Origin of the sequence: Micavibrio sp. TMED2 (assembly GCA_002168225.1) — a bacterium.
Lineage (GTDB): Bacteria > Pseudomonadota > Alphaproteobacteria > TMED2 > TMED2 > TMED2.
In genome coordinates this window covers 169608-284950 of the sequence record NHBH01000001.1, presented here as the reverse complement: position 1 = coordinate 284950, position 115343 = coordinate 169608, and the positions used below count along the sequence as shown (strand labels likewise).

Sequence of the window (115343 nt, the reverse complement as noted above, 5' to 3'; positions counted from 1 at the left end):
CCTTCAGCTGCGGTGTTGCCGTGCCCATGGCGCAGAGCGCGGCGATGGTGGCGATTTCCCGTTCGCGCAGGCCGAGACCGGGACGGGAATAGATGTCGCCGAAAGGAAACTCGATTAGATAGCGGGCAAAATCGGGGGCAATATCGGCAAGGGCATCAATGACGTTCTGTCCGGCCTTGCCATCAATGTCGGCCAGTGCTTTCTCGCCGCGCTCGTAGCGGCTCATTGACGGGGTCGCGGTCTGTTCGGGTGTTGTCGGGTTGGTCATGATTGCTGTTCTCCTGCAGGGTGGCACGATAATGGGCAATCTTGTGATCGAGGGTGTCGAGGCACTCCTGTATCTCACGCAGCTTGGCACGAACCTCGTCACGGTGGTCTTCCAGCAGTTCGCAGCGTGCTTCGGCAGTCGAGGCACCCTGTTCACGCAGCTCGGCATATCGACACATCTCGCGCAGCGGCATCCCTGTGGCCTTCAGCCGTCCGAGAAATTCGATCCAGACCAGAATGGAGAGGTCATAATGCCGTTGCCCGGACGTATCCCGATAGATACGCGGCAGCAGACCGATACGCTCGTAATACCGCAGCGTATCAGCCGACAGTCCGGTTTTGCGTACATCCTCTCCAATTTTCATCACAAGCAACCCATTGGTTCAGATAACCCAGCCCTACAATCTGGAGTGTACTCCAGGTCAAGCGGTGTTGTGATGATGAACAACAAAAAAGGGGCCAGCGTTGGCTGGCCCCTTTGCTAATTCCTGAACGCGGGTGGCGTTCTTAGGCTTCTTCCATTTCCTGCTCGACTTCCTCACCGGTCTCCTGATCGATGTTTTTCATCGACAGGCGGACCTTGCCGCGGTCGTCGAAGCCGAGGCACTTGACCTTGACTTCCTGACCTTCGGACAGGACATCGGTGACTTTACCGATGCGGTGATTGGCGATTTCCGAGATATGCACGAGGCCATCGCGGCTGCCGAGGAAGTTGACGAAAGCACCGAAGTCCATGATCTTGACGACCTTGCCGGTGTAGATCACGCCAACTTCAGGATCGGCAGCGATGCCCTTGATCCAGTCGATCGCGCGCTTGGCGGCTTCGTTGTCGGTAGCGGCAACCTTGACGGTACCATCATCATCGAGGTCGATCTTACAACCGGTGGTCTCGACGATCTCGCGGATAACCTTACCGCCGGAACCGATGACTTCACGGATCTTCTCAGGCTTGATCTTGAAGCTGGTGATGCGTGGGGCAAACTCGTTGACCTCTTCGCGGGCACCTTCAATGGCTTTCGCCATCTCGCCGAGAATGTGGACGCGACCGTCCTTGGCCTGATCCAGTGCGATTTCCATGATCTCTTTGGTGATCGAGGTGATCTTGATGTCCATCTGCAGCGCGGTGATACCTTTTTTGGTACCCGCAACCTTGAAGTCCATATCACCGAGGTGATCCTCGTCACCCAGAATGTCTGACAGAACGGCGAACTTGTCGTCTTCCTTGATCAGACCCATGGCGATACCGGCAACCGGGCTTGGCAGTGGAACCGCCGCATCCATGAGTGCCAGAGAGGTACCGCAAACGGTTGCCATGGAGGATGAACCGTTTGATTCAGTGACCTCGGAAACAACACGCATGGTGTATGGGAAATCTTCCTTGGTTGGCAGCATTGGCTTGATCGCGCGCCATGCCAGCTTGCCGTGACCGATTTCACGACGGCCCGGAGAACCCATGCGACCGGCTTCACCGACAGAGTATGGCGGGAAGTTGTAGTGCAGCATGAAGTTTTCGCGGTATTCGCCTTCGAGAGCATCGATGATCTGCTCATCCTGACCGGTACCGAGAGTGGAGACGACCAGAGCCTGGGTCTCGCCGCGGGTGAACAGGGCAGAGCCGTGCGCACGTGGCAGGATACCGACTTCGGCAACGATCGGGCGGACGGTTTTGGTGTCGCGACCGTCGATCCGCTGACCGGTTTCGAGGATGTCACCACGAACGATGCTGGCTTCGAGCTTCTTGAAGCTCTCGGCAACCATCTGTGGTTCGATCGCATCGTCTTCGGCGTAGAGAGCGAATGCCTTTTCCTTGGCTTCGCCGACTTTTGCCTGACGCTCGACCTTGTCCTTGATCTTGTAGGCAGCTTTCAGATCGTCGCCAACGGCAGCGGAGAGCTTTTCCTTGACGGCTTTTGCGTCATAGGCGGGCTCTGGCAGATCACGAGGCTCTTTCGCGCAGGCTTCAGCCAGCTCGATGATTGCGTCGATGACCGGCTGGAAACCTTCCCAACCGAACATGACCGCACCGAGCATGGTGGCTTCGTCAAGCTCATTGGCCTGAGACTCAACCATCAGCACGCCTTCTTTGGTGCCGGCAACAACGAGGTCGAGAGCGCTCTCTTCCAGCTGTTGTGAGGTCGGGTTCAGAACGTATTCGCCGTTGATGTAACCAACACGGGCAGCGCCGAGCGGGCCCATGAATGGCAGACCGGAAAGGGTCAGGGCAGCAGAAGCGCCGACCATGGAGACTACATCGGGATCGTTCTCGAGATCGTGGGCCAGAACGGTTGCGACCACCTGGGTCTCGTTCTTGTAGCCATCAACGAAGAGTGGGCGGATCGGACGGTCGATCAGACGGGAAACGAGGGTTTCTTTTTCTGATGGACGACCTTCACGCTTGAAGAAACCGCCGGGGATCTTACCGGCAGCGAATGCTTTTTCCTGATAATTCACGGTCAGTGGAAAGAAGTCCTGACCTGGCTTTGGTGACTGTGCGCCAACAGCGGTGCACAGGGCCGTGGTATCGCCATAGGACACCATGGCGGCGCCGTCGGCCTGACGGGCAACCTTGCCCGATTCAATGACGAGCTTGCGCCCGCCCCAATCCAATTCCTTGCGGAAAACACTGAACATTTATGTTCCATCCTTAAACGTACTGCGACCAACGTCACCGGATCAGACCCTTGTCTGATCCACCGCGGTGTTAACGAACAAAAGCGGCTTGCAACCCCAAATACTGTCGGTCATGTGATGGCCCGGCTGTAACCGAACCGTTTGTATCAGCGGCTGACCCTGTCAGACGCCGAGCGGATCGACCCTTTCGATCCTCGGACAAACCGGCCTTTGGGCGGCCGGTCTTGCAAATTCCGGTCAGACCATCGCGGTCATGTTCGGAAAGTGAAGCCGTAGAAACTGTAATTTTGTTGGACCCCTTGGCCGTCATTCCTGCGCAGGCAGGAATCTCGTCGCTTTCGGTAGCCGGATTCCAGCTTTCGCTGGAATGACAATCGTGGATCACATGCGAAAACGGCGATCGGGCAGGAGCCACGATCGCCGGGATCGATACTGGATCATCGGTCACGTTGCTGATCATCTGGCCCGCCATTCCGAAAATCGCAGACAGTGGTGGTGTGGCCATCACGTCTCTGCGCTGGATGTGGGCTGGGGTCATATGCAACGGAACCCGGATGTTGTTAGCGACGGAGGCCGAGACGCTTGATCAGTTCTGCGTAACGGTCCTTGTCTTTCTTCTGAAGGTAATCAAGAAGACTGCGACGACGGCCAACCATGCCAAGCAGGCCACGGCGGCTGTGGGTGTCTTTCTTGTTGGTCTTCAGGTGTTCGGTCAGGTTGGTGATGCGTTCGCTGAGAACGGCGACCTGAACTTCCGGTGAACCGGTGTCGTTCGCACCCTGGCCATATTCCTTGATAAGCTCGCTTTTACGCGCTTGGGTAATCGACATCGTGGTACTCCTTCTTGGTTACTGGACCGCCCGACTTTTCATCTGTGGCACGGCCCTGCTGATATTAAAGATTGAGAACACGCAAAGGCCGGATTTCCGGACCTTCCAAACAGACCAGGGCAACCGGTTTGCCATCCGCCATAGTCAGGATCGCGTCATCCTCCTCGCATGCATTGATGCTGTCGAGACGGTGACGATCCTGACGTGACAGGAATTTTACCGATTGGCCAAGGCGCAGTTTCTGTGCCTCTGCGGTGGTCAAGGTCAGGGCCGGGATGTCGTCCAGCGCTGCTTCGACCGGTAGCAATAATTGCTCCCGCGCGTGCGTTATAGCGGAGTTCTCGATTTCGTCCAATGGAATCGCGTCATCTTCGTCAAAACAACCGGCTGCTATGCGTCTGAGTTGGGCGATATGGCCGACGGTTCCGACCGCTTTTGCCAGATCGCGGGCCAGAGAGCGCATATAGGTACCGGCACCGCAGCTGACCGCGAAGCGTGCATGGTCGTTGTCCACGGGACCAAGATAGGTGAACTCGAAGATATCGACTTCGCGCACGGGAATTTCCACGTCCTCACCATCACGGGCAAGGTCATAAGCACGTTCGCCGTCGATCTTGATTGCCGAGTATTTTGGCGGGATCTGTTTGATCAGGCCAATGAACTGCGGCAGGGCGGCGTCAATGTCATCATCGCTCGGGCGGTGATCGCTGGTTTCGATGATCTCACCCTCGGCATCATCGGTCGCGGTTGCCTGACCCCAGCGCACGGTGAATTCATAGGCCTTGTCGCCATGCAGGGCGTAATTCACGGTCTTGGTGGCCTCACCGAGGGCAATCGGCAGCACGCCGGTCGCCAACGGGTCGAGGGTGCCGCCATGCCCGGCCTTCTGGGCATTCAGGTGTCGCCGCACGCGGTTGACCACGGTGGTCGAGCTGATGCCCGATGGTTTGTCGACGATCATCCAGCCGTGAACCGGATCGCCCTTGCGCCGTCTGCCCATGGGTCAGGCATCCTCATCATCGTCAAAATCGTCATCTTCCGGCAACTGGAAGCGACCGCCATCGCTATTGGCGCGGTTCAGCAGCTCGCCGATCCGGTCGACCTCATCGAAGGTGTCATCGAGGTAGAATTTCAGGTTGGGGGTATATTTCAGCGCCAGCGCCCGACCGATCTGGCCGCGGAAATAGGGTGCGGCCTTGTTGAGGGCGTTGATCACATCATGCACGGACCCGCCTTCGACCGGTGACTTGCCACCGAGTGGCATGACATAGGCGGAGGCGTTTTTCAGATCAGGGCTTGCCTGAACCTCGGTCACGGTGATGCTGGCGTCCCGCAAATTCGGGTCGCGCATATCACCTTCCTGAAGTATCTGGGCGAGCGCATGGCGAATTTCCTCACCCACGCGCAATTGCCGCTGGCTGCGGCCGACTGTTTGCCGACCGACCGTTGATCGGGATGTTGATGACCCTTTGGCCATGATCTGTCTCTCACATCAAAATTTGACCGTCATTCCTGCGTAAGCAGGAATCCTGATCCTTGTCTCGCTAACTTTTGACCCCGGTCACGAAAAATACGTCTCGTATAAATCGCGCCATTCGGGGTTGTCGGTCTCAATCAGCTGTATTTTCCAATCGCGCTTCCACGCCTTGACCTGCTTTTCCCGTGTGATTGCTGCTTCGGCGGTTGCGTGTTCCTCGGCATAAACAAGGTTTTTCACATTATATCTGGCGGTAAACCCTGCAATTTCACCGGTTTTATGCTGGTGAATGCGCTGTGCCAGATCGGATGTCATGCCCGTATAGATGACGCCATTCGGTTTGCTTGCCAGAAGATATACCCAAAAGCGCTTCATCTGTTATGCCAGCTCTGCCCACCAAGATCCCAGCTTTCGCTGGGATGACGTGTGATGGGTGATGTTGGTTTTACAGTTCGCGGGCGATTTCTTCGACCTGGAAGCATTCGATCACATCGCCTGCCTTGACGTCGTCGTAGTTCTCGAACGCCATACCGCATTCAAAGCCGCTCTTGACCTCTTTGACTTCATCCTTGAAGCGCTTGAGGGTTTTCAGGCTGCCTTCATGGATAACGACGCTGTCACGCAGCAGGCGCACTTTGGCACCCCGGCGGACCTCGCCTTCGGTGACATAGCAACCGGCGACCTTGCCGACCTTGGTGATGTTGAACACCTCGCGGATTTCCGCGTTGCCAAGGAAGGTTTCGCGCAGGGTCGGTGCCAGCAGACCGCTGAGCAGACCGCGTACATCGTCGATCAGGTTATAGATGATCGAGTAGTAGCGAATGTCCACATTATCGCGGCGGGCCATCTCACGCGCCTGAGCATTGGCCCGGACGTTGAAGCCGACCAGCATCGCACCGGTTGAACCGGCAAGGGTCACATCGCTCTCGTTAATCGCACCAACACCGGAGTGCAGGACGCGGAGATTGACCTCGTCACTGTCCTCGGCGAGCTTGGTAAGCGAGGTGGCAATCGCCTCAACCGAACCATGCACATCGCCCTTGATGACCACGGCGAGCTCTTTCTGCTCACCGGCTGCAATGGCGCTGAACATCTGTTCGAGCGAACCGCGACCGGCTGCGAGGGTCTGTGCCTCACGCATCTTGCGCTGGCGGAATTCGGCAATCTCGCGAGCCTTGGACTCGTTTTCGACCACGGCGAATTCGTCACCGGCATTGGGCGCACCCTGCAGGCCGAGGATTTCGACCGGCACGGCCGGGCCTGCCTCTTTGACGTTCTGACCGCGATCATTGACCAGTGCACGCACCCGGCCCCATTCGGCACCGGCAACAAAGATGTCACCGGTTTTGAGCGTACCGCCCTGAACCAGAACGGTGGCAACCGGACCACGACCCTTGTCGAGCTTGGCTTCAATGACCGTACCATTGGCAACCCGGTTCGGGTTGGAACGGAGTTCGAGGATTTCCGCCTGCAGCAGGATGGCTTCCTCAAGCTTGTCTAGGTTCAGGCCTTTCTTGGCCGAAACTTCCACATCGAGGACATCACCGCCGAGGCTTTCCACGATCAGCTCATGGGACAGCAGTTCCTGACGCACCTTGTCCGGGTTGGCTTCAGGCAGGTCGATCTTGTTGATTGCCACGATCATCGGGACACCTGCCGCTTTCGCGTGGTTCAGGGCCTCAACGGTCTGGGGCATGATGCCGTCATTGGCGGCAACCACCAGAATGACCAGATCGGTAACATTGGCACCGCGGGCACGCATTTCGGTAAAGGCGGCGTGGCCCGGGGTATCGATGAAGCTGATCTTGCTGCCATCCTCGAGGGTCACCTGATAGGCACCGATATGCTGGGTGATGCCACCGGCCTCACCGGCGACAACGTCGGTTTTGCGCAGTGCATCGAGCAGTGAGGTCTTGCCGTGGTCAACATGGCCCATGACGGTTACGACCGGCGCGCGTGGCACCAGATCGCCTTCATCATCCTGGGTTTGTGTAGTCATCAGGCCAAGTTCGACATCGCTGTCGGACACACGGACCATACGGTGACCGAACTCATCCACGATCAGCTCGGCGGTTTCCGCGTCGATGGTCTGGTTGATGGTCGCCATGACGCCCATTTTCATGAGTGCCTTGATAACGTCACCGCCGCGCTCGGCCATACGGTTGGCCAGTTCCTGAACCGTGATGGCATCAGGCACTTTGACGTCGCGGGTAAATTTAACGCTTTCCTGCGGCTGCATCGACTTCATGCGCTCGCGCTCGCGGGCACGGCGCTGGGCGGCGAGGGACGGGAAGCGTCCGCCATCATCATCATTGAGCGCCTGGGTAACCGTCAGCTTGCCGGTACGACGACGGTCGCCACCGATGCTGCGACGGGTGCTTGGCGCAGGTTTGTTGGCACCGCCACCGGGACCGCCTTTGCCGCGTTTCTTGCCGCGGCTCTCGATCTCGTCATCCATTGCATCGGCACCGCGGCGGGCACCGATATCAGATGGGGCAGCGCCTTCCTTGCGGGGTGCAGCAGAAGATTTCGCACGGGCGGCCTCTTCGGCCTGACGCTTGGCGGTTTCTTCGGCCAGACGGGCATCTTCAGCCGCTTTCTGTTCGGCGGCCTCGGCCTCGATCTTTTTCAGCTCTTCCAGCTCACGCTGGCGCAGGGCCTCGGCCTTGCTCAGTGGCGTTTCTTCCGGTTCCGCCTCGACTGCTTCGGCATCAGCCTTCTGTTTTGGCTTTGGCCGTGGTGGCGGGGCCGGCAGATCGCTGGTCGAACGGTTGGCGGCATCCTGCAGGGCGCGGATGCGGGCATCGCGCTCGCTGTCAGTCAGATTGCGCAGGCTGGCGGTATCGATCTTGTCCTCGACAGCTTTCGCTTCCAGGGTTGGTTCAGGCGTCTTGGCAGCTGGCTCGGGCGCATCCTGCTTGGCTTCGACAGCCGGTTCAGGCGTGAGGGTCCGCTTGCGGCGCACTTCAACCTGCACACCCTTGGATCGGCCCTGGGCAAATCCCTGGCGTACCGGTGCAGCACCTTCATTGGGGCGTTTGATTTCAAGCTTGCCGCGACCGCCCAGACTCAGGGTCTTGGGCTTTTTGGTTTCGGTTTTACTCGTATCGGTGGTCTTGGTTTCAGTCATTACAATCCGCGTATTTCTGCCAAATAATGGCAATCAACTGATGGCTTAAAACAAGGTGATAAATCAGCAAATCCACCGAAGCCCGCAGCCATCTTTCCCTGCTTGACCCGTGTTGTGGCAAAAGCTGCTGATTTTAGCAACTAAACTCGCATTTTATGGCGGTCCGGTAACTGGCGGTTGGGGTCCGACCAACCCTGCCAGACGCTCCAGATCACGCTTGATCTGTTTCGCCATGCTGCCCCTGGCGATGGCCACATGGACCGCAATATCGCGGCCAAATCTGGCCCCCATTTCGGCAGCATCAAACAGATTGATATAGCGCGGCAGATCGCTCGCTCCCTGAGCCAGCTTCTGCCGTCCTTTGTCACTTGCATCCCGCGCCTGTATCAGGATGGCAGCATTATCCTGATTTATCCAGTCTGACACTTTGTCATAGCCGGAAACCGCCTGCCCGGCCCGTCGCGCCAGCGCGAGCCAGTCAAGGGTGCGTGCGCGCATGAGTTCATGCACACGATCGGCAAGGTCATCGGGAATTTTCGCCGGTTGCCGAAAGCTCTTGGCAAACAGGTTGCGGTCGATGGCGGTGGCGAGATCATCGGTCCTGGCGGTTACCCAGGCACCGCGGCCGGGCAGTTTTTCCGCCAGATCGGGGGTTACCACCCCTTCGGGATCGAGCACAAAGCGGATCAGGCAGTCGGTAGCACCGCTGTCCCGGCGCACAATACAGCGCCGTTCAGGTGCGGGCTTGCCGCCCGACCTGATGGCTGGTTCGCTGGCCGTGACCGGGGCATCGCTGCCCGCGTCACGATCATCTGCTGTATCGATTGCCAAGATCTCTTGATCCACCTTGTACTATTGATCCGCTGGCCTGACATCAGGCCGGTGCCTTCTCGGTTTCTTCTTCGCCTGCTTCTTCGGCTTCCGCTTCCGCAGCGGCGGCCTCATCGGCGGCCTGCCATTCTTCCTCGAACAGCTGGCTGCGCAGCGCCATGATCAGCTCATTGGCGCTGTCGATGGTGATGGCTTCCTCACCCACGATCTCGACGAACTCGTCACCGGCGAGATAGGCGATATCTTCCAGTGATTTGACGTCGTTCTCGCCGAGCTTGACCATCATTTCAGGGGTCATGCCGCCGATTTCGGCGAGGTCATCCTGAACACCGAGTTCCTGACGACGGGCTTCAAATTCCGCATCGCGTTTCTCGATGAAGTTGGCGGCCCGCTGCTGCAGTTCGGTGGCGAGCTCTTCCTCAATACCCTGAATGCTGGCGATTTCATCAGCCGGTGACAGGGCAATATCCTCGAGTGAGGCAAAGCCTTCGGTAACCAGCAGGCTGGCCAGCATCTCGTCGCAATCGAGGGCTTCGATGAAGATTTCGGTACGCTTCTTCATCATTTCCTGCCAACGGGCGGCTTCGTCCTCTTCGGTCACGATGTCGATATCCCAGCCCGACAGCATGGAAGCCAGACGCACATTCTGGCCACGACGACCGATTGCCTGTTTCAGCTGTTCTTCCGGCACGACGACCTGAACGCGGTGGGTTTCCTCGTCGATCACGACCTTGGAGACCTCGGCAGGAGCCAGCGCATTGACGATGAAGCTGGCAGTGTCCTCGGTCCATGGAATGATGTCGATTTTCTCGCCCTGCAATTCGCCGACAACGGCCTGAACCCGGCTGCCGCGCATACCGACGCAGGCGCCGACCGGATCGATCGAGCTGTCGTTGGAGATAACCGCGATTTTCGCGCGGCTGCCCGGATCGCGGGCAACGGCTTTGATCTCGATCACGCCGTCATAGATTTCCGGCACTTCCTGCGCGAACAGTTTGGCCATGAAGTCAGGATGGGTGCGGGACAGGAAAATCTGTGGGCCGCGTTGCTCTTCACGCACGTCGAAGATATAGGCGCGGACACGGTCGCCGTTCTTGAAGAACTCGCGCATGATGGTCTCATCGCGGCGCATATAGCCCTCGGCCTTGCCGAGATCGACGGTGACGTTGCCGTATTCCACACGCTTGACGATGCCGTTGACGATCTCGCCGGCGCGGTCCTTGTACTCGATATACTGGCGCGCACGCTCGGCACCACGAACCTGCTGGACGATCACCTGCTTGGCGGTCTGGGCGGCGATACGACCGAAATCAATCGGTGGCAGCGGGTCGATCAGAAACTCACCGACCTCGGCATCGTCCTTGAAGACTTTCGCTTGAGCCAGCGGGAGCTGGGTGTTCTCATCCTCGATCTCGGCATCATCGGCCACAACCTCACGGTAACGGGCGAGGATGATCTCGCCGTTCTTGCGGCTGACGGTGGCGCGGATGTCGTGCTCCATACCGTATTTGGTGCGACCGGCCTTCTGGATTGCCTGTTCCATGGCAACCAGCACTTCCTCGCGGTCGATATTTTTCTCACGGGCAACGGCATCAGCCACTTGCAGCAGTTCGAGACGGGGTGTTCCAGACATCTTCAGTCAGTCCTTCTTCTCAGCAAAACGCTCAGTTTCGATCATTGGTAGGGTCTAGTTCATCGGGATCAAGTTCGGCCATGTCGAGTTCGGTATCGAGCCCGTCATCACCCTCTTCATCCATATCCATCTGGCCGCCCTGGGCCCCGGCACGGTCGCCGGCCTTGGCCTGTTCATGGGCAATCAGCTCATCTGTCAAAATCAGTTTCGCCTTGAGGATATTATGGAAGGGCAGAACCACTTCACCATCCTCGGCGTCAATAACCACGCCGTCATCGTCCTGTGTGCCGACGAGGCGACCGGAAAACTTGCGGCGCTCACCCGGACCACCCACGGCATGATGCTGCAATTCGATCTTCGCTTCAAACCCTGCGTAGTTCCGGAAATCCTTGAACCGGGTCAGGGGGCGATCGATGCCGGGCGATGATACCTCAAGATGATAGGCATCGGGGATCGGGTCTTCAACATCCAGAACCGCTGAAATTGCACGGGAAATATCGGCGCAATCATCAACAATCATCGCCTGACCGTCGGCGCGGTCGGCCATGATCTGCAGTACCGGGCGCTTGCCGCCCTGAAGCTGTACACGAACAAGTTCGTAGCCCATCTCGGTCATGATGGGCTCGATTATCCGGGCAATCTGTTGTGTAAGGTCCGCCATATTCGGCCATTACTCGTCATATTCGTTGTCGGCTGGCCGGGTTGCGGCCAATAAAAAAGGCGGGCCGCGGAAACCGGGCCCACCCTCGAAACGCCTGTTTCAGCGTCATCAGAACTCCGGTATGCCGTTGCTTACAACAACATCCATCAACATCACTGATTGGGTATGAGCGGTAATATAGGGCAATCGCGAAAAGTCGCAAGCTGATTTGTTGTTACCGGTTTATGGCGGCGGCTGGCCGGTAATGGTCAGACCAGTTCTTCCGGCACCAGCAGGCTGGCTTCGGCATAATGGTCGAGTGCGGCTGCCAGCAGGGGCACAACGAAACCCTCGCTCGGCACCCCGCCACCACAGGCATTGGTATTCGCTGTCCGGTGCCAGTAATCCAGTGCCTTTATCGCGGGCTGGTCATCGGGCCATGAGCCGAGTGCATGTTGCCAGAGCCGGATGCGATATGCCCGCACCCCTTCTGGATCGTGCCAGAGCACGCCGGTTTCGGTATCGGTCAGCATGCTGCGGCCATTGAGATTGGCCGAACCGATGATGGCATAGCGATCATCAACCACCATGGTCTTGGCATGAATGTAGATATGGTTGTGATTGAGGCTCTTCGGGTGGTCAATGCCGTAGACCGGGTTCGGCAGAGCCCGCATCAGGGTGAAGGACCCGAAATCCTCGCCATAGGCCTTCTCCAGACGCTTTATCGCGGTTTTCTGCAAATGGTGGCCGTGGCGGGTTGCCGGGTTCGGCTCCTCGTCATTGATCATGCGTTCCGGCAGCAGCGGCAGCAGCACGATCAGTTGCAACCCGGCCTCTGCCTTTTTTTGTTCGATCAGCGCATCGACAATCGGGGTCGAGCGCAGGAACTGGGTTTCCACATAGATGGTATCCTGTGCCTTGGCGATAATCGCTTTATAGGCGCTGAAAAAGCTGTGATCTGCGGAAACCGGCGTGCGCGAGAAAGAGGATTTGGATTGCTTCGAGACCGTACGCAGGGGCACCACTATCGGGGCTTCCTGCTGATGCAGCCATTTCTCGATATCGGTCAGGGCAAGGCCCTCGTCCTTATCCGTTGTGCCGGTCGGGATCGGATCGGTATGGCGTTGGGTGTCAGGTACATCCGTATCAAGGCCAAGGCGCTTGCCATGCTCGATCCCCTCATCGAGCCGCTTCAGAATATCATCACGTTCCCGGTTCCAGCGGCCGCGGAAGTGCTGACCGAAATAAGCGGCAATCGGTCCCTCGAGGCGACAGGCCACATCATGCCATGGCTGGGGGTCGCTGTGCTGTATGTCATCGAGCCGCCGCCGGTTGAGATCAAGCCCCCCGACGAAGGCGACCCTGTCATCAATAACGCAGAGTTTTTCGTGGTGGGCGGCGGGATAGGTTGTCAGCCATTCGCTGATGCGTTCACTGAAATCCCCGTCATCATTCCGGTCAAGATGTCCCCATAACCCGGGTGCATCCTGAAACTCATCAGCATCCTTCTCACTCTCGATCAATCGGGTCAGGCGATGACAGAGCAGGGGCTGGAACAGGGTGCTGACGGTTGTTCCGACCCGTGCATCATGGCGGGAGCAGAGGATTTGCAGCCTGTCCCGATCTTCCGGTGGCAGTTGGTTTTTGATGTGGTGCAGATGGCGAAAATTGCGCCAGGCTTCATGGTGTTCCCGGTATCCGAGGATCGGATCGAAATCGGCCAGCAATATCCGTATATTGATCCCGCGCCGGATCGTTTGGTCGATCAGTGAGGCCCAGTTCTGTTCCGCATCGTCCCGGACCGTTTTCATCCGCGGATCAAATGTCCAATAGGCCATGAAAACCGTGTCTTGCGCATCCATGATTGCTGCCTCGACCATGGCATAGGTTTCGGCTGCGGTTATCACCGGCTCAACCGTATTGCCGGTCAGGAAGTCGGGACCCGGCGGCACGCTCATCTCGTTCATGCTGCACCTGCCAGCCGGTGCAGTTCACGGATGGCGATGTCGGCATTCTTGCGGTTGGCCTTGAAGGCGACGTCAAATATATCGCCCAGCAGGGGTATCGAGCCCAGTATCCAGTCGATACTGGCATTCCAGATCATGTGTACCAGTGCCCGCTTGCGTACCCCGGCACGCGCGGCTTCACTGATGATATAGGCGGACAACGCACCGGATACAGTATCGCCGATCCCGGGAATGAGGCCGATCAAACCATCAAGCCCGAACCGGATGCCGGTGCCGGGAATGCCAAACCGGCTGTCGAGCAGATTGGCGAGATATTCAATACGTTTTATCCGGTCATGTACCGATGGCGGTATCGGGGCTGCATTCAATTGCTCAACATCGGCAGATGATAGCGCCATGATCCTGACCTTAATATGGTTGTTGTGATGTACACACAACGCGCCAGATCGATTTTGGTTCCTCAAAAATAGTCAATGTTTTCAATAAATTAGATAAATAAAAATTTATTTAATCCGGAACCTTACCCCATGGCTCGAGCGTTATTCCCATGTCCGTCAGATACAATTGAACGTGTCTTGTTCTGGCGGAGAAATTGCCTGCCCCTCGGCAATTCAAAAGCAAAAGCAGCGGAGAAATCCGTTGTAAAAACAAAGGAGTAAAAGGACTATGACGACGCAAGATGTCAAAAGCCTGAACAAGATCACCAAGCTCTTGATCGACAGCAAAAAGGGATATGAAAACGCTCTTGAGGCCACGGGCGAATATGCCCATCTGCAGGTTGCCATGAACAACCGGATCAATGAGCGCGGTGCGCTGATTTCCGCCATGCAGCTTTATGTACGACAGCACGGTGAAGAACCGGAAACCGATGGTACCGTTACCGGCTCCGTCCATCGTGCGTGGACTGATTTCACCAAACTGTTCAAGGATGATGCCGAAGCTGCCTTGGGTGCCGTTGACGATGGTGAGGAACATCTCGCCAAACAGATCACCGATGAACTCAAGAATGATGAGTTGACCCCGGCAGCCCGCGCGCTGCTTGAACGGGCCCGTGTCTCAGCCGTCAGCGGTGAGGCATTCGCCGAACGGACCGAAGAACTGCTCGCCGCCTAACGGTAAAAGCACACATATACGCGAAAGCCGGGTTGTATCGCACAGCCCGGCTTTTTTTATGTGCGGGTGAAGTTCATGAAATAGCCGGTCCGGCCCTGTGCCACCGCTTTCTGGTAATAGCGGGTCGGGGTCCAGTCTTCCGGTGGTATGCGCCAGCCATCGGCTTTTGTCGCCTGCCAGATAAAGGCGCTGTGTCGCCAGGTTTTTTCCATCATCCAGTCGGCAAGGCCCGGATCATCGGTCGCCAGCCGTAATTCGCCGCCCGGACGCAGCAGGGTCGCAAACCGGTCGAGCATCGAGGTCTGGATGAACCGGCGGCGGTGGTGCCGGGTTTTGGGCCATGGGTCGGGGAACTGAACATAAATGCGCCCGACGATCCCCTGTGGGATGAACGGCAACAACAGCCGGGCATCATCGGAGAAGACGCGGATATTGTTGATATCGCGCTGGCGTACATGGTTGAGCAGGGCGGCAACGCCGTTCATGAACGGCTCGAACCCGAGGATGCCGACATCGGGATAGGTTTCGGCGATATGGAGCGTATGCTCGCCATTGCCGAAGCCGATCTCGAGCCACAGATCATCAATCTCGCGACCGAAAATGCCATCGGCACCGGTCAGCTCCTCAACGGAAAAGCCGGCCTCCCCGGTTGGCAGTGGCAGGCCGTATTCCGGCAGGGTGGTCAGGGCCTGTGCCCGACCGGCGCGCAGGGGGCGACCATGTCTGCGACCGTAAAAACGGTTGCCACGACGACGGGGCTGGGCCTGTTGATCGGACATACGCGCTGCTTGTCTGCTCCGGGTTGTTCGTTCTGGCCTTATGCAAATATTGCCGTTTGGATCAGAAGGCCGATTTCAACTGTTCGATCAGATCGACCTGCTCCCAGGAGAAGCCGCCATCGGCATCGGGCTCACGACCAAAATGGCCATAGGCAGCGGTGCGGGCATAGATCGGACGGTTGAGCTTCAGATGCTCACGGATACCGCGTGGGCTGAGGTCCATCAGGTCGCGCAGAAGGCCGGGCAGTTTTGCCTCATCGACCTGTGCGGTGTCGTGGCAGTTGACATAAACCGCGAGCGGCTTGGAAACGCCGATGGCATAGGCGAGCTGGATGGTGCAGCGCTCGGCCAGTTCAGCGGCAACCACGTTCTTCGCCAGATAGCGCGCGGCATAGGCGGCGGAACGGTCAACCTTGGTCGGATCTTTGCCGGAGAAGGCACCGCCACCATGAGGTGCGGCACCGCCATAGGTATCGACGATGATCTTGCGACCGGTTAGGCCGGCATCACCATCGGGGCCACCGATCACGAAACGACCGGTCGGGTTCACATAGAACTCGTCTTCCGGGCACATCCAGCCTTCCGGCAGGATTTTGCCGATATGCTCGCGGACATAGTCGCGGATATCAGATTGGTTGGCGCCTTCGGTGTGCTGGGTCGAGAGCACGATCGAGGTGGCGCCGACCGGCTTGCCATCCCGGTATTGCAGGCTGAGCTGGCTTTTCGCATCCGGGCCGAGGAACGGTGCGGAACCGTCATGGCGGGCAGCGGCGAGCGAGCGCAGGATTTCGTGGCTGTAGTGAATAGGTGCCGGCATCAGCGCCGGGGTTTCGCGGCAGGCATAGCCGAACATGATGCCCTGGTCACCGGCACCCTCGTCCTTGTTGCCCTTGGCATCGACACCGACTGCGATATCGGCGGATTGCGCATGGACGCGGTTCAGGACCTCGACCGTGTTCCAGTGGAAGTGTTCCTGCTCATAACCGATCGATTTGATCGCATCGCGGGCAATCTGTTCCATCAGCTCATGGGTGACGGAATCCGGTCCGCGCACCTCACCGGCGAGAGCGACGAAATCGGTGGTGGTCATGGTTTCAACAGCAACCCGGCTCTGTGGGTCGGCGGCCAGAAAGGCATCGACAATAGCGTCGGAAATCCGGTCACAGACCTTGTCAGGGTGACCTTCGGAAACCGATTCGCTGGTAAAGATATAATCACGCTGGCTCAACGCTGACCGCTCCTCTGCGGATGATTCGGCGGACGGGCCGGATGCCTGCGTCTGTGCAAGAGTTACATTCATAGCGTGTCGCCCCCGTCTGCTGGGAAAATTCGTGGTCGCCGTTTGTGGCAAGCTGACCGCATTTGGTCAAGACACAACCATAAAATAGGCGATAACGGCTGGCGATTTGATGTGAATACGAATCAGTTTTCCGCCCGTGCGGCGCACTGATCCGTCAGTCCTGTTCGGCCTTGGCGAGAGTGCGGGCAAGGTCAAGAATGCGCCTGCGGACACCGCCATCGGTGATGGTGTAATAGGCGCGGACCAGATCCATGGTTTCCTTGCGGGCCATGGGGTCGTGATCGAGGCGGGACTGGCCATCCTCGCCAAACCCGTTCATTTCCGCGGCTGTGGCTGACCCCGGATCGGCATCCATGCCATAGATCGCGGCCACATCGGCGGGCATTTCATCGAAGAAATAGCCAACCGGCACGGTCAGCAGCTGGCTCAGGTGAAACAGGCGGCTGGCACCGATACGGTTGGTGCCGCGCTCATATTTCTGGACTTGCTGGAAGGTAAGACCAAGGGCCTCGCCGAGCTTTTCCTGGGTCATGCCCAGAAGCGTGCGGCGTTGACGCAGGCGCAGACCCACATGCACATCGACCGGATGCGGACCATTATCCTGCTTCTGTACGGCGGTCGGTGGCGGCCTGATGAGGCTCGAACCAGTATTGTCTGGATTAAAAGCCATTGTTTTCGTTGTTCGTTAGTGACGATTCTGTTTGCCCACACACTTTCTAGTGTCACATACCATGATATGCCAAAACGCCGGGATCAGAGCAAGATTTAACAAAGATTGGTGTGATAACTAAGTTTTTCGAGTGAACAGCAAAACCATTAACAAAACACTAACGATCAGAAAAAACCCTGAATTTGCAGGAAAAAACACACTACTGAAGGCGGCGGTCGTCTTTTCCGGTAGTGGCATATCCAGAACAGCTACCTGACCCAGCTTGCTGGTCACCAGCACTCGGCCATAGGCATCGACAACCCCGGACAGGCCGGTATTGGCGACCCGGATCAGCGGCAGGCCGGTTTCAATCGCGCGGGTACGGGCGATATGGAAATGCTGATACGGCCCGGCGGTATTGCCGAACCAGGCGTCATTGGTGACATTGACGATCCAGTCGCTTGCCGCCACCCGGTTCAGGAATGCGCCGGGGAAAATTGCCTCATAACAGACCATGGCCAGCGGTTGCGGCATATTATCGGGCAGCAGCGGCTGCACATCATTGCCGCCACGGCTGAAATCGGCCGAACCGGCGGCAATGGCATCCAAACCGAGGGGCTGCAGCCAGCTGCGCAGGGGCAGGAACTCCCCGAACGGCACCAGCTTCACCTTGTCATAGCGCCCGGTTATGTTGGCGCTGGCATCGACACCGACCACGCTGTTGAAATAGCGGACATCGCCCGCTTCATATTCCCGGTGCGGTGTGCCGGTAATCAGCACGCCGTCATCCTTGGCGGCGAGGGAAACCGCCTGACGTGCCGCCTCGTCCACGGCAACCGCGTAGGGGACGGCGCTTTCCGGCCAGATGGTAATGTTGGGCATATCCGCGCCCTCCACCACCGGCAGGCGGTTCGAGAGGTCGATCAGCTTGTCCAGATTGGGCCGGCGCTGGCTCGGCTCCCACTTGTTCTCCTGTGCGATATTCGGCTGCACCAGCCGTACCACCACATCCTTGCGGTAGGTGGTCGGGTGGCTGTCCAGCCGCCATTGTCCCCATGCGCCCAGAGCGACAATGATCGCCAGTGTCACCGCGAAGGGCAGGCAGCACTGGCGGATGCTTTGCCCTGAATAGGCGAAACAGGCGGCAGCACCGCCAAAGGCGATGGCCAGCACGGTCATGCCATAGCTGCCGATCAGGGCGGCTCCCTGCATGACCGGCAGTACCGACAGGAAGGCATAGCCGGGCAGGTTCCAAGGAAAGCCGCTGAGGATCGTCCCGCGCAGAAACTCGATGGCGCTGAAGGCAATCACGATGGCGAGAAACCGGCTCAATGTGCGTGCCGGGGCCAGCCGCCCGGCAAGCAGCGCGGCAATGGCCCAGAACAGGGCAAGCGCTGCCGGCAGCAGGGTCAGGGCGAAGGGCACCAGCCACCAGTATTTGCCGATATCGGTGAACAGGGCAGCCGTGATCCAGTACAGGCCGAGGCAGAGATAGCCGAAGCCGAAAGCCCAGCCGGTAAGTGCCTGTGTCAGTCGGGGTCTTGCGTGCCGGTCCGCACCGTCGAGCAACCAGATAAACCCGGTCCATGAGATCGGCAGGGTGAACAGCCAGCCGACCGGCGGCAGTGACAGAACACCAAGGGCACCAAAGAAGAATGCCGCCAGCAACCGCTGCCAGCCGCGACGCGATGCGCACCATTCGGCCATGCGTTCGATGCCACCGAGGCAGCGGTCAGTCAGGGTACTCAGGCTGGTCACGCGCTGGCGCTGCGTCGGGGTGGCGGCTCATTGGATTGTCTGGAACGACCGGTATCGGCCTCCGTCTGCAGGCTGTGCGGATTGCGCACCCGAAGACGGCGGATACGCCGCGGGTCGCATTCCAGAACCTCGAATTCCAGACCGGATGAATGGGTCAGCAGGGCACCGCGGTTCGGCACCTCGCCAGCGATGGAGAACACCAGACCGCCGAGGGTGTCGATATCCTCGCGCTCTTCCTCGGTCAGTACCGCGCCGACCTCTTCCTCGAAAGCCTCGATGTCGAGGCGGGCGTCAACGATCAGGGTGCCATCCTGACGGCGCACCAGTTCCGGGTCTTCATCGGTTTCATGTTCGTCGCGGATTTCGCCGACGATCTGTTCCACCAGATCCTCAATGGTGATCAGGCCGTCAATACCGCCGAATTCATCAACCACAAGGGCAAGGTGGGTTTGTTTCAGCCGCATTTCCAGCAGCAGGTCCATGACCGGCATGGATGGCGCGACAATCATCGGTTCGCGCACCAATTCGGTCAGCACCAGCGATTTCCCGGCGGCGAGTTCGGCCAGAACGTCCCGTACGTGCAGAACGCCAACCACCTCGTCGAGGGTTTCGCGATAGACCGGCATCCGGCTGTGGGTCTTGGCTTTCAGAAGCGTCAGCAGCTCTTCATGCGGGGTTTCGACCTCAATCGCATTGATGTCGACGCGCGGCACCATGCAGTCAACGACTTCCATGTCGCGCAGCGCCAGCACGTTCTGGATCAGCATCCGCTCATGATTGGCGGCATTGTGGTCGGCATCGCTGCCATTGCCATAGATGCCGCTCGGCAACTCGCCATAGATGGTGGTGCCGTTGATGCCGTTCTTGCCGTCAGCGGTGTCGCCATTGCCGAACAGGCGTTTCAGGCGGCCAAAAAGTCCCTGATCGGGATCGTCGATATTCGCCCCAGCGGTTGCTGCTCCACCCTGCAGGGATGATGAGGAGCTTGCCGTCTGGGGCTGGCTAGATGAGCCGGGACTTGGAGGTTTGTCGTTCATTCTCGTGTACGGGTGGCGCGGTTAACGGGCGGTTGCAGGATTATCCTGTCCGATAACGGTGGTTGGGTCCTGCTCCATATCAAAGTGATATGGGTTATCTAGGTCGATGCTGGCCATGGCCTGCACTTCAAGCTGCTCCATTGCAACGGCGCTGTTGTCATCCACATGGTCGAAACCGACCAAGTGCAGCAGCCCGTGTATCACCAAATGGGTAACGTGCTGCCATATGGGAATATCCCGCGCTTTTGCCTCACTTGCAACTGTCTCGAATGCCAAAACCAGATCGCCGAGCAAAATCGCGGCATCATCCGGCAATCCGGCATGGGTTTCATCCGCATCGAATTGCGGGAAAGAGAGGATATTGGTCGGCTTGTCCTTGCCGCGATAGTCGCGATTCAGCGCCTGAACCTGATCGTTGTCTGTCAGCACGGCTGAGACCTCAACCGCCCGGCCAGCAAGGCTCTGCGGCAATTCGCCTGCTGTTTTCAGGGTCTCAAGTGCCGCCCGGATCGCCTGCGTGATCAGGCTGTCCGCCTGTTTGGGGGCCAGCCCTGCGATCCAGTCATCATGTTCGATATCCAGCAGCAGGGCGATGGTATGATCAGCCGACATTACTGGTCTGCGCCTTCGGATTTGGCCCGTTTGGTCGCAGCCGCCTTGTCATAGGCGCGCACGATGCGGCTGACCAGCTCGTGTCGGACAATGTCATCGGCCTCGAAACGGATAACCTGCATCCCCTCGACCCCGCGCAGGACATCGAGCGCCTCGATCAGCCCGGAGGTGGTTTGCGGCGGCAGGTCGATCTGGCTCGGATCGCCGGTGATGACCATGCGGCTGTTTTCACCCAGACGGGTCAGCACCATGCGCATCTGCATCGAGGTGGTGTTCTGGGCCTCGTCAAGAATGACGAAGGCATTGGCCAGTGTGCGACCGCGCATGAAGGCGAGCGGTGCCACCTCAATCTGGCCGGTCTCCAGACGTCGGGCAGTGCGTTCGGCACCGAGCAGGTCATAGAGCGCGTCATAGATCGGGCGCAGATAGGGATCAACCTTGTCGCGCATGTCACCGGGCAGGAAGCCGAGACGTTCACCAGCCTCGACCGCCGGACGGGTGATGATGATCCGGTCCACTTCCTCGGCCAGAAACCGGCGCACGGCCTCGGCCACGGCGAGATAGGTCTTGCCGGTACCGGCGGGACCGATGCCGAAGACCAGCGCGTTATCGGCCATGGCCTGCAGGTAGCGGCTCTGGTTCGGGCTGCGCGGCATCAGGCCGCCACGGGCCTTGACCCCCTGATTGCCGGTTTTGAGATCACCGCCCGCGCCGATTGCCTGCAGTGCGGCGCGCTTGGCCGTATCGTCGAGGCTGGAGGTGGCAGAGCGCAGGGTAGCATCGACCTCGGCGGCAGCGACCGGCAGGCCGTGTTTCAGGCGTTGCCACAGGGTCTCCAGCGCCGTGCGGGCAGCGGTGATCGCTTCCGGTGGGCCGGCCAGTGTCAGGATATTGCCGCGGCCAACAATCTGCAGGCCGAGCTGGTGTTCAATCCGGGCAAGATGCGAGCTGTGCTCACCGCAAAGCTGGGCGAGCAGCAGGTTGTCATCGAATTCCAAATCCACCCGGTTGTCGAGGGGCGCGTCGGTCAAGAGGCTGCCTCCAGCGCAACGGCGTCATCAGCAATTACCATTGTACCGGTAACGCTGTTCGGTTGCGCCCGTTCAATTTTCACATCGACAATCTGGCCGAAAAGGCGGTCATTGGCGGTGATGTGGACGGATTGCATATAGGGGCTGCGACCATGCAACTGGCCGGGTTCGCGGCCCTTGCGGTCGAGCAGGACCGGGATCGTCTCGCCGATCATCCGGTTGTTGAATGCATCCTGCTGGGCATTGAGCAGTTGCTGCAGGGCCTGCAGGCGTTCGCTCTTCACGGTCTCGGGCACCTGGGTCTTGGCATCGGCGGCGGGGGTGCCCGGACGGGTTGAATATTTGAATGAATAGGCCTGGGCATATTCCACATCGCGGACCAGACGCAGGGTCTCGGCGAAATCCTTGTCGCTCTCGCCCGGGAAGCCGACGATGAAGTCGCCGGACATTGCGAGGTCTGGGCGAACGTCACGCAAACGGTCGATGATCCGGCGATACTCGTCGGCAGTGTGCTTGCGGTTCATGGCCGCGAGAATGCGGTCGGACCCGGCCTGTATCGGCAGATGCAGATACGGCATCAGCTGCGGAATTTTGCCATGGGCCGCGATCAACTCATCATCCATGTCGCGCGGATGTGAGGTGGTATAGCGCAGCCGGTCGAGGCCATCGATCTCCGCCAGCTCATACAACAGGCGGGCGAGACCCCATGTACTGCCATCAGCGGCCTGACCGTGATAGGCGTTGACGTTCTGGCCAAGCAGGTTCAGCTCGCGCGTGCCACCGGCGACAAGGCGGCGGGCCTCGGCCAGTACCTGATCCACCGGGCGGGAGAATTCGGCACCGCGGGTATAGGGCACGACACAGAAGGCGCAGAACTTGTCGCAGCCTTCCTGTACCGACAGAAACGCGCTCGGGCCAGCGCTGGCGTTTTCTTCCGGCAGCTTGTCGAATTTCTCATCCACCGCAAAATCGGTGTTGATGATCCGGGTCTCGCCGGTGCTTTTCTGGACCGCTGCGATCATTTCCGGCAGGGCATGATAGCTCTGGGGACCGAAGACCATGTCCACATAGGGCGCGCGGCGGGTGATCTCGTCACCTTCAGCCTGTGCCACACAACCGGCAACCGCAATGGTGGTCTTCTTGCCCTGTGCCTCGCGCGCCTGTTTTACCGGGCGCAGACGACCAAGATCGGAGAAGACCTTTTCGGTTGCCTTCTCACGGATATGGCAGGTGTTGAGGATCACCAGATCAGCCTCTTCCGGTGTCGTCACCGGCTTGTAGCCGAGCGGTGCCAGCACATCGGCCATACGGTCGCTGTCATAGACATTCATCTGGCAGCCCCATGTCTTGATGAGGACGCCTTTCTGATTGCCGGTAGCGGCCGCACCGTCGGGTGCAGTCTGGCTGGTGGTATTGCTGTTCGGTTTGGTCATCGCGCCGATTTACATGCCTCGAACGACAGTTGCAAGCGGTGGCAGTCTATCAGGCGGCTTCGGCTGTGTCGGCAGTGCTGCCCGCCGGACCCTGATAGCCCTCGACCGGCAACCCGGCATTCATCCGGTCAACCGCATGGCGCACGGCGGTTTCTGCCTGTTTTGCCAGTTGCTTACGATTAATGCCACTGGCCGGGATCGGGTCGAGGAACGCGACAGTAACCGTAGTATGGCCGAGGCAGCCGAGGCGCCAGAGATGCGGGAACAAATCCATATCGCCATACCAGGAATACACGTGCCGCATATCCCGACCGAGCGGCAACCCGTCCAGATGGTTGCAGGCAACTGCCACCGGCTGCACGGTCAGGGCCTTGCGCTGCTCAGCGGTGCCCAGTGACATGGCGGCGATCGAGAACAGTGAGGATTTGAAGCGCAGAACACCAAGCCCGTCCGATGAGGTGCCCTCGGGGAACAGGATCAGGTCGAGCCCGTCCTTGACCCGGTCGACCATGCTGGCGCGCTGGTTGTCCACGTCCTCGCGCTTGCGGTGCACGAAAATCGTGCGCTGGAGCCGGGCTAGCGTGCCGAACAGCGGCCAGTCGGCCACTTCCGCCTTGGCGATGAAGCAGCCGGGGATCAGCGAGCCGATCACTGGAATGTCGATGTAGGAGCTGTGATTGGCGACGAACAGCACCGGATGCTGATTATGGGGAATGCCAGTAACCTCGATCTCGATACCGAATATCCGGCAGGCCAGACCATGAAACATGACCGGCAGATAGTTTTCATGGGCACGGCGCAGGGGCGGGATCGCGAGCACAACGGCCTGCGCACCGCCAACCAGCAACGCCATGATGAAAAACAGCGTCAGGCGGATCGTGCCTAGAATGTAGGAACCGGCGGGCATTGTGATGCTCGAATGATATCAGGTCAGTTTCTGGTGCGCTCTTCATCAGCGTCGGTGATGCGGCGCTGATAATGATCATAGTATTTCGAGGTCACGGTATCGGTCTTGACCACAACGCAGACATCCGTGGTGTGGAATTGCGGATCGATCACCGCGCCATCACCAAATTTCGCGCCGAGGCGGAGATAGCCTTTGATCAGCGGTGGCATTTCCATCAGTGCCTGTTTCTCATTGATCTGGTCGGCGGGCACGCGGTTCATGTCGACATAGCGATCCTTGACCGCCACCGGGCACAGACCGGCTGGAGCCCGATGCTGATGGTGGAGATAGGAGAACGCCATGGCGTGCTCGTCCGGATCAACGCCGGGGAAGCTGGCACAGCCGAACATGAAACCGATGTCGTAATGGAAGACATAGGCGGCAAGACCGCGCCACAGGAGTTGCATGGTCGGGCGGTCGCGGTAATCGGCATGGACGCAGGAGCGGCCCAGTTCGAGAATATCGCCCGGCTGATCGACCAGCGGGCTGATGTCATATTCGTCAACCGAATAGAACTGCCCGGCCTTGGCGGCAATCTCGCGGCGCATCAGGCGGTAGGTGCCGACAATGGCTTCCGGCCCTTCACCGATTGTATGGTCGAACACCATCAGGTGATCGGCATAGGCATCAAACCGGTCGATGTCACGGCGGGCGGCGGCCATTTCCTCATCGGGCTTGGCGGCCATTTCCTCATAGAACACCTGATAGCGCAGGCTCTGTACGGCTTCGATATCGGCGGATGAGGCGGCGAGGCGGGCACCCAGACGGCCAATTCGCAGACCATCGCCTTGCAAAAGCTCTAAACTCACGGGGGGACTTGCTCCGATCATTGGGGCGCAGGCCGGATCACGGTATTGTTGATCAAGCGGCGGCGCCGGTTCGGGATATATGGCCCCTCAAGGGGGCGTTTGCCAAGCATAACCGGTGGCGGCCAATAAAAAACCGGCGGATGGAATACCGGATGAAACGGCAATCGGCCCGGGACAGATGCCACGGGCCGATTGGGGTTTCAGCTTGTTTCCGTGCTCATTTAAATGAGCGGATTACTTCCGGCGTGGGCCGCGCTTGCGGGTATTTTTGGTGCCGAGGCCGATCTCTTTCGCGAGGGCACTGCGCTGCTTGGCATAGTTTGGTGCGACCATCGGATAATCGGATGGCAAGCCCCAGCGCTCACGATATTCCTCAGGGGTCATATCATAGGCGGTTTTCAGGTGACGCTTGAGCATCTTGAGCTTCTTGCCGTCTTCGAGACAGATCAGGAAATCCGGGGTGATGGATTTCTTGATGGAAACGGCTGGCTCGGGGCGCTCCGGCTCCGGTGCTTCAACTTCGCTGAAACCGGCGAGGGCGCCGTATACGTTTTTGATCAGGTCCGGGACTTCCTGCGCGCTGACAGCGTTGTTGCCGACATGAGCAGAGACGATTTCACAGGTCAGGGACAGTAAATCGAATGTTGTCGGGGTATCCAGGGCATCAAAATCTTCGTCTAGGTTGCTCATAAAGCCTCATTGTATCCTTGGCGGCGCTGGCTGTTCATATTCATTTAGGGACGAGCGTGATCCAGACCAGCTGATTTACGGTACGCTGTTCAACATCTTGCAAGCCAATACATTGAACAGTTGCTCATGCAACGCCATACGGGCGCGCATATATGATGAATCCTACATGGACCCATATGATGAAATAATCAATACAATAAAAGACAGCATAAAAATAATAATGGAATATTCATGAGGTTGTTGTGGTTTTGATGCAGGCAAAGGTTATGGGGAAAACTGATTTAATCACGGTTTGTTCTGACCGGTAACGTTATGTTGAATTGAGCGATTTGCCCATAACAAGGGCATCGAGGCCCTGATAATACCCGCGCCTCTCACCGGTAACACGTAATCCAAACTTTACGTATAGGTTAATTGCCGGTTCGTTATTACAGGCGACCTCGAGGAACAAGTTTCGGCACCCCTGTTCTTCAAGTTGTGCAAGCACAGCATCCATCAAACGCTGGCCATTACCTTGGCGCTGAACCGTCGGGTCGACGGCAAGGATGAGTATTTCTGCCTCATCGATAATCTGCTGATACAAAACAAAGGCGGTCAGTGCCCCGGTATCAGTATTCGTGATACCAAGCGCATATGACATCTCCTGTGCGAGCTGATCGCTGAGCTGTTTGTGTTCCCAGGGCCGTCCGCCGGTATGGGGTGTCGCGAGATAGGCGCGCCGCATGATTTCCGCCATCTCTGCCGCAGCGCTCGGGCCCAGTCTGGTGATGGTGTGGGTCATGCGTCGGTGTCGGCGAGCCAGACCCGTGCCGCACGCGCCGGTTTGGCATCGGCGGGCCGGATATAGATCGGGTTAAGCGGGTTTTGTGCGACCACATCTGCCGGATCGGTCCCGGCGGTCAGCCGTTCTTGCGCCAAACGGGCAAGTATGACCGGGTCGGGCAGGGTCTGTTCGCAGCCTGCAACCAGCGCCGGATCAAGGTCTTTGACCAGCCGGTCAACCCCGTCACCGATCAGGTGCCATGGCTTGCCGCCGGTATCGATTGTGTTCAACCACTTGGCAGTGTCTGCCGGTGCCAGCGCCTGTTGCTGCCGATCACCCTGATACCGGGCTTCGAGATAGAGTTCGGCGCGTTTGCTCTCCACCGCCACCAGCAGCGGGCAGTCCGTGTCCTTACCGGCCATGGCGGCGAAAACGTCGAAACAGCCGATGCCGATGCCCGGCTTTTCCAGCGCCAGTGCCAGCCCGCGGGCGGCGGCGAGACCGATACGGATGCCGGTAAAGGCACCCGGCCCGGTGGTGCTGGCAATGGCGCTGATATCCGCCGGGATGAGACCGATTTCGGCCAGCGCTTCGCCGATCCACGGGATCAGTACTTCCGCCTGACCACGGCTCATGGCTTCCCGGCGCTGGGCCAGCACCCGGTCGCCGTCAAGAACGGCAAGGCCGCAGCCGCCGGTCGCGGTATCAAAGGCAAGGATCAGCATCAGGCAACCACCATCGTCAGTGGTCTGTGGTCAGCCTCAGTCGATGCGGCAGGCTTCGTCGAAGTCGAAGCGCGGGCTGCGCGGGAACATGTCCTTGTCGTCGCCATAACCGAGATTGCACAGGAAATTGGATTTATAGGTAGTACTGGCGAAGAAGGCCTTATCTACCGCCTCATTGTCAAATCCCGACATTGGACCGCAGTCGAGGCCGAGGGCACGGGCCGCCATGATCAGGTAGCCGCCCTGCAGGGTGCCGTTGCGAAAAGCGGTGCTCTCGATGAAGTCCGGCTTGCCGGCAAACCATGACTTGGCATCGGTATGCGGGAACAGCTTGGGCAGGTGTTCGTGAAATTCCATGTCATGGGCGATGATCGCACAGACCGGTGCCGCCATGGTCTTGGCCACATTGCCCTCGGCGAGGCAGGCTTTGAGCTTTTCCTTCGCCGCATCCGACTTCACGAACACGATGCGCGCCGGGGAGCAATTGGCGCTGGTCGGACCCATGCGCACCAGATCAAACAGTGCGTGCAGGGTGTCGTCCGATACCGGCTTGTCCTGCCAGTTATTATAGGTACGCGCATTGTTAAACAGTAAATCGAGACCAGATTGTTCCAATGGTGTCTTGTCAGTCATGGTAAGGGATGCCCAATTTGTTATATGGTTAATTATACTTGCCAGTATGGTGGGTAATTGGCAAACAGCTCGGAAGAGAGAGGGCCAGAGTGACTTCAGACGCGAAGACTTCAGATAAGCCAGCCCTGCTGAATAATAACATATGATCCGTATTGCCGGTTCCAATCCCATGTCGACCAAATTCGCCGCTGTGCCGGATATCTGCCACCTGATGGTCAAGTCGGCAGGCATTTCGGCTGTCGTGATCGCCGGGCTGTTTGCCGGATCATCGGCATTGGCACAGCAAGGCGCGGTTATTGCCGATGGTGCAAGCCTGAAACCGGCGACCGTGGTGCTGGCCTATTACCGGTTCGGTGAGGATGAATATCCCGACAGTTCGGTGCGGCTCGACCAGTTCGATGCCCATCTGGATGTGCTGACCGAACCCAATATCAACGTGGTTGACCTGCCCGATGCCATCGCTGCGCTGGATAATCCGGACGTGCCCGATGATGGCACCCGCCAGATTGCGATCACCATCGATAATGCCTATCGCAGTGTTTATGAGGAAGCCTGGCCACGCCTGCAGGCGGCTGGGTTGCCCTTCACCCTGTTCATTGCCACTGACCTGATCGATGGCGGTGCAGACGCCTATATGACATGGGACGAGATACGCGAACTGGTCGATGCCGGGGTGACCATCGGTTTGCGCGGTGCATCCCATGGTCACTTGCCGGCACTTGGTGATCTCGATCTGCTGAAAGACATCCGCCATTCGCTGTCGCGGGTCGAGCATGAACTGGACATAACGCCCCGGCTGTTTTCCTACCCCTATGGTGAATATGGCAACCGGGTCATCAATGTCGTTGATGGGCACGGTTTTGTTGCTGCTTTCGGTCAGCATTCCGGGGTTATGGACGGTTCCGTCAACCGCTTTACCCTGCCGCGCTTTCCGATCACCGAACAGTTTGCCGGACCGGACCGGTTCGAGCTGGCAGTCAATGCCCTGCCGCTGGTGGTCAGCGATGCCACGCCGAGCGACCATGCGCTGGCCGACCCTCGACCGCAGGTCGGCTTCACCGTGGCCAGGGATATGGGCGAGCTGAACCCTCTGAACTGTTTTGCCAGCGATCAGGGCATGTTACAGCAAACCCGGATTGGCAGACGGATCGAGTTACGATTGGATGAGGATTTCGCGCCCGGACGGGCGCGAATCAACTGCACCAAGCCGGAAACCAGACTGGTGCCGAGATCGCGGACCAGAACCGAAACCCGCTGGCGCTGGCTCGGTCTGCATTATTACCTGCCGCAATATGAGACCGAGATTGGCGGGCTGGAGCCGTAAACAAAGGCTTCTTCCGCCAGTCTCACAGGTCACATGATCGGCTGGACTTCCTCAACCTCGGGAATGTAGTGGCGCAGCATGTTCTCGATGCCGTGTTTGAGGGTCATTGTCGATGATGGACACCCGGCACAGGCACCGCGCATGTGCAGATAGACAACGCCATCCTCGAACCGTTCAAAGACGATATCGCCGCCATCCTGTGCCACGGCGGGCCGGACGCGGGTTTCGATCAGCTCACGGATCTGGCCGGAGACTTCATCATCGTCATGTGCTGCTTCCGGTTTGGTGTCACCGGCGGCCTGTTCTTCGAGCATGACCGGTTGGCCACTGCTGAAATGCTCCATGATCGCACCCAGAACCAGCGGCTTGAGCTGGAACCAGTCGGCATCATCGGCCTTGGATACACTGACAAAGTCATGGCCGAGAAAGACGCCGTCGATGCCGTTTACATCGAGCAGGCGGCTGGCGAGCGGTGAGTTGCTCGCAGCTTCCGCATCCCGGAAATCGGCGGTGCCATTGCGCCCCATGACATCACGACCCGGCAGGAATTTGATGGTTGCCGGGTTCGGGGTTTCTTCGGTTTCAATAAACATGGTGATCGGACCTTACTGTTTCATGCGTCAGGGACCGGCGGGCCGCCTGATCGGTGCTTGGCCCAGATATTGGCGTTCCGGCGCGAAAAAGCAACCGAATTGGACTGTTCCGGTCCGATATAAATCCCGCACCGACCTAGCTGAGCAGATCAATATCCGCTTCGCTCAACCCGCCCGGAATGATCGCAACCGGGATCGACAGGCGCGACAGGCCCTTGTCCAGCAGGAAGCTGACCAGCGGGCCGGGGCCGTCACTGCCGGCAGCGGCGGCCAGCACGAGGATCGAGAAATTCTCTTCCGAACCGATCAGTTTCAGCAGTTCGTCCCTAGGCGATCCCTCGCGCACATGCAGGACCGCCATGCCGCCGGTTTCGGCCTGAACCGAACGGGCGAGCTTGTGCATCATCTGTTCGGCCTCTTCCCGGCGCTCGGCGCGGATCATATCCTCGACCGCTGCCCATTGCTGGACCTCGCCGGTTTCGATCACATGCAGCAGGGCAACCCGGCCATGGGTGTCCTTGGCCCGGCGGCAGGCATAACGGAGCGCGATCTGCATTTCCGGTGTGCCATCGACCACGACCAGAAAGGTACGTGCCGGGCGTTTGGCGGCGGCTTCTGCCGCGCCGTTTTTCCGGTCGTCGGGTTCTGGTCCCGTTGGTTGACCCTGGGTTTCTTCTGACATGGGTGCTTCCCTGTTTCTTCTGATTAGTTTTTACGGAAAACAAACGCCGCGAACCAGCCGATTGCAGCGGCGCAGACCACTGCCATCAGGCCGAAGACGGCAGAATAATCATGGGCGAAATTGAAGATACGTGCGCTGGTCCCGACCTTGCGGATGGTCAGCGGAGTATCGGTCTGGGCGATCACCTCGCCGCCCCGGATCAGCATCACCTTCACGGCGTAGGTGCCGGTCGGCACATTGGCCGGGAAATAAATGTCCGAGCGGAACAACCGGCTGCCGATAAAGGTGACGTTGCCCACCTGCCGGTTATACAGCCCGGCATTGGCGCGGTCGGCGATGAAGGCGGTGCGGAACTCGGCGATATTCTCGTTATCAACATCCTGAATATCGAGCGGCAGGTTATTGACGCCGATGCGGTAGAGCGAGCGCGGTGCTTCCCGCAGGAACTGGCTCGGCTCACGCGTGGCGGCGGCATAGTAGAAGGTCGGCGCATCGACGAAACGCGCACTCTCGCCATTGGTCCAGATGCCTGCGATATTTTCCTTTTTGCGCAGCATCAGATCAGCTCTCGGCCCCTCGACCACCACTGCTACATCACCATCGCCATCGGTTGAACCGAACAGCGTCAGCCCGGTACCGGTGAAGGCAGTGTTGATGGCAATCAGGTGATCAGACAGATCGGCGCTGAGCGCCTGTGCCCGCGCAGTGTTGAACGGCAGTGCAATGACGGCACAGAGGGCAAAGATGGCGAGCAGCAGGCGCGGCATCATCGGGTCACCTCGCCTTCGGCATTGGCGACCACATCGACGCTGTAGACCTGATCCGGCTCGACCACCAGACCACGGGCAAGGCCGCCAGCCACAATCAGCAGTATCACGGCGAGCAGGGCACGCGAGACCTCGGCCGGGATCTTGCTGGCGACCCGGCTGCCATACTGGGCACCGATCACGCCGCCGGTCAGCAAAATCAGCGCCAGCATCACATCAACCGTCTGGTTGGTCCAGGCATGGAGGAAGGTGCTGACCGCTGTGGTGAACATGATCTGAAACAGCGAGGTACCGGCGACGAGGCTCGCGGGCATGCCGATCAGATAGATCATTGCCGGGATCAGGAAGAAGCCGCCGCCGATACCGAGGATCGAGTTCAACAGACCGGCGAGGAAGCCGATCCCGCCGGGCAGCAGCGCCGAGATATAGAGCTTTGAGCGCGGGAAGCGGGTCTTCCATGGCAGACCATGCAGGCGGCCATGGCGTTTCTTTGAACTTTTCCGTCCCTTGCCCCGGCGCAGGATCGTGCGCGCACTCTCCACGATCATCAGGCTGCCGATGATGCCAAGGGTGATGACATAGGACAGGGAAATCACGAGGTCGATCTGGCCGAGCACACTCAGCAAGCGGAAGATGCCGATACCGACAAGGGTGCCGAGCACACCGCCGGTGAGCATCACCAGCCCCATCTTCATATCCACATTTCCGCGCTTCAGATGCGCCAGCACGCCGGATACCGAATTGGCGACCAGCTGGTTGGCCTGGGTACCCACGGCGACCGGTGGCGGAATGCCTATGAAGATCAGCAAGGGCGTCATCATGAAGCCGCCGCCAACCCCGAACATGCCCGAGAGAAAACCCACGCTGGCACCAAGCATCAGCAGCATGGTGGCATCGATCGATATTTCAGCGATGGGCAAATAGATTTGCATCTGGGTATTGGAATTCGGTGCGGGTCAGCGGTGCAGATAGCGGAAAACAACCATGATTCTGATGTTTTCAACGTATAATTGGTTCTGCGCGCTCAATGTGGAATTGGCAAGGGGGCTCTGGCCATTTAGGGTCTGTTTACGCGCAAAAAAATCAGACAGTTGGAAATAATCCCCATGCCTGATGGTGGGATAGCCCATTCAGACAAGAACCCGGCAGATCAGACACCGGCTGGTGTTCCCGGCCTTGATGATCTGCCCGATACGCCGATGATGCAGCAATATGCGGCGATCAAGCGTAACCATGCCGATTGTCTGCTGTTCTATCGCATGGGCGATTTCTATGAGCTGTTCCTGCAGGATGCGGTCGAGGCTTCGGCGGCGCTCGACATTACCCTGACCCGGCGCGGCGCGAGCGGCGGCAATGACATTCCCATGTGCGGCGTGCCGTTCCATGCCTATGAGGGCTATCTCGCCCGCCTGATCAAACAGGGGTTCAAGGTTGCCATCTGCGAGCAGGTGGAAACCCCGGCCGAGGCGAAAAAGCGCGATGGCTACAAGGCGCTGGTCCGTCGTGATGTGGTGCGGGTGGTTACCCCCGGCACCCTGACCGAGGACACCCTGCTTGATGCCCGGCGGCACAATTTCCTGATTGCGGTGATCGAGCGCGCGGGCCGTTACGGTCTGGCGGCAGCCGATCTCTCCACCGGTACGGTACTGACCCAGTGGCTTGACGCCGCCCGCCTGCCCGGTGCGGTGGCCCGGTTTGAGCCGTCGGAAATCCTCCTGCCCCAGCGGCTGGAGCAGCATCCGAAAAGCCGTGAGCTGCTGGCCGAATGGCGCGGGTTGCTGTCATTCCAGCCTGATGCCCGCTTCGATGACCGTAATGGCCAGAAGCGGTTGCAGGATTTCTACGAGGTATCCTCGCTCGATGCCTTTGGCGGGTTCGAGGCGGCGGAGCTGACCGCGCTCGGTGCGCTGCTCGACTATATCAACCTGACCCAGTGCGGGGGCACGGCACCGCTCGAACGTCCGCGCCGGGTGGCCGATGCCGGGACGCTCGACATCGACGCGGTGACGCGCCGGGCGCTGGAGCTGACCCGTACCCAGACCGGTGAGCGCAAGGGCAGCTTGCTCGCCACCATCGACCGGACGATCACGGCGGCGGGGGCACGGGCGCTGACCCAGCGGCTGACCGCGCCATCGACCGATCTGGTGACCATTCAGGAGCGCCAGTCCGCCGTTGCCTGGCTGGTCGAGCATCCGAAGGTGCTGGAGAGTATCCGCGCCGATCTGAAGACCCTGCCGGATATCGAACGTGCCCTGTCCCGGATCGGGCTGGAGCGTGCCGGTCCGCGTGACCTATTGGCGGTACGCCAAGGCATGGCGGCGGCGGATGCGCTGGCCCGAACCATGCAGGCCCATGCCAAGGGCGTGGATGCGGCCCCGCCATTGTTGCTCGACCTGATCGACCCACTGACCCCGCCCGAGGGTCTGCCCGATCTGCTGGCCCGCGCGCTGAAGGATGACCCGCCGCTCCTGACCCGCGATGGGGGCTTCATTGCCGAGGGCTATGACGCCGAGCTGGACAAACAGCGCACCCTGCAGCGGGACAGCCGCCAGTATATCGCCGAAATGCAGGCACGCTATGCCACCGATACCGGTGTTGATCGTCTGAAAATCAAACACAACAACGTGCTCGGCTATTTCATCGAGGTGACCGCCCAGCATGGCGACAAGCTGCGCGACCCGGCCCATAACGAGCTGTTCATTCACCGCCAGACGCTCGCCAATGCCGTACGCTTCACCACGACCGAGCTCGCCGATCTCGAGCAACAGGTAAGCCATGCCGGTGACCGGGCATTGGCGATCGAGCTTGGTATCTTTACCGAGCTGTGCCGCGCGGTGCTGGCACTGACCGACCCCTTGCGCGCGTTGGCCAATGCGGCGGCGGATGCTGATGTTTCTGCCGCACTGGCGACGATTGCCGTGGAGCAGCGCTATACCCGCCCGACCATGACCGATGGCGAGGATTTCAACATCGTCGGCGGGCGGCATCCGGTGGTGGAAATGCTCGCCGATACCGGGCCGCAGGGCTTTGTCGCCAATGATTGCCGCTTGGAAGAAGACGGCAAGCTGTGGCTGCTCACTGGTCCGAACATGGCCGGTAAATCCACCTTCCTGCGCCAGAACGCACTCATCGTCGTGCTGGCCCAGATGGGCGGGTTTGTGCCTGCCGCCTCGGCCACCATCGGTGTGGTCGACCAGCTTTTCGCCCGTGTCGGTGCGGCGGATGATCTGGCCCGTGGTCGCTCGACCTTCATGGTGGAGATGCTGGAGACCGCTGCCATCCTCCATGCCGCCGGGCCGAAATCGCTGGTGATCCTCGACGAGATCGGACGCGGCACGGCAACATTCGACGGCATGTCACTGGCCTGGGCCAGTGTCGAGCATCTGCATGATGTCAATCGCAGCCGCGGGCTGTTCGCCACCCATTATCACGAGCTGACGGTACTGTCCGGCACCCTCGACCACCTTGCCAACCACCATATGCGGGTCAAGGAATGGCAGGGTGATGTCGTGTTCCTGCATGAGGTTGGGCAAGGCTCGGCGGATCGATCCTACGGTATTCAGGTGGCCAAGCTGGCAGGCCTGCCACCGGCGGTGATCGAGCGCGCGAAAAATGTGCTTGAGGAGTTGGAGAGCGAGGAGAAGGGCGGCCCGCGGGTACAGCAGATGGCACAGGATCTGCCGCTGTTTCATGCGGTTGTGCAGAAGGTCGAGGCAACCGTGCCAAAACCATCGCTGGTCGAGGAACGTCTGGCCGATATTGCCGCCGACGACCTGACGCCGCGACAGGCGCTCGACCTGATCTATGAGTTGCAGCGCGTTGCACGGGACGGCAAGGCATGAGCAACAAGACCCGCAGCAACCCGCTGGCCGAACTGTTCGTCCCCGGCCCGAAGGTCAAGCCGGACAAACAGCAGCTGCGTCGTGCGGCCAGCAACTATCTCGGCGACTTCACCGTCCCCGGCCTTGCGGTACTGCCGCAGCATGAGCGTTTCTTTGCCGAGCTGGTGACGATCTACAAGGGCGATGGCGGGCGCAAGGAGGTGCTGGCGCGGCTCAAATCCATTCTCGCCAAGGGCCATGACGAAATCCGTAACCAGTTCGAGCGCGGTCGGGCCGGTGAGCCGATGGGGGCCATCTGTGTACGTCAGCATGCCAAGCTCGCCGATGGGGTGATACAGGCAATTTTCCGGCTGGCGTTTGAACAGGCCTATCCGCTGGTCAACCCCACGGACAGTGAGCGCGTGGCGCTGGTTGCCACTGGCGGCTATGGCCGGGCGGAACTGTCGCCGCAATCGGATATCGACCTGCTGTTCATCCTGCCCTACAAGCGCACGCCGGTGATCGAGCAGGGGATCGAGTTCATCCTCTATATGCTCTGGGATCTGGGCCTCAAGGTGGGGCAGGCGGTACGCGGGGTTGATGACTGTATCCGGCAGGCCAAGGCGGATATGACCATCCGCACCAACCTGCTCGAATGTCGCTATCTGGCTGGTGACATCGATCTGTTCGGTGAGTTTCAGGCCCGGTTCGACCGGGATGTGGTGGCCGGATCATCCCAGGCCTTCATCACCGCCAAGCTGCGTGAGCGTGACGAGCGCTATCACCAGATGGGTGACACCCGCTATATGCTCGAACCGAACGTCAAGAACGGCCTCGGTGCCCTGCGCGATCTGCATGTGCTGTTCTGGATCGCCAAATATGTGCATGAGGTGGATCAGGTTCATGACCTTGTCGGCCTCGGTGAACTGAGCGAGGCGGAGGCCGAGACCTTTGACCGGGCGCAAAACTTCCTCTGGGCCGTGCGCGCGCATCTGCACTACCTGACCGGACGTGGTGAGGATCGGCTGACCTTTGACCTGCAGCCGGAAATCAGCCGCCGCCTCGGTTATGTGGATCACGGCAATACGCTCGGGGTCGAGCGGTTCATGAAGCATTATTTCCTGGTGGTGAAGGAGGTGGGTGCGCTCAGCCGGATCATCACCGCCCTCTATCAGGAACAGGCGCAGAATAACCCGATGACCCGGATCGGGCGGGCGATCTGGTCCTATTCCGTCGATGGTTTTCCGGTTAATGGCGGCTGGCTGCGTCTGCCTGCTGCCGGGCATTTCAGGCAACAGCCGGTCGATATGCTGCGCATGTTCAGGGTGGCGCAGCGCGAGCAGGAGCAAATCCATCCCGAGGCGCTGCAATCCATGACCCGTAACCTCTCGGTGATCGGGCGGAAGTTGCGTGACGATCCCGAGGCCAATGCCATCTTCCTCGAGATACTCACCGATCCGGCGGCAGAGGCGACGCTGGCGCTGATGAATGATACCGGCGTACTCGGCAAGTTCTTGCCTGACTGGGCGCGGATAGTGGCGCAGATGCAGTATGACATGTACCACGTCTATACCGTTGACGAGCATACCCTGCGCGCGGTCAGCATCCTGCACAAGATCGCGGCGGGCAAACTCGTCGATGAGTATCCGCTCGCCAGCCGGGTGATCGAGCAGATCAATTCCAAACGGGCGCTGTTTGTCGCCATGCTGCTCCATGACATCGCCAAGGGACGCAACGGCGATCACTCGGTATTGGGTGAGAAGGTGGCGTTGAAGCTCTGCCCGCGCCTCGGCCTGAGCGAGGAAGAGACGGAGACGGTTGCCTGGCTGATCCGCTGGCATCTCGCCATGTCACAGACAGCGCTGAAACGCGACCTCGAAGACCCGAAGGCGCTCGATGACTTCGTCGGCATTGTGCAGTCGGTGGAGCGGTTGCGGCTGTTGCTGGTACTGACCACGGCGGATATTTCCGCGGTTGGGCCGGATCGCTGGAACAGCTGGAAAGCGGGTCTGCTCACCCGGCTGTTCCATATCACCGCCCAGCGTCTCAGCCCGGATGACAAGATGCGTCCCGGTCTTACCGCCAGCTCTGCCGCCCTCGCCGAATTCCGCGATCATCTCAAGGACTGGCCCGATGCCCGGGTGGAGAAGTTCATCGAGACCGCGCCCGGCGGCATCTGGCACGCCTTCGAGCCGCAGCAACTGGCCCGGCTCGCCCGGCTGGTGGCAACGGCGGAGATCGAGAACCAGAGCATCGCCGTCGATACCCAGGTCGAGCGCGCGCTCGGTTACACGCAGGTTGCTGTTATCACCCGCGACCGGAAAGGGCTGTTTGTCGGCCTCGCCGGGGCGATTGCCGCCAATGGTGGCAGTATTCTGGATGCCAAGATTTTCACCTTCACCAATGGTCTGGTGCTCGATGTTTTTGCCATTCAGGACCTGCACGGCAATGCGATTACCAGCGGCGACAAGCTGGCGAAGCTGTCGGTCAGCATCAACCGTATGCTGGATAATCCGGCAGAGGTGGTGAAGCTGATCGCGCCGCGCCGGGAAGACCTGCCCGCGCGCACCGAGGTCTTTACCGTGCCGCCTCGGGTGCTGATCGACAATAGTGCCAGCAACCAGAGCACGGTGGTCGAGATCAATGGCCGCGACCGTCCGGGACTGCTCTATGATCTCGGCAAGGTGCTGACCGAGGAAGGGTTGCAGATCAGCGCGGCCAAGGTCACCACCTATGGCGAGAAGGCGATCGACGTATTCTATCTGCGCGATGCCGGTGGCCTCAAGATCACCCATGAGGCGCGCCTCGACCGCATTCGTGAGCGGTTGCTGGAGGCAATCATCGCCGGTGATACGACCGCAGGACGTGCGGGCAGCTATTCCGCCACAACCCGGCGGCAGGAACGCGGATCACTGGAGCCGACAAACAGCTGATCGTGAAGAGACAGGGCCGGTTGCGACTTACTCGGCTTATTCGGCGGCACCCGGTGGCAGCATGCCCATGCCGTGGAAACCGGCATCGACATAATGGATCTGACCGGTAACCCCGGCTGAGAGATCGCTTAGCAGATAGGTTGCCGTGCCGCCAATATCCTCGAGAGTGACCGAACGGCGCAGTGGTGCGGTGTGCTCGCTGGTCCGGTAGACGTAGCGGGCATTGGCGATGGCGGAACCGGCGAGGGTTTTCATCGGACCGGCAGACAGGCCGTGCACGCGGATACCGTCCGGGCCGAGGTCGTTAGCGAGGTAACGGACAGATGCCTCAAGCGCTGCCTTGGCGACACCCATGACATTGTAATTCGGCATGACCCGCTCGGCACCGATATAGGACAGGGTCAGGAGGCTGCCGCCCGGGTTCATCATCTCGGCGGCCCGACGGGCAACGGAGGTGAAGGAATAGCAGGAGATCTGCATGGTCATCAGGAAGTTGTCGAGGGTGGTATCGACATAACGCCCCTTCAGCTCTTCCTTGTTCGAGAAGGCGACCGCATGGATGACGAAATCGATATTGCCGACTTCCTGTTTCAGGTCGTCGAACACCTTGTCGACGGAGCTTTCATCCATGACATCACAGGGCAGCAGAACCTTGGCATCCAGTTCCGAGGCGAGTGGCTCGACCCGGCGCTTGAAGGCATCGCCCTGATAGGTAAAGGCAAGCTCGGCCCCGGCACCATGCAGGGCCTTGGCGATGCCCCAGGCGATGGAGCGATCATTGGCAACGCCCATGACCAGACCGCGTTTGCCGGCCAAAAGCGGCTTGGAAGCGGGATTGTTGTTCTGGTCAGTCATGACGGTATCGTGGGCTAGGGGCATCTTCTTATTCTTCAATGGCGGTGAAAATCAGGCTGGCATTGGTGCCACCAAAGCCAAAGCTGTTGGTCATGACGGCTTTTACCGGTCCGTCCTTGCGCTCAAACGCAATCGGGTAACCCTCGAAATCGGGGTCGAGGTTTTCAATATTGGCCGATGCGGCGATAAATCCATTGTCGAGCATCAGCAGCGAGTAGATTGCCTCATGGGCACCCGCCGCACCCTGACTGTGGCCGGTCAGTGATTTGGTCGAGCTGATGAACGGCATTTCGTCGCCGAACACATCGCGAATGGCTCCCATTTCCGCGCGGTCACCAACCGGTGTCGCGGTACCATGGGTATTGATGTAGTCGAGTTTGACGGTCGAGTGCAGGTTGTGCTCGGCCAGCGCCAGTTGCATGCAGCGCACGGCACCCTCACCCGATGGTGCCACCATATCAACACCATCCGAGGACGCGCCGAAGCCGGTCAGCTCGGCATAGATTTTGGCACCACGGGCCTTGGCGTGCTCATATTCTTCCAGCACCAGCATGGCCCCGCCACCAGCAATGACAAAGCCGTCGCGGTCGCGGTCATAGGCGCGTGAAGCCTTCTCTGGCGTATCATTGAACTTGGACGACATGGCACCCATGGCGTCGAATAGCTGGGACATGGTCCAGTCGAGTTCCTCGCCACCACCGGCGAACATGATGTCCTGTTTGCCCCAGGCGATCATCTCGGCGGCATTGCCGATGCAATGCGCACTGGTGGAGCAGGCGGAGGTGATAGAGTAATTGATGCCGCGAATGCCGTAGGCGGTACAGAGATTGGCGGAAACCGTGGAACCCATGACCCGTGGCACCATGGTCGGGCCCATCTTGCGCGGGCTGCCATTCTTGCGGGTAATGTCGGTGGCGGCCACCTGATTGCTGGTCGAGGCACCACCGGAACCGGCGATCAGACCGGTGCGGTTGTTGCTGATCAGGTCTTCGGTCAGTCCGGCATCCTCGATCGCCTGGGTCATGGCGATATAGGCATAGGCCGCAGCATTGCCCATGAAGCGCATCAGCTTGCGGTCGATATGCTCGCTCGGGTCCAGTTTGATCGAGCCATGGATCTGGCTGCGGAAACCGTGTTCCACATAATCGGGCGCTGCCTCGATGCCGGATTTGCCGGACTTCAGGCTCTCGATAACTTCCGCTGCATTGTTGCCGATCGGGGAAACAATGCCGAGGCCGGTCACAACAACCCGGCGTTTGCCGAGGACTGGTTCGATTGCGGATGGGTTGGACATGGACTTCTTACCTGGCTTTCGTGATTGCCGTCTCTTGATGGTGCCTGAACCGGTCTATTCGCCGGTTTGTTCGAACAGGCCGACCTTGAGGCCGCTGGCTTCAAACATCAGCTTGTCATCGCCATGCACGGTACCATCGGCGATGCCCATGACCAGCTTGCGGTTGATCACGCGTTTGAAGTCGAGGCGATAGGTCACCTTCTTGATTGTAGGTAATACCTGATCGGTGAATTTCACCTCCCCGACGCCGAGTGCACGACCGGCACCGGTCGCACCCATCCAGCCGAGGTAAAAGCCGACCAGCTGCCAGAGCGCATCGAGGCCGAGACAGCCGGGCATGACCGGGTCGCCCTCGAAATGGCAGCCGAAGAACCAGAGGTCCGGTTTGACGTCGAGTTCGGCGATCAGGAAGCCCTTGCCATTGGCACCGCCATCGGCAGAGACCTTGGCGATGCGATCGAACATCAGCATCGGCGGCAGGGGCAGTTTCGGATACGGGTTGGCGAATAATGTGCCATGGCCGCAGCTAATCAAATCATCGTAATCAAAGCTGGTTCGGCTGTCGTGGGTAGGTGCAGTCATGACGGTTACCGGTGTAATCAGAGAGTAAAGATCGGGGTCGGAAACACTGACCCCACGGGCGCGGTTTTAGGCAATCTGCAGCACAATCGCAAACCCCGATTGCTATTGTGTGATGGCAATCCGGTATATTTGCCCTGCATGCCACAGGAAAATGGTGCAAATAACATGGGAAACAGGGCATAATCAGCCATGTTGAGAAGGTTGTTGCAAATCATTCTCAATTAACGTTATGGTCCGGGCATGCAAAAGCACACGCACACAAAATCCGCGCAGGCGACAGATCGACCGAAGGGTGTTGATATCAACCTTATCAACCGCCTGGCCGAGGCCGGTTTGCGCCCGACACGTCAGCGGCTGGCGCTGGCCGAGCTGATGTTTGGCAATGGCCACCGCCACATGACGGCGGAGCAGTTGTTTGATGATGCGCGTGAGGCAAACCAGCGGGTATCACTGGCCACGGTCTACAACACCCTGAACCAGTTTGCCGAAGCCGGTCTGCTCAACGCGGTTGCCGCCGATCAGGGCCGGACCTATTTCGACACCAATGTCAGCGACCACCATCACTTCTTCATGGAAGATACCGGTCAGCTCATCGATGTGCCCGGTGACGAGGTCAAGGTGACCGGTCGTCCCGCGGCTCCCGAAGGTTACGAGATCGACCAGATTCAGGTCGTTGTCCGCGTCCGGCGCAAGAAACAGTAAGCCAACCGTTTATCCGTTCCCGTTGTTCTTGCCCTGTTGCTGTTGATATGCAAGCGCAAGAAACGGGTCGTTTGTCTCCGGCTTTTCGGGCCTTTGGTGCTTTCCAACATGATCAGGAGAGCACATCCATGGAACTACTCAACAAAACCATCATTATAACCGGGGCCAGCAGCGGCATCGGTGAGGCGGCGGCCCTGCTGTTTGCTGCCGAGGGCGCCAATGTGGTGCTGGGCGCGCGCCGGGCGGAAAGGCTCGAGGCGCTGGTCGGGCAGATCAATGGCGAGTATGGCAGGCGCGCTGCCTGTCTTGCCGGTGATGTCCGTGATGCCGGTTATGCGCAAGGGCTGGTCGATCTCGCCCTCGCCGAGTTTGGCGGCCTTGACGGTGCCTTCAACAATGCCGGTATGGTCGGCGAGGTCGGGCCGATCCCGGATATGGACCGGGCCAACTGGACCGATGTGATCGCCACCAACCTGACCAGCGCCTTCTCTGCGGCCAAGGCCCAGATACCGGCGCTGCAGAACAGGGGTGGCGGATCGCTGGTTTTCACCACATCCTTTGTCGGTCACAGCAATGGCGGGTTGCCGGGCTTCGGTGCCTATGCCGCGTCCAAGGCCGGGATCAACGGGCTGGTGCAGTCACTGGCCATTGATCATGCCGCCGAGGGGATCAGGGTGCACAGCCTCCTGCCCGGCGGTACCAAAACCGAGATGGCTGGTGATGATGCGGAGGCCCACAAGTTTATCGCCGGTTTGCATCCGCTCAAGCGCATGGCCGATCCCATGGAGATCGCACAGGCGGCCCTGTTCCTGCTGTCGGATCGCTCCAGCTTCATGACCGGCAGTCCGGTGATTGCCGATGGCGGGGTATCGGTCAGGTTCCTCTGACCGCCCGAATCTTTGGCAGTTCGGATGCTGTGTTAGCGGAAGTCTTCGCCGGGTTTGGCCCCGAAGAAGGCAGCTATCGGCAGCCATCCGGCATTGCCTTCCACATCCACCTCACACCAACTGCCATCACAGGCGCGGATCTGGCCGACGACACCCGGCTCGACCCGTGCGACCGGGCTCGCCTCCGGGTCCGGGGCGGCGTAGAGGGTGGCGATATCGCCCATGACCAGTGCGCCGCGCTGGCCGGACAGCATGGATTGATGCACCCATGTTTCGGTGCCGTCCACATCGCGGATGCGGCGCCATGTGTCGTATTCGGCGGTGATCTCAACCGGCAACCCGGCGCGCTGGTAAATCCAGTCGATCGGATAGCTCAGCCCCGGCCCGGTGCGGGCATTGACCCGTTCGGGCCGCAGTGAGGCAAAGCGCGGCAGCGGTAACCCGGTCTGTTGGCCGAGGGCAACCTGACCCTGACTGATCTGCGCCACCTCGAGCCAGATCGTGCCCCGGCTCTGCCCGTCGTCATTTGCCTGAGCTGGCGCCTGTACTGGCCCGGTGGTCATCAGGAAACCGCCGATGAGTGCCAAGAGGGCGGTGAATGCCCATTGCCTGTTTGGTCTGTTCAATCCGGTCATGTTGCGGTCCAGTACTGGATCAGCGGTTGTCATTTCTGCCTGTCAGCGACCGGTCGCGTGTGCCGGTTGAATAGCCGGTTGGATAAATTCGGTCAAAGTCGCTGGACATGCCCCTGTACCAACGCTATTGCGCTAGGGCATCAAATGACAATAGTCAGCGACGCCAACGAGATATTTTTTCGAGGAGACAGCAGCCAATGAGCACCGGTCGTCAAACCCGTGTCGCGGTGACCCGCAAGTTACCCGAAGCGGTGGAAACCCGTTTGATGGAGCTTTTTGCTGCCACGCTGAACCCGACAGACGAGCCGATGGATGCGGCGGCGCTGAAAGCTGCAGTCCAGAAATGCGATGTGCTGGTACCTACGGTTACCGACCGAATCGATGCTGAGATCATCGAGGCGGCAGGCCCTGATCTGAAGCTGATCGCTTCATTCGGTACCGGTGTCGATCACATCGACCTGAAGGCGGCACAGGCCAAGGGCATCGTTGTCACCAATACCCCCGGTGTGCTGACCGAGGATACCGCCGATGTGGCGCTGGCCCTGATGCTCGCCACCGCCCGCCGGATGAGCGAGGGCGAGGCACTGGTGCGCAGCGGTGAATGGACCGGCTGGGCACCGACCCAGATGCTCGGCCTGCGCCTCGGCGGCAAGCGTCTCGGCATTATCGGCATGGGCCGGATCGGTGAGGCGATTGCCCACCGCGCCCGCGCCTTCGGCATGTCGATCCACTACCACAACCGCCGCCGTCTGCCCGGCGACATGGAACAGCGCCTCGAGGCGACCTATTGGGAAAGCCTCGACCAGATGCTGGCGCGTATGGATGTGATCTCGGTCAACTGCCCGCAGACCCCGGCCACCTTCCACCTGCTGTCAGAGCGACGCCTCGACCTGCTCCAGCCCCATGCCATCCTGATCAATACCGCGCGCGGTGCCGTGGTGGATGAACAGGCGCTGATCAAGGCGCTGAAGGAAGAGCGTATCGCCGGTGCCGGTCTCGATGTTTATGAGGGCGAGCCAGCCGTGCCGGAAGAGCTGCGCAAGCTGAAAAACGTCGTGCTGCTGCCGCATCTCGGCTCCGCCACCCGCGAGGGGCGTCAGGCCATGGGTGACAAGGTGATCATCAACATCAAGACCTTCATCGACGGCCACCGCCCCACCGACCGCGTCCTCCCCGGCATCGACGACTGACGCACCCGCCGGTTAGCTATCCAGTCTTAACCGTACCTCGATCAGTTCCGGTTCGTCGGGGTTGATGTGGCGGGTGAAGCCGAGGCGGTCGCAGAGGGCGAGCATCGGTTTGTTTTCGCGCAAGACCTCGCCGAAGATTTCGGTGGTGCCGCGCTGGCGGGCATAGTCGATGATCTCGGTCATCAGTCTGCGACCGAGCCCGTGACCTTTCAGGTGCGAGGAGACGATGGCGGCATATTCGGCGCGGATATTATCCGGGTCGGCGGATATGCGCACGATCCCGGCAATGTCATCCAGCGGGTTGTCATCGGCATCCACATGCACGGCCACTAGCGCCATTTCCCGGTCGTAATCGATCTGGCTCAACCGGGCGACGGTGTCATGGGTCAGCTTGCGCACCGGTGAGAAGAAGCGCAGGCGCAAATCCTCCGGGTCCATTTCCGCAACCATTTCATGCATCAGCGGTTCGTCTTCCGGCTTGATCGGTCGCAGGAAATAGCGGGCACCGTGCTCGTCGCCGATCATCTTCTCCAGCTTCTTCGGATAGGGGCGGATGGCGAGGCGACGGCTGCCGACTTCAAGGTCCGAGGGCCGGATACCGATCCGGGCATCGAGGGCCAGCACGCCGTTTTCATTGGCAAACAGCGGGTTGATGTCGAGTTCGTCAATGGTCGGCAGATCGGTGATCAGCTGGGTCACCCGGATCATGGTCAGGGCAATCGCATCCATATCCGCCGCCGGTCGGTCGCGGTAGCCCTGCAACTGCCGGTGCACCCGTGTGCGGGCCATGGCGGCGCGGGCGAGGTTCATGTTGAGCGGCGGCAGGGCCAGCGCCTTGTCATCATGCAGCTCGACCGCCGTGCCGCCCTGTCCGAACAGGATTACCGGCCCGAAATCCGCATCCTCGATCATGCCGACGATCAGCTCATGGGCACCGGGCATCCGGGCCATTTCCTGCACCGTGAAGCCATCGATTTTCGCGTCCGGCTTGAGGTTGCCTACACGCTCCAGCATGGCATTGGCGGCCCGCTCTACATCCTCGGGCTTTTTCAGGTGCAGCGCCACGCCGCCGACATCGGATTTATGGGTGATATCGTTGGACAGGATCTTGAGCGCGACCGGTCTGCCGATCCGTGCCGCCTCCCGCACCGCGCTTGCCACATCGGGGGCGATGACGGTTTCGACGATTGGCACGCCATAGGCCTCGAGCACTTGTTTGGCCTGATATTCGGTGAGCCAGCGCTGCCCGGCGGCGAGCGCGTCGTCGATGATGCTCTTGGCCCGTGCGGTATCGGCGGTGACTTCCTCCGGCTGGCTGTCCGGTACCTCCATCAATGCCTTCTGGTTCCGGCGATAGGTCACCAGATGCATGAAGGCACGCACCGCCTTCTCCGGTGTGTCATAGGTGGGGATGCGGTTTTCGGCGAACAGGCTGCGCGCGGGTTCCATGGCCTGATGTCCGATCCAGCTGGTCAGGATCGGTTTGACCGATTTTTGCCGGGCCGACACCACCGCCCGTGCGGCATCAACGCTGTCGGCAATCGCGGTCGGACAGTTGATCACGACCAGCGCATCCACCGCCTTGTCGGTGAGGACCGCATCGAGGGCGGCGGCATAGCGGCTGCCGGGGGCATCGCCGATAATATCGATCGGGTTGCCGTGGCTCCAGGTACGTGGCATGGACGCATTGAGCGCATCCATGGTCTCCGGCGACAGGCTGGCCAGATGGCCGTTGAGGTCGGAGGTGGTATCGGCAGCCATGACGCCAAGCCCGCCGCCATTGGTCAGGATTGCCAGTTGCTCGCCTTCCACCTTGACCCGCATACCGAGGGTTTCCACAGCATCGAACAGCTCGTCCATATCGGCCACGCGCAGCATCCCGGCCCGGCGGAACGCGGCATCATAGACATCATCGGACCCGGCGAGTGCGCCGGTATGGCTCGATGCTGCCTTGGCACCTGATGCGGTGCGCCCGGATTTGATCACGATCACCGGCTTGGTGCGGGCGGCGGCGCGGGCGGCGGACATGAATTTGCGCGGATGGCTGATGGCTTCGATATAGAGCAGGATCGCGCGGGTTTTCGGATCACGGGCGAGGTAGTCGATCATGTCGCCAAAATCCACATCGGCCATGGAGCCGAGCGAGGCCAGATGCGAAAACCCGATGCCGCGGGCCGAGGCCCAGTCGATGACCGAGGTCAGCACTGCGCCGGATTGCGACAGGAAGCCGATATCGCCGGTCGCCGGGGTCAGATGGGCAAAGCTGGCATTCAGCCCATGGCCCGGCACCATGATGCCGAGACAGTTCGGCCCGACCACCCGCAACAGATGGGGTCGGGCGGCATCCAGCAAGCGATCCTGCAGCTCCGCGCCCTCATGGCCCAGTTCGGCGAAACCGGCGGTAATAACCACGGCGCCACGGGTACCGCGTCCGCCCAGTTGATCAATGATCCTGGGTACGGTATGCGGCGGCGTGCAGATCACGGCAAGGTCCGGCACCATGGGCAAATCTTCGACAGATTTGTGGCACAGAATACCCGCCACGGAGCGATGTTTCGGATTTACCGGGAGAACCGGGCCAGCGAAGCTTCCGGCGGTTAGATTACGGGCCAGGACATTGCCGATCGAATTGGGTCGGTTGCTGGCCCCGATCAGGGCGACACTTGTCGGTCTGAATACAGCATCAAGGTTACGGATACTCATGGTTCAAACGGCTTTTCATCGCTTTACAGGTTACCGGATGCTGCACCGCACAATATACGGCATCTGCGCCTTGATGATGCTAGCCATTTTGTCGCTGTGGGTCACGCCGGTACTGGCCGTTAACCATGATACGGATGCCGGGGCCGTAGCTGCGACCGTGCAGCCGGTGCATGGGCTGGCCCTGTTTGATGCGCCGAAATACGGAGCCGACTTCACCCATCTCGACTACGTCAACCCGGATGCGCCGAAGGGCGGGTTGCTGAAGCAGGGTGCGACCGGCACCTTCGACAGTCTCAACCCGTTCCTGATTACCGGACAGGCGGCGGCGCGTATGAACCTGACCTATGACACGCTGATGCAGCGGGTCTGGGACGAGCCGTTCAGTGTTTACGGGCTGGTGGCGGAGCGTGTTGAACTGGCACTTGACCGCAGCTGGATGACCTTCCACCTCAACCCCGCCGCCCGATTCCATGACGGCCATCCGGTGACGGCCAGGGATGTGAAATTCTCGCTCGAGACATTGCGGGAGAATGGCCGCCCGAATACCCGCCGGGTCTATGGCTTCGTAACGGCAATCGAGATTATCGACGATCACACCATCACCTTCCGGCTGCTGCCATCGGCGGAGCGCGAGGTGCCGCTGGTGCTGGCGATGCTGCCGGTGCTGCCAGCCCATTACTGGGCCGATCATGATTTCGGGCGCACCACCCTGACCCCGCCGCTCGGTGGCGGGCCGTATCGGGTGGCGTCCCTCGATCCGGGGCGCAGCATCACCTATGAGCGCGTTGCCGATTACTGGGCCGCCGACCTGCCGGTCAATCGCGGCCAGTACAATTTTGATACGGTGCAGATCGAGTATTTCCGCGATGACGATGTGGCGCTGGAGGCGTTCAAGGCGCGCGAGGTCAATTTCCGGCGTGAGTCTGATCCAAATGCCTGGGCCACCCGCTACAGCGGTCCGGCGGCAGAGGGCGGGTTGCTCAAGCTGGAACAACTGCCGCATCACCGCCCGGACTGGACCCTGTCGCTGATCTTCAATACCCGGCGTGATCTGTTCGATGATTTGCGGGTACGCACGGCACTGGATCTGGCCTTTGACTTTGAATGGCTCGACCGGGCCGTGTTCCGCGATGCCTACAAGCGGATCGAGAGCTATTACCCGAATTCGGAACTGGCGGCGACCGGCCTGCCGGATGCGGCGGAACTGGCCCTGCTCGAGCCGTTCCGCGACAGCCTGCCGGATGCGGTTTTCGGCCCGGCCTATGAGGCACCGCGCACCGATGGCAGCGGCATGGCCGGGCGGCGCGGCAATCTCCGCAAGGCGCTGGCGTTGCTGAAGCAGGCGGGCTGGATGCTGGAAAACGGACGTCTGGTCAGTGCCGAAACGGGGCAGCCCTTCAGCTTTGAAATTCTGATCCAGACCGGACAGGAGGAAGGGGTCGTGCTCGAATGGGTGCGGACCCTTGACCGTATCGGCATCACCGCGCGCATTCGCAGTGTCGATGCCACCCAGTTCCGCCAGCGGCTCAACAGCTTTGATTACGATGTGGTCAATTACCGCTGGATCAACAGCCTGTCGCCGGGGGTTGAGCAGCGGCTGTATTTCGGCAGCGAGAATGCGGAGGTGCAGGGCTCACGCAACTATCCGGGCATTCGCTCACCGGCGGTAGATGCCCTTGTTGCCGGGATTGCCGATGCCAGCAGCCGCGCCGACCTGCTGACCCATGTTCATGCGCTCGACCGGGTGCTGACCCACAGCCGCTACGGCGTGCTGCTCTATCACCTCGGTCACGATCTGGTCGCTTACTGGCCGCCGGTCACCCGGCCTGCCGTGACCCCGCTTTACGGCATGGTGATCGAGGCATGGTGGGCGACGCGGCCCTGACTGGCCCGATCAGGCCATGCTGGCCGGGATCAGTGACTTCAGCGGCACTTTCGGGCGTGGGCCGATATGGCTGATGACCTCGGCGGCGGCAATGACGCCAAGCCGGGCACAATCGGCCATATTTCGACCGGTACTGAGACCATAGAGATAACCGGCGGCGAACTGGTCACCGGCACCGGTGCTGTCGATGATCTTTGACACCCGCTCGGCTGGCATACGCACGGTCTCGCCGTGATGCATGGCAACGCAGCCCTGTTCGGACCGGGTAATCACCGCGGTATCAACGTCATGGCGGGCGAGGTCGAGGGCTTCTGCCAGTGTGTTGACCATGTAGAGCGAGGTAATCTCGGCCTCATTGGCGAATAACAGGTCAACCGAATGGGGCAGGAAGTTGCGGATATCGTCGCGGTACCGGTCGGCGAGGAACGGATCGGACATGGTGAAGGCAACGGTGGTGCCTGCCGTGCGCGCCACATCGGCGGCTTCCATCATCGCCTCACGCGGGTGTTCGCTGTCCCAGAGATAGCCTTCGAGGAACAGGTAATCGGCCCCCTGAATCATGTTGTGATCAATGTCGTTTTTGTTCAGCTCGGTCGAGGCACCGAGATAGGTGTTCATGGAGCGCTGGGCATCCGAGGTCACCAGAATGATCGAGACACTGGTATCGTCGCCGTTGCTGGCCGGTGCGATCGGGGTGACGACGCCGAGTGCTTCCATGTCCTTGCCGTAGAACCGGCCCGGCTCGTCATCGCGGACGCGGCCAATAAATCCGGCGCTGCCGCCAAAAGACGCGATCCCGGCCATGGTATTGGCGACCGAACCGCCGGACGCCATGGTGGCAGGCGGGATGCTCTCATAGAGCTGACGCGAGCGGGTCTGGTCGACCAGAGTCATCGTGCCCTTGTGCACGCCATGTTTAGTCAGGAAGCCGTCCTCGACTTCGGCAATAATATCAACGACGGCATTACCGATGCCGACCACTTTAGGCTGGGCGCTGGTCATAGGGGGTACTCTTGAAAAAGACAGGGGTAGCAGATGGGAAAACCTGTGGCCCATGTGGCCAAACCTTGCGCCAGAAGTCAAATAACTGGTGCTGGCAAATGGGCGCAGCCCTGTGATAGAGCCTGTCGCATCATGTTTGCTGATCTCCTCGACGCCTTCGCCGATCTGAAACTGCCTGCAGTACGCTGGACGATTCTGGGCTGTATAGCCGTCAGTCTGATCGTGCTGTTGCTCATGCCGTGGGGCGCATCGGTGCTGCTCGGCGGGGTCAATCTGGTCGGCTGGGGCTGGCTCGACGGTATCATCGATGTCACCGGCACTATCATTGCGGCGGTGCTGGCGATCCTGCTGTTTCCGATTGTCATGACTGCCATCACCGGGCTGGTGGCGGAATTCATGCTTGATCCGATGGAGCGGGTCCGCCACCCGGATCTGCCGCCCTTGCGCGATCTGCCGCTCACAACCGCCATTGGCAATGCGCTGGTATTTCTGCTGATTGCCTTGCTGCTGACGCTGCTGGTTCTGGTCGGCGGGTTTTTCCTCGTCGGCCTCAACGTGTTGCTGGCATGGAGCGTCAATGCCTATCTGCTGTCGCGTGAGTTTATCGACGTGGTTGCCCTGCGCCGCCTGCCGCCACAGGAGATCAAGGCATGGCGCAAGCGGAACCGGCTGGCGGTATTCCTGCGCGGGCTGATACTGGCGGCACTGTTCGTCATTCCGGTGCTCAACCTGATTGCACCGATACTGGCGGCGCTGATGACCAGCCACTGGCTCGCGCGCACTGATATTTACGCCGACACGGTACCGACTCGGGCGGTGCATTAGCGGTTTTCAGGGTGTTTTGTAACAGCACTGACGTGACGGATTTACCGGTTTATCCGGGCTTTCCGGTGCCTGGTATCGGGAATGCTTGCCTGTGTCGTGGTCGATTGCCGATCATGATGGTCCGTTCACGCATTTCCGGGACATCGCACACGTCATGGCATCCTCATCAACTCTCCGGCTTCTGGCCATGGCGCTTATTACCATGACCGGGCTTTCCGGCTGCGGTCTGCTCGGTGCTGCCACCGGTGCCGCTGCCAAGGCAGTGACCTCCGCCGTTGATGTGTTCGTCGAGGCGCCAAGCTATGACAACGATGAACAAGCCATCACGGTAGCGGAAATTCCCGATAACAAGGGCTGATCGTCATCAGGCGACAGTCTTGTCCGGATAGGGACAGAGATCACTGACCACGCAATGCGGGCAGTCGGGCTTGCGCGCCTTGCAGGTATAGCGACCGTGCAGGATCAGCCAGTGATGGGCGTGCTGTTTCCATTTCGCCGGTACCTTGCGCAGTAATTTGCGCTCCACATCCTCGACGGTCTTGCCGGTAGCCATTTTCATGCGATTGCCGACCCGGAAGATATGGGTATCCACCGCAATGGTCGGCTGACCGAAGGCGATGTTCAGCACCACATTTGCCGTCTTGCGCCCGACGCCAGGCAGTTTTTCCAGCGCCTTGCGGGTCTTCGGTACCTCGCCGCCATGTTCGTTGATCAGGATTTGCGAGAGCTTGATGACGTTCTTTGCCTTGGCATTGAACAGGCCGATGGTCTTGATGTAATCGCGCACCCGTCCCTCGCCCAGCATCACCATGTCATGGGGATTGTCGGCGATCTGAAACAGTTCCTTTGTCGCCCGGTTGACCCCGGCATCGGTTGCCTGTGCCGAGAGCACGACCGCTACCAGCAGCGTATAGGCATTGGTGTATTCCAGATCCGATTTCGGTTCCGGGTTGATCGCCGACAATCGGGCGAAAAACTCATCAATCTGCTCGGGCTTCATGGTCTGGTGGGTCAGTTGGTGGGTTCGGTTGGTTGTTCGGCGGGATCAAGATATAGGCGCAGGCACAGGCGCGCGGCAAGCTGCCACTTTCCCATACCGGCATTTCGCGCCATAGTATCGGGTATGACAACAGAACAGCCGATCCAGCATGATGAGCACGGCTCTCCGGTCTATTTCGACGCGATCCTGCGACCGAACCGGAGCCTGTCGCCGCGTGGCTTTCGCCTGCTGATGCTGGCATTCGGCGCAATGCTGTTCGGTGTCGGCGGCTGGTTTTTCATGGTCGGTGCCTGGCCGGTTTTCGGCTTCATGGGCCTTGAGATCGGCCTGGTCTACTGGTGCTTCAAGCACAATTACAGAACCGGTCGTGCCTATGAGACCGTGCATCTCACTGACCGGCAACTGACCGTCGATCGCTGCAATCATTGGGGTGAGCACAGGCAATGGCAGTTCCAGCCCTATTGGCTCAATGTCGACCTCGCTGATCCGGTGCAGCATGACAGCCAGATACGGCTGGGCAGTCATGGCCGGTCGGTGACCATCGGTAGTTTTCTGGCACCGGAGGAGCGGGCGGATTTTGTCGCTGCCTTGCGCCGGGCGCTTGACCGGGCGCGGGGGCCGCAGCTGCCGCAGGCGGTTGCTGAAACCTGAGCGGGACTAAGCGGGCCAAACCGCAAAAATCGGGTGGGTGAGCCTGCCGTTCCGGTTTAGGATCATACCCATGATGAACACCATTGCCCATGCCGATATCGAGATGCCAGAGCCGATGCAATCCGCGATCTATCACGGCATCGGCGATACACTCGATTACCTCGCCGCCCATTGGCAGGAGCAGCCGAGCCTCGACCTGCTCGCCAAACGCGCCGGGTGGAGCCTGTCGCATTTCCAGCGTGCCTTTACCGATCATGTGGGCGTCAGCCCGAAACGGGTGTTGCAATATCTGACCATTGCCCATGCCCGTGGCCAGTTGGCGGAGGGGGCAAGCCTGCTTGAGGCGTCGCTCGACAGTGGGTTATCCGGGCCGGGCCGGCTCCATGACCTGTTCGTTGCGGTCGAGGCCATGACACCGGGTGAATACAAGAAATCCGGCAGTGATCTGACCATCACCTATGGCTGGTGCCGCTCCCTGTTCGGGCCGGTGCTGCTCGGTGTGACCGAACGCGGTATCTGCTGGCTGGCCTTCGATCACCATGACCGGCCCGAGGCGGCGGAACAGGAGTTTCATGCTGAATGGTCACTGGCCAGACAGATACGTGACGATGCCGCCGTGCAGCCGGTGCTCGATCAGGCGCTGGGCTTCATGCGTGACTGGCAGACCGGGTCACTCCAGGTAAACGGCCAGCCGCCACGGTTGCTGCTGCGGGGCACGAATTTCCAACTCAAGGTCTGGCACGCGCTGCTCTCGATCCCGGCGGGTCGGGTCTACAGCTACGGTCAGATTGCCGAGGCAATCGGCGCGCCGAAGGCTACCCGCGCGGTGGGGGCGGCCTGTGGGGCCAATCTGGTCAGTGCCCTGATCCCTTGCCATCGGGCGATTACCTCGACCGGCATGATCCACGCCTATCGCTGGGGCGTCGGGCGCAAACGGGTGCAGCTCGCTTGTGAATTTGCCCGTTTTGATGAGGCGCAGGCGGCTGGCTGACGCTGATTTGCCCCGGCCTGTGGATCATCCGGGAGATTAGCCGGGAAATTGGCTGGACAGGTGGCATCTCAGCGGCAAAGCTGGCCGGGTTCTTGCATTGCTTTTACCGATAACGCATCAGGTATCAGCCTGTTTCCAGCCAGCCGACGATTGTTCCCATGCCAGCACGTAAAATCCCGTTTGACCGGACCCCGGGTCAGGATGCCCTCGAAATCACTATTGTTGATGATCTGAAAGTCGTTGTGCCGAATGACCTGAGCCAGATGACACCGTTTGTGCTGCTGGAACAGGAAGACTGGTTCGAGGATGAGATCGGGTTCATCCGGAAATTGGCCCAGCCGGGCGTCAATATGCTCGATATCGGGGCCAATTTCGGCCTCTATACCCTCGCCATGGCCAAGGCGATTGGCGGTGATGGCCGGTTCTGGGCGGTTGAGCCAGCGAGTAATACTGCCGGTTTCCTGCGCCGATCTGTTGCCGCCAATGATTTTAAGGCCATTGAGGTTTTGCAGATGGCGCTGTCGGATTCCGATGGTGACGGCTATCTGACCATCGAAAGCTCATCGGAGTTGAATGCCCTCGCCGACGGTCCGGGCGCCAATACCGAACAGGTCAAGCTGAGCACTCTCGACAAGCTGATGGCGGAGCAGTTCGGCGATGTGCAGTTCGATTTCATGAAAATCGATGCCGAGGGGGCTGAATCAGCCATCCTCAAGGGTGGTAAGGCGTTTTTCGAGCAGCAATCGCCTCTGGTCATGTATGAGCTGAAGCACCGCAATCAGGTGAATACCCAGCTGATCCAGCAATTCGCCGATATGGGCTATGAGCCATACCACCTGATCCCCGGCATTGATGTGCTGGTGCCGTTCAGCCTGTCTGATGAAATCGACGGCTACAAACTCAACCTCTTTGCCTGTAAGTCCGATTGTGCCGACCGGCTGGTGGAGCGTGGATTCCTGCTGAAATCGGCTGAGCCGGGCGAGGCGCCCGCTGTCGATTGGGATGATTATGTCGCCATGCAGGGCTGGGTGGTCCATGCCGGGCTGGATTTCGGTCCCTGGGTTTCCGGTGATGCTCTGCCCGAGCCGGACAAGCAACTGCGTCTTGCCCTCTGTCATTGGGGGGCCGCGCATAAGGCAGATGCCAGTGCCGCCGACCGTTATGCGCATCTGAAGACGGCCATGGAACTGGTTTCCGGCATTCCGGCCATGAATGACAGCGCAGCACCGGGCCACGGGCTGATCCGCCTGACCGCCAGCCGGATTACCGCTGATCTCGGCAATCGGGTGCAGCGGGTGACATGGCTCAGTGATGTCTTGCGCTCATTTTCCACCGGTAAAGTGCTGATCAACAAACCGTTTCTGGCGGTTGCCGAGCGGTTCGATGATCTCTCGCCGGATGGTCAGTTGATGAACTGGCTGGGCGTTTCACTGGCTGAAACGATTGATGCGAAGAGCCGCTTCTCATCCTTCTTTACCCTGCCGCGTGACTCATACGATATCTTCAAGAACCTGATGCAGTATCCGCTGCTGTGCGCGGAAACCGTGCGCCGCTATATGCTGTGTATTCAGGCATCGGGCGCAAAGGTTGATGGTGGGTATCCTGCTGGCTTCAAGCCGGTGGCCGAGGCCGCACCGGATAACCGCAATCCCGATCTGTGGCGGCCCTATCTTGCCGCTGATGTCCAGCAGCAGCAGGGCTAGGCAGGCCATCGGGCCTGGGTAGCGTCAGTCGGACAGGCCAAGAACATCGCCCATGCTGTAGCGACCTGCTTGCTGGCGGGCCAGCCATTCGGCGGCGCGCACGGCACCACGGGCAAAGATCTTGCGATCGGTGCAGCGATGGGTGATCTCGATCCGCTCACCGGCCATGGCGAAAATGACGGTGTGTTCCCCAACCACATCGCCGCCGCGCAGGGTGGCAAAGCCGATCTCGCCTTCCGGGCGGGCACCGGTATGCCCTTCGCGGGACAGGCGTTGAATGTCGGCCAGTGCTTTGCCGCGACCGGCAGCGGCGGCATGGCCGAGGGCCAGTGCCGTACCGCTTGGGGCATCGACCTTGGCGCTATGATGCATCTCGACGATTTCAATGTCGGCGGTCCTGGCATCAAGGCTGCCAGCCACCCGACGGACGGTATCGAGCAACAGGTTGACGCCGAGGCTGGTATTGGCCGCCAGTATGACGGGCACTTCCGCTGCCGCCGCGGTAATGGCCGCTTCGGTATCGGCATCGAGACCGGTTGTGCCGATCACCAGCGCGGTTTTATGGGTAACGGCCAGTTCCAGATGGGCGGTGGTGGCCTCGGGCAGGGTGAAGTCGATCACCGCATCCGAGACAGCAAAGACCCCGGCGGCATCCCCGGTCACCGGTGCCACGCTGCCGGTCAAGCCAAAGGTAGCTTCCGCCGTCTCGCCGATCCGGGCATCGCCATCACGGACACCGAGAGCAGACAGGGTCAGCCCGTTTGCGGCCATGATTTCGGCAGCGATCAACTGGCCCATACGGCCACCGGCACCCAGAACCCCGATTTTCATGACGCGTTACCCCTAGTCCTTCAGGTCTTCCCAGAGTTCCTTGACCTTGGAGAAGAAGCCTTCAGATTCCGGGCTGTTGGAGCCGGGCTTGCCCTCACTGTCGAATTGCTTGAGCAGGTCTTTCTGCTTGGCCGACAGGTTGCGCGGTGTCTCGACAAAGGTTTCGATCATCATGTCGCCACGGGTCTGTGAGCGCAGGATCGACATGCCCTTGCCTTTCAGACGGAAGGTCTGGCCCGTCTGGGTTCCGGCAGGCACGGTGAAGCGCGCGCGCTTGCCGTCAATGGTCGGTACTTCCACCTGACCGCCGAGCGCTGCCGTGCTCATCGGGATCGGTACGCGACAGCCCAGATCGGAGCCGGAGCGCATGAAGAACTCATGGGGCTGTATGCTCAGGAAGATATAGAGATCACCGGCTGGTGCACCGCGCAGGCCAGCCTCACCCTCACCGGCGAGGCGGATGCGGGTGCCGTCCTCAACCCCGGCAGGGATGTTGACGTTCAGGTTCTTTTCCTTGCGCACCCGACCGGCACCGGAGCAAACGCCGCACGGGTTCTTGATGATCTTGCCGACGCCGTTACAGGTCGGGCAGGTACGTTCGATCATGAAGAAGCCCTGCTGGGCGCGTACCCGGCCAACACCGCTACAGGTCGGACAGGTGATTGGTTCGCTGTTGCCTTCCGCGCCAGTGCCATGACAGTGGTCACAGGCAACCGAGGTCGGCACGCGGACCTGTACCTTGTCGCCCTTGAAGGCCTGTTCGAGGCTGATTTCGAGGTTGTAGCGGAGGTCGGAGCCGCGACTGCTGGCCTTGCCACCACCGCCGCCGCGCTTGCCGCCCATGAAGTCGCCGAACATCTCGTCGAAAATATCGGCGAAATTAGCGCCGCTGAAACCGAAATCGCCATTGCCGCCGGCACCGCCGCCGCCCATGCCGCCCTCGAAGGCTGCATGGCCGTAACGGTCATAGGCTGCGCGCTTGTCGTCGTCCTTCAGGACGTCATAAGCTTCGCTGATTTCCTTGAACTTGTGTTCGGCCTCAGGATCATCCGGATTGCGGTCCGGGTGGTACTGCATGGCCTGTTTGCGATAGGCGCTTTTAAGCTCAGCCTGCGAGGCATCCTTTTTAACGCCTAACAGCTCGTAATAATCTGTCTTCGCCATCTATCGTTTTCCGCCATCGGGTCGCTGAATGCTGGTGGTAAGAGGGGTTCTTTCGGACGAAAACCGGCCATGGAAAACTCCGCGGCCGGTTTGGTCATGGTGACAGTGTCAGGCAACGTCAGCCGTTGGCCTGTTTGCCACCTTTTTCGTCGTCATCGACTTCCTCAAACTCGGCATCAACGACACCGTCTTCAGCCTTGGAAGCGGCGGCATCGGCAGCCGCGGCATCCGCCGCATCGGCATCGCCGTCAGCGGCAGCCTCTTCCTGGCTCGCCTTGTACATGGCTTCGCCAAGCTTCATAGCTGATTGCTGCAAGGCCTCGCGCGCCGCGTTGATGGCGTCAGGATCTTCGCCAGCCATTGCTTCCTTGGCGGTTGCAATCGCGCTCTCCAGTTCGGCTTTCTCATCCGAGTTGATCTTGTCACCGTTTTCGCTGAGCGATTTTTCGGTTGAGTAGATCAGACCATCGAGCTGGTTGCGTGCCTCGACAACTTCACGACGCTTTTTGTCGTCGGTGGCGTTGCTTTCGGCTTCCTTGACCATTTTCTCAATGTCGGAGTCAGACAGACCACCAGATGCCTGAATACGGATCTGCTGTTCCTTGCCGGTCGCCTTGTCCTTAGCGGACACCTGCACGATACCGTTGGCATCAATGTCGAAGGTGACCTCGATCTGCGGGATACCGCGTGGTGCCGGTGGGATACCGACCAGATCGAACTGACCCAGCGCCTTGTTGTCGGCAGCCATTTCACGTTCGCCCTGGAACACCCGGATGGTGACAGCGTTCTGGTTGTCTTCAGCGGTTGAGAAGGTCTGTGATTTCTTGGTCGGGATCGTGGTGTTACGCTCGATCAGACGGGTGAAGACACCACCGAGGGTCTCGATACCCAGTGACAGCGGGGTAACGTCGAGCAGCAGGACGTCCTTGACGTCGCCTTTCAGAACGCCGCCCTGGATCGCGGCACCAACGGCCACAACCTCGTCAGGGTTCACACCGCGGTGTGGTTCCTTGCCGAAGAATTCTTCAACTGCCTCAATGATCTTCGGCATCCGGGTCATACCACCGACGAGGATGACCTCATCGATTTCGGATGCTTTCAGACCGGCGTCTTTCAGAGCCGCTTTACATGGCTCGATAGACCGTTTGACCAGATCGGCAACCAGCGCTTCCAGCTTGGAGCGGGTCAGGTTGAGATTGAGGTGCTTCGGACCTTCCTTGTCCGCCGTAATGAACGGCAGGTTGACGTCGGTAGAGGTTGCGGAAGACAGCTCGATTTTGGCTTTCTCGGCAGCTTCCTTCAGGCGCTGCAGAGCCAGCTTGTCATCGCGCAGGTCGATGCCGTTCTCTTTTTTGAACTCGTCGGCAAGATAGTCGATGATCTTGTTATCGAAGTCCTCACCACCGAGGAAGGTGTCACCATTGGTGGCCTTCACTTCGAAAACGCCATCGCCGATCTCGAGGATCGAGACGTCAAAGGTACCGCCACCGAGGTCATAGACCGCGATGGTACCGCTGCCTTTTTTCTCCAGCCCATAGGCGAGTGCGGCGGCGGTTGGCTCGTTGATGATACGCAGAACTTCAAGACCGGCGATTTTACCGGCATCCTTGGTGGCCTGACGCTGGCTGTCGTTGAAGTATGCCGGAACGGTGATGACCGCCTGGGTTACTTCCTCGCCGAGATAGGCTTCTGCGGTTTCTTTCAGCTTGCTGAGGACGAAGCTGGAAATCTGTGATGGTGCGTATTTCTCGTCACCGACCTTGACCCAGGCATCGCCGTTATCGCCAGCGACGATATCGAATGGCGCTTTCTTGACCATTTCCTCGACCTGCTTCTCGCTGAAGCGGCGACCGATCAGGCGCTTGATGCCGTAGAGGGTTTTGTCGGGATTGGTAACGGCCTGACGTTTGGCCGGCTGGCCAACGAGACGCTCGTTATCCTTGGCGAAGGCGACCATTGACGGGGTGGTGCGGGCACCCTCGGCATTCTCAATGACCTTGCCCTGATTGCCGTCCATGACGGCAACGCATGAATTCGTGGTTCCGAGATCGATACCAATTACTTTGCTCATTCCTATCAGCCCCTTGTTCTCTTCATGGCGGCGGGTTCTGGCAGTCCGTCAACATATTCTATATGGCCCTGCCAGGCCCAGATTAGGTTTCAAACACTGTTGGTCGCTGATTGGCGACCCTTGTTAAAAGCGATACGCCCAACAACCAACGCTAGGCGGGATATAGGCACGCTTGCCTATTGGTGCAACACGGCAACAGCAAGAAATTGCCATTTTTTACCATGTTGCCGGATAAATATCCCCGGCGGACCGGGTACCGTCATTTTCAGGCGGTTTTGTCGACCGGTCCCTCGGCACCACCCTTGGTGACACCGACGCGAGCCGGGCGCAGCAGACGGTCATGAACCACATAACCCTGCTGCAGAACCTGCATGATCGTGCCGCGTGGTTTTGACGGGTCCTCGACCTCGAACATGACTTCATGCTTGTTCGGGTCGAAAATCTCGTTCTCGCCGATGGCAATCTGTTTGATGCCATGGCGGTTGAGGGCCGATTGCAGTTCCTTGTCCACGGCCTTGATGCCACCGATCAGGTTTTTGATCTGGGCATCGGCGGTGTCGATCGCTTCCTGAGAAACGGCATCGAGGCTGCGGGCGAAGTTGTCCGCGACATTGAGCATGTCCTCGGCAAATTTCACAACGGCATATTTGGCACCATCGGCCTTTTCCCGCTCGGCGCGGCGGCGGACATTCTCGGTCTCGGCAGCGGCGCGCAGCAGGCGGTCGCGCAGATCATCGACCTGGGCATTCAAGGCAGCGATCTCATCAACCGGATTGAACATCGGCTCGACATTGTCCAGCTCGTCTTCATCCATCTCTTCAGCCGCCAGCTCATCGGCAATATCGGCCATGGCATCGGCCTCGGCTCTTGCCGTGGCATCACCCGGGCTTTTCGCCTGTGCGGATTGATAGGCAGCGCTGGCCTCTTCCGGTTTCAGGGTCGGGTCAACAGTGAGCGGGGTATCGTCACCCTGCTCAGCGGGTTTCTTGTCGTTCAAAGGCTTTTGTTGCGACATGGGTTCTGTTTCGCCAATCGGTTTACTGTTTTCTGGTGTGCGCGGTTTTTAAGCCGTGGTTTGCCCCGACGCAAGCGTGAGACAAACAATATCGCCTGATGTCGGTATGGAATCCGCTATTTCAAGGCCTGAGGTGAAATAGCGTCACCCCTGTTTTTGCTTAACTGCCAACCAGTTTGCCCATGATTTTGGCGGTATAATCGACCATGGGGATAATTCGGGCATAATTCAGTCGCGTCGGGCCGATCACGCCGATGGCGCCCACGACTTCCTGTTCCGAATTCTTGTACGGGGCGACAATCACCGAGCATCCGGCAGCCGAGAACAGTCGGTTTTCGGCACCGATGAAAATCTGCACACCCTCGGCGGTATCGGTCGCATCGATGACCCGCATGATGGTTTCCTGACTTTCCAGCTCGTCAAACAGCTGCCGGACCCGGTCGAGGTCTTCCAGAGCCTGAATGTCATCGAGCAGGTTGGCCTGACCCCGGATGATCAGCGTGCCGGATTCATCGCCGGACCAGACCGCAAGCCCGGCCTCAACCACCTGTGTCGAGAGTTCGTCGAGCCTGCTCTTGCGGGTGGCGATCTCGTCGGTAATCTCGCGCCGTGTCTGTTCCAGCGTCCGACCGATCAGCTTGGCATTCAGGTAATTTGCTGCCTCACGCAGGGCAGATTGCGGGATCGAGGGCGGCAGGTTCAGCACCCGGTTTTCGACCAGCCCATCGGAGGTCACCATCACCACCAGTGCCCGACCGGGGCCGAGTTCAACGAACTCGATCTGTTTCAGCGGGCTTTCGCGTTTCGGTGCGGCGACCAGACCGGCACAGCGCGACAGGCCGGACAGCATGGTCGTTGCCTCGGCCAGCATCTGCGGCATGGTCTTGCCGGCTCCGGCAGCGAGCGCTTCGATCGAGGCTTTCTCATCGGCGGCAATGTCACCGACTTCCAGCAGCCCGTCGACGAAGAGGCGCAGACCGGCATCGGTCGGCAGGCGTCCGGCGGAGGTATGGGGCGAATGCAGCAGTCCGGCGTCTTCCAGATCAGCCATGACATTGCGGATTGTGGCCGGGGACAGGTCAATGCCGAGCGCGCGGGAAATGGTGCGCGATCCGACCGGCTCGCCGTGCAGAACGTAATTGTCGACCACATGGCGCAGTACGGCGCGCGAACGCTCGTTCAGCATGCCGAGCGGTGATGGCTGGTCCTGACTATCCAGACCGGAGAATGGACCCGGGAACTGGCCCGGAAATGGTATGGGTTTATTGGCCATGACGGCATTATCATCCAAACTGGCAATCAACGTCGCTATAAAATTTAAAATTCCGGCGGTATGGATGCAATGCCCTGTTGTGATATAGCAGCGCCACAACTGTCCCACCCGCAAGATACCCGATTGGATTTAGTCTCTTATGTCATCACGTCCGTCCGGCCGCGCCGCCGATGCCATGCGCGCTGTTGAAGTCACCACCGATGTTTCGATCCACGCCGAAGGCTCCTGCCTGATCAAGTTCGGCAATACCCATGTGCTGTGCACCGCCAGCGTCGAGGACGGGGTGCCGGGCTGGATGCGCAACACCGGGCGTGGCTGGGTGACCGCAGAATACGGTATGCTGCCACGGGCAACCGGCAGCCGCATGGCGCGGGAAGCCGCCCGCGGCAAGCAATCGGGCCGGACCCAGGAAATCCAGCGCCTGATCGGTCGTGCCCTGCGCTCGATCATCGATCTGGACAAGCTCGGTGAAGTCTCGATCAAGATCGATTGCGATGTGATTCAGGCCGATGGCGGCACGCGTACCGCGTCGATCACCGGCGGTTATGTCGCCCTCAGCCTCGCGATCCAGCACCTGCTCGCGATCAAGGCGATCAAGGAAAACCCGATCACTGACAGCGTCTCCGCCATTTCCTGCGGCGTTTATCAGGGCACACCAGTGCTCGACCTCGATTATGCCGAGGACAGTACCGCCGCTGTGGATGCGAATTTCGTGCTCACCGGCAAGGGCGGTATCGTTGAAATTCAGGGCACCGGCGAGGAGCGCCCGTTTTCCGAAGATGAGTTCCACCAACTGCTGGCGCTGGCCAAGAAGGGCTGCGGCGAACTGGTGGAGTTCCAGACATCAGCATTGGATCTGTCATGACCGAGCATCGCAAATTCACTGGCCAGACCCTCGTTATCGCCACCCATAACAAGGGCAAGGTTCCGGAAATTGCCGCCCTGCTCGATGGCCGGGTGCCGACCCTGACCACTGCCGGTGAACTTGGTCTCGACTCACCCGAGGAGACCGGCACCACCTTCGCCGAGAATGCCACGATCAAGGCGCTGGCGGCGGCAAAGGCCAGCGGCCTGCCCGCCCTTGCCGATGACAGCGGCCTTGCCGTGGTTGCCCTCAATGGTGCGCCCGGCGTCTATACCGCTGACTGGGCCGAAACCGACCGCGATGGCAACGAGCTGCCGGAACGCGACTGGGTCATGGCCATGACCAAGGTACATGAGGCGATGCAGGCGAGCGAAAACCCGGATAAGAGTGCCGCCTTTATCTCGTCGCTGGCTCTGGCGTGGCCTGACGGGCATGTGGAGATCGTCGAGGGCCGTTGTGAGGGCGAGATCGTCTGGCCCATGCGCGGTGACAAGGGCTTCGGCTATGATCCGGTGTTTGTGCCCAAGGGGCATGAGCAGACCTTCGCCGAAATGCCGAAAGAGGCAAAACAGGCGGTCAGCCACCGGGCGGCGGCCTTTGCCCAGCTACGACTGCGCTGTTTCCCATAAACCATATGCCACCCAGCCATGCGTTTGATGTATATGTATCGCGCTTAGGTTTTTCATGTGACCGGCATAACCTGATCTTGTCCTGATGTGCGGTTTCGACGCTGGTGCGATTGGTGAAAAGGCTTGATTTCCCATCCGCCAGCAACAACCTTCCCCGTACAAAAAGATCAAAAACCGGAAATACCCATTATGACCCGTCATCTGACCCCCGGAGAGCCACTCGTTCTCGCTTCTGACAATCCCGGTAAAATCAATGCGGTATCACGCCTGACCGCCGGTGTTGTCGACAAGGTTCTGGGCCTGCGCAAACTGCGCCTGACCCAGGCTGACGAGACCGGCACCACCTTCGAGGAGAATGCCACGATCAAGGCACTGGCGGCGGCCAAGGCATCCGGTCGTCCGGCACTGGCCGATGATAGTGGTCTGGAAGTAGCTGCCCTCGACAACCAGCCCGGCGTCTACATGGCCGACTGGACCTATGACGGCAAGGGCGGTCGCGATGAGGCTCTCGGCAATGCCAAAATCCTCGATGCGCTCGAGAAAAAGGGCGCTACCGATCCGGCCCAGCGCAAAGCGACCATGGTCACGGTGCTGGCGCTCGCATGGCCTGATGGCGATGTCCGTATGGTGCGCGGCGAGGTAACCGGCACGATTGCCGAACTGCCCCGTGGCGCCAATGGTTTCGGCTTCGACCCGATCTTTCAGCCCGATGGTGCCGACAAGACCTTCGGCGAAATGAATGATGACGAGAAACGCGGCTACAGTGCCCGCACCCGTGCCTTCGAGCAGTTTGTCGCCAATCATCTGCCACCAACCGGCCCTGCCCCTGTCCGCGAACAGGAACCGCGCCGGACGCTTGCCCATTGATCATGGCAACGCAGATACCGGACAGCCCATCGGACAACCCGGCACGGGCTGCTGATCCCGGTTTCGGCATATATGTGCATTGGCCGTTCTGCGCCAAAAAATGCCCCTATTGCGACTTCAACAGCCATGTGCGCGAGGCGGTGGATCATGCCCGCTGGCAACAGGCGCTGGTGACCGAGTTGCGGCATTTCGCAAACCTCGTCCCGAACCGGCAGGTCACCTCCGTCTTCTTCGGTGGTGGCACGCCATCGCTCATGGACCCGGCGACCACCGCCGGGGTGATCGAGGCGATCAACGAGTGCTGGCCGGTTGCCGAGGGGATCGAAATCACGCTGGAGGCCAATCCAACCTCGGTAGAAGCCGCGAAATTTGCCGGTTTTGCCGCTGCCGGGGTCAACCGGGTTTCCCTCGGTGTGCAGTCGCTGCATGACCGTGACCTTGCCTTCCTCGGTCGCCAGCATTCGGCTGCCGAGGCCATGGCGGCGGTCAAGCTGGCTCGGCAGTATTTCAACCGGGTCTCCTTCGACCTGATCTATGCGCGACCGGAACAGACGGTGGCGGACTGGGAAGTCGAGCTGAAACAGGCGCTCGAGGCCGGATGCGATCACCTCTCCGCCTATCAGCTGACCATCGAACAGGGCACGCAGTTCTATACCCTGCACAATCGCGGCGCGTTTCAGGTGCCGGATGACGAACTGGCTGGTGATCTGTTCGAGGCAACACAGGCGGCCACCGCTGCTGCCGGTATGCCGGCCTATGAGATTTCCAACCATGCCCGGCCGGGTGAGGCGAGCCGCCACAACCTGACCTATTGGCGCTATGGTGATTATGTCGGTGTCGGGCCGGGTGCCCATGGCCGGCTGACCCTTGCCGATGGCACCCGCGTTGGCACACGCACCCATCTCGCACCGGAAGTCTGGCTCGATCAGGTTGCGCAGCAGGGCCATGCCGCCAAGCCGTTCGAGGCGATCAATCCGGCGGAACAGGTAACGGAATACCTGATGATGGGGTTGCGGCTGGTCGAAGGGGTCGAGCTTGAGCGCATCACCGCACTCGGCGCGCAGGACTGGCAGCACTCGGTCAAACGTCCGGCGCTCGACCGGATGGTGGCGCAGGGGCTGGCCAGTCTTGATGATACCCGGCTGATGTTGACCGCGGACGGTCGCCAGCGGCTGAACTCGGTACTGGCTGACCTGCTGATCTAGCTAGCGGTTGGCCTGACCGGTTCTAATAGACGATTTCTTCAAAGGTATTGCGCGCGGGGTCGAGCACCTGAAACCCGGTGTCATCGATCTCGATCACCGCCAAGCCGCGTTCAACCAGTCCGCTTGGGCGGAACCGGAAGATGCCATCGGTACCGGCAAAGCCGTTGGGGTTGGTCAGCACGTCGCTGCGGTAAATCCGGCTGGTCCAGGCGGCATCGCGGATTTCCTTCTCATCAGTATAGAAATCCACATTGCGGCGGGCCAGAACGGCGGCGAGGGCAACGGCGTCATAACCGATTGTCGCGATCCGTGGTGGCGCACTGCCGAAGGTCTGCTGGTAATCGCGGCTGAATTTCTCGCGCTGGGCCGGGGCCGGGGAGGCAAACCATGCGCCTTCCAGTGTCGGTTCACGCAGGATGTTCGGATCATCCCAGATGCCGGTGCCGAGCAGTTGCACAACCCGTGGGTCAATGTCGAAGAACGGCAGCAGCGGGCCAATAATGCTGATCCGCTGGCCGCCATCGACGATCAGGGCGGCATCATAGGGTGGCTCGCCGTAGGTGTCGGCGCCGCGCAGTTGGCGCAGGGCCTGACGGGACGCGGTGTCTGTACGGGCCGACAGTTCGCTGACCACGGCTTTCAGCTTGGCCTGACGGGCCGGATAATCGGTGAAGCCCTCGACCACCGGGCGCAGATCCTCGACATCATCGGGATAGCGGGTGATCTTGGTAATATCGACACCATAGCTCGGGGCCGCGCGAATGGCGGTTTCAACCACGATATCGGCATAGGTGCTTTCGGGTGCCAGAATGCCGAGACGACCAAGCCCGCGTGAGGCGGCATACGCGATAATCCGGTCAACCTGACTGAATGGCAGAATGCCCATGACATAGACACCGGAGCCGCCAGGTGTACCGATGCGACCGCTGCCCGCCGGGGTTGCCTGACGCCAATCGGTGGTAAAGGCGATCATGTTGACACCGGCATCAACGGCCATTGCCTTGACCGCACCGACCGAGCTGCTGAACAGCGGGCCGAGGATCAGTTCCACATTCTCCGCCAGCAGCGAGGCCATGGCGGCCTGTGCGCCCTCGGGCGTACCGTTGGTGTCGCGCGGGATCAGGACGAAGTTGTCGTCCGCCGCCTCGAACATCGCCAGTTGCCCGGCCTGAAACAGTGCCTGTCCGACCTCTGAGCCGCGACCGGTGAGTGGTAGCAGCATCCCGACCTTGACCGGGCGACCGCGCGGATGACCGATGGTGCCGTCATTCAGAATGATGGTCTGGTCCGGGGCGCGGGTGGCCAGCTCGTCGGCATTGGTCAGCGGTCCGGCAATCCGGGCCGACTGGCTCTGGTTCTGGCCCTGCTGGCTGTACATTTCCGCCGCCGGGCCGCCATTGGACTGGCTTGAACAGGCGGTCAGCAGCATGCCGAGCATCAGCCATACCGTAAGGCAGGCGGCAAGACGGGTAACGCTAGAGCTTTTGGTCACAGTTCTGTACATATCTGATTGATCTACACTCTCAATGCCGCCCGGCCTAGTATCAGGTGGCCTCATCAGTCCAACCGGTAACGCAGTGTGACCGATAATCCCGATACCGATAGCCAAATCCCACGGTTAAATCTACCGCCACAGGTAATCGACAAGGGCCTGCATCTGGTGGCGACACCCATCGGGCGGTTGAGTGATATTACCATTCAGGCGCTCCATGTGCTGGCCGCTGCCGATATTGTGCTGTGTGAGGACACACGGGTCAGTCGCAAGCTGCTGGATTATTACGGCCTCGATAAGACGCTCTGGGCCTATCATGACCATAATGCTGCCGAACAACGGCCCAAGATCCTCGAACGTCTGAAGGCTGGGGCTACTATCGCACTGATCTCTGATGCCGGCACGCCGCTGGTGTCCGATCCCGGCTACAAGCTGGTCAATGATGTGGTTGATGCCGGTCTGCATGTGACCACGGCACCGGGGGCGAGTTCGGTTCTGACCGCATTGCAGCTGTCCGGCCTGCCGACCGACCGGTTTGTGTTTCTCGGTTTCCTGCCGCCGCGCAGTGCCGGACGCAAGCGCGTACTACAGGACTGGCGCGATGCCACGGCCAGTCTGGTGGTATTCGAGACCGCCAAGCGCATGACTGCTTTCCTGAGCGATGCGGCGGAGGTGTTCGGCGATCGTGATGCCGCCCTGACCCGTGAGTTGACCAAGCGCCATGAACAGGTAATCCGCGCGACCCTGCCGGAACTGTCCGAACAGGCAACGGCGAAAAAGATCATGCTCAAGGGCGAATGCGTGGTGGTTATCGGCCCGTCCGACGGCCTGCCTGATACCGCCACCGTCGATATCGATGCCCTGCTGCGCGAGGCGATGTCGCGCCATACAGTCAAGGATGCGGTGCGTCTGGTCAGCGGTGCCCATGGTCTCGACAAGCGTGACGTTTATGCTCGCGCTCTGGCGATCAAAGATGCCGCGGAATAGCCGGTCACATTCTGATAAATCGGCACAGGGTACAGCCGCCCATGCGCGCGGTGTGCGGGCCGAATGGCTGGCCGCTCTGTCGCTGCAGGTGAAGGGCTACCGGATACTTGAGCGCCGGTTCAAAACCCCGGTGGGGGAGATTGATCTGGTCGTCAAACGGGGCCGGGTTGTCGCCTTTGTCGAGGTCAAGGCACGAGCGGAACTGGCCGATGCCGCCCATGCCATCAGCCCGCAATCCCGCGCCCGGATCGAGCGGGCAGCACAATGGTATCTGTCCCAACGGTTGATGGCACAGCCGCCACACAAAAAAGCCGAAATGCACCGCTTTGATATGGTGCTGGTTATCCCCGGCCGTTGGCCACACCATATAGCAAACGCATGGACAGCCGGACTGAGCTGACGGATCAGGCTGATCGCCCGAAAAAATCGATGGCGGCGCCTGTTCCTCTATATGCGGTTGTCGGTTTTTTCGGAGAAACGAACATGATGCGCAACAAGCTTCTCTCTATCCAGACCGGTACCTTTACCGCTGTTTCGCTGGGCATTCTGGCATTGGCCGCAACCGGCTGCACGCCGGTTGGTGCTGCCGTTGGTGCCGGGGCGACTGTTGGTGTCGCCGCCGCACAAGAGCGCACGGTCGGCAGCGCGCTCGATGATGTGGTGATGCAGACCAAGATTTCCGAGCGCTGGTTCCGGCACAACGAGCCGATGTTCAGTGCGCTCGACCTGACCGTTGTTGAGGGCCGGGTGCTGATTACCGGTGTGCTCGACGATCCGGACCTGCGGGTTGATGCGGTTCGTCTCGCCTGGCAGGTCGATGGCGTGAAGGAAGTCATCAACGAAATCCAGCTTGCGGGCGAGGATGAAGGCATTCGGGGCTATGCCCGCGATGTGCGTATTGCCAACGAGCTGCGCGCCAAGCTGACCTTTGACCGGGAAGTCAGCGCGGTGAATTACTCCATCGATACGGTGGGCGGCGTGGTCTATCTGATGGGTATCGCCCTCAGCAAGACCGAACTTGACCGGGTGGTCGGCCATGCCCGCAATATCGAGAGCGTGCGCCGGGTGGTCAGTTATGTCCGTCTGATTGACGAAGTGCCGCAGAGTGATGCAACGGAGCAGACGGCGGCAACGCCGACTGATACCATGCAATCGGCACCTGCTTCTGCATCGGCCCCTGCGCCGTCAGTAACGGGTACCGGTGCGCCGGGAAGCGTATCGGTGGAAACGCTGGACCCGCAATAACAAGAACCGGAAACACACAATATGGACCTAGCGGCCGCAGAGGCACTGCTCCGGGCCGCCGGGCAACAGGATGATGAAGCACTCGATCTGTTGCAGATAGCCGGTGCCTTTGCCCTGTTTGATCTCGGCACACTGGAAGAGCCGGTGCCGCTCGACCCCTATCAGCGGCATCTGAACGAGATGGCGACTGCCATCCGGCACGCCATGCCCGATGGCGAGGTGCAGGCCGATCTCTCGACCCATCTGGCGGCCATGCGATCAGTGGTGATCGAGGCCGAGGGCTATCGTGGCGACGAACAAGATTATGACGCCATGCACAATGCCAATATCCTGAGTGTTATCGAGCGGCGACGCGGTCTGCCGGTCGCCATCGGCCTGATTTGTCTGGCGCTGGCCGATCGCCTCGGCTGGCAGATGGCAGGGCTGAATTTTCCCGGCCACTTCCTGCTGCAACTGACCGTCGGGCGCGAGCGGGCGGTGATTGATCCTTTCGATGGCCTGACCGAGCGCCAGCCGGGCGAGCTGCGGCTGCTGCTGAAGGCCCATCGCGGTCCTGATGCCGAATTCGGGCCGACCCATGAACAGGTGGTCAGCCGCCGCGATGTCCTCATGCGGCTGCGCAATAACGTCAAGATCCGGCAGTTGCAGGCCGATAACGAGGATGCTGCGCTGTCCTGTGTCGAGCAGATGGTCTGGCTCAATCCGATGGATTCCGACCTGCGGCGTGAGGCGGCAATGCTCAATATCCGGGTTGGTAAATTGCAGCATGCGATTGATGCGCTGGAGGCCGCAGCTCTCGTCGATGAAGACCCGCAGGCATCCGCCGAGGCCGCCAGCCTCGCCCGTGAGTTGCGTCACAAGCTGAACTAGGCTTTAGTCTGTTCCAACACCCCTCTGACACTTTTCGAGAAATCCGATCATGAGCCTGACCGTCGCCATCCAGATGGACCCGATGGAGAGCATCAATATCAATGCCGACAGCAGCTATATGATGGCGCTGGAGGCACAGGCCCGCGGCCACCGTCTCTATCACTACCTGCCTGACGCCCTGTTGTATGAGGATGGCAAGGTCATGGCGATGGCCCATCCCATGCGGGTCTGGCGGCCGGAAAGCGGCAATCAGGCCGATGGCTATTTCGAGTTCGGCGCACCGGAAATGCTCGAGCTGGCAACCACCGATGTCATCCTGATGCGGCAGGACCCGCCCTTCGATATGGCCTATATCACGGCGACCCATTTCCTCGATCTGGTCGCGGACAAGACGCTGGTGGTCAATAACCCTACCGCGGTGCGGAATGCGCCGGAGAAGCTGTTCGCCACCCTGTTTCCGGGTTTGCTGCCACCAACCCTGATTACCCGCGATGTTGAGGCGATCAAGGCGTTCCGGGCCAAGCACAAGGACATTATCATCAAGCCGATTTTCGGCAATGGCGGGGCCGGGGTGTTCCATGTGACGCCGGAGGATGAAAACCTCGGCTCACTGCTCGAGATGTTCCATGCCGCCAGCCGTGAGGCACTGATCTGCCAGCGCTACCTGCCGGAGATCAAACAGGGCGACAAGCGGATCATTCTGGTTGAGGGCGAGCCGGTGGGCGCGGTCAGCCGGATGCCCAATGACGGTGAGGCACGGGCGAATTTCCATGCCGGTGGCAGTGCCCGCAAAACCGTCCTGACCGACCGTGAACAGGAAATCTGTCGTCAACTGGCACCGACCCTGCGCGAGCAGGGACTGATTTTTGTCGGGATTGATGTGATTGGTGAGTATCTGACCGAGATCAACGTCACCTCACCGACCGGCATTCAGGAAATCAACGCGCTCGACGGTATTCATATCGAGAAGCTGTTATGGGATGCGCTGGAAGCGCGTCTCGCTTAAGAACCGATCAGCTCGAAGCTTGGTGGTTCGGTGCAGACTTCCGGCACCGGCAGGTTGTCATTGGCACCGAGCAGGGTCGGTTCAACCGCATCATCCTGTGCGATCAGTGCCAGATCGCGGCGGTGGTTGGTGTAGCTCAGTTCATTCATCAGCGCGGTGCGCAGGGCAACCGGGCCAAGACCGGGGCACAAGGTATCCTTGGCCATCGCAGCCATCAGATCGTTGTCATCGGTCATGGTGAAACTGCCGAGCTTGCCGATAACATTATCCAGTACCGGCAGGGCATCGGGTTCATCGGCCATGGTTTTCAGGCCGGTGATAACCCGGTTGCGGTCCATATCGGAGCGAGCGGTGCCACGCACGGAATTGAGGTTGCGGTTGGCGATGCAATAGCCGGTGACGGTATCGAGCAGCCGGGCCGCCTCATCGCCCTGTGGCGGGGCGGAGGTGAACATCAGGTCATCCATGCCCGGTGGCGCTATGGCGAAACCGACGGAATGGCAGCGGGTGATAATGCCCAGATGGATGCGCATCTCGATCAGCCAGAACCAGCCCTTGGTATCCTGTCCGCCATCTTGCCCGCCATTCTGTTCCGCATCACGGGTTGCTGGATCGGCGCAGAGGGCAACCAGCACATCAAGACCGGCACCGGGGGTGGCACGGGTTGCCGGATTGGTGTCGCCGCTATGTCCATAGGATGATCGTGTGGTCATGGCTTTGGTCCCCGCCGCTCTGGTTCGCATCAAAATTGTTGGTGTATTAAATACCCTGTTTCCATGAAAGCACGATGCGGTTTCAGGGGTGACATTTGGTAGTTCAGGGCAGGGCGCGTTTGCTCTCAGATGGTGTGTTCAGGGCAGCCATGGTGTCGCTGATCGTGGTCAGCAGCTGTTCGAGCATGGTTTCAGGATCGTGATCATTGCTGTCCGCTCCTGCTGTTAGCGGCCAGCCATGATCGTGCATCACGGCGCTGAGGGCGGCAAGCCGCGCAAAGCCCAGTGAGCCGGACATGCCCTTCATGTCATGGCACGCGGTTTCCCATTCCTCCCCGGCATCTGCCGTGAGCTGGTTCCGGGCCAGCAAGGCAAAATTATCCAACCGCTCAACAAAGCGGGCAGTCAGCTTGTCGGTCGCCGCATCGCCGATCGCATCCCGTAATTCCTGCTGGATTGCCGTATCAATCAGCGGCATTTCCATCGCCTCCCGCCAGAGGGTGAGCGGATCGGCAGGCGTTGTCGGATTGGCAGCCGGATCAATCGAGGTCATCAGCATCGGATCATCATCAACCACATCTGTTCTGTCTCGCACCGGCAATGCGTTCAGCATATCAACCAGTTGCTTCCAGTTTACCGGCTTTTCCAGATAGCCCGTGAAGTGGTGGGTGCTCAGCTTTTCCTCGATGGTGTCGAGATTGCTGGCGGTCAGGGCAATCAGCGGCACATCGGCGGTCGCCGGGATAGATTTCAGCTTGTCGGCAACGTCCCAGCCGCTCATCCCCGGCATGTTGATATCGAGCAGAATGGCGTCATAGTGTACGGCCTGTGCCCGCTCGACGGCCACTTCGCCATTCTCCGCCGTATCGGCCCGGTAGCCGAGATTTTCCAGATATGCGCTGGCCATTTTGCGGTTCAGTGAATTGTCATCGACAACCAGCAGGTTGAGTGCCTGTTCGCTGACCACTTCGGAAATATCGTTGATGGATGAGTATATCCGACTGGATTCCGGAGCCGGTATCTTGATCCAGAAAGTTGTGCCCTTGCCGCTGGTGCTGGTGAAACCGATGGTTCCGCCCATGGCCTCGGTCAGTTGCTTGCAGATCGCAAGGCCGAGACCGGTACCGTCCGGCCCTTCTTCCTGTTGCACATGGAACTGGCTGTATCGCTCGAAGACATAGCGCTGTTTGTCTTCCGGGATGCCGGTGCCGGTATCTGAGACACGGATGGTCAGGGCCGGCAGTTCCTCGCCCTTGTCATCGGCAAAACTGGTGTTCAGGTCCCGGCCATGGCTGACGGTGATGCGGATCTCACCATCCGTAGTGAACTTGGTCGCATTGCTGACGAAGTTGCGCACGATCTGGGCCAGCCGGTGGCCATCAATATAAAGCGTCGGCAGGTCGTCGGGGATATCGACGGCAATCGAGGTATTGTTCTGTGATGCCTGGCTGGCATAGAGGTCTGCGGCATCACGGACGATCGACGATACATCGCTGATGGTCGGCTGCAGGCGCAGCTGGCCACGCTCCAGCTTGCCGAGATCAAGCACGTCATTAACGATCACGCGCATATCCTTGCCGGCTCTTGCAATCGATTGCACATAATCACGCTGCTGTTCGGTGAGTTCCTGCTTCAGCAACAGATCGGATAATCCGAGCATACCGGTCAAGGGGGTTTTGATCTCGTGACTGATCATCGAGAACATCTGGGTCTGCCGGGTTTCGGTCTCCCGTGCCCGGTCGCGGGCCAGCCGTGTAATGTACAAGGCACGACCCATGCCCAGAACCATGATCGTCAGGAAGATCATGGTGAGTGTATAGGCCACCCAGATGACAGATGTTTTATTGCCTGAAACAGCCAGTACGGCAGCCCGCGGCACTTGTGCTACCAATTGTAGGGGAAGATCATTACTGGTGCGCATCGCCGTGACCGGGTTCTGTCCAGAGTACGGATCAAGGGATGCGCTGTAATCACCATTGCTGTTCGCAAAGATTGTCTTGTCAGAATAAGCGATGGAAATAGAGGCATCGCTGTATGCCTCGGTCAGGTTGGCGGCAATGTCGTCGAAATATTCGGCACTGAAATTAACCGCCAGTACACCGATCAGTGACCCATCGGTATTGGTAATCGCCCAACTGAGCGGCACCACCCGTCGCGCAGTCCGGCGTGAGGTAATGGGTTTGTCCAGATATCCATTGGTCGGGTCTGTTCGATGGGTACGGAAATAATTGCGGTCGCTGACATCAAGGCCGATCAGATTGATGTTGTTGCTGCTGATGATGATACCGTTATCGGAGATGAGGACATAGGTCTTGAATTGCGGCAGGTGATCGATCGACCGTTTGAGAATCGTGTGCGTTTCGGTAATGAAATCGGTGATATCCAGACTGCTGCCGCTTGCTGCCTTGGCTGAGACAACGGAGGTGACGAGCGTGTCGAGGGCTCTAAAACTCTGATCCAGATGCTCAGACATGATGCCGAGGGTCGTGCCCAGTCGCTGCTCGGTCTCAAAGATCAGAGCACGCTCATGCTGGTTGATCAGCTGTGCAATTCCAAGGCCCGAAATGGCACCGACGGCAACCAGTGTGACCAGTGGCAGCACCAGCGATGCACGTAAAATACGTTTAGGCATAAGGCATTGTCATACGTCGTCTGTTGCAAACTCCGAAAATATTCCGATCAATCCATTTTGTTTGCGGCTGTCAGGAGACTATTGCCACCTGACGAAGCAACCGGATTTCGAAACGCAGAAAACAGATATAGAGCTTAATTTTTAAGTTTCTATTTATGAACTATGCATCGCACCGTATGTCATGATCTGTGCCCGTCATAGGATAAAGTTATTCCGCTTTATAAGGCGCTTGCGCTGTGTTCTGCTTGCCAATCTACGTTTCAGGTGAAATTGTCTTTCCATTGTCCACCAGCTTGCTGCCAGCCCCATGAACACCATTCTTGATCGCAAAACATTCTATCAGGACGATTATATTTTCCGCGAAGGTGACGCGGCCTATGCGGCCTATCTGATCCGGGCCGGGCGGGTGAATATCGTCCGCCGTCGTGATGGCAAGAAGGTGATCCTCGCGACCCTCGGCAAGGGGCAGCTGTTTGGCGAACTCGCCCTGATCGACAGTGCGCCGCGCTCGGCTGATGCCGTGGCCGCGTCCAGTTCGGTCGAGCTTGTGGTGGTTACCGAACCCGCCCTGCGATCCAAGATCAATGAACTCGATGATTTCATGCGCGCCTGGTTCCGGATGCTGACCGACCGGCTGCGCAATATGAACGACATGGTGGATACCACCAAAACCATAAAGCCGCAGGTCGATCACAACCCGCCGCCACAGGAAGACGCCTGACGTCTAGGCCGCCATACCCGGTATCATGCGCCGGTAACTCAATGCCTCCGCCACATGGCTCCGGCTGATGGAAGTTTCTGCCGCCAGATCGGCGATTGTGCGTGAGACCCGGATAACCCGGTGATAACCCCGTGCCGACAGGCCCATGCGGTCTGCAGCCTGATACAGCATTTCCTGTGCTTCCGGCAGCATGGCCGCCGCCTCGGTCAGCATGTCGCCTGCCAGTTCCGAATTGCGGCTCAGTTCCGGTTTGCCGAGGGCGGCGAAGCGCTCGGTCTGTATCCTACGTGCGGCCATAACCCGCTGCAGGACGGCGGCACTCGTTTCGCCCGGCGCTTCCTGTGCCAGATCGCGGGGTTTGACCGCCGGGACTTCCACATGCAGATCGATCCGGTCATAGATCGGGCCAGAAATGCGCGCCTGATAGTCGCTGGCGCAGCGCGGCCCGCGACGGCACAGCCCGTCCGGTTCGGCGCAACGGCACGGGTTCATGGCAGCAATGAACTGGAATTTGGCCGGGTAGCGCACATGGTGATTGGCGCGGGCCACCACCACCTCGCCGGTCTCCATCGGCTGACGCAGGGCCTCCAGCACCGAGCGCTGGAACTCCGGCAACTCATCGAGAAACAGGATGCCGTTATGGGCGAGGGAAATTTCCCCTGGCCTGACCCGCAACCCGCCGCCGACCAGCGCTGCCGGGCTGGCGGAGTGATGTGGGTCACGGAACGGGCGTTCATGCAGAAGCTTGCCATCGGCGAGCAGCCCGGCAACCGAGTGGATCATCGAAACATCTAGCGCTTCCCGGGCTGTCAGGGGCGGCATGATGCCGGGCAGGCGCGCCGCCAGCATCGATTTGCCGGAACCGGGCGGGCCGCACATCAGCATGTTGTGGCCACCGGCGGCGGTGATCTCCAGCGCCCGGCGTGCGGTTTCCTGACCCCGTACATCGGCGAGGTCGGCTTTCAGTCCCGGTACAGGGTCGTCAGGCGGGCTCGGCGGGGTCAGTACCTGATGCCCGCGCAAATGGTTGATCAGGGCAATCAGCGAGGGTGGGGCGATGACGTCGAGATCGCCGGCCCAGGCGGCCTCGGCACCACAGGCGGCGGGGCAGATCAGCCCGTGATCATTGGTCAGGGCATCGACCGCGGCGGGCAGAACCCCGGCGACAGCGGAAATGCCACCATCCAGCGCCAGTTCGCCTAGGGCGGTATAGCTGGCCAGTTCCTCGCCCGAAATTACGTCCATCGCCACCAGCAGTGCCAGCGCGATCGGCAGGTCGAAATGGCTGCCCTCTTTCTGCACATCGGCGGGGGCCAGATTGATGGTGATCCGTTTGGGGGGCAGCGCCAGCCCCATCGCGTGCAGCGCGGCACGCACCCGCTCCCGGCTCTCGCCCACTGCCTTGTCCGGCAGTCCCACAATGGTAAAGGACGGCAGGCCCTGACTGATCTGGGCCTGAACATCAATGCCGAGAACGTCAACGCCCTGAAAGGCAATAGTGCGGATACGCGCGACCATGTGTAAGCGGAAGTTTCCCAGAGGGTTGAGAGCGGAATACGAATGGATTGCGGTGGGATGATCGGGTGGCAGTAATAAATTCTATCGGTAACCGCTGTGGCGATAAATGCCAAGCTGAATACCGAATCGGATTTGGCACTTTCACGACTTTACGATAGCGTAAGGGTATGAAGGGCGAAATAGCCCCGAAACGCTGGTGCCAGGGTCGGTTTTGGCCTCGGTTTTTGTAAGAAAAGCGAAGCGTAAACTGGCCTTAAAAGGGGATTATGGCCCCAAGCAGATCGATGGGTTGTTCGTCCACCGTTAGGAATGGAGAAAACCCTTATGATCGCGAACAGCGATTTACGTGATTTAAGTACAAGTGATATCGATCCGATTGCCGCCATGCAGAGCAATCCGATGATGATGGAGACCCTGTGGCGGGAGGTTTCCAGAGTGGCAGCGTCGGAAATCGGTCGTGGCCCGGTGCCGGAGGGTGCAACCGCCACCCAGATGGGTCAGGTCGGTCGCAATCTGCGTCGCAGCGGTGGCGGTCTCACTGCCGATACTGTCAAAAGCCCACAGGTCATGATGCGCGTTGGGGGAAACGTGCAGAAGGCGGTCCAGATCGCATCCCGCACCAATCGTCCCAATATGGGAGCCATCGTGCAGATGGCGGCCCAGCGGGCACGTCAGGTTGCTCTCGCTACCAATGACTTCAAGGAAGAAGAGCGCCTGCGTCAGGCGCATGAGCAGCGCATGGCCATGAAGCGCCGGATGGCGATGGTCGGCACGGCTGCATATCTTGAAGGTGAAGAACTGAAGGACAAGGCCAAGGAGCATGGTCTGTTCGGTCAGCATGCCACTAGCCACTCACTGGGTCATATGCTCGCCCATATGGTCTTCCCGAAACAGAGCGAAGGCATGGACTTCAAGGGGCAAACGCCGAAGATGACCAATCCGGTTACCGGTATGGTGGATCGGGTGATGGGCCGCGATCCGGCCTCACAGCCGAGTATGAGCATGGATGCGCCAAGTTTCGAGATGTCGCTTGATGCACCTGCGCCGCCGAAGGCCGTGCCGACAACGCCACGTATGGGCATGTAAAGCAAAGTAATCGGTCGGGTGTTATCATCCCGACCGGTTTTGTTTTATCCTTGGGGGAAGGATGAAGTCGGGAATGGGAAATATGGTAAAAGCATCCGACCTGCTGCCGTCCGATGTCGATGAAGATATGACCGATGAGCAGCGCCAGAAACGCCGCAAATTTACCAGAACCCTGCGCCACATCATGCGTGAGCAGCGCCAGCTGACGAATTATGAAATGGCAGCGATGTTTGACGATGATGGCGATCTGGGATCGGCCATGCGTCATATGCTGTTGAACGGGTAAATCCGGATTATCTCGCTGCCAACATAGCTGTGATGCCCAAACATGGCTTATCAGCATATGGGCTATTGGTTAGCCTGACCCTTACTTTCTGATTGATTACGCGCTGCCATTTCCGGCGCATCCGTTGATCCCTGCGGTGTCTTTTGGTCCATGTGGTTCCCTTCAGGGCTGTTGCAGCCATTGTCTGCGCCATGTCCTTTATCGTACTCGGCGATTCCGCTGGCAAGCTGATGACCGGTGGCGGCATCGCGCCGTTCTTTGTCGCCTGGTCGCGTTTTGCCCTCGGCGCGCTGTTCCTGTTGCCGTTTTGCGGGTTGAAGCGTGAGGAACTGGTCGCACTGCTCGACTGGCGGCTGTGGCTGCGGGCGCTGTTTATCATCTGCGCTATCTGCTCGATCCTGACCGCGCTCAGAACAGAACCGATCGCCAATGTCTTTGGCGGCTTTTTCATCAGCCCGATCGTGTCCTATTTCATGTCGGCATGGCTGCTGAAGGAGCGGATTTCCTACCGCCGGACCGGTTTGCTGCTGTTCAGCTTTCTCGGTGTCCTGCTTGTGGTCAAGCCGGGCTTCGGTATGACCGCGGGGATGGGCTTTGCCATGCTGGCCGGGTGCTGCCATGGCTCCTATCTGGTCGCGACCCGCTGGCTTGCCGGATCGTTCCGCCCGCGCTTCCTGCTGCTCTCACAACTGCTGATCGGCGGTTTGCTGCTGGCGCCGCTCGGTATGACCCATGCTGCCAGTGAGATTGACTGGTGGTTGTGCTTTCTGGTGACGGCGAGTGCCATTTGCTCGGCGGCGGGTAATTACCTGCTGGTTGTGGTCAACCGTACGACCCCGGCAAGCCTCGTGGCACCGCTGATCTACAGCCAACTGCTGGCGGCTACCTTCTTCGGGTATGTGATTTTTGGCGACTGGCCGGATTGGCTCAGCCTGATCGGTCTGGTGGTGATTGTCAGCGGCGGGTTTTCATCGCTCTGGTTCGCCCGTCGGGGGCAGTAACTCAAGCGCCAAGTCAAGCATCCAAATCAATCGCGTTTGCTGATCATTGGACCGACATCATCGCCGCCGATGACGTGTACGTGCAGATGCGGTACTTCCTGACGGCCATGCTTGCCGATATTGGACAGGATGCGATAGCCATCACCCTCAATACCGTCGAGCCGCGCCACATCGCCAATAGCCCGGACGAAGGCCGCCATTTCCGCATCGCTGGCCCTGGCGGTAAAGTCGTCCATGGAAACATATTGGCCCTTGGGGATCACCAGCACATGGGTTGGCCTGACCGGTGCAATGTCCCGGAACGCCAGCACATGATCATTTTCCAGCACCTTGTCGCAGGGGATTTCGCCGCGCAGGATTTTGGCAAAGATGTTGTTGTCATCATAAGCGGTCATGGTGGTCATCCCTGAATGATCAGTGGTGGCTGTGTGGCTGTTGTTATTGTTAGTCGCTGTCGCCGTGGCGGCGGGCCAGTACGTCATAGACCGCAGAGGCGGGCAGGTCGCAGGCCTGCCAGAGCACGAGCAGGTGATAGAGCAGATCGGCGCTCTCTTCGGCCAGCAGTTCCTTGTTGCCCTGCATCGCTTCAATCACGGTTTCCACCGCCTCCTCGCCTACCTTCTGGGCGATCTTGGCCGTGCCTCGGGCATAGAGGCTGGCGGTATAGCTGCTCTCCGGGTCCGCGCCCTTGCGCTCGGCGAGGAGGGCGTCAAGCTGGTCGAGAAAGGCGGCAGTGTTTGCCATGGTCATTGGTCCCGTTTCGTATCTGTCTGTATCAGCTGAGGCGTATCGGCAGCCCGGCGGCGGCCATGTGCTGCTTGGCATCTGCGATGGAATGGGTGCCGAAATGGAAGATCGAGGCGGCAAGTACGGCGCTGGCACCGCCGAGGCGTACGCCATCGACGAGGTGGTCAAGATTGCCGACGCCACCCGAGGCGATTACCGGCACCGGCACGGCATCGGCCACGGCGCGGGTCAGGCCATTGTCAAAGCCCTGTTTGGTGCCGTCACGATCCATGGAGGTCAGCAAAATTTCCCCGGCCCCGAGATCGGCCATCTTCGCGGCCCATTCGATGGCGTCGATACCGGTCGGGTTACGGCCGCCATGGGTGAAGACTTCCCAGCGGCCATCGCCAACCGATTTGGCGTCAACCGCGACGACGATGCACTGGTTGCCGAATTTCTCTGCCGCCTCGGCGACAAATTCCGGGCGGTGTACGGCGGCGGTGTTGATGGAAACCTTGTCGGCACCGGCGAGCAGCAGGCGGCGTATGTCATCAACCGTACGTACGCCCCCGCCAACGGTGATCGGCATGAACACGGCATCGGCTGTACGTGCCACTACATCGAGGATGATGTTGCGGTTGTCCGATGAAGCGGTAATGTCGAGGAAGCAGAGCTCATCGGCCCCGGCAGCGTCATAGACCTTGGCCTGTTCAACCGGGTCACCGGCATCGATCAGGTCGACAAAGTTGACGCCCTTGACCACCCGACCGTCCTTGACGTCGAGGCAGGGAATGATCCGGGCCTTCAGGTCGATGCTGCTGTCGCTCTGGCTCGCGCTCATGGATGGTTACCTTATCCGTTCTGTCTGCGATCTTTCAGGATATTGAGCGCCATTTTCGGATCAATCCGCCCGTCATAGAGCGCCTTGCCGCTGATGACACCCTCGATCCCGGTATGGGATTCCGCCTTGAGCGCGCGCAGGTCGTCGAGCGAGGACACGCCGCCCGAGGCAATCACCGGTGTGGTGAGCGCAAAGGCGAGATCGGCTGTCGCGTCAATGTTCAGACCCTTCATCGCGCCGTCGCGGTTGATGTCGGTATAGACGATGGCCGAGACGCCGCAATCCTCATAGCGCAGTGCCAGATCCAGCGCCTTGACCTCGGAGGTCTCGACCCAGCCGGAAACGGCGACGAGACCGTCACGGGCATCGATACCGACCGCGATCTTGCCCGGAAACTCGATACAGGCTTCCTTGACCAGCTCCGGTTCGCGCAGGGCGATGGTGCCGAGAATGACCCGGCTGACACCGTTTTCGATCCATGTCTCGATGCTGTTCATGCTGCGGATACCACCGCCGAGCTGGACCGGGATATCGACCGCCTTGACCACTGCGGCCACGGCGTCGCTGTTGACGGCCTTGCCTTCGACGGCACCGTTGAGGTCGACCAGATGGATCCACTCGAACCCGTCTTCGGCAAACTGTTTTGCCTGATCGGCGGGATCGGTGTTGTAGACGGTTACTTTGGTCATGTCGCCACGGAGCAGGCGGACGCAGGCACCATCTTTGAGGTCAATAGCCGGATAAAGGATCACTGTTTTACGAGCTTCTTGCTGTTATCGGTTGAAGGGTCGGTCAGGCGCTGACATCGGCACTGGATTTATTGCCTTTGATCAGTTCCGGATTGGTCAGGTCGAGATAATAGAACCGCCCGCCAACCGGACGGCCATTGACATGGGCATAGGCCGGATGGTTGCCCCATTGCCGGAAGCCCATGCCCTCATAGAGCCGGATCGCCGCTGTCTGGCTCTCACGGACATCGAGGTTGAGGGTTTTCAGATCATGCTCAAGGGCGGTGTCGATGATGCCCTCGATAATCTTGCGCGCCACGCCGAAACTGCGCGCCCAGGGGGCGACGAATAGGGCGGTCAGATTGGCCACATGGGCCTGTGCCTCATTGTTGCGCGGAGCGCGGATCAGTTGCGCCGAGCCGGCAATGACCCCATCGGCACGACCGACAAACAGGTGTCGTTCCGGCACCACCAGTACACCGCGCCAGAACCGTTCAAAGACATCGCGTTCGGGCGGGGTCAGCCAGCCGAACCCGCCGCCATCGAGAATTGCCGCCTCGGCCGCCTCGCACAGATCGGGGAGGTCGCCGGGCCTGAATTCTGTCAGTTCCTCGACCGTGATGCTCGATACGCTATTGCTGGTCATATGTCTGCGGTTGCCTGAAAGAATGCGGTTTTGATCAAGTAATGCGGCGGGGTTTGCCTCAGGGCGCCCAGCCGAGGAAGTTTTGTAGCAGACGCAAGCCCACAGCCTGACTCTTTTCCGGGTGGAACTGCGTGCCGACGATATGGTCACGGCCCACCATGGCGGTCAGCTTGGCACCATAGGCGGCATGGGCGAGGCGATGGGCCGGGTCGGTCACACGCATGGCGTATGAATGGGCGAAATAGACATGGTCGCCATTGTGCACACCGGCCAGAACCGGGTGGTCGGGCATATCCAGTGTCAGTTCGTTCCAGCCCATATGTGGAATCTTCAGGCCCGGTGGCAGGGTCCCGATCTGGTCGGTGATGGCATCAACCGTCCCGCCGATCCAGCCGAAGCCCGGATGCACACCATGTTCATGCCCCTCATCGGCAAACAGCTGCATACCGACGCAAATGCCGAACAACGGGCGCTGGTGCACCGTCACATGCTCCTCGAGCGCATCGAGCAGGCCCGGTACGGCGGCAAGGCCGTTTCGGCAATCGGCGAAGGCGCCCTGACCGGGCAGAACAAGACGGTCGGCAGCCCGGATGTCCGCCGGGTCCTGACTGACCTTGATCGTGCCCTTAACATTGCCGTCATTGGCGGCATGTTCGACCGCTTTGGCAACCGAGCGCAGATTGCCCGAGCCATAATCAACCACAACCACCGACATGGCGCCGGTTGCTGTCTTGTCGCCTTTGGCTTGCTGGTCCTGATCGGTCATCTCGGTGGTCAACATGGGCGAAGGATCGCTTCAGTTCTTGGTTTTGCTGGTGCCGCTGATGGCAGCCGGGGACAGGGTGCCCTTGGTTGATGGAACCATGCCTGCCTGTCGCGGATCAACCGCAATCGCCTCTTTCAGCGCGCGGGCAACCGCCTTGAAGCAGCTCTCGGCGATATGGTGATTGTTGTCACCATAGAGAGTGTGGATATGCAGGGTGATGCCGCCAGCCTGGGCAAAGGCCTGAAAGAACTCACGCACCAGTTCGGTCGCCATGGTGCCGAGCATCGGCGCGGTAAAGCGGGTGCGGAACACCAGAAACGGGCGCTGTGACAGGTCGATGGAGCAGCGGGTCAGGGCCTCATCCATAGGCGTGAAGGCATTGCCGAACCGGTTGATCCCGGCGCGTGCGCCCAGCGCCTCGTTCAGGGCCGCACCCAGTGCCCAGCCCACATCCTCAACCGAATGGTGAGCGTCAATATGCAGATCGCCGTTACAGGCAACAGTGATATCCATCAGGCTGTGCCGCGCCAGCTGGTCGAGCATATGGTCGAAAAACCCGATCCCGGTCTGGTTATTGGCCTGACCGGTGCCGTCCAGATTGATCGAGACGGAAATCTTGGTTTCACGGGTATTGCGTCTGACCTCGGCGATCCGTGCGGTCGGGGTCTTGTCGGCAGATGCTGTGGGTTTTTTCCCAGCCATGGCGGCGGTTCCTGTAGCGGTCAAAATCCTGAAAGCATTGAGAGGCCATGCCAAACGCCGTTCCGTCAAGCCAAACCTGATAAACAGCGGAAAAATAGGGCTAAAAGCCTGAACCTCCGTGACAAATGCCGGGGATAATGCGATTTAACTATCCGGGCAGGCAGATTGAACCGAACGGGGGGACGGTTCCATCCATGATATTGAATAGATTGAGTAATCCCGGCGGGGTTGCGGGCTTCGTTGCGGTTCTGCTGCTGGCGGCATGTTCCGGCACCGAATTGCCGGTCCTGCATGACGGGTCTGGCGGCCATGTCGAACCCGTGACGCTCGGCCAACTCGCCCATGCGGAAATGACCGACCTGATCCTCGCCCTGCCCGCCAACCGGCGCATTGGCGATTATGCGCTGCATATTGATTGCGCCGGGCCATACAGCAATCTGTTCCCCAATGATTTGCAAAGCAGTCACCGGTCATACTGGTGGCAACTGGGCGCGCAGAGCGCTCTGCAGCAGGCCGGGTTCGATGTGGATCAGCTGCCGGTGGGCATCCCCGATGAACGACGGATCGACATTCGCGGACGGGTCACCGATCTGCGCCTTGCCATGTGCCGCAAGACCAATTTCCTGACCGGTGACCGGCAGGGCGAGAGCGGCGACGGGTATATCCGTGTCGATTGGCGCGCCTATGATGGCACCGGGCGGTTGATCCTGACCGGTGAGACCAAAGCCATCGACAGCCTCGACGAACCGGCATGGCAGGGCCGCAAGGTACTGGCCGCTACCGTGCTGGCCAAGGCGCTTGGCATCTTCACCCGCGATCTGCGCCAGCATCTCGACGGACCGCAGACGACCGCCGCAAATGTTGAAGAAACGCCGGTAACAGCCATAGCGGCACCTGTACTTGCGGTACAGGCGACCGGGGTGAGTGCAGTCGCGCCAGCATTCCCGGCACCGGCATCGCTGCTGCCGGTATTTGATCGTCCCTCGCCATTGCAGGGGCGGCTCGACCGCCATGCGGGGCGCTTGCTTGCTTCCATGATCCGGGTTGATACCAGCGCCGGGCCGGTGCCGGGCGTTGTGGTCGGCCTGAAGGATGAGGATATGCTGGCGCTGGTGCCGATGCCCCGGATGGCCGTAGATGACAATGCTGCGATCCTGCGCGTTACCGATACCGATGGCGAGCGCTATAGCGGTGCGTGGTATCAACCGCATCATGAAACACCCTACCGGCTGGTGCTGATCCGGGGTGGGGAGCGTATCCTGCCCGCCCTGCCCATGGCCGATCGGGCACCGATTGTCGGTGATCTGCTCTATGCCGTCACCAGCCCGGCACAGCGCGGTTTTGAGCCTGCGGTCAGTCGCGGTGTGGTCAGTGGCACATGCGGCAATACTGACGGTCTTGCAGGCCGACAGTTGATGGAGGCCGACCTGCCGGTTGCGCGCCGGATCATGCTCGGTCAGGACCCGTTACAGCTCGGTGGCCTGCTGGTCGATGCGAGCGGCAATGTTCTGGGCCTTGCGGTTCCGGGCGAAAACGGCAACCATACGGGTCTGGTCTGTTTTGCCCCGATCAACGGGCTGATCGGTGATGCAGTGGCTGACCGACCGTAAGCGCCGATACAGCGCTTGAGAAAGGCTCAAGTCATGATGCCAAAACCCTGCGGCAAGGAACTCATGGTGCTGTGCGCCGTGCTTCTGGCCTGTGCGCTGGCCGGGATGGCACGCGATGCCGCGGCCTTCAACCCGACCTGTACCGAAAAGGGCAAGGCACGGGAATTTGCCCTGATCATCCCGGATGCCAGCCATCCCGATGCCGACAAGCCGATCCGGCTCACCGTGCCCGTCCCTTATCTGCCGATCCCGCCGGAGAATTACCGTGAGCGGACCGTCAGTCTGATCCTGCGTGCCTCATGGCCGACGCTGAAACCGGCCTGTCTCGATGTGGAGAATTTCACGGTTGAACCGGGGCAGGACCCGGCGGCGATCATGCTCGGCCATTTCAACCGCTTCGTGACCCTGCAGATTGCCGGATCAACCAGCCTCAGCCTCGAGCTGACCCGTGATGCCCAGCTTCAGCTCAACCCCTATGATTACGGGTTGAGCGATGATGGTGGGCTGCGCATCTATGCCTCGAAACCGAAGGAAGAGGCGGATATGCAGCCGATGGAGGCACCAAGGCCGTTCGGCGGCATGCCGAATTTCGAGTTCGGGCGGGTGCTGGTGCCGGTCGAACCGGATGAGACGCCGCTGGTCTGGATGCTGTGTGTGCAACTGCCGCTGTCGAGCGCCCCGCATCAGTGTCAGGCTCGTCTCAAAGTCAATGACCGGGTGCAGGTGGAAATGACCTTCAGCCATAACCTGCTCGCTGACTGGAAACAGGCCATGGACGCCGCCGCAACACTGGTCACCCGCTTTATCGACGACAGTAACAGCCAGCCGCTATAGCATGGGGTGATCGCCGCTATATCTTGACCTTTGATGCTGCAGGCCACATCTACCGGTCATAAACACTTACAGTTCCCGCCAGCAACGGCCTTATAAATTCATGTCTCATCATTCAAGTTCCGCCCATGGTGCCCCCGATTGGCACGGCACTACCATTCTCTGTGTTCGTAAAGACGGCAAGACCGTGATCGGTGGCGATGGCCAGGTGTCCATGGGTGACACGGTCATGAAGGGTACCGCCCGCAAGGTGCGCACCCTCGGCAAGGGCGAGGTGATCGCCGGATTTGCCGGTGCCACCGCCGATGCCTTCACCCTGTTCGAGCGGTTGGAAGCCAAGCTCGAGACCTATCCCGGACAGTTGACCCGCGCGGCGGTGGAACTGGCGAAGGACTGGCGCACGGATCGTTACCTGCGCCGTCTGGAAGCGCTGATGGCGGTTTCCGATGCCAAGACCAGTCTGGTGATTACCGGCAATGGCGATGTGCTGGAGCCGGATGACGGCGTGATCGGTATCGGCTCCGGCGGCAATTATGCCCTCGCCGCTGCCCGTGCCCTGATCGACCGCGATGATCTGAGTGCCCGTGATGTGGTCGAGAAGGCGATGAAGATTGCTGGCGATATCTGCGTCTATACCAACCACAACCTGACCATTGAGGAGCTCGATATCGAATAGGGGCCTTTCCCGTTCGTATCCGAGGCTTACCGGCGGCGACTGCGCCGCATCCGACATTCTGAGAAACCGTGATTATGACTGCTTTTTCACCCCGCGAGATTGTTTCCGAGCTTGATCGCTTCATCATCGGCCAGAACGACGCCAAACGTGCCGTCGCGGTTGCGTTGCGCAACCGCTGGCGCCGTCAGCAGCTGGAAAGCCCGCTGCGTGAGGAAGTGCTGCCGAAAAACATCCTGATGATCGGCCCGACCGGTTGCGGCAAGACCGAGATCGCCCGCCGTCTGGCAAAACTGGCCGAAGCGCCCTTTATCAAGGTTGAGGCGACCAAGTTTACCGAGGTCGGCTATGTCGGTCGTGATGTGGAGCAGATCATCCGCGACCTGATCGAAACCGCGATCACCATGACCAAGGAAAAGCAGCGCAAGGCCGTACATGCCAAGGCTGAAATCCATGCCGAGGAACGGGTGATCGACGCGCTGGTCGGTGAGCAGGCTTCCGAGGAGACCCGCAACAAGTTCCGTGAGCGGTTGCGCTCCGGCGAGTTGGATGATCGCGAGATCGAGATTGATGTGGTCGATGCCAGCGGCGGTGGCGGGATGCCGACTATCGACATTCCCGGCATGCCCGGTGCCCAGATGGGCATGATCAACCTGCAGGACATCATGGGCAAGGCATTCAGCCCGCCAACCAAAAAGCGCCGGATGAACGTCAAGGAAAGTTATGAGATCCTCGTCTCCGAAGAGGCCGACAAGCTGCTCGATGAGGAGAAGGTGGTCGATGAGGCGCGTGAGGCGGTGGAGCAGAACGGCATCGTCTTCCTCGACGAGATCGACAAGATTTCCGCCCGTTCCGAATATAAGGGCGGTGATGTCAGCCGTGAGGGCGTCCAGCGTGACCTGCTGCCGCTGATCGAGGGCACGACCGTCTCCACCAAATACGGTGCGGTCAAGACCGACCATATCCTGTTCATTGCTTCCGGTGCCTTCCATGTGGCGAAACCGTCGGACATGCTGCCGGAACTGCAGGGCCGCCTGCCGATCCGGGTCGAGCTGAGGGCTCTGACGGAAGAGGATTTCCGTCGCATCCTGACCGAGCCCGAGGCCAGCCTGATCAAGCAGTATGTCGCCCTGATGGGAACCGAGGGTGTGACCCTCGATTTCACGGATGACGCGATTGACGCGCTGGCGAAACTGACGGTGCAGATCAATTCATCGGTCGAGAATATTGGTGCCCGCCGCCTGCAGACGGTTATGGAACGCCTGCTGGAAGACATCAGCTACACCGCCTCCGACCGCAAGGGCGAAACCATCACCATCAATGCCGATATGGTCAACCAACACGTCGGCGAACTCGCCAAGGATGCCGACCTGTCGAAGTTTATCCTGTAAGGCGTTCACTTTATCATTGTGCATTCAATACCTTTTGCGCTTTCAGCGGCTTTGCGCATATTCTGGTATCAGGGATAAATATCAGGGTGGGTCGCCGTTATGGCGCAAGCATCATCATCACGCAGCCGTCGTTTTGGCCTCGCCGCACTGGCGCTGGCCACCATTCTGCCATCGGGACCAGCGGGTGCCGAGCCGGGGCCGGACGACATGACTTCGGCACGCTCGCCGGCACTGGTGCTGGCACAGGCTGCTCCAGCTCCTGTCGGTCCCATGAGTTACCTCTGGGATGGTGATACGCTGCAGATCGGTGGTGATCTGGTCAGTAAAGGCGGCGAGTTCACATCCGAGGGCACGATCCGCGTCTATGGCGATATCAATGGTACCGGTACGCAAATCCAGCTGAATGCCCCGAATATCGAGGTTATCGGCACGGTGAACGGCCATAATATTGTGCTGAATGCCCGGGCGGCAGAGGATCTCCGGGAAACCGATATAAACGAGATCAACACCCATAGTGGCCGGATCAAAATTCACGGTGATGTGGATGTGATTGATGGTCGGATCGGTACATTCGGCACCGGCCATATAGATATTCTCGGCAATGCCAGAATGCGTGGCTCCAGCCATGGATCGGCACCGCTCGGTTCTGCTCTGACCGGTCAGGATGTTTGTATCGCCGGTGGTTTTCACAGTGACATGGAATATGCCGGGCGCAATATGATCAGCGCCGATAATCTGCGGGTCGGTACCGGGATCAGTGGTTTCAACCTGACGACCGGCATCTACAATATCCGGGATACGATCGCGGCGATCCGTGAAAACGGTGGCCGTGTACCATCCTTCAACGGCAAGACCCTGATCGGTGGCGGTGTCTATGGTTCCGACATGACCATCAGCAATGGCGAGGTCAGCATCGAAGGCCCGGTTGTCGGTGAGGGGATCGAGATTACCACCCAGCGTCCCGGTCAGCGGGTTGTGCCCGCCGATCTGCGTTGTGGTGAGCCACCGGCATTTGCCGACCAGTCCGATGCCGCAAAACCAGCCCCGGTGCGCGGCTTCGGCTGATCAGGCGGGTAGCGGTTGCGGCGCTGTGCGGCGGCAATAATTTTAATATCTACAAATAAAAAAACCGGTCGGGGCTTTTTATTTTCCCGACCGGTTTGGTGTTGCTCAATCAGCCTGCCTGCCGTTGGCGCTGGCGGTTGTCATTACCGCCGGGCTGCTGGTTGCGTTGCTTGCGATTGCGCCGCTGTTGGGTGCGATCGGCGTAATGTGGCTTTTTGGCCCGCGCTGGCTTGTCCCCGCTCGGCGCGCTGTTCCGGCGCTTGTTATCGGCACCTTCCTCGCGCTTTTTCGCCGGCTTGCCGGAACGGTTGTCGGATCGGTTATCCGTGCGGTTGCCAGATCGGCTATCGGGGCGGCCATCGGAGCGACTATCCGCCCGGCGCCGATCCTGATTACGGTCTTGCTGACGGTTCGGTTTGCCGCCCTGCTTCTGGCCGGGTTTCTGGCCTGATGACTGGCGGCGCTTATTATTGTTGTTCGGGCGACGCTGGCGGTATTCGCGCTGTTCGTCCTCATCCTGTTCCACCTCGACCTCACGGCCAGCCGGGCGGCTTGATGCTGCCATCGCCTGTGCTGCCTGCTCGGCTTCGAGCGCATCCTCGACCGAGACATCGCGCACCCGCAGCTTGACCTTGGTCAGGCGCTCGATGTCGCGCAGATATTTGCGCTCGGACGGATCACAGAGCGCGATGGCGACGCCGCTGCGTCCGGCGCGGGCGGTACGACCGATGCGGTGGACGTAAGATTCCGACACGTTCGGCAGCTCGTAATTGATCACGTGGCTGACATCGTCGATGTCGATACCGCGCGCGGCAACATCGGTGGCAACCAGAATGGGCATCTGGCCGTTACGGAACGCCTTGAGGGTTTTCTGACGGTTGTTCTGGCTCTTGTTACCATGAATGGCAGCCGACATCAGCCCGGCCTTGTCGAGATGTTTGACCACCCGGTCGGCACCGTGCTTGGTGCGGGTGAAGACAATGGCGCGCTCGACCTCACGATCGGCGAGCAACTGGACCAGAACCGCGCGTTTGGCATTCTGCGGGATCATGCAGACTGACTGATCAATCTTTTCGATCGGCTTGGAAGCCGGAGCGACGGAAACCTCAACCGGATTGTGCAGGAAGTCCTCGGCCAGCTTGCGGATCTGGGCCGGCATGGTGGCCGACAGCATCGCGGTCTGGCGAGTGTTTGGCAGTTTGGCCATGATCTTGCGGATCGCCGGCATGAAGCCGAGGTCCAGCATCTGATCCGCCTCATCAAGGATGATGGTCGTGGTCTTGTCGAGGCGCACGGCACCGGTATTCAGGTGGTCGAGCAGACGGCCCGGTGTGGCGATGACGATGTCGAGGCCATTGGCGAGTGCTTTCAGCTGGCCGCCCGGCTTCACGCCACCGACAACAACGGTGGAGTTGAAGGAGACCTTCTTGCCATAGGTTTTAAGGCCATCGGCAATCTGGGTCGCCAGTTCACGGGTCGGGACCAGCATCAGGGTCTTGACCCGGCGCGCGCCGACCTTGTGGTCGTCATTTACCAGCTTGTTGAGGACCGGCAGCACGAAGGCTGCGGTCTTGCCGGTGCCGGTCTGGGCAATGCCGACGATATCCTTGCCGTCGAGCATGGCCGGGATCACACCGGCCTGAATTGGGGTTGGGGCGGTATAGCCGGTATCGGCAATCGCCTGTTGGATTGGCTCGGCCAGGCCGAGTTCGGAGAATTTGGTCAACGTAAGTGACTTTCTGTAAAATAAGGGTCGTCGACGCGCAACATCATGCCGCCGGGATCAACCGGCCTTGAAAAAGGCATCGGAATCCCGTGTCGAAAAATCGATCAATATGGGAGCATGGCGCAGGACAGCTGCCGTAAAACAAGCCGGTTGTTTACAGTGCCTGGCTCAGGGCTGCCGCTAGCGTGGGATGCCGGTTATCCGGGATCAATCGCTCTCTACGCGCGGCGTCGATTGGGTGTATACATCATGTACGTTATGAAAGTGCAAGGCATTTCGGGAATTTAGCGCAATTCACGCGGCTGACCTGCGCGCTATTCATAGCGTTCCTGCTTCCACGGATCGCCCCGGCGGTGATAGCCGCGGGCCTCCCAGGTGCCGCGGTGTTCCTTGTCGGTGAACCAGATCTGGCGCAGCCATTTGGCACTCTTCCAGAGATAAAGATGCGGCACGATCAGCCGCATCGGCCCGCCATGGGCACGGTCCAGCGGCTTGCCATCATAATGGCTCGCCAGAAACGCATCCTCATGGGCGAAGTCGGCCATGTCGAGCGAGGTGGCATAACCGTCATAGGATCGCAGGGTGACGAATTTCGCCGTATGCAGCGGCCGGACCGATCGGATGATCTCGCGCGTCGAAACGCCTTGCCAGACTGTATCCAGCTTTGACCAGCCGGTGACGCAGTGAATATCGGTCTTGAACTCGGTCTGGGGCGCGCTCTGAAAATCCTGCCAGTCCCAGTGGATGCGCCGTTCCACATGGCCGCCGAGCACCAGTTGCCAGTCGCGGGTGCGGATCAGGGGATTGTCGCCGATGCTGAGGACCGGGAAGCCGTTGGTCAGGTTCTGTCCCGGCGGCACGCGCGGCTTGTCACGGGCGATGGTGGCGGCCTCATCCTCGGGCAGCTCGACCAGCAATCGGCCTTCATCGGCCCATTCGGTCTTGGCATCCATCAGTTTCCAGTTTATCGCCATGGGAACAATAATCCTCCGACACTGGAACAGAGCGTACCGGAGACAGCCGGTCACAGGAAATCACATGAGCGATATGAGCATATTTGGCGCGGTTGACGACTATATCGAAGGGCTGTTCATCGGCGATGATCCGATACTCGATCAGGTGGTTGAGAACAGCCGCGCGGCGGGCCTGCCGGAAATCCATGTCTCTGCCGTGCAGGGCAAGTTCCTGATGCTCATGGCCCGGCTGATCGGTGCGCAGAAGATCCTCGAAATCGGCACGCTGGCCGGGTTCAGCACGATCTGGCTCGCCCGCGGTGTTGCAGAGAACGGCCATGTGACGACGCTCGAACTGCACCAGTCACAGGCTTATCTGGCGGAGAAGCATTTTGAACTCGCCGGGGTTGCTGACCGGATCAGCTGTATCGTCGGCCCGGCGGAACAGACCCTGCCGACCCTGCAGGATCAGGCACCGTTCGACATGATCTTCATCGATGCCGACAAGCCGAGCTACAACATCTATCTGGAGCACGCGATCCGGTTGAGCCGCCCCGGTGGCCTGATCATTGCGGATAATGTCATCCGCAGCGGTCGGGTGCTCGACCCGGAGGCGGTGCCGGAGCGGATCGAGCGGGTCAATGCCCGGTCGGTCAGCGCGTTCAACCAGACGCTGGCACAGGAAAAACGGGTCGAGGCCATCGCCCTGCAACAGGTCGGTGCCAAGAGCCATGACGGTTTCGCCATCATTCGGGTGCTGGATAACAAACCGGCATAAGCAGCGCCTATTCGATCGGAGCCTGTTTGCTTAACAGGTCTTCTTCATTGCCATCGCTACGGCGCTCGGCATCGACCTGCCGTTCGATGTCTTCTTCCGGCTGCATGGTGCTGATATCGGCCTGAGGGCGCGATGTCGGTTTCGGGGGTGCCGTCTCCGCAGCCGGTTGTGACGTGGCTTCGCTGATATTCATCGCCGCACCGTTGTCGAAGCGCAGGCGGTAGATCGGCTCTGGCAGGGCAAAGCCCGCCGCCTCAAGCGCGGTTTTGACACTGGCCAGTGCGACCGAGCGCGCCTGCATATAGCTGGTCTTCTCCTGATCCACCCAACCGGCATAGAGGATGACGATATTGCTGTCCCCGACCTGCTGGATACAGGCAAACGGAGCCGGATCATCCAGCACGAAGTCATGGGATTTGAGGGTGGCAAGACCGGTTTCGATGGCTGCCAGCGGATCATCATCGGCATCGACGCCAAGCTCGAAATCAAAGCGCCGTTTCGGATTGCGGGTATAGTTCAGGATCACCGCCTTGAACACAGTGGCGTTGGGGATGCGCAGGTGATTGCCATCAAGGGTCATCAGGATGGTGGCGCGCGAGGTCAGGCGCAGCACCCGGCCTTCCTTGTCATCAATCACAACATGGTCATTGGGCCGGAACGGCTGGCGGATGCTAAGCATGATCGAGGCGATATAGTTCTCGATCGTATCGCGCACGGCAAAGCCGACCGCCAGCCCGATAAACCCGGCGGCACCCAGAAACGCGCCGAGGAAGGCTGTGGCATCAAGCAGGGCCAGCGCCCCGACGACACCGATAATAAACGCCAGTATGCGGATGCTGGACCGGACCAGATCGGCAATGAAGGCGTTGGGCGTGATGCGCGTCCAGAGCGTATCCCAACCGGCAATCCAGCGCCCGATCAGCATGGCGGCGGCAAAGACCACGACTGCCAGTGCCAGCAATGGCAGCAGGCTGATGGCGTCGCTGGTCAGGCTCTGGGTCTGGCCGATGATCGGGTTGAGGCGACGTTCCACCGACAGATCGCGTTCGATATTGCTCTCGACCGTCACCACGCCCTCGACACGGTTGACGAGTTCAACGGCGCGTTCGGCAGCAGCCTGATCCATGGTCGAACCGCTCAGGGTGACGACACCGGCATCCACATTGACCGTGATCTGGTCGAGCGCCTCAATCTGGCTGAAGATGGCGTCAATGCGGGCCTCGATCCGGGCATCGCTGACGGTATCGGCACCGGCGGCTATCGGTGAGGTATTGGGTGTGACTTCCTGTGCCGGAACAGGCGATACCGGCAGTATCGACAGGGTGGTCAGTAACAGGATAAGGAAGGCGCAGTAACGGATGCTCTTGCAGGGCATGGCTGATGTTCAGTCCGGTTCAGTTCCAGGCTTGTAAAACAGTAACGTCTGATACAGCCTGCAGGTTGCGATTTATTATAATACCGGATCGTGCCTGTGGTCGAAATCCGGGTGTTATCGGGAGGGATGGAAAATGAGCAATCTGCAATCGGTTGACTGGTCGGCGATACCGGCACCGGAAGATGACGGGGCGACCGCGCATCTCGCCGGGATGACGCTGCCGTCGGTGCCGTTGATGGCGACATCGGGTGAGGCGGTGGACCTGTCGACGCTGTCTGGCCTCACGGTTGTCTACGCCTATCCGCGTACCGGTGAGCCGGGGCAGAGCGTGCCTGCCGGTTGGGATGCGGTGCCGGGTGCCCGTGGCTGTACCCCGCAATCCTGCGCTTTCCGCGATCACCATGCAGAGCTGCAGGCACTAGGTGTCGATCATCTGTTTGGTCTGTCGACGCAGGATACGGCGTATCAGCAGGCGGCGGTGGAGCGGCTGCACCTGCCCTTTGCCCTGCTGTCGGATGAGGCGCTGGTACTCTCGACCGCCCTGCGCCTGCCGACCTTCAGTCACGAGATCAACGGCACGGTACAGACACTGATCAAGCGTCTGTCGCTGATCATTCGCGATGGCCGGATCGAGCAGTGCCTCTATCCGGTCTTTCCGCCGGACCGGAATGCCGAGGCGGTAATCGAGTTGCTCAAACCCGGCTCATGAATCCTTCAGGAAGGGCGTAGAGAACCGATTAAATCAGGTCTGTGATGCCGTTACATCGGGCGAATAGGCATGGTGCTGGTCTGTTTCGGCGCGGGGCCGCCAGCACTCGCTGCTACCGCGGCCTTGGCCTCACGTTGGGCACGCCAACCGGCAACGCCGCCGGGCTTCACCAGATTATGGCCATGCTCCTGTGCCTGCTTGATGCCCTTGCCCACATGTCCATCAATGCGGTCGGCAACCTTGTCCGAACCGGGCACCATGCGGGCATATTTGGCGATCTTGGCGGCATCACCAACACCGGGCACAACGCCTGCAGCCGTAATAGCCGCATCGGTATAACGTCCCTCGCTTGCCAGTTTGGCGGCATGGGCAGTATCAACAATACCGGTTGGATCAACGGTTCCGGCAACATCCAGTGCAACCTCGGTTGCCTTGTCACCCATACTGCGCGGTTTTGCCATTTCTGCCCCCTTGATTGCGTACAGCATATAGTTAATACGCCAACAAGCCCAGAAAAAATCCGGATGCAATGCTTCTGGCGGCATGGGGTTGGGGGAAAACCGCTCCCGATTGTCATGACTCTGTCATTAGGCGTGGGGCGCAATCCGGTATAGGCTTTTGGTCATGACGCTTGACCTTCAGTCGATCAGATATGCCGGTTCCGGGGAGGGGCCGGTGATTGCGCGCAAGGACCCGCGCAAGCCCGATGCGGTGATTAATGGCATCCGCAGCGCGGTTGAGCGGGCACTGCCCGGCGCTGATGCTGATCCGATCCATGCGGAGAAGGCGCGTGCGCCGCTGCCGGCATTCCGTGACCCGCGCGTGTCCGTCGCCGACAGCAAGCAGCAGATTATCGAGGCACTGCAGGAGTTCGATCCGGCGCTCGCCAAACGGGCCGGGGCGATCCTCAATAACCGGTCACGCATGACAATCCGCTCGGTGCCACCGGGACAGGCGATGATGATGCGGGTGCGCCCTGCAACTCTCAAGCTCAAACCGGATGATGATATGCGCCTGACCGAGGATAATGTCGGCAAGGAGCGGCTGCAAAAGCTGCGCAAAACCTTCCCGCGTGATGACAATCCGACCAGCAAGGTGAAGATCGATTACGACCATGATGGCACGGTGTTCGCGACGGTGATGATGGCCCATGAGCTGGGCCACGCGCTGGCCGACGACATGCAGCGGGAAAATCACTTCAGCTACCGCGACAATCGCAGCCAGATGGCCGAGGTGCAGGCCTATACCGTGCAGCATCTGGTGTTGAACCATTTGCAGCGACAGGGGGCTGACCCGGCACTGGCGGCGGCGGCGAAGGGTCTGGCGCAGGCCGATGACGATCGCCATCGCCATGATTTCAAGGCGCGCTTGGCGGCGGGTGATCCGAAGAAGACGGTGCATGGCCGCCCGACCGAATATTTCCTCGGCAAGGGGCTGGCCGATACCATGACCGGCATGCCACCGGATCAGCGCCGGGCGGTAACAGCCGACCTCATGGGTGCTAATGGCGGTAAGGACATATCCCATGTGCTCGCCACCGCCGGCATCCGCGATCAGGCTGCCATGAACACCCTCGCCGACCACGCGGTATCCGGCGCTCCAACAGCAATAGCCAACCCCGAACGTCTCGCCGGTTGGCGGGCAAAACGCCAGCGCCCCACCCCATCAACACCGGCACCCTCTGTACCAAACCGGTTGATGGCCTAAGTTGTCAGGGGCCGGGCCTTATTGGATTCTTGATGCTGCCCCTTACCATTGGGCTTGTGCAGCCCACTCAACAAGACCGTTCCTGCAGTTGAGCACCGCTGAAGGGGGCAGATTGCCATCCATTTTGTGGCTCCAGGGGCCAGACTGCGCCGGTGCCGTATAAGTTTTTGTTATGCCATCCGATGTCTGTGCCTTCGGGCTTTCGGAGCAGATGCGATCCGTCTCGCGAAATGCTTTCCATGCGGGACAGGAAAAGCTCACCAGCCTGAATGCCTCCGGTCCTGATTGGCGGTCCCGGTTCAGGCCGAAGATATATTCCCCCGCTGCGCCGTCGGCAGGGCAGGGGGCGCCTAATGCTTCAACCCCTGCGGGCATTCGGCTGCCATGGTAACTGCTGTAGCCTCTCAGTTCCTTTGCGGCATAGCCCCAGAAATTGCCTCTCGGGAAGGGATAGGCAGGCAGTCTTATGCTGGCATGATGGCGACCATCAGCTGTTGGCTGGAAAGATATCCGGACTGTGCAGCTATCATCCGGTGCCAGCTGTACAGAAAAACAGGCGCTGTCCGGCAGAATTTTCCAACTGTCCGACGACGCTGTTTCAAGCTGGACATCATCGGGTTGCAAGCCGATCACCGCATCGCCTTGATTGGACAAGGCCAGTTCAAACACAGCTTGCGGTTCGGTCGTCAGCCTGATGAGCGGTGAGGGTTGATCATCAACCCAGTTAACATAACCGGAGGGCTTGCCTTTGGTCTGGCTTGCAGGTGGAATGCTTGTTTCAGAATTCTGGGTGATTGTTCTTTGTTTCAGCAAACCCGCCGCATGGAGTGTTATGGCAATGGTCGCAATGGCAAGGATGCCGATGGATATGCGGAATACAGTTTTCATAAAGGGCTGGTTTCCCAAATAAAATACCCGCCAGACATATGGTCGGCGGGTATTTTAGCGATCCGGTCTTGTTGTTACCAGCCTACGCCGCTGCGTGTTCGGGGGTGAGGCTTTCGAGAGCGCCGTCGAGGTCACGGATGTCGGTGAGTTTGCCGGTGATGGCGGCGGCGGCGGCCATGGCCGGGCTCATCAGATGGGTGCGGCCACCACGGCCCTGACGGCCTTCGAAATTGCGGTTCGAGGTGGAGGCGCAGCGTTCGCCGGGCTCGAGCTTGTCGGCATTCATGGCCAGGCACATGGAGCAGCCGGGCTCACGCCAGTCGAAACCGGCTTCGATCAGGATCTTGTCCAGACCCTCACGCTCGGCCTGTTCCTTGACCAGACCGGAGCCGGGCACAACCATGGCATAGACGCTCTCGGCGACCTTGCGGCCCTTGACCACGGCAGCAACCGCGCGCAGATCCTCGATCCGGCCATTGGTGCAGGAACCGATGAACACCTTGTCGACCGGAATATCGGTCAGCTTGGTACCAGCGGTCAGGCCCATATAGTCGAGGGAGCGTTTGACCGCATCACGGCGACCGGCCTCGAAATCATCCGGGTTCGGCACGTGGTCGGTGATCGGCGCGGTATCCTGTGGGCTGGTGCCCCAGGTGATGGTCGGTGGAATATCCTCGGCCTTCAGCACCACTTCCTTGTCATAGGTGGCGCCCTCGTCGGAGGTCAGGCTGCTCCAGAATTCGACAGCCTTGTCGAAATGCTCGGCCTGCGGGGCCATCGGACGACCGCGCATATACTCAAAGGTGGTCGCGTCCGGCGCGATCAGACCGGCACGGGCACCGCCCTCGATCGACATGTTGCACATGGTCATGCGACCTTCCATGGACAGCTTGCGCACGGCCTCACCGGCATATTCGATCACATGGCCGGTACCACCGGCAGTGCCGATCTTGCCGATGATGGCGAGGATCATGTCCTTGGCGGTCACACCGAGCGGCAGTTCGCCATCGACGGTGATGCGCATGTTCTTGGATTTCTTCATCAGCAGGGTCTGGGTCGCGAGCACGTGCTCGACCTCTGACGTGCCGATACCGAAGGCCAAAGCGCCGAAGGCACCATGGGTTGAGGTATGGCTGTCACCGCAGACGATGGTCATGCCCGGCTGGGTCATGCCCTGCTCCGGCCCGATGATGTGGACGATGCCCTGCCGCTTGTCATTGATGCCGAAATACTGGATGCCGAACTCTTTGGTGTTCTGCTCGAGGGTTTCGACCTGCAGCTTGCTCTCCGGGTCACTGATGCCGCCAGCACGGTTTTCGGTCGGGATATTGTGATCGACCACGGCGAGCGTGGCATCCGGACGGCGGACCTGACGCTTGGTCATGCGCAGGCCTTCAAAAGCCTGCGGGCTGGTCACTTCATGGACGAGGTGCCGATCAACATAGAGCACGCAGGTGCCGTCTTCCTGTTGGTTGACGACGTGCAAATCCCAGATTTTTTCATACAGCGTGCGTGGCTGACCCATGGCTTCAACTCTCGGTCGATGATGTTTTTAGAATTGGTCTACTTTAAATCATTCCCCGGCCCGGTTTTGCAAGTGTTTGCATGGTCACGGCAGCCATGAACCAGCCAACGGTGCCGTCATTCCTGCAAAAGCAGGAATCTGTCCGCCTTATGCACCGGGATTCCAGCTTGCGCTGGAATGACACTTGGGCTGGTGCGTAACATGCTCTAAATTCTGTTCAGACAGAAATATGTGATGGAAAGGCATGGCGATATGACCCCGGCAACCGAGCGATTTATCCTGCAATGGGGCGAGATGGGATCGCGCTGGGGCGTCAACCGCTCCGTCGCCCAGATCCATGCCTATATGTTTCTGGCGATCGACCCGGTGACGGCGGAACAGATCGCCGGTGACCTGAACCTCGCGCGCTCCAATGTCAGCAACAGCATCAAGGAACTGCTGAGTTACCAACTGATCCGCCCGGAGCCGGTGAAGGGCGACCGGCGCGACTTCTACGCTGCCGAAACCGATCCGTGGGAAGTGATGATGCGCCTGTCCGAGGCGCGGAAACAGCGCGAGATCGACCCCGCCATGGCCATGCTGCAATCCGCCGTCGCCGAAATCGAGGCCGAGGGCAAGGCCGACAAACAGGTGCTCCAGCGCCTGCGCGGCCTCGACACCCTGCTCGGCCAGATGGCGAGCTGGTACGACCAGGTAAAACGCCTGCCCAAACCGGTGCTGAAGGCACTGGTCAAGCTTGGCGGCAAGGTCAGCGGTTTTGTGAAGAAGGATGCAGGATAGAAAAAGGGCCGCACCGGTAAGGTGCAGCCCTTTTAAAAACTGAGATCAGCCTGTGGCTGTTAACCTTCGGCGTTAGCGGCCTTCTTGGCTTTTTTGCTGACGCGCTGCTCGATGCCGTGGCCGGTGGTACGCTCGGAGATCCGGGCAGATTTACCGCGACGGTCGCGCAGGTAGTAGAGTTTCGCACGACGCACATCACCGCGACGGATCACCTCGATAGAGGCAAGACGTGGTGAGTAGAGTGGGAATACCCGCTCGACGCCTTCGCCGTAGGAAATCTTGCGCACGGTGAAAGAGGCGTTGATGCCCTGGCCCTTTTTCGCGATGCAGACACCTTCATAGGCCTGCACACGCTCACGGGTGCCCTCGACAACCTTAACGTTGACGCGGACGGTATCGCCGGGATCGAAGTCCGGTACTGTACGCTCAGCGGTCAGACGCTCGACTTCTGCTGCTTCAATCTTCTGAATGACGTTCATTTTCTTCATCCTTCCCAAACCGTCCCAGTCCGTTATCTCAACCACTGGTTCCGGCCGTTTACTTCAATCCAAATCCGTTGCGCCCTTGTAGGCTGCCCATAAATCGGGCCGTCTTGCGCGCGTTATAGCCTCAGCCTCGGAAAGACGCCAGCGTTTAACTTCGGCATGATGGCCGGAGGTCAACACTGCCGGGACTTCCCGGGTTATACCCTGCCGATCGGTCCAGACCGGTGGCCGGGTAAAGTGCGGGTATTCAAGCAACCCGCCGGTAAAACTCTCTTCGCCATGTGTTTCGGCATTGCCGATGACACTAGGCAGCAATCTGACAACAGCGTCGATCAGGACCAGTGCCGCGATCTCACCGCCGGAGACGATGTAATCGCCGACCGATACTTCCTCGAAACCGTTGGCATCGAGGACGCGCTGGTCAACCCCTTCATAACGACCACACAGGATGGTGGCACCGGGGCCTTCCGCCAACTCCACCGCCAGTTCCTGATCCAGCAACCGCCCCCGCGGGGACATGTAGATCAGCCGGTGATGTGGTCCGCTGTCAGCTACTGCGCGGTCGACAACATCAGGTTTCAGAACCATTCCGGCGCCACCGCCATAGGGCGGGTCGTCGACGGTTGCATGTTTGTCTTCCGCGTAGGCGCGGATATCTACCGGTTTCAGCGCCCAACGTCCAGTATTAAGTGCCCTGCCGGCCAAGGAATGTCCAACCGGTCCCGGAAACATCTCCGGAAACAGGGTCAGAACCGTAACATTCCATGGTGTCAGTGGCTTGTCCTGCTGTTCACTCATGGCTGCCTTCGCCTTCCGGTCCAGTATCGGGTGCGCCCGGATCATCGAGATAACCGGGCGGTGGATCGACCGTCAGCCGCCGCTGCTCCGTATCAATCACTGGCACCACGGCCTGTGTGAATGGCACCACCAGCGGTGCACCACCGGCCTTGAGGTCGATTTCGATCAGCGGTCCCGCGCCATAATCATCAAGGCTGGCAATGGTACCCAACACAGTCCCGGCGGATGTCACAGCGGTCATGCCGATCAGATCGGCAGCGTAGAACTCGTCCTCATCCAGATCGGGACGGGCATCGCCGCTGATATAGAGATCGGTCTGGTTGAGTGCTGCTGCGGCATCACGGTCTGTGACGCCCTCGATCATCGCAACCCAGTGGCCCTTCTGCTGGTGCCCGAGGCTGATGTCATAGGCAACGCCATCGCGGTCGGTAATGTCGCCGAAATCATACAGGCTCGCCGGGTCATCCAGAAAAAGCTTGAGGCGCACGGCCCCTTTGAGCCCGTGCACCCCAACAATTCTGGCGATCCGCAGGCGGCCATCATCCAGCCGGTCCTGATCGTCAACCATAGCGATACAGCCTGTATCAGAGGAGAAGCGTGGTTACGCTTTCTCTTCTTCAGCAGCTTCCTCGGCAGGAGCCTCTTCAGCTGGTGCTTCTTCTGCGGCTGGCTCTTCAGCAGCAGCGGTTTCAGCTTCAGCAGCCTCGGCAGCAGCAGCTTCTGCAGCTTCCTTGGCAGCGGCTTCTTTCTCGGCTTTCTCTTTCAGACGCTCCTGGGCTTTCGCTTTCGGGGCAGACTTCTTGGGCTGCTCATTGATCTTCGGTGAGTCAACGAGGCCGAGTTTGGCCATCAGCTTGGCAACACGATCGGTTGGCTTGGCGCCGGTGCCGATCCAATGTTTCGCACGATCTTCCTTGAGAACCAGTTTCTCAGGGTGATCATCCGACAGAAGCGGATTGAAGGTGCCGATTTTCTCAATGAACTTACCGTCACGTGGTGAACGGATGTCAGCCACTACGATTGAGTAAAACGGGCGTTTTTTGGCGCCACCGCGCGCTAGACGAATTTTAACGGCCATGATTTTCCGTCGATCCTTAACTATGGTCGATATGTGTTGAATGCTTTGTTTTCAGCCCGCTCAGCGCCTCTTCGACTTGGTTACAACAAACCTTCATCGGCGCGGCGAGCGGCAACTGGGCGCGGTTTTAACCATGTCAGGCGCAGGAAAGCAAGTTTCTGCTGCGAATTTAACAATCATCGCTTCTGCATGGTTGGTCGGCAGCCAGTGCATATGGCCCGCAATAGCACATTCCGCGACACATGCAAAACATGCTGATGACCCCTGTTGCAGCAGCATTATGCGCCGGCCGGAAACCACTGTATAATGGGGCTATATGTGTGTTTCCTCTGGATTTTTCAAAGACAATGTCCGGGTTTCCAAAGCGTGCCGAGGCTGCCGTTCAGGCAGGGCCAGTGATTGAGGCTGGGCCTGTGATCAGGGCTGCGACCATTGATGATCTCGATGCCCTGTGCCGGATCGAAGCCGAGTGTTTCGAGACCGATCTTATTTCCCGGCGCAGTTTTCGACAGTTTTTAAAAAGCGACAGCGATGACCTGCTGGTGATCGACCATGCGGGTGCGCTCGCGGGCTATGCGCTGATCCTCTATCGCCGGGGCACCAGTGTCGCGCGACTGTATTCGCTCGCGGTCACGGCTGCCGTGCGTGGTATGGGGCTGGGTGCCGGTCTGATGGCAGCGGCAGAAGACGCCGCCTATGAGCGCGCGGCCAGTGTCTTGCGGCTTGAGGTGCGTGAGGACAATCCGAAGGCGCAGGATTTCTACCGGCGGCTGGAGTACCGCGAGTTCGGGCGGATCAAGGATTATTACGAGGATGGCGCGACTGCTTTCCGGTTCCAGAAATGGCTGAGCGGTGAGCCGCCCGCTGATCTGCGCCGGCTGACCTATTATGCCCAGACCACGGATTTCACCTGTGGCCCGGCGGCGGTGATGATGGCGATGAACGGTCTCGACCAGACGGTATCACTGGACCGGACATCGGAACTGGCGCTCTGGCGTGAGGCGACGACTATCTACATGTTGCGCGGTCTCGGCGGGTGCGAACCGCTCGGTCTCGCCAATGTCATGGCCCGGCGCGGGTTCCGGGTGGCGGTGCATCGGAGCGAACCGGGGCCGCATTTCCTCGACAGTGTCCGCAGCGATGCCAAGCGTGCGGTCATGATGCTGGTGCAGGCGGATTATGCCAGGGCGGCTGAGGAACTCGGTGTTGCGGTTTCGGATACCGCCCTCGGTCGGCAGGAGCTGATCGAGGCACTGGATCGCGGTGCCGTTGCGGTTGTGCTGCTCAGTCACTACCGGCTGACCGGCACGGCGGTGCCGCACTGGGTCACGGTTTATGGCCATGATGACGACCGTTTTTATATCCATGATCCATGGATCGAATTGAAGGAGTTGCCCGAGGATATTTTTCATGGGGCTGCCCTGCCAATACCATTTGACGAATACGACCGTTTGACACGATATGGGCGAAACAATTTCCGTGCCGCCCTGATCGTTGAGGCTGCCGGTTCAGAGCATCAGAAGAAAGCGTAAAACAGGCAGTGAGTGGCTGGCTTATCCTTGTAGACCATGCGCGTGATCTGGCGCAGGGCGATACCCCCCATAAAGTGATGTCGGTGCGGGACTACCTCGCCAACCCGCAGCTGTTCAATGACGGTGGTGACAACCTGCGTCCGAACATCATCAATCTGGCCCGGTCCTATAATTACCAGAGTGCCGGATACTATGCCTCGTTGCTGGCGGAGGCGCGTGGTCACCGGGTTGTACCGGTGGTGCAGACCATGCTCGAGCTGTCGCGCAAGGGGCTGTATTCCACGGCCCTGCCCGAGCTTGAGGCGATGCTGAAAAAGGTGCTGGAGAAGTCGGGCAATAACGGCCCGGAGCAGCTCACGGTCTGTTTCGGCAAGGTCGATGAGCCGGGCTTCGAGCGCTTTGGCCGCTTGCTGTTCGACTGGTTCCGCACGCCGATTATGCAGGTGCGGATCAATCTTGCCGACAATACGATCGACAAGATCAAGCCGGTTGCGATCAATCGCCTGTCCGATGGGCAGCGCACCGCGTTTCTGGCAGCGCTGCAGGAGCATACCAAACGCCGCTGGGCGGACCAAAAGGCGCGCTCGACCCTGCGTTACAGCCTTGCCGTGCTGCATAATCCGAAGGAGGCAATGCCACCGACCACGGCCAAGTCACTGCAGAAGCTGGCCAAGGTCGGGGCGAAGATGGGTATCGAGATTGAGCCGATCGGCGCCAATGATCTCGACCGGCTGGCGGAATTTGACGGCTTGTGGATCCGCGAGACCACCTCGATCGACAATCACACCTATCGCTTTGCCCGGCGGGCCGAGCAGGAGGGCATGCCGGTGATCGACGACACGATGTCGATGATCCGCTGTACCAACAAGGTGTATCTGAAGGAATTGCTGGAATCCAACAACCTGCCGATGCCGAAATCGCTGGTGCTGGGTGAGCGTGACGATCTGGTGAAAGCCGAGCAGGTGCTCGATTATCCGATGGTGGTGAAAATCCCCGACGGGTCATTCTCACGCGGGGTGCACAAGGTCAGGGACCGGGATGATCTGAAACGCCGGGCGGCGGAGCTGTTCAAGGAAACCGACCTGATCCTGCTGCAGGAGTTCATGCCGACAGATTACGACTGGCGGGTCGGGGTGCTAGACGGCGAACCGCTGTTTGTTTGTAAATACATGATGGCGAAAGCGCACTGGCAGATCGTCAAGCATGAGGCGGATGGTCGGGCAATCGAGGGTGGTTTTGACTGTGTAGCGGTTGATCAGGCCCCGTCAGATGTGGTTGATGTTGCGGTCAAGGCGGCAAGCCTGATCGGCAGCGGTCTCTATGGTGTCGATCTCAAGCAGAACGAGCACGGTGTGTTTATCATCGAGATCAACGACAACCCGAACATGGATCATCATATCGAGGGTCTGGTGATGAAGGATGCCATGTGGGAGCGGTTGCTCAACTGGTTCCTCGCGCGTCTCAATCCGGTCTGATCCGCCGTTATCATTCTGTTACCATGCGAATTTGACCAAGGGTTTCCATGTTTGATGAACCTGTGATGATACGGCTTGTGCTGACGCTTGTGCTTGTCGCTGGCATTCTGGCAATGCGCTGGGGACTGACCAGATGGGTGCGTCGGGACAGCGCGTTGCTGAGTGATGCCCAGCGCCAGCGGCTGTTTTATGTGCGTACGGCAAGCCATGTATTTTTTGTGGTCGGTATCGGCCTGATCTGGCTTACCCAGATTCAGAATGCGGCCCTGTCGCTGACTGCTGTGATCGTTGCGGTTGTGATCGCGACCAAGGAGCTGCTGATCTGTCTGGCTGGTTTTCTTGTCCGGACCGGCAGTCGCAGTTTCAGTGTCGGTGACTGGATCGAGGTAAATGGCGTGCGCGGTGAGGTGGTGGATTTCACGCCGCTGACCACGACCTTGCTGGAACTCGATGAGCGCGAATTTGGCCGCGACTATACCGGGCGCACAACAATCATTCCGAATGCCTGGTACGTCACCCATCAGGTGATCAATGAAACATTCGGCAAGAACTATGCAGTTCATCGCTTCCGGATCACGGTTGAGCCGGGGCTGGATATTGCGGCGGCGCGGGAATTTCTGCTGACCCAGGCGGCTGAGCTTTGTTCACGCTATCACGATGTGGCCAGCCGATATAATGCGTTGATAGAGCGCAAACTGGCGGTGGATTTGCCGGGGCCGGATCCGGAAGTGACAATCACGACGACTGATCTCGGTAAGCTGCAGTTTCATATCCTGCTGTTCTGTCCGACCCATGTGGTTGAGAATCTGCAGGCAACAATTACCGAGCGTTTCCTCGATGCGGTGGCGCGTGAGGGCATTCCCCGGATAGTTCTCGCCGAAAAACCGGAACTTTCCTAACTTTTATAAGTTTCAGACGCTTATGGCATGCATTTTGAATGTTTTTCAAAACGCATGCAGATCCTGCATGGCAGTCCTACACACCAGCTATCCGAGCTTTCATGAAAGCAGCGTACTTACCAGTACATGCACTACATGAAAGCAGTGGTCGCCTGTCGGGTGATTGCTCAACCGGGGGTACATCATGAGCGCGAAGAAAAGAAGAGAACGCAATACCAGTGTCGAGGCCGAGCCGTTCAACGCCGAAGCCCTGAATGGCATTGATACGGTGGTCATCGATCTCGGTGATACCCTGGTTGCCACCGGTCGCGCCTATACCCGTGCAACCCGTACCTTCTATGAAGGACTGGCCAAGGAAAGCCGCCTCAGCATCGATGAGGTCGCCGATGGTCTCCGCACCCTGCGCAATCAGGAATTTCTGGCTCTCCCCTATGGCCTCAACCAGCATCCCGGTCTGCGGGAAAAATTCCCCACCGGTGATCTGGTTGAGCAGTTCGCGCCGCTGCGTCAGCGCACGTTTCAGAAGTTCCTCGAGCACATCCATGCCGATCGCGACACTGTCGATTTCGTCAAACGGCTGAAGGATCAGGGCCGCAAAGTCGTGTTCATGACCAGCCTGCCGGAATCTGCCGCCCGTTTTGTGATCACCGGTTCCGGTCTTGCCGGTCTCGCCGACCGCACCTATGCCGCACAGGACATCGAGCAGGACCCGGCCATTGAAACCGGTGCTGCCAACGGCATGTCGCTGAACGACACGCTGGCCGCCGGTGATCTGAGCGAGCCCATGACCAGCCTGCCGCCGGAGCTTGACCCGCGTGAGCAGCTTGAATTCGTGCTGGCGCAGGAAAATGCGAAGCCCGAGGCGACCCTGCGCATTGCCGATAATGACCGCAAGGATATTGCCCCGGCCAATGCGCTGGGCATGCGCACGGCCCAGATGGTCGAGCATCGGGATGCCACCGACCGCAACTTCCTGAAGGCGATGCGCACCATGCGTGAGGGCACCATGTCCGTGTTCCCGCCACGGGTTCTGCCGGTTGCCCCGCGCTATGAGGCCAATCGTGGTGAGGAGCAGCCGAATTTCGTGATCCGCACGTCAAAGCAGATGCACGGCGCTGCCTATCACGTCGAGACCGGCAAGGCTCATCCGTCCAAGGCTGCCAATGCCGGGCCTGACCCGATTGTGGTGATGCCTACACGTAAAGGTGGTTGATCAGCGCTGCCACCAGCAATGTCTGGGGCAGTGAAATCAGCGGCAGGGCGAGGGCGAGAACCCAGCGTCCGGTCGTATCCTTCAGGCTCATGATCTCGGTATAATCGGTTGCCACACCCGCCATCAGGAAGGTGAAGCCGTTACCCGGCGCGGCGGCGCGGTTGATAATGTCGGCGGCAATCGGGGCCGAGCCTTCGGAACAGACCTCGACCACGGTGGCCACGATCACGGTCATGAACAGGCCGAGCAGGCCTGGACCGAACCAGTTTGAGAACATGTCGGCGGGCACGAAGGCACGGACCAGACTGGCCAGCACCACACCGAACAATATCCAGCGTACGACCATCTGCGATCCCTTGATGCCATCTTTCAGGATGTCGAGGGCACCGCTGCCGCTTGGTTGCAGCTTGCCGAGCCATTCCCGCACTGCGACGGCGAGGCTGGTGGTCGGTTCGGTAATGCCTTCACGGCTTGGGTTGTCGGGAAGGACGCCGCGATCGACCATGCCGTCGGCAACCAGCCCGGTGATAATGCCGATCACGGCGGACAGGACGATGAACAGCAGGGTCAGTTTCCAGCCGATCAGCGCCACCAGAATGATGGTCAGCGAGATCGAGTTCCACGGGCTGGCCAGCAGGAAGGCAAAGGTCTGACCGATGGTGGCACCACGCTCATAGAGCTTCATGCCGACCATCAGGATGCCATGGCTGCACAGATCGAACAGCAGCCCGGCAATGGTCGCCTTGACGATGCCCGAGGCCTTGTGGCGACCACTCAGCGCCTGAATGACGATTTCCCGCGGTACCCGGTCCATGAGGCCGACAAACACCACGCCGAGCAACAGCCCCCACCACATGGTGTTCATCAGCTCATAGACGCCGTGGGTGAAGTGATGCGCGGCGCTGTCCGCGCCCATGGTCATCGGTGCTGCCAGATACCAGACATAGCCGATGGTCACGACAATCAGGCTGATCCAGAGCATCCAGTCGACACGCCGGATGCGGGCCCATGTTCCGGGATTTTCCGGTAGCGGCTTGCTGCTGTGGCAACAGCTTGAGGTGTGGGCGGGTTCGGCCTGTATGTCAGTTTGATTTGTCATGCTTTGCTATATAATCTCCTGCATCGTGTAATAAAATTACGGGCCTCGCATTTTTTGCCGATTGTTGCTTTTGTCGCAGCAGGCAGTCGCGGAGGCATATGATCCCGGGATAGTACGTAAATGAGCGGTTTACTGGCGCTTCTCGATGATGTTGCGGCGCTTACCAAGGTGGCGGCAACCCAGGTTGATGACGTGGTCGGCCACGCCGCCAAGGTCAGTTCCAAAACCGTTGGTGTCGTCGTCGATGATGCGGCGGTGACGCCGAAATATGTTCACGGTCTGCCCGCCGCGCGCGAATTGCCGATTGTCATGGCCATTGCCCGTGGCTCGATCATCAACAAGCTGGTGATCCTGCTGCCGCTGGCCATGCTGCTCAGCGCTTTTGCGCCATGGGTGCTGACGCCGCTGCTGATGCTCGGTGGCTGTTACCTGTGCTTTGAGGGCGCGGAGAAGGTGTTACATGTCTTCCTGCCGCATCATGAGGAGCATGAGAAGCCGAAGACGCTGGATGCCGCCCATCTGGAAAAGCGCCGGGTCAGCAATGCGATCAAGACCGATTTCATCCTGTCGGCGGAAATCATGGTGATCGCTCTCTCCGCCATCGAGAGCGAGAATATCTGGCTGCGCGGAATCATTCTGGCCGTGGTGGCGGTCGGCATTACCGCGCTGGTCTATGGCACTGTCGCGCTGCTGGTGAAAGCCGACGACATTGGACTGAAGCTGAGCCAGATCGGTCGTCTGGCGGTGACCCGGAAATTCGGCCTCGGTCTGGTCAAGGGCATGCCGGGTTTCATGAAGGCGCTGACCATCATCGGTACCGCCGCCATGCTCTGGGTCGGCGGTTCGATCATCATTCACGGGCTGGAAGTGCTCGGTCTCGATATCATCGGTCATACGATCCATGACCTTGCCCATGCTGCCGGGCATGCGGTTCCGGTGATTGAGGCGGCATTGAGCTGGGCGGTGACGGCGACACTCGATGGCCTCTTCGGTTTGCTGGTCGGTGCGGTGATTATTCCGGTTGTCGGTGTTGTAATGGCGCTGGTTTCTCGTTTGCGTGGTTACAAACAATCACCAGTCGATACAAAATCTTAGCTGTTTTCAAACTCTTAGATTGCGGCATTAGTAATTTCTGATGTAACTTTATGCATCAGTAAATGGTCCGCCTGTGCGTGCGGTTTTAGGGCATAAAGAGATATGTCGGATTTTTGGGCACGGCTCAAGGCGCGCCGGATAGCAATACGTCCCGCTATTCTGACCGTAATCATGGCGTTGATTATTGGCTCCTTGGCTATCGTCAATTTTCTTTGGACGAAGAACAATATTGATCTCGCTCGGGCTGTGCAGGAGCGGGAGGCCGAGACGATATTCGGCGCCGCCAGACTGAAACTGCATGAAACCTTCGGTGCCGCACCGCTCATACTGAACAAGTTCGCCAGAAATTTTCAAATCGGATCAGTGGATCACACTGATTTTGACGCGGTTTCAGTGCTCTTTGCCGCAGAGCTGGAAACGGCTCCATTTCTGTCATGGATCAGCTTGGGAACACGGGCTGAGGGTGCATTTGTTGGTGCAACGCGCCGGGGTGATGATGTCATCATCAACAATTCTATCCCTGATCGGGCTGATGGCATTACCCAGGAGTGGCGATTTGAGCGGGATGGCTCGCTGACGCTGGTCGATGCGCCTGTTAAGGATCGTTTTGACCCACGTAATCGTGAATGGTTTTATCAGGCTTATCTGATGCCCGGTGTCTCATGGAGCAAGCCGTACAGTTTCCGTGAAGGTGGGCTGGGTATTACAGCTGTTAAAGCAATAGTGTCGGGTAGTCCGCCAACATGGGTTGGCGCGATGACAGTTGATTTCAATATTGATGATATCAAGGATCGTTTGCTGGAAATTTCGGAGCAGGTTGCCGGTAACCTGCTGATGGTCATTCATGGCAAGGAAGATGTTTTCTTGTCAGTTGAGGAAAATCAGGAGGCCTTGGTCAATAATATAAAGGAAGTCTATCTGCATCAGGACAGATTGGATAGTTCTGGCATTTTGGATATGCAGGTTGAAAACTCAAATAAATTCGAGGAGTTTTTTTATTTTGCGTCCAGGGTTGATATTATTGAGGGCCTGGACATTGATCTTGTTTATATAGTTCCGGTAAAATTATCTGCTATGGGCTTTGTCTATGACAATACATTGAGAATTGTCATGATTTCTATTTTAATAATTATTGTTACAATATTTTTGACGATCTATATTTCCCGATCTATTGCCCGACCGATTGAGGAGTTGGGCGAAGTGGTTGCCGATATTTCCCTTGATGATCTCGATAAATACCAACCGCTTAAGGGGCATTGGCTGCGGGAAATTGATGACACGCAGAGGACCCTGAACCGGATGATGAGCGGTCTGATCAAGGGCGAGGAGATACGCTCGACCTTTGGCCGCTATATCCCGCAAGCACTTGCCTCCGCGCTTGAGGAGGGGTCGGTGGCAATCGATCTCGGCGGACAGGAACTGGAGATTACGGCAATCTTCACCGATATCGAGGGTTTCACCACAATCTCGGAACAGACATCATCCAAGCAGATGATCGGTCTGATCAACCGGTATTTTGAAGCTGTATTGGAAGAAATCGAGCTTTGTAACGGTGTGGTGGTCGATTTCATCGGTGACGGTATCTTTGCGATATTCGGCGCGCCGATCGAGTGGACCGAACACCGGGACATGGGCATCAGCTGTGCCCTGCGATTGATTGCGCGGACCGAGGCGCTTGAGGCGGAACTTGCCGCCGAGGGCATCAAGTGGGGCCGCACCCGTATCGGTCTGCACAGTGGTCGGGTGATCGCCGGTAATGTCGGTGGTGCCGGTCGTCAGAAATATACCGCGCTTGGCGATGTGGTGAACACGACAGCCCGGATCGAAAGTCTGAACAAACAGCTTGGTACACGCATGCTGGCCTCGGCCGAAACTGTGGCTCAGGCGCAATCGAACCAGAAATGGCGCTCACTAGGCAAATTCCAGCTTGTCGGCAAAAGTGATGGTCTGGAAGTATTCGAGGCGCTGGGCGAGGATGTCGATCCCGAAGAGCTCGCCCTGTTCAGCCAATGTCTTGAGACCTGTCACAGCAATGTCTGTGATGCAGAAAAAATGGTTCGGGATTATGTCGCACGCTATGGTGAGCAGAAGGTGCTTGGCATGCATCTGAGGCATGCCATTTGCGGTGAACAGGGTGACGTGATCGTCCTAAACAAAAAGTGAGATAGAACAGATGAGCAAAATTCTCGATCGACGGGTAATCCCGGCCGAGACCTATATCTTCCATGAGGGTGACGAGGCACGCACCGCCTATCTCATTGCGTCCGGCAAGGTACGCATCCAGCGTCAGGTGGATGGCGAGACGATTGAACTGGTGACCCTCGGCAAGGGTGGCTTCTTCGGAGAAATGGCCCTGATTGACGGCAAGCCGCGGTCAGCCGATGCCTATGTGGTCGAGGCGGCGGAAATCGTCGCAATCGACGAGAAAACCTTCGAGAAAAACCTCGATCAGCTCAACGACTTCATGCGGGCCTGGGTCAATATGCTGATGGTAACGATCCGCCGCTTGACCAACCGCGTCGATCATTAATTCCCGCCGAAGCCGGGCGGCAGTTTACCGGGGAAGCCCGGTGGCAGCTTGCCGCCCCCGCCGAGCAGTTTGCCGAGATCGCCCTTACCGCCGCCGGCACCCATCTCTTTCGCCATCGCTTCCAGATCGGCCTGTGACATGCCCTTCGGCAGTTTGCCGCCGCCCATGCCGGGGATCATGCCGCCAAGGCCACCCATACCGGGCATGCCGGGCATTCCGCCCTTCTTGGCCATTTTCTTGACCTTCTTCATCATGCCCTGCATTTGCTGATGTTGCTTCAGCAGGCGGTTGATTTCCTGTACTTCAACCCCGGAACCGCTGGCGATACGGCGCTTGCGTGAGGCATTGAGCAGCTTGGGATAACGGCGCTCCTTCGTGGTCATGGAGCGGACGATGGCGATCTGGCGGTCGATCTGCTTGTCGTCGATATTGGCCTCATCCATTTGTTTCTTGAGCTTGCCGATACCGGGCATCATGCCCATCAGCCCGCCGACGCCGCCCATCTTTTTCATCTGCAGCAACTGGTCCGCGAGGTCCTGCAGGTCAAACTGGCCCTTCTCCAGCTTGGCGATCATCTTCTCGGCGTCCTGCTGCTCGATCACCTCGGCAGCACGTTCGACCAGTGAGACCACATCGCCCATGCCGAGGATGCGTCCCGCAACCCGGTCCGGGTGGAAGGCCTCGATCGCGTCCAGCTTCTCGCCAACGCCGAGCAGCTTGATCGGCTTGCCGGTCACCGCGCGCATCGACAGGGCGGCACCACCGCGGCTGTCACCATCGACACGGGTCAGCATGATGCCGCTGATACCTACTGCCTCGTCAAATTTCTGGGCGGTATTGACCGCATCCTGACCGGTCAGCGCATCGGCGACCAGCAGGGTTTCAGCCGGGTTGGTGGCATCGCGTACCGCCTTGATCTCGGCCATCAGCTCTTCGTCGATCGACAGGCGACCGGCGCTGTCGAGCATGACCACGTCATAGCCTTCGAGGCGGGCGGTCTTGAGTGCACGTTCGGCAATCGCCACCGGCTCCTGACCCTCGATGATCGGCAGGGTCGGAATGTCGAGCTGCTCACCGATGAAACGGAGCTGCTCCTGTGCCGCCGGGCGCCGGGTATCGAGGGACGCCATCAGGACCTTTTTCTTGTCCTTGTCGCGCAGCATCTTGGAGATCTTGCCGGTCGAGGTGGTTTTACCCGAACCCTGCAAACCGACCATCAGCACCGGCACCGGCGGGGTCGCCGCGAGTTTCAGTCCCTCGCTCACCTCGCCAAGGGTTTCGACCAGCGTGTCATGGACGATCTTGATCACCTGCTGGTCCGGCTTGATCGAACGCAGCACTTCCTGACCGATGGCGCGGGGTTTCACGTCATTGATGAACTGCTTGGCCACGGGCAGCGCCACATCAGCCTCGAGCAGCGCAATGCGCACCTCGCGCAGCACGCCCTCGACATCGCTCTCGTTCAGGGCGCCGCGTTTGCCGAGGCGGTCAAAAATCCCGCCGAGGCGGTCGGAAAGGCTGTTAAACATGGATTGGCCCGGTTCGTCTGGTCATGGTCAGGTCTGGCTGTTGAACAAGCATATGGGAACGCTGACGGCAAGCGCAAAGGCTGGATTACCTGATCTGATATGCCTCAGGGATGTGTATGGCCCGGCCTGCGGAAGGGCAGTATCTTTGCGCTTGGCTTCGGGGCTTCCGCATCTGCTGCTGGCGCATGGGCACGGGCGAGCTTATCGACCGTTGCTGCCGGGATCAGGCGGTGGCGACCGCGGGCGACGGTGATGCCGCCGGGGAAGCTGCCGTCGGGATCAATGCTGTTCCAGTGTTTGAGCGCAATACTTACCGCATCGATCTGCAGATGGGCGCGGGCAGGATCAACGCCGTCATAGGGATCATCGGGCGTGCCGTAATGGGCGTGCAGGTCATCGACCGTACGGACCATGGCATCGCCATCAAGCCGCGCCGACAGGCTTGCAACGGCATTGCTGCGGGCGGTGTCCTGACCGACGGTATTCAGATCGTGTTCGAGGCCGACCAGCATTTCAGCCACGGCGAGATCGGTGTTCAGGCGGTCAAAGGCGTTACGTCGGACATGGACATGCCAGTCTTCCGAGGCATGGTTGGTCGGCGCGGGGAGGTAGTCCTGACGCGCGCGTTGACCGGCCCAGCAGGTCTGTTGCAGCGCATGGGCGGTGGCGGTCGGGAAGTTCGGCTGGTACCAGTTGCGCGGGGTATTCCAGTCATCGCCATAGAGCGCGTCCATGGCATCCTCTGACTGATTGCCGGTCAACTCGCTGATCGATGCGGTCAGTTTGGCCTGACCCAGACGGCGATAGCGGGCGCGCTGTGTCGGCCCTTCGGCGAGCAGATGATCGACCAACTGCCCGGCCAGCTCGGTGCGCACGGTCTGACTGCGTTCGGCAAGCATGCAGATAAGGTTATAGCTGTCCTGAGCCTTCAGCACCGGGCCGGTCTCTGCCATGGCGGCAAGCGGTAGCCGGATCGCCTTCTCCCGCTCGGCAACAGCTATCGGCCCCGAGGCAAAACGTTGTGGCCGGCCGCTCGACAGGGTTCCGCTCACCGCACGATACCAGCCCGCCGCCTGTGCCGGATGCAGGGTAATATCACTATCGGTTGCCGGAACCTGATTGTCAGGCCTTGCCATGCGGTCCTGTTCCCTTGCTTACATCTACGCTCAATAAGTGCGACGGGTACTCGGGCCGCTCGCGTCCGGGCCAGCCGGGGCGGCTTTCGGGCGGGTGATGGCGGCGTCGATATCGGCCTGCTCGGTCATGCGCACGCCGATCTGACGGACGGTTTCGGCGGCGAGGATGCGGTCGCGGCCATTATTGACGCTGATGCCACCGCCATAGCGGCCATCGGCATTGATCTCACCCCAGTGCCGGGTGGCGAGGCTGAGGGCGCCGATATGCGGGCCGCGCACCTGTTTCGCGAAATCATTGAACCAGTTGCCGTTACCCTGCAGATGCACGATCAGATCGTCATGGCTGCGGACGAGCTGGTTCGGGGTAAGCTGGTCGGCGAATTGCTTGCCTGCGGCCTCGGCGGCCTTGTCAGCGCCGAGCAGTTCGGCATTTACCGCCATATCGGCGAGGATGCGCGCACGCTTGGTTGCGGTTTCCAGCTGATAGATGCTGCCATGATCCAGACGGCGGCGGAAATCGCTCTTCGGATCATCGACCGGGTTGGCGGCATTGTAGCGGCGCAGTTCCAGCATGCCGCGATTGGCGGCCTCATCCAGTTCGGCATGGTATTCCGCCATGCTCTTCGGCTGTGGCTCCGGCGGCTCCCAGCCGAGTTGGTTGAGATCATCAATATCGAGATCGTCGATCTCCTCATCCGGCGTCAGCATATAGATGGCGCTGTTGATCTGGCTGATATTCTTCATCCATTCCCGCACCTGCCCGTTGCCGTCGAGGCCAGCAATATGCCCGGCCAGCGCAGCACCCAGCTCGGCACGAACGCCCTCGCTGTCGCGGGCAAGCTGGTGCATGAGGTTATAGTGGTCCGGGGCGGTATAGGTCCGACCCAGCCCGTGACGCGCCTCACCGGCGATGTAATAGACATCGGGGCGACCGTCGGGTGCCTGCGCATTAGCGGCGTCGACGGCGCTGCGGGCGGCTTCGGTCGGTTGCGCGCGGTACCAGCCCTCTTGCCGGGCGGGGGTGAAGAAATCTTTGCGGGTCTTGGCCATGGGGGAGACATGCCTCAGGTTAGTGAACTGAGCGCACGGTAGCCCGAGTGTATGAAAGTGTTTACACCCTGTTGAGATAAATTAACCTGCGAAAGCCATTGGCCTTGATGCCCCAGGGATAGTAAAGATGGGCAACCGTATTCCATAGCGAACAGAATGGCTTGCACATCATGACGGCACGCGAAGATCAAGGAACCCTGATTATCACCGGTGGGTCACGCGGCATCGGGGCTGCCTGTGCACGGCTGGCGGCGGCGCGGGGCTATGATGTGGCGATCAATTACAGCCAGAACGAGGCTGCGGCCAATCAGGTGGTTGCCGATTGCAACGCCGCCGGTGCCCATGCGATTGCGGTGCAGGGCGATGTTGCCGACGAAAACGATGTGATGAAGCTGTTCGATCGGGCGGACAAGGATCTGGGCACGATCACGGCGGTCATCAACAATGCCGGGATCGTGGCGGCACAGGGCACGATCGAGACCTTCGACCATGCCCGGATGAAACGCCTGCTGGAAATCAATGTGCTCGGTGCCCTCACCGTGGCGCGGGAGGCGGCCAGACGGCTGGCCAAGCGCAATGGCGGCAATGGCGGTGCCATCGTCAATGTGTCGAGTGCCGCAGCCCGCCTCGGCTCGCCCAATGAATATATCGACTATGCCGCCAGCAAGGGGGCCATTGATACCCTGACCATCGGCCTGTCGAAGGAACTGGCGGGCGAGGGCGTGCGGGTCAACTGTGTACGCCCCGGCATTATCGATACCGATATCCATGCTCTCGGCGGCATGCCCGACCGGGTGGAGCGGTTGAAGGACAAGCTG

At 59.6% G+C, this 115343-nt stretch carries 111 protein-coding genes (2 of these 111 cut by a window edge); 43 read left to right on the top strand and 68 right to left on the bottom strand.

The features are described 5' to 3' along the window. The 13 genes from CBB62_01415 to CBB62_01355 form a co-directional block, all read right to left on the bottom strand. Positions 1-268: the 5' portion of a 4-carboxymuconolactone decarboxylase gene (locus CBB62_01415; protein ID OUT41052.1), read on the bottom strand. It extends 155 nt beyond the left edge of the window; only the first 268 of its 423 coding nucleotides appear in the window; it begins with the start codon at positions 266-268; its stop codon lies off the left edge, out of view. Beyond that, complete coding sequence (locus CBB62_01410; protein ID OUT41051.1) at positions 183-632, bottom strand: MerR family transcriptional regulator; 450 nt, start codon at positions 630-632, stop codon at positions 183-185. The genes CBB62_01415 and CBB62_01410 overlap by 86 nt, the downstream gene beginning before the upstream one ends. Before the next feature lie 142 nt (positions 633-774). Next, on the bottom strand, positions 775-2898 hold the full coding sequence (locus CBB62_01405; protein ID OUT41050.1) for a polyribonucleotide nucleotidyltransferase: 2124 nt from the start codon (positions 2896-2898) through the stop codon (positions 775-777). 560 nt (positions 2899-3458) lie between these two features. Next, positions 3459-3728 carry a 30S ribosomal protein S15 gene (locus CBB62_01400; GenBank protein OUT41049.1) on the bottom strand — a complete coding sequence of 90 codons (270 nt, stop codon included), beginning with the start codon at positions 3726-3728 and terminating at the stop codon, positions 3459-3461. 64 nt (positions 3729-3792) lie between these two features. Further along, positions 3793-4728, bottom strand: coding sequence for a tRNA pseudouridine(55) synthase TruB (locus CBB62_01395; protein OUT41048.1), 936 nt, complete (start codon positions 4726-4728; stop codon positions 3793-3795). Between the two features lie 3 nt (positions 4729-4731). Continuing rightward, positions 4732-5205 (bottom strand): ribosome-binding factor A, encoded by a 474-nt coding sequence (locus CBB62_01390; protein ID OUT41047.1) that lies wholly within the window; start codon positions 5203-5205, stop codon positions 4732-4734. 84 nt (positions 5206-5289) lie between these two features. Further along, positions 5290-5580, bottom strand: coding sequence for a hypothetical protein (locus CBB62_01385; protein ID OUT41046.1), 291 nt, complete (start codon positions 5578-5580; stop codon positions 5290-5292). 70 nt (positions 5581-5650) lie between these two features. Then, on the bottom strand, positions 5651-8335 hold the full coding sequence (locus CBB62_01380; protein OUT41045.1) for a translation initiation factor IF-2: 2685 nt from the start codon (positions 8333-8335) through the stop codon (positions 5651-5653). Between the two features lie 153 nt (positions 8336-8488). Then, positions 8489-9181 (bottom strand): hypothetical protein, encoded by a 693-nt coding sequence (locus tag CBB62_01375; GenBank protein OUT41044.1) that lies wholly within the window; start codon positions 9179-9181, stop codon positions 8489-8491. Positions 9182-9209: 28 nt separating this feature from the next. Then, a complete protein-coding gene (locus CBB62_01370; protein ID OUT41043.1) occupies positions 9210-10799 on the bottom strand; it encodes a transcription termination/antitermination protein NusA in 1590 nt (529 codons plus the stop codon). A 31-nt stretch (positions 10800-10830) separates the two neighbouring features. Beyond that, entirely contained in the window at positions 10831-11460 is a 630-nt protein-coding gene (locus CBB62_01365; GenBank protein OUT41042.1) for a ribosome maturation factor RimP, read from the bottom strand. A gap of 248 nt (positions 11461-11708) precedes the next feature. Further along, a complete protein-coding gene (locus CBB62_01360) occupies positions 11709-13406 on the bottom strand; it encodes a hypothetical protein (protein OUT41041.1) in 1698 nt (565 codons plus the stop codon). Beyond that, positions 13403-13804, bottom strand: a complete 402-nt coding sequence (locus tag CBB62_01355) for a hypothetical protein (GenBank protein OUT41040.1) — start codon at positions 13802-13804, stop codon at positions 13403-13405. The genes CBB62_01360 and CBB62_01355 overlap by 4 nt, the downstream gene beginning before the upstream one ends. 268 nt (positions 13805-14072) lie before the next feature. On the opposite strand from CBB62_01355, the gene CBB62_01350 reads away from it, so the two are divergent. Continuing rightward, complete coding sequence (locus CBB62_01350; GenBank protein ID OUT41039.1) at positions 14073-14519, top strand: hypothetical protein; 447 nt, start codon at positions 14073-14075, stop codon at positions 14517-14519. A 56-nt stretch (positions 14520-14575) separates the two neighbouring features. Here the strand turns inward: CBB62_01350 and CBB62_01345 are convergent, their stop codons facing one another. The 14 genes from CBB62_01345 to CBB62_01280 all read right to left on the bottom strand — a co-directional run bounded on the left by CBB62_01345 (position 14576) and on the right by CBB62_01280 (position 27684). Then, a complete protein-coding gene (locus CBB62_01345; protein OUT41038.1) occupies positions 14576-15298 on the bottom strand; it encodes a tRNA (guanosine(46)-N7)-methyltransferase TrmB in 723 nt (240 codons plus the stop codon). 61 nt (positions 15299-15359) lie between these two features. Continuing rightward, positions 15360-16526: a methionine adenosyltransferase gene (locus CBB62_01340; GenBank protein OUT42579.1), complete on the bottom strand. Its 1167-nt coding sequence runs from the start codon at positions 16524-16526 to the stop codon at positions 15360-15362. A 226-nt stretch (positions 16527-16752) separates the two neighbouring features. Next, positions 16753-17268, bottom strand: a complete 516-nt coding sequence (locus CBB62_01335) for a hypothetical protein (GenBank protein OUT41037.1) — start codon at positions 17266-17268, stop codon at positions 16753-16755. 117 nt (positions 17269-17385) lie between these two features. Then, positions 17386-19005, bottom strand: a complete 1620-nt coding sequence (locus CBB62_01330; GenBank protein OUT41036.1) for an apolipoprotein N-acyltransferase — start codon at positions 19003-19005, stop codon at positions 17386-17388. Beyond that, on the bottom strand, positions 19002-20042 hold the full coding sequence (locus CBB62_01325; GenBank protein OUT41035.1) for a hypothetical protein: 1041 nt from the start codon (positions 20040-20042) through the stop codon (positions 19002-19004). Before CBB62_01325 ends, CBB62_01330 begins: the two co-directional genes overlap by 4 nt. Positions 20043-20063: 21 nt before the next feature. Continuing rightward, complete coding sequence (locus CBB62_01320) at positions 20064-20654, bottom strand: rRNA maturation RNase YbeY (protein ID OUT41034.1); 591 nt, start codon at positions 20652-20654, stop codon at positions 20064-20066. Continuing rightward, a complete protein-coding gene (locus CBB62_01315; GenBank protein ID OUT41033.1) occupies positions 20654-21685 on the bottom strand; it encodes a phosphate starvation-inducible protein PhoH in 1032 nt (343 codons plus the stop codon). Before CBB62_01315 ends, CBB62_01320 begins: the two co-directional genes overlap by 1 nt. Next, positions 21682-23118 carry a tRNA (N6-isopentenyl adenosine(37)-C2)-methylthiotransferase MiaB gene (locus tag CBB62_01310; protein ID OUT41032.1) on the bottom strand — a complete coding sequence of 479 codons (1437 nt, stop codon included), beginning with the start codon at positions 23116-23118 and terminating at the stop codon, positions 21682-21684. The genes CBB62_01315 and CBB62_01310 overlap by 4 nt, the downstream gene beginning before the upstream one ends. Before the next feature lie 49 nt (positions 23119-23167). After that, the gene (locus CBB62_01305; GenBank protein OUT41031.1) at positions 23168-24025 is read right to left on the bottom strand and encodes a hypothetical protein; all 858 of its coding nucleotides are present in this window, start codon (positions 24023-24025) and stop codon (positions 23168-23170) included. 23 nt (positions 24026-24048) lie between these two features. After that, entirely contained in the window at positions 24049-24894 is an 846-nt protein-coding gene (locus CBB62_01300) for a hemolysin-like protein (GenBank protein ID OUT41030.1), read from the bottom strand. Between the two features lie 213 nt (positions 24895-25107). Then, complete coding sequence (locus tag CBB62_01295) at positions 25108-25563, bottom strand: MucR family transcriptional regulator (protein ID OUT41029.1); 456 nt, start codon at positions 25561-25563, stop codon at positions 25108-25110. Between the two features lie 310 nt (positions 25564-25873). Then, entirely contained in the window at positions 25874-26344 is a 471-nt protein-coding gene (locus tag CBB62_01290) for a hypothetical protein (GenBank protein ID OUT41028.1), read from the bottom strand. Further along, positions 26341-27051, bottom strand: a complete 711-nt coding sequence (locus tag CBB62_01285; GenBank protein OUT41027.1) for a tRNA (adenosine(37)-N6)-threonylcarbamoyltransferase complex dimerization subunit type 1 TsaB — start codon at positions 27049-27051, stop codon at positions 26341-26343. Before CBB62_01285 ends, CBB62_01290 begins: the two co-directional genes overlap by 4 nt. Before the next feature lie 36 nt (positions 27052-27087). Beyond that, entirely contained in the window at positions 27088-27684 is a 597-nt protein-coding gene (locus tag CBB62_01280; protein OUT41026.1) for a malonic semialdehyde reductase, read from the bottom strand. A 211-nt stretch (positions 27685-27895) separates the two neighbouring features. Here CBB62_01280 and CBB62_01275 point away from each other — a divergent pair, with 211 nt between their 5' ends. Continuing rightward, positions 27896-29008, top strand: coding sequence for a hypothetical protein (locus CBB62_01275; GenBank protein ID OUT42578.1), 1113 nt, complete (start codon positions 27896-27898; stop codon positions 29006-29008). A gap of 29 nt (positions 29009-29037) precedes the next feature. On the opposite strand, the gene CBB62_01270 is transcribed toward CBB62_01275, so the two are convergent. From CBB62_01270 to CBB62_01255, 4 genes are all read right to left on the bottom strand, one after another. Beyond that, complete coding sequence (locus CBB62_01270; GenBank protein ID OUT41025.1) at positions 29038-29601, bottom strand: NifU family protein; 564 nt, start codon at positions 29599-29601, stop codon at positions 29038-29040. A gap of 136 nt (positions 29602-29737) precedes the next feature. Next, positions 29738-30283 carry a universal stress protein gene (locus CBB62_01265; protein ID OUT41024.1) on the bottom strand — a complete coding sequence of 182 codons (546 nt, stop codon included), beginning with the start codon at positions 30281-30283 and terminating at the stop codon, positions 29738-29740. A gap of 23 nt (positions 30284-30306) precedes the next feature. Beyond that, positions 30307-31053 (bottom strand): hypothetical protein, encoded by a 747-nt coding sequence (locus CBB62_01260; GenBank protein OUT41023.1) that lies wholly within the window; start codon positions 31051-31053, stop codon positions 30307-30309. Next, entirely contained in the window at positions 31050-31982 is a 933-nt protein-coding gene (locus CBB62_01255) for a permease (protein OUT41022.1), read from the bottom strand. Before CBB62_01255 ends, CBB62_01260 begins: the two co-directional genes overlap by 4 nt. Before the next feature lie 174 nt (positions 31983-32156). On the opposite strand from CBB62_01255, the gene CBB62_01250 reads away from it, so the two are divergent. After that, positions 32157-34892, top strand: coding sequence for a DNA mismatch repair protein MutS (locus CBB62_01250; GenBank protein ID OUT41021.1), 2736 nt, complete (start codon positions 32157-32159; stop codon positions 34890-34892). Continuing rightward, positions 34889-37804 carry a [protein-PII] uridylyltransferase gene (locus tag CBB62_01245; GenBank protein OUT41020.1) on the top strand — a complete coding sequence of 972 codons (2916 nt, stop codon included), beginning with the start codon at positions 34889-34891 and terminating at the stop codon, positions 37802-37804. Before CBB62_01250 ends, CBB62_01245 begins: the two co-directional genes overlap by 4 nt. 36 nt (positions 37805-37840) lie before the next feature. On the opposite strand, the gene CBB62_01240 is transcribed toward CBB62_01245, so the two are convergent. The 3 genes from CBB62_01240 to CBB62_01230 are packed head-to-tail and all read right to left on the bottom strand — an operon-like array spanning position 37841 to position 40535. After that, positions 37841-38659: an enoyl-ACP reductase gene (locus CBB62_01240; GenBank protein OUT41019.1), complete on the bottom strand. Its 819-nt coding sequence runs from the start codon at positions 38657-38659 to the stop codon at positions 37841-37843. Positions 38660-38687: 28 nt separating this feature from the next. Next, positions 38688-39953 (bottom strand): beta-ketoacyl-[acyl-carrier-protein] synthase I, encoded by a 1266-nt coding sequence (locus CBB62_01235; GenBank protein OUT41018.1) that lies wholly within the window; start codon positions 39951-39953, stop codon positions 38688-38690. A gap of 54 nt (positions 39954-40007) precedes the next feature. Then, positions 40008-40535: a 3-hydroxyacyl-[acyl-carrier-protein] dehydratase FabA gene (locus tag CBB62_01230; protein ID OUT41017.1), complete on the bottom strand. Its 528-nt coding sequence runs from the start codon at positions 40533-40535 to the stop codon at positions 40008-40010. Between the two features lie 240 nt (positions 40536-40775). Here CBB62_01230 and CBB62_01225 point away from each other — a divergent pair, with 240 nt between their 5' ends. Together CBB62_01225 and CBB62_01220 are read left to right on the top strand one after the other, a co-directional pair. Continuing rightward, entirely contained in the window at positions 40776-41237 is a 462-nt protein-coding gene (locus CBB62_01225) for a transcriptional repressor (GenBank protein ID OUT41016.1), read from the top strand. A 128-nt stretch (positions 41238-41365) separates the two neighbouring features. Beyond that, positions 41366-42124: a short-chain dehydrogenase gene (locus CBB62_01220; protein OUT41015.1), complete on the top strand. Its 759-nt coding sequence runs from the start codon at positions 41366-41368 to the stop codon at positions 42122-42124. 32 nt (positions 42125-42156) lie between these two features. On the opposite strand, the gene CBB62_01215 is transcribed toward CBB62_01220, so the two are convergent. Then, positions 42157-42687: a hypothetical protein gene (locus CBB62_01215; GenBank protein ID OUT42577.1), complete on the bottom strand. Its 531-nt coding sequence runs from the start codon at positions 42685-42687 to the stop codon at positions 42157-42159. Between the two features lie 269 nt (positions 42688-42956). Here CBB62_01215 and CBB62_01210 point away from each other — a divergent pair, with 269 nt between their 5' ends. Then, positions 42957-43949, top strand: coding sequence for a D-glycerate dehydrogenase (locus CBB62_01210; GenBank protein OUT41014.1), 993 nt, complete (start codon positions 42957-42959; stop codon positions 43947-43949). A gap of 12 nt (positions 43950-43961) precedes the next feature. Here CBB62_01210 and CBB62_01205 read toward each other — a convergent pair whose 3' ends face one another. After that, positions 43962-46652, bottom strand: a complete 2691-nt coding sequence (locus CBB62_01205; protein OUT41013.1) for a GNAT family N-acetyltransferase — start codon at positions 46650-46652, stop codon at positions 43962-43964. A gap of 73 nt (positions 46653-46725) precedes the next feature. Between CBB62_01205 and CBB62_01200 the strand changes: the two genes are divergently transcribed. After that, a complete protein-coding gene (locus CBB62_01200; GenBank protein OUT42576.1) occupies positions 46726-48537 on the top strand; it encodes a hypothetical protein in 1812 nt (603 codons plus the stop codon). A gap of 9 nt (positions 48538-48546) precedes the next feature. Here the strand turns inward: CBB62_01200 and CBB62_01195 are convergent, their stop codons facing one another. After that, positions 48547-49593, bottom strand: coding sequence for a hypothetical protein (locus tag CBB62_01195; GenBank protein OUT41012.1), 1047 nt, complete (start codon positions 49591-49593; stop codon positions 48547-48549). Between CBB62_01195 and CBB62_01190 the strand changes: the two genes are divergently transcribed. Together CBB62_01190 and CBB62_01185 are read left to right on the top strand one after the other, a co-directional pair. Beyond that, positions 49573-50364 (top strand): hypothetical protein, encoded by a 792-nt coding sequence (locus CBB62_01190; GenBank protein OUT41011.1) that lies wholly within the window; start codon positions 49573-49575, stop codon positions 50362-50364. The two genes, CBB62_01195 and CBB62_01190, sit on opposite strands and share 21 nt — an antisense overlap. Positions 50365-50455: 91 nt before the next feature. Further along, the gene (locus tag CBB62_01185; GenBank protein ID OUT41010.1) at positions 50456-50722 is read left to right on the top strand and encodes a hypothetical protein; all 267 of its coding nucleotides are present in this window, start codon (positions 50456-50458) and stop codon (positions 50720-50722) included. A gap of 6 nt (positions 50723-50728) precedes the next feature. On the opposite strand, the gene CBB62_01180 is transcribed toward CBB62_01185, so the two are convergent. Then, positions 50729-51364 (bottom strand): endonuclease III, encoded by a 636-nt coding sequence (locus tag CBB62_01180; protein ID OUT41009.1) that lies wholly within the window; start codon positions 51362-51364, stop codon positions 50729-50731. A 123-nt stretch (positions 51365-51487) separates the two neighbouring features. On the opposite strand from CBB62_01180, the gene CBB62_01175 reads away from it, so the two are divergent. The 3 genes from CBB62_01175 to CBB62_01165 all read left to right on the top strand — a co-directional run bounded on the left by CBB62_01175 (position 51488) and on the right by CBB62_01165 (position 54709). Further along, complete coding sequence (locus tag CBB62_01175; protein OUT41008.1) at positions 51488-52015, top strand: hypothetical protein; 528 nt, start codon at positions 51488-51490, stop codon at positions 52013-52015. 103 nt (positions 52016-52118) lie between these two features. Then, entirely contained in the window at positions 52119-53006 is an 888-nt protein-coding gene (locus CBB62_01170; GenBank protein OUT42575.1) for a hypothetical protein, read from the top strand. Between the two features lie 158 nt (positions 53007-53164). After that, entirely contained in the window at positions 53165-54709 is a 1545-nt protein-coding gene (locus tag CBB62_01165) for a hypothetical protein (protein ID OUT41007.1), read from the top strand. Positions 54710-54733: 24 nt separating this feature from the next. Here CBB62_01165 and CBB62_01160 read toward each other — a convergent pair whose 3' ends face one another. The 5 genes from CBB62_01160 to hrcA all read right to left on the bottom strand — a co-directional run bounded on the left by CBB62_01160 (position 54734) and on the right by hrcA (position 60976). Next, entirely contained in the window at positions 54734-55540 is an 807-nt protein-coding gene (locus tag CBB62_01160; GenBank protein ID OUT41006.1) for a 4-hydroxy-tetrahydrodipicolinate reductase, read from the bottom strand. A 12-nt stretch (positions 55541-55552) separates the two neighbouring features. Further along, positions 55553-56704, bottom strand: a complete 1152-nt coding sequence (locus CBB62_01155) for a molecular chaperone DnaJ (GenBank protein ID OUT41005.1) — start codon at positions 56702-56704, stop codon at positions 55553-55555. Positions 56705-56822: 118 nt separating this feature from the next. After that, the gene (locus tag CBB62_01150) at positions 56823-58775 is read right to left on the bottom strand and encodes a molecular chaperone DnaK (protein OUT41004.1); all 1953 of its coding nucleotides are present in this window, start codon (positions 58773-58775) and stop codon (positions 56823-56825) included. Between the two features lie 265 nt (positions 58776-59040). Continuing rightward, positions 59041-59790, bottom strand: a complete 750-nt coding sequence (locus CBB62_01145) for a nucleotide exchange factor GrpE (GenBank protein OUT41003.1) — start codon at positions 59788-59790, stop codon at positions 59041-59043. Between the two features lie 160 nt (positions 59791-59950). Next, positions 59951-60976, bottom strand: a complete 1026-nt coding sequence (hrcA, locus tag CBB62_01140; protein OUT42574.1) for a heat-inducible transcriptional repressor HrcA — start codon at positions 60974-60976, stop codon at positions 59951-59953. Between the two features lie 226 nt (positions 60977-61202). Between hrcA and CBB62_01135 the strand changes: the two genes are divergently transcribed. The 4 genes from CBB62_01135 to CBB62_01120 all read left to right on the top strand — a co-directional run bounded on the left by CBB62_01135 (position 61203) and on the right by CBB62_01120 (position 64629). Continuing rightward, positions 61203-61928, top strand: coding sequence for a ribonuclease PH (locus tag CBB62_01135; GenBank protein OUT41002.1), 726 nt, complete (start codon positions 61203-61205; stop codon positions 61926-61928). Continuing rightward, complete coding sequence (locus tag CBB62_01130; protein ID OUT41001.1) at positions 61925-62557, top strand: non-canonical purine NTP pyrophosphatase, RdgB/HAM1 family; 633 nt, start codon at positions 61925-61927, stop codon at positions 62555-62557. Before CBB62_01135 ends, CBB62_01130 begins: the two co-directional genes overlap by 4 nt. 189 nt (positions 62558-62746) lie before the next feature. Then, complete coding sequence (locus CBB62_01125) at positions 62747-63424, top strand: non-canonical purine NTP pyrophosphatase, RdgB/HAM1 family (protein ID OUT41000.1); 678 nt, start codon at positions 62747-62749, stop codon at positions 63422-63424. 2 nt (positions 63425-63426) lie between these two features. Further along, positions 63427-64629 (top strand): coproporphyrinogen III oxidase, encoded by a 1203-nt coding sequence (locus CBB62_01120; GenBank protein OUT40999.1) that lies wholly within the window; start codon positions 63427-63429, stop codon positions 64627-64629. A gap of 22 nt (positions 64630-64651) precedes the next feature. On the opposite strand, the gene CBB62_01115 is transcribed toward CBB62_01120, so the two are convergent. Continuing rightward, the gene (locus CBB62_01115) at positions 64652-66187 is read right to left on the bottom strand and encodes a hypothetical protein (protein OUT40998.1); all 1536 of its coding nucleotides are present in this window, start codon (positions 66185-66187) and stop codon (positions 64652-64654) included. A gap of 51 nt (positions 66188-66238) precedes the next feature. Here CBB62_01115 and CBB62_01110 point away from each other — a divergent pair, with 51 nt between their 5' ends. The 5 genes from CBB62_01110 (at position 66239) to CBB62_01090 (ending at position 70229) form a co-directional block, all read left to right on the top strand. Continuing rightward, a complete protein-coding gene (locus CBB62_01110) occupies positions 66239-67108 on the top strand; it encodes a 16S rRNA (cytidine(1402)-2'-O)-methyltransferase (protein OUT42573.1) in 870 nt (289 codons plus the stop codon). Next, entirely contained in the window at positions 67095-67508 is a 414-nt protein-coding gene (locus tag CBB62_01105; GenBank protein OUT40997.1) for a hypothetical protein, read from the top strand. The genes CBB62_01110 and CBB62_01105 overlap by 14 nt, the downstream gene beginning before the upstream one ends. An 86-nt stretch (positions 67509-67594) precedes the next feature. Then, entirely contained in the window at positions 67595-68353 is a 759-nt protein-coding gene (locus CBB62_01100; protein OUT42572.1) for a hypothetical protein, read from the top strand. A 21-nt stretch (positions 68354-68374) separates the two neighbouring features. Continuing rightward, positions 68375-69223: a hypothetical protein gene (locus CBB62_01095; GenBank protein OUT40996.1), complete on the top strand. Its 849-nt coding sequence runs from the start codon at positions 68375-68377 to the stop codon at positions 69221-69223. A gap of 49 nt (positions 69224-69272) precedes the next feature. Continuing rightward, positions 69273-70229, top strand: a complete 957-nt coding sequence (locus tag CBB62_01090) for a glutathione synthase (GenBank protein ID OUT40995.1) — start codon at positions 69273-69275, stop codon at positions 70227-70229. Here CBB62_01090 and CBB62_01085 read toward each other — a convergent pair. Together CBB62_01085 and CBB62_01080 are read right to left on the bottom strand one after the other, a co-directional pair. Continuing rightward, a complete protein-coding gene (locus CBB62_01085) occupies positions 70226-70942 on the bottom strand; it encodes a hypothetical protein (GenBank protein ID OUT40994.1) in 717 nt (238 codons plus the stop codon). The genes CBB62_01090 and CBB62_01085 overlap by 4 nt on opposite strands. Before the next feature lie 103 nt (positions 70943-71045). Then, on the bottom strand, positions 71046-73574 hold the full coding sequence (locus tag CBB62_01080; protein ID OUT40993.1) for a hypothetical protein: 2529 nt from the start codon (positions 73572-73574) through the stop codon (positions 71046-71048). Positions 73575-73881: 307 nt separating this feature from the next. On the opposite strand from CBB62_01080, the gene CBB62_01075 reads away from it, so the two are divergent. Then, the gene (locus CBB62_01075) at positions 73882-74295 is read left to right on the top strand and encodes a hypothetical protein (GenBank protein OUT40992.1); all 414 of its coding nucleotides are present in this window, start codon (positions 73882-73884) and stop codon (positions 74293-74295) included. Between the two features lie 3 nt (positions 74296-74298). Here the strand turns inward: CBB62_01075 and CBB62_01070 are convergent, their stop codons facing one another. Beyond that, complete coding sequence (locus CBB62_01070; protein ID OUT40991.1) at positions 74299-75813, bottom strand: AAA family ATPase; 1515 nt, start codon at positions 75811-75813, stop codon at positions 74299-74301. 309 nt (positions 75814-76122) lie between these two features. Between CBB62_01070 and CBB62_01065 the strand changes: the two genes are divergently transcribed. From CBB62_01065 to CBB62_01055, 3 genes are all read left to right on the top strand, one after another. Further along, a complete protein-coding gene (locus CBB62_01065) occupies positions 76123-76899 on the top strand; it encodes a hypothetical protein (protein OUT40990.1) in 777 nt (258 codons plus the stop codon). Positions 76900-76981: 82 nt separating this feature from the next. Beyond that, a complete protein-coding gene (locus CBB62_01060; protein ID OUT40989.1) occupies positions 76982-77185 on the top strand; it encodes a hypothetical protein in 204 nt (67 codons plus the stop codon). Positions 77186-77376: 191 nt separating this feature from the next. Then, a complete protein-coding gene (locus CBB62_01055) occupies positions 77377-78186 on the top strand; it encodes a hypothetical protein (GenBank protein ID OUT40988.1) in 810 nt (269 codons plus the stop codon). A gap of 26 nt (positions 78187-78212) precedes the next feature. Here the strand turns inward: CBB62_01055 and CBB62_01050 are convergent, their stop codons facing one another. From CBB62_01050 to CBB62_01020, 7 genes are all read right to left on the bottom strand, one after another. Next, positions 78213-78581, bottom strand: coding sequence for a histidine triad nucleotide-binding protein (locus CBB62_01050; GenBank protein OUT42571.1), 369 nt, complete (start codon positions 78579-78581; stop codon positions 78213-78215). A gap of 49 nt (positions 78582-78630) precedes the next feature. Continuing rightward, positions 78631-78930 carry a phosphoribosyl-ATP diphosphatase gene (locus CBB62_01045; protein ID OUT42570.1) on the bottom strand — a complete coding sequence of 100 codons (300 nt, stop codon included), beginning with the start codon at positions 78928-78930 and terminating at the stop codon, positions 78631-78633. A 31-nt stretch (positions 78931-78961) separates the two neighbouring features. After that, a complete protein-coding gene (locus tag CBB62_01040; protein ID OUT40987.1) occupies positions 78962-79753 on the bottom strand; it encodes an imidazole glycerol phosphate synthase subunit HisF in 792 nt (263 codons plus the stop codon). Positions 79754-79764: 11 nt separating this feature from the next. Then, positions 79765-80505, bottom strand: coding sequence for a 1-(5-phosphoribosyl)-5-[(5-phosphoribosylamino)methylideneamino]imidazole-4-carboxamide isomerase (locus tag CBB62_01035; GenBank protein ID OUT40986.1), 741 nt, complete (start codon positions 80503-80505; stop codon positions 79765-79767). Between the two features lie 40 nt (positions 80506-80545). Next, complete coding sequence (locus CBB62_01030; GenBank protein ID OUT40985.1) at positions 80546-81127, bottom strand: GNAT family N-acetyltransferase; 582 nt, start codon at positions 81125-81127, stop codon at positions 80546-80548. A 58-nt stretch (positions 81128-81185) separates the two neighbouring features. After that, the gene (locus CBB62_01025; GenBank protein ID OUT42569.1) at positions 81186-81842 is read right to left on the bottom strand and encodes an imidazole glycerol phosphate synthase subunit HisH; all 657 of its coding nucleotides are present in this window, start codon (positions 81840-81842) and stop codon (positions 81186-81188) included. Between the two features lie 81 nt (positions 81843-81923). Further along, positions 81924-82595, bottom strand: a complete 672-nt coding sequence (locus CBB62_01020) for an imidazoleglycerol-phosphate dehydratase (protein OUT40984.1) — start codon at positions 82593-82595, stop codon at positions 81924-81926. A 209-nt stretch (positions 82596-82804) separates the two neighbouring features. On the opposite strand from CBB62_01020, the gene CBB62_01015 reads away from it, so the two are divergent. The 5 genes from CBB62_01015 to CBB62_00995 all read left to right on the top strand — a co-directional run bounded on the left by CBB62_01015 (position 82805) and on the right by CBB62_00995 (position 88165). Next, positions 82805-84205, top strand: coding sequence for a hypothetical protein (locus CBB62_01015; GenBank protein OUT40983.1), 1401 nt, complete (start codon positions 82805-82807; stop codon positions 84203-84205). A gap of 33 nt (positions 84206-84238) precedes the next feature. Beyond that, positions 84239-85039 (top strand): hypothetical protein, encoded by an 801-nt coding sequence (locus CBB62_01010; protein OUT40982.1) that lies wholly within the window; start codon positions 84239-84241, stop codon positions 85037-85039. Between the two features lie 100 nt (positions 85040-85139). Beyond that, entirely contained in the window at positions 85140-85712 is a 573-nt protein-coding gene (locus CBB62_01005; protein ID OUT40981.1) for an HslU--HslV peptidase proteolytic subunit, read from the top strand. 74 nt (positions 85713-85786) lie between these two features. After that, positions 85787-87100 (top strand): HslU--HslV peptidase ATPase subunit, encoded by a 1314-nt coding sequence (locus CBB62_01000; GenBank protein ID OUT40980.1) that lies wholly within the window; start codon positions 85787-85789, stop codon positions 87098-87100. A gap of 99 nt (positions 87101-87199) precedes the next feature. Beyond that, positions 87200-88165 carry a hypothetical protein gene (locus CBB62_00995; GenBank protein OUT40979.1) on the top strand — a complete coding sequence of 322 codons (966 nt, stop codon included), beginning with the start codon at positions 87200-87202 and terminating at the stop codon, positions 88163-88165. Positions 88166-88274: 109 nt separating this feature from the next. Here the strand turns inward: CBB62_00995 and CBB62_00990 are convergent, their stop codons facing one another. Together CBB62_00990 and CBB62_00985 are read right to left on the bottom strand one after the other, a co-directional pair. Next, positions 88275-89891 (bottom strand): hypothetical protein, encoded by a 1617-nt coding sequence (locus tag CBB62_00990; protein ID OUT40978.1) that lies wholly within the window; start codon positions 89889-89891, stop codon positions 88275-88277. A 314-nt stretch (positions 89892-90205) separates the two neighbouring features. Continuing rightward, the gene (locus tag CBB62_00985; GenBank protein ID OUT40977.1) at positions 90206-90865 is read right to left on the bottom strand and encodes a sulfite oxidase-like oxidoreductase; all 660 of its coding nucleotides are present in this window, start codon (positions 90863-90865) and stop codon (positions 90206-90208) included. A gap of 64 nt (positions 90866-90929) precedes the next feature. Here CBB62_00985 and CBB62_00980 point away from each other — a divergent pair, with 64 nt between their 5' ends. Beyond that, positions 90930-91622, top strand: coding sequence for a hypothetical protein (locus CBB62_00980; protein ID OUT40976.1), 693 nt, complete (start codon positions 90930-90932; stop codon positions 91620-91622). 7 nt (positions 91623-91629) lie between these two features. Here CBB62_00980 and CBB62_00975 read toward each other — a convergent pair whose 3' ends face one another. Further along, positions 91630-92997 carry a hypothetical protein gene (locus CBB62_00975; protein OUT40975.1) on the bottom strand — a complete coding sequence of 456 codons (1368 nt, stop codon included), beginning with the start codon at positions 92995-92997 and terminating at the stop codon, positions 91630-91632. Between the two features lie 133 nt (positions 92998-93130). Here CBB62_00975 and CBB62_00970 point away from each other — a divergent pair, with 133 nt between their 5' ends. Continuing rightward, the gene (locus CBB62_00970; GenBank protein OUT40974.1) at positions 93131-93706 is read left to right on the top strand and encodes a peroxiredoxin; all 576 of its coding nucleotides are present in this window, start codon (positions 93131-93133) and stop codon (positions 93704-93706) included. A 50-nt stretch (positions 93707-93756) separates the two neighbouring features. Here the strand turns inward: CBB62_00970 and CBB62_00965 are convergent, their stop codons facing one another. Further along, positions 93757-94194 (bottom strand): hypothetical protein, encoded by a 438-nt coding sequence (locus CBB62_00965; protein OUT40973.1) that lies wholly within the window; start codon positions 94192-94194, stop codon positions 93757-93759. Between the two features lie 136 nt (positions 94195-94330). Between CBB62_00965 and CBB62_00960 the strand changes: the two genes are divergently transcribed. Then, entirely contained in the window at positions 94331-95413 is a 1083-nt protein-coding gene (locus CBB62_00960; protein OUT40972.1) for a hypothetical protein, read from the top strand. Between the two features lie 42 nt (positions 95414-95455). On the opposite strand, the gene CBB62_00955 is transcribed toward CBB62_00960, so the two are convergent. Next, positions 95456-96301, bottom strand: coding sequence for a hypothetical protein (locus CBB62_00955; GenBank protein ID OUT40971.1), 846 nt, complete (start codon positions 96299-96301; stop codon positions 95456-95458). 82 nt (positions 96302-96383) lie between these two features. Continuing rightward, positions 96384-97826, bottom strand: coding sequence for a 3-isopropylmalate dehydratase large subunit (locus CBB62_00950; GenBank protein OUT40970.1), 1443 nt, complete (start codon positions 97824-97826; stop codon positions 96384-96386). A gap of 234 nt (positions 97827-98060) precedes the next feature. On the opposite strand from CBB62_00950, the gene CBB62_00945 reads away from it, so the two are divergent. Continuing rightward, on the top strand, positions 98061-98606 hold the full coding sequence (locus CBB62_00945; GenBank protein ID OUT40969.1) for an ArsR family transcriptional regulator: 546 nt from the start codon (positions 98061-98063) through the stop codon (positions 98604-98606). Between the two features lie 59 nt (positions 98607-98665). On the opposite strand, the gene CBB62_00940 is transcribed toward CBB62_00945, so the two are convergent. The 4 genes from CBB62_00940 to CBB62_00925 form a co-directional block, all read right to left on the bottom strand. Further along, positions 98666-99085, bottom strand: coding sequence for a 50S ribosomal protein L19 (locus tag CBB62_00940; protein OUT42568.1), 420 nt, complete (start codon positions 99083-99085; stop codon positions 98666-98668). A 63-nt stretch (positions 99086-99148) separates the two neighbouring features. Continuing rightward, a complete protein-coding gene (locus tag CBB62_00935; GenBank protein ID OUT40968.1) occupies positions 99149-99889 on the bottom strand; it encodes a tRNA (guanosine(37)-N1)-methyltransferase TrmD in 741 nt (246 codons plus the stop codon). Beyond that, on the bottom strand, positions 99882-100457 hold the full coding sequence (locus tag CBB62_00930; protein OUT40967.1) for a 16S rRNA processing protein RimM: 576 nt from the start codon (positions 100455-100457) through the stop codon (positions 99882-99884). Before CBB62_00930 ends, CBB62_00935 begins: the two co-directional genes overlap by 8 nt. Before the next feature lie 33 nt (positions 100458-100490). After that, on the bottom strand, positions 100491-100967 hold the full coding sequence (locus CBB62_00925) for a 30S ribosomal protein S16 (protein OUT40966.1): 477 nt from the start codon (positions 100965-100967) through the stop codon (positions 100491-100493). A gap of 242 nt (positions 100968-101209) precedes the next feature. Here CBB62_00925 and CBB62_00920 point away from each other — a divergent pair, with 242 nt between their 5' ends. The 4 genes from CBB62_00920 to CBB62_00905 all read left to right on the top strand — a co-directional run bounded on the left by CBB62_00920 (position 101210) and on the right by CBB62_00905 (position 106086). Beyond that, entirely contained in the window at positions 101210-102499 is a 1290-nt protein-coding gene (locus CBB62_00920; GenBank protein ID OUT40965.1) for a hypothetical protein, read from the top strand. 8 nt (positions 102500-102507) lie between these two features. After that, on the top strand, positions 102508-103974 hold the full coding sequence (locus CBB62_00915; GenBank protein ID OUT40964.1) for a carboxylate--amine ligase: 1467 nt from the start codon (positions 102508-102510) through the stop codon (positions 103972-103974). Positions 103975-104021: 47 nt separating this feature from the next. Beyond that, on the top strand, positions 104022-104873 hold the full coding sequence (locus CBB62_00910) for a hypothetical protein (protein ID OUT40963.1): 852 nt from the start codon (positions 104022-104024) through the stop codon (positions 104871-104873). 184 nt (positions 104874-105057) lie between these two features. Continuing rightward, positions 105058-106086, top strand: a complete 1029-nt coding sequence (locus CBB62_00905; protein ID OUT40962.1) for a hypothetical protein — start codon at positions 105058-105060, stop codon at positions 106084-106086. On the opposite strand, the gene CBB62_00900 is transcribed toward CBB62_00905, so the two are convergent. Next, the gene (locus CBB62_00900; GenBank protein OUT40961.1) at positions 106067-107185 is read right to left on the bottom strand and encodes a hypothetical protein; all 1119 of its coding nucleotides are present in this window, start codon (positions 107183-107185) and stop codon (positions 106067-106069) included. The genes CBB62_00905 and CBB62_00900 overlap by 20 nt on opposite strands. A 120-nt stretch (positions 107186-107305) precedes the next feature. Between CBB62_00900 and CBB62_00895 the strand changes: the two genes are divergently transcribed. The 3 genes from CBB62_00895 (at position 107306) to CBB62_00885 (ending at position 110810) form a co-directional block, all read left to right on the top strand. Further along, positions 107306-108280: an ABC transporter gene (locus CBB62_00895; GenBank protein OUT40960.1), complete on the top strand. Its 975-nt coding sequence runs from the start codon at positions 107306-107308 to the stop codon at positions 108278-108280. 102 nt (positions 108281-108382) lie between these two features. Continuing rightward, the gene (locus CBB62_00890; protein OUT40959.1) at positions 108383-110443 is read left to right on the top strand and encodes a hypothetical protein; all 2061 of its coding nucleotides are present in this window, start codon (positions 108383-108385) and stop codon (positions 110441-110443) included. A 10-nt stretch (positions 110444-110453) separates the two neighbouring features. Beyond that, positions 110454-110810: a hypothetical protein gene (locus CBB62_00885; protein OUT40958.1), complete on the top strand. Its 357-nt coding sequence runs from the start codon at positions 110454-110456 to the stop codon at positions 110808-110810. Here the strand turns inward: CBB62_00885 and CBB62_00880 are convergent. From CBB62_00880 to CBB62_00870, 3 genes are all read right to left on the bottom strand, one after another. Beyond that, positions 110807-112339, bottom strand: a complete 1533-nt coding sequence (locus CBB62_00880) for a signal recognition particle protein (GenBank protein ID OUT40957.1) — start codon at positions 112337-112339, stop codon at positions 110807-110809. The genes CBB62_00885 and CBB62_00880 overlap by 4 nt on opposite strands. Before the next feature lie 104 nt (positions 112340-112443). Beyond that, positions 112444-113475, bottom strand: a complete 1032-nt coding sequence (locus CBB62_00875) for a hypothetical protein (protein OUT40956.1) — start codon at positions 113473-113475, stop codon at positions 112444-112446. 30 nt (positions 113476-113505) lie between these two features. Continuing rightward, entirely contained in the window at positions 113506-114525 is a 1020-nt protein-coding gene (locus CBB62_00870) for a hypothetical protein (GenBank protein OUT40955.1), read from the bottom strand. Between the two features lie 170 nt (positions 114526-114695). Between CBB62_00870 and CBB62_00865 the strand changes: the two genes are divergently transcribed. Continuing rightward, positions 114696-115343, top strand: partial view of an NAD(P)-dependent oxidoreductase gene (locus tag CBB62_00865; protein ID OUT40954.1) — the 5' portion only. Its footprint extends 114 nt past the window's final position; 648 of the gene's 762 nt are visible here — the first part of the coding sequence; it begins with the start codon at positions 114696-114698; the stop codon falls past the right edge of the window.

Excerpts from the sequence above, each read along its gene's own strand:
- CBB62_01410 (OUT41051.1), bottom strand. The coding sequence starts at position 632 with ATGAAAATTGGAGAGGATGTACGCAAAACCGGACTGTCGGCTGATACG.
- CBB62_01405 (OUT41050.1), bottom strand. The coding sequence starts at position 2,898 with ATGTTCAGTGTTTTCCGCAAGGAATTGGATTGGGGCGGGCGCAAGCTC.
- CBB62_01400 (OUT41049.1), bottom strand. The coding sequence starts at position 3,728 with ATGTCGATTACCCAAGCGCGTAAAAGCGAGCTTATCAAGGAATATGGC.
- CBB62_01395 (OUT41048.1), bottom strand. The coding sequence starts at position 4,728 with ATGGGCAGACGGCGCAAGGGCGATCCGGTTCACGGCTGGATGATCGTC.
- CBB62_01390 (OUT41047.1), bottom strand. The coding sequence starts at position 5,205 with ATGGCCAAAGGGTCATCAACATCCCGATCAACGGTCGGTCGGCAAACA.
- CBB62_01385 (OUT41046.1), bottom strand. The coding sequence starts at position 5,580 with ATGAAGCGCTTTTGGGTATATCTTCTGGCAAGCAAACCGAATGGCGTC.
- CBB62_01380 (OUT41045.1), bottom strand. The coding sequence starts at position 8,335 with ATGACTGAAACCAAGACCACCGATACGAGTAAAACCGAAACCAAAAAG.
- CBB62_01370 (OUT41043.1), bottom strand. The coding sequence starts at position 10,799 with ATGTCTGGAACACCCCGTCTCGAACTGCTGCAAGTGGCTGATGCCGTT.
- CBB62_01365 (OUT41042.1), bottom strand. The coding sequence starts at position 11,460 with ATGGCGGACCTTACACAACAGATTGCCCGGATAATCGAGCCCATCATG.
- CBB62_01360 (OUT41041.1), bottom strand. The coding sequence starts at position 13,406 with ATGAACGAGATGAGCGTGCCGCCGGGTCCCGACTTCCTGACCGGCAAT.
- CBB62_01355 (OUT41040.1), bottom strand. The coding sequence starts at position 13,804 with ATGGCGCTATCATCTGCCGATGTTGAGCAATTGAATGCAGCCCCGATA.
- CBB62_01350 (OUT41039.1), top strand. The coding sequence starts at position 14,073 with ATGACGACGCAAGATGTCAAAAGCCTGAACAAGATCACCAAGCTCTTG.
- CBB62_01345 (OUT41038.1), bottom strand. The coding sequence starts at position 15,298 with ATGTCCGATCAACAGGCCCAGCCCCGTCGTCGTGGCAACCGTTTTTAC.
- CBB62_01335 (OUT41037.1), bottom strand. The coding sequence starts at position 17,268 with ATGGCTTTTAATCCAGACAATACTGGTTCGAGCCTCATCAGGCCGCCA.
- CBB62_01325 (OUT41035.1), bottom strand. The coding sequence starts at position 20,042 with ATGAACGACAAACCTCCAAGTCCCGGCTCATCTAGCCAGCCCCAGACG.
- CBB62_01320 (OUT41034.1), bottom strand. The coding sequence starts at position 20,654 with ATGTCGGCTGATCATACCATCGCCCTGCTGCTGGATATCGAACATGAT.
- CBB62_01310 (OUT41032.1), bottom strand. The coding sequence starts at position 23,118 with ATGACCAAACCGAACAGCAATACCACCAGCCAGACTGCACCCGACGGT.
- CBB62_01305 (OUT41031.1), bottom strand. The coding sequence starts at position 24,025 with ATGCCCGCCGGTTCCTACATTCTAGGCACGATCCGCCTGACGCTGTTT.
- CBB62_01300 (OUT41030.1), bottom strand. The coding sequence starts at position 24,894 with ATGATCGGAGCAAGTCCCCCCGTGAGTTTAGAGCTTTTGCAAGGCGAT.
- CBB62_01295 (OUT41029.1), bottom strand. The coding sequence starts at position 25,563 with ATGAGCAACCTAGACGAAGATTTTGATGCCCTGGATACCCCGACAACA.
- CBB62_01290 (OUT41028.1), bottom strand. The coding sequence starts at position 26,344 with ATGACCCACACCATCACCAGACTGGGCCCGAGCGCTGCGGCAGAGATG.
- CBB62_01285 (OUT41027.1), bottom strand. The coding sequence starts at position 27,051 with ATGCTGATCCTTGCCTTTGATACCGCGACCGGCGGCTGCGGCCTTGCC.
- CBB62_01280 (OUT41026.1), bottom strand. The coding sequence starts at position 27,684 with ATGACTGACAAGACACCATTGGAACAATCTGGTCTCGATTTACTGTTT.
- CBB62_01275 (OUT42578.1), top strand. The coding sequence starts at position 27,896 with ATGGTCAAGTCGGCAGGCATTTCGGCTGTCGTGATCGCCGGGCTGTTT.
- CBB62_01270 (OUT41025.1), bottom strand. The coding sequence starts at position 29,601 with ATGTTTATTGAAACCGAAGAAACCCCGAACCCGGCAACCATCAAATTC.
- CBB62_01265 (OUT41024.1), bottom strand. The coding sequence starts at position 30,283 with ATGTCAGAAGAAACCCAGGGTCAACCAACGGGACCAGAACCCGACGAC.
- CBB62_01260 (OUT41023.1), bottom strand. The coding sequence starts at position 31,053 with ATGATGCCGCGCCTGCTGCTCGCCATCTTTGCCCTCTGTGCCGTCATT.
- CBB62_01255 (OUT41022.1), bottom strand. The coding sequence starts at position 31,982 with ATGCAAATCTATTTGCCCATCGCTGAAATATCGATCGATGCCACCATG.
- CBB62_01250 (OUT41021.1), top strand. The coding sequence starts at position 32,157 with ATGCCTGATGGTGGGATAGCCCATTCAGACAAGAACCCGGCAGATCAG.
- CBB62_01245 (OUT41020.1), top strand. The coding sequence starts at position 34,889 with ATGAGCAACAAGACCCGCAGCAACCCGCTGGCCGAACTGTTCGTCCCC.
- CBB62_01240 (OUT41019.1), bottom strand. The coding sequence starts at position 38,659 with ATGACTGACCAGAACAACAATCCCGCTTCCAAGCCGCTTTTGGCCGGC.
- CBB62_01235 (OUT41018.1), bottom strand. The coding sequence starts at position 39,953 with ATGTCCAACCCATCCGCAATCGAACCAGTCCTCGGCAAACGCCGGGTT.
- CBB62_01230 (OUT41017.1), bottom strand. The coding sequence starts at position 40,535 with ATGACTGCACCTACCCACGACAGCCGAACCAGCTTTGATTACGATGAT.
- CBB62_01225 (OUT41016.1), top strand. The coding sequence starts at position 40,776 with ATGCAAAAGCACACGCACACAAAATCCGCGCAGGCGACAGATCGACCG.
- CBB62_01220 (OUT41015.1), top strand. The coding sequence starts at position 41,366 with ATGGAACTACTCAACAAAACCATCATTATAACCGGGGCCAGCAGCGGC.
- CBB62_01215 (OUT42577.1), bottom strand. The coding sequence starts at position 42,687 with ATGACCACCGGGCCAGTACAGGCGCCAGCTCAGGCAAATGACGACGGG.
- CBB62_01210 (OUT41014.1), top strand. The coding sequence starts at position 42,957 with ATGAGCACCGGTCGTCAAACCCGTGTCGCGGTGACCCGCAAGTTACCC.
- CBB62_01205 (OUT41013.1), bottom strand. The coding sequence starts at position 46,652 with ATGAGTATCCGTAACCTTGATGCTGTATTCAGACCGACAAGTGTCGCC.
- CBB62_01200 (OUT42576.1), top strand. The coding sequence starts at position 46,726 with ATGATGCTAGCCATTTTGTCGCTGTGGGTCACGCCGGTACTGGCCGTT.
- CBB62_01190 (OUT41011.1), top strand. The coding sequence starts at position 49,573 with ATGGGAAAACCTGTGGCCCATGTGGCCAAACCTTGCGCCAGAAGTCAA.
- CBB62_01195 (OUT41012.1), bottom strand. The coding sequence starts at position 49,593 with ATGGGCCACAGGTTTTCCCATCTGCTACCCCTGTCTTTTTCAAGAGTA.
- CBB62_01180 (OUT41009.1), bottom strand. The coding sequence starts at position 51,364 with ATGAAGCCCGAGCAGATTGATGAGTTTTTCGCCCGATTGTCGGCGATC.
- CBB62_01175 (OUT41008.1), top strand. The coding sequence starts at position 51,488 with ATGACAACAGAACAGCCGATCCAGCATGATGAGCACGGCTCTCCGGTC.
- CBB62_01170 (OUT42575.1), top strand. The coding sequence starts at position 52,119 with ATGCCAGAGCCGATGCAATCCGCGATCTATCACGGCATCGGCGATACA.
- CBB62_01165 (OUT41007.1), top strand. The coding sequence starts at position 53,165 with ATGCCAGCACGTAAAATCCCGTTTGACCGGACCCCGGGTCAGGATGCC.
- CBB62_01160 (OUT41006.1), bottom strand. The coding sequence starts at position 55,540 with ATGAAAATCGGGGTTCTGGGTGCCGGTGGCCGTATGGGCCAGTTGATC.
- CBB62_01155 (OUT41005.1), bottom strand. The coding sequence starts at position 56,704 with ATGGCGAAGACAGATTATTACGAGCTGTTAGGCGTTAAAAAGGATGCC.
- CBB62_01150 (OUT41004.1), bottom strand. The coding sequence starts at position 58,775 with ATGAGCAAAGTAATTGGTATCGATCTCGGAACCACGAATTCATGCGTT.
- CBB62_01145 (OUT41003.1), bottom strand. The coding sequence starts at position 59,790 with ATGTCGCAACAAAAGCCTTTGAACGACAAGAAACCCGCTGAGCAGGGT.
- hrcA (OUT42574.1), bottom strand. The coding sequence starts at position 60,976 with ATGCTGAACGAGCGTTCGCGCGCCGTACTGCGCCATGTGGTCGACAAT.
- CBB62_01135 (OUT41002.1), top strand. The coding sequence starts at position 61,203 with ATGTCATCACGTCCGTCCGGCCGCGCCGCCGATGCCATGCGCGCTGTT.
- CBB62_01130 (OUT41001.1), top strand. The coding sequence starts at position 61,925 with ATGACCGAGCATCGCAAATTCACTGGCCAGACCCTCGTTATCGCCACC.
- CBB62_01125 (OUT41000.1), top strand. The coding sequence starts at position 62,747 with ATGACCCGTCATCTGACCCCCGGAGAGCCACTCGTTCTCGCTTCTGAC.
- CBB62_01120 (OUT40999.1), top strand. The coding sequence starts at position 63,427 with ATGGCAACGCAGATACCGGACAGCCCATCGGACAACCCGGCACGGGCT.
- CBB62_01115 (OUT40998.1), bottom strand. The coding sequence starts at position 66,187 with ATGAGGCCACCTGATACTAGGCCGGGCGGCATTGAGAGTGTAGATCAA.
- CBB62_01105 (OUT40997.1), top strand. The coding sequence starts at position 67,095 with ATGCCGCGGAATAGCCGGTCACATTCTGATAAATCGGCACAGGGTACA.
- CBB62_01100 (OUT42572.1), top strand. The coding sequence starts at position 67,595 with ATGCGCAACAAGCTTCTCTCTATCCAGACCGGTACCTTTACCGCTGTT.
- CBB62_01095 (OUT40996.1), top strand. The coding sequence starts at position 68,375 with ATGGACCTAGCGGCCGCAGAGGCACTGCTCCGGGCCGCCGGGCAACAG.
- CBB62_01090 (OUT40995.1), top strand. The coding sequence starts at position 69,273 with ATGAGCCTGACCGTCGCCATCCAGATGGACCCGATGGAGAGCATCAAT.
- CBB62_01085 (OUT40994.1), bottom strand. The coding sequence starts at position 70,942 with ATGACCACACGATCATCCTATGGACATAGCGGCGACACCAATCCGGCA.
- CBB62_01080 (OUT40993.1), bottom strand. The coding sequence starts at position 73,574 with ATGCCTAAACGTATTTTACGTGCATCGCTGGTGCTGCCACTGGTCACA.
- CBB62_01075 (OUT40992.1), top strand. The coding sequence starts at position 73,882 with ATGAACACCATTCTTGATCGCAAAACATTCTATCAGGACGATTATATT.
- CBB62_01070 (OUT40991.1), bottom strand. The coding sequence starts at position 75,813 with ATGGTCGCGCGTATCCGCACTATTGCCTTTCAGGGCGTTGACGTTCTC.
- CBB62_01065 (OUT40990.1), top strand. The coding sequence starts at position 76,123 with ATGGAGAAAACCCTTATGATCGCGAACAGCGATTTACGTGATTTAAGT.
- CBB62_01060 (OUT40989.1), top strand. The coding sequence starts at position 76,982 with ATGGTAAAAGCATCCGACCTGCTGCCGTCCGATGTCGATGAAGATATG.
- CBB62_01055 (OUT40988.1), top strand. The coding sequence starts at position 77,377 with ATGTCCTTTATCGTACTCGGCGATTCCGCTGGCAAGCTGATGACCGGT.
- CBB62_01050 (OUT42571.1), bottom strand. The coding sequence starts at position 78,581 with ATGACCGCTTATGATGACAACAACATCTTTGCCAAAATCCTGCGCGGC.
- CBB62_01045 (OUT42570.1), bottom strand. The coding sequence starts at position 78,930 with ATGGCAAACACTGCCGCCTTTCTCGACCAGCTTGACGCCCTCCTCGCC.
- CBB62_01040 (OUT40987.1), bottom strand. The coding sequence starts at position 79,753 with ATGAGCGCGAGCCAGAGCGACAGCAGCATCGACCTGAAGGCCCGGATC.
- CBB62_01030 (OUT40985.1), bottom strand. The coding sequence starts at position 81,127 with ATGACCAGCAATAGCGTATCGAGCATCACGGTCGAGGAACTGACAGAA.
- CBB62_01025 (OUT42569.1), bottom strand. The coding sequence starts at position 81,842 with ATGTCGGTGGTTGTGGTTGATTATGGCTCGGGCAATCTGCGCTCGGTT.
- CBB62_01020 (OUT40984.1), bottom strand. The coding sequence starts at position 82,595 with ATGGCTGGGAAAAAACCCACAGCATCTGCCGACAAGACCCCGACCGCA.
- CBB62_01010 (OUT40982.1), top strand. The coding sequence starts at position 84,239 with ATGATGCCAAAACCCTGCGGCAAGGAACTCATGGTGCTGTGCGCCGTG.
- CBB62_01005 (OUT40981.1), top strand. The coding sequence starts at position 85,140 with ATGTCTCATCATTCAAGTTCCGCCCATGGTGCCCCCGATTGGCACGGC.
- CBB62_01000 (OUT40980.1), top strand. The coding sequence starts at position 85,787 with ATGACTGCTTTTTCACCCCGCGAGATTGTTTCCGAGCTTGATCGCTTC.
- CBB62_00995 (OUT40979.1), top strand. The coding sequence starts at position 87,200 with ATGGCGCAAGCATCATCATCACGCAGCCGTCGTTTTGGCCTCGCCGCA.
- CBB62_00985 (OUT40977.1), bottom strand. The coding sequence starts at position 90,865 with ATGGCGATAAACTGGAAACTGATGGATGCCAAGACCGAATGGGCCGAT.
- CBB62_00980 (OUT40976.1), top strand. The coding sequence starts at position 90,930 with ATGAGCGATATGAGCATATTTGGCGCGGTTGACGACTATATCGAAGGG.
- CBB62_00975 (OUT40975.1), bottom strand. The coding sequence starts at position 92,997 with ATGCCCTGCAAGAGCATCCGTTACTGCGCCTTCCTTATCCTGTTACTG.
- CBB62_00970 (OUT40974.1), top strand. The coding sequence starts at position 93,131 with ATGAGCAATCTGCAATCGGTTGACTGGTCGGCGATACCGGCACCGGAA.
- CBB62_00965 (OUT40973.1), bottom strand. The coding sequence starts at position 94,194 with ATGCTGTACGCAATCAAGGGGGCAGAAATGGCAAAACCGCGCAGTATG.
- CBB62_00960 (OUT40972.1), top strand. The coding sequence starts at position 94,331 with ATGACGCTTGACCTTCAGTCGATCAGATATGCCGGTTCCGGGGAGGGG.
- CBB62_00955 (OUT40971.1), bottom strand. The coding sequence starts at position 96,301 with ATGAAAACTGTATTCCGCATATCCATCGGCATCCTTGCCATTGCGACC.
- CBB62_00950 (OUT40970.1), bottom strand. The coding sequence starts at position 97,826 with ATGGGTCAGCCACGCACGCTGTATGAAAAAATCTGGGATTTGCACGTC.
- CBB62_00945 (OUT40969.1), top strand. The coding sequence starts at position 98,061 with ATGGAAAGGCATGGCGATATGACCCCGGCAACCGAGCGATTTATCCTG.
- CBB62_00940 (OUT42568.1), bottom strand. The coding sequence starts at position 99,085 with ATGAACGTCATTCAGAAGATTGAAGCAGCAGAAGTCGAGCGTCTGACC.
- CBB62_00935 (OUT40968.1), bottom strand. The coding sequence starts at position 99,889 with ATGAGTGAACAGCAGGACAAGCCACTGACACCATGGAATGTTACGGTT.
- CBB62_00930 (OUT40967.1), bottom strand. The coding sequence starts at position 100,457 with ATGGTTGACGATCAGGACCGGCTGGATGATGGCCGCCTGCGGATCGCC.
- CBB62_00925 (OUT40966.1), bottom strand. The coding sequence starts at position 100,967 with ATGGCCGTTAAAATTCGTCTAGCGCGCGGTGGCGCCAAAAAACGCCCG.
- CBB62_00920 (OUT40965.1), top strand. The coding sequence starts at position 101,210 with ATGCAAAACATGCTGATGACCCCTGTTGCAGCAGCATTATGCGCCGGC.
- CBB62_00910 (OUT40963.1), top strand. The coding sequence starts at position 104,022 with ATGTTTGATGAACCTGTGATGATACGGCTTGTGCTGACGCTTGTGCTT.
- CBB62_00905 (OUT40962.1), top strand. The coding sequence starts at position 105,058 with ATGAGCGCGAAGAAAAGAAGAGAACGCAATACCAGTGTCGAGGCCGAG.
- CBB62_00900 (OUT40961.1), bottom strand. The coding sequence starts at position 107,185 with ATGACAAATCAAACTGACATACAGGCCGAACCCGCCCACACCTCAAGC.
- CBB62_00895 (OUT40960.1), top strand. The coding sequence starts at position 107,306 with ATGAGCGGTTTACTGGCGCTTCTCGATGATGTTGCGGCGCTTACCAAG.
- CBB62_00890 (OUT40959.1), top strand. The coding sequence starts at position 108,383 with ATGTCGGATTTTTGGGCACGGCTCAAGGCGCGCCGGATAGCAATACGT.
- CBB62_00885 (OUT40958.1), top strand. The coding sequence starts at position 110,454 with ATGAGCAAAATTCTCGATCGACGGGTAATCCCGGCCGAGACCTATATC.
- CBB62_00880 (OUT40957.1), bottom strand. The coding sequence starts at position 112,339 with ATGTTTAACAGCCTTTCCGACCGCCTCGGCGGGATTTTTGACCGCCTC.
- CBB62_00875 (OUT40956.1), bottom strand. The coding sequence starts at position 113,475 with ATGGCAAGGCCTGACAATCAGGTTCCGGCAACCGATAGTGATATTACC.
- CBB62_00870 (OUT40955.1), bottom strand. The coding sequence starts at position 114,525 with ATGGCCAAGACCCGCAAAGATTTCTTCACCCCCGCCCGGCAAGAGGGC.